This is a genomic window from Methylophaga marina, from assembly GCF_030296755.1.
Classification (GTDB): domain Bacteria; phylum Pseudomonadota; class Gammaproteobacteria; order Nitrosococcales; family Methylophagaceae; genus Methylophaga; species Methylophaga marina.
Genome location: NZ_AP027741.1, coordinates 1914547 through 2029889 on the forward strand (window position 1 = coordinate 1914547; position 115343 = coordinate 2029889).

The window sequence follows — 115343 nt, forward strand, 5'->3', positions numbered from 1 at the left end:
AAGTTATACTGGTCATACATTAGGTGCATGTGGTGCATTAGAAGCCTGGGTCGCTATTGAAATGATGAACAGTGATTGGTTTCATGCGACGGCAAATCTGGATGAAGTCGATCCCGATTGTGGCACGCTGGATTACATCATGAATGCTCCCAGGCAAATTCATACCGATTATGTGATGTCGAATAACTTTGCATTTGGCGGTATTAACACGTCACTTATTTTTCAACGATGGAACTAAAAGGATAACTTATGACTTTAGGGAAGAAGCTTATTCCATTACTACTCACCGCACTTTCAATGAATGCTGCGGCTTATCAGAGTAAAGATGAGCAGATTGATGCAGTATTAAATGTGGTGCAAACAGGTTCACAAGAACGCAAAGAGACTGTCTTGGAACGATTACAGTGGTCAGGTATCTCAGATCCTCGCTTATATGATGTATTGGAAGCCGATTTATTGGCGAATTACCAAGAAAAGCTATATGACTCAGATAAGCGAAATTTGATGGCCTATGAGGTAAGAGCGCTAGGATACAGTGGTAACCCAAAATACACATCGACGCTTGAACTGTTAGCAAAAAAAGCAGCGGAGTCAAAAGTTAAACGACATGCCAAAAAGGCCTTGAGCGACTTAAGTACTTATATTTCGGTCCAGCGTCAGTTAAGTCATGTGGTTATCGAACAACCGGAAAAACCGTTTGAAGTTCAGATGTATATGCGGATGATACAAACAGGTGATAGCTACACACAGCGACTGGCCGCGCGAGCTTCTTTTCATGAAAATATTCATGACCCTGAGCTTATGGCTTTATTTACTGAGCAGTTAGAGAGTATGTACATGAACCCTGATTTGGATGCCTTGGGGCAAGATACGGCCGCTTGGATCTGTAAAGTGCTTAAACAAAACTCTGGACATGAAGCTCTGTTGGCGGAAGTAGCTGAGAAGACGCCACATCGAAAAATTCAAAAATATGCTAAGTAACTGGTGTGAGTACTTTTTTCTACATAACTGTTTGCCCAGAGACAACTTCATTTAAAGAGTGCTGAGATGAGTGACAAAGATTCTGAAGAAATGGTTGTGGAGTTCACGCCTCTGGAAAAAATCGAAGAACTCTATAATGAGTTGCTTGGATGGTATGGTGAGGCTGATAGCAAAGAACTTAGAGTGGCAGCCAAGTTATTATTAGTTGCTTTGGAAAAGTTTGCTATTCATGGTGGTAATCAGTGGCATGACTTGGTCAGTGAATATATCGATATTCTTCGTAAAGATCCGGAGAAGTTTCAGAGAATTATTGAGTCCAATCGCGGTGAATTAAAAGAAAAAACGTCTACGACCCGTTATCACTAGCTAATTTTTCAAAAAAGATTGCCTTTTTTGCTCGTCTTTCAGCAATTTGGCAAATTTACGTGTTTGTTTTGGCAAATATACAAAATCGTCGACTAATGATTTCTTACGACGTTTTTTGGTCAGTTCAGCAGGCTCGAAAAAATGTCTGGCATTCTCGTAAGACAACACAAACGGCTGATAGCCTTCATGCATCAATAAATAACTCATGATGAGCGAACCTGTACGATGATTGCCTTCCAGAAACAGCTGAGGCTGACTCAGTATATTGGTGAATAAACCGGCCGTTCGCTTCCAAATATTGGTATGTTGATTGAGTGCCAACCAGTCCATAAGCTGACCAATACCACCATTACGTGCTGCGTAGAAGTGGGCCTTTGTTGCTTCAAATTGATGCTGCGATTCTTCTTCAGATATTGATGAAGTGTGATAAAGCACTATGTGGTTAAGTTCTAACAGTAAATGTGAATTACCCATGGCGAACAGATCAATGCCATTCGCCAGATAAAAATCTATCTTGGCATAGCCAGCAATGATGTTTTCAATCACTTCATTTGAAGGTGGTGTTCTTTGTACTGTGAGAGTTTTATTAATCTTATCAAAGTGTTTTTGCGTATCAAGCAGACGTGATCTGACAGCGCTAATATTGAGTCGAGCAATATTGGCTGTCAGATCATGTTGTGTCGCACTGTGAACAGCATTAAGTGATGATGAACCCATAATAATGGTTTAGATTAACTAAACTCACCTCGCACATACTGTTTGGTTAATAACTGTTGAGGATCTTCAAAAATCTTTTTGGTATCGTCCATTTCAACCAGATAACCAGTACGGCCACCTTGTGAAATATCCACACCCAGAAACGCTGTTGTATCAGCCACACGCATGGCTTGTTGCATATTGTGTGTGACTAAAGCCACGCTGTAGTGTTGTTTCAGTTCTACCATCAACTCTTCGATCTGACGTGTTGCAATCGGGTCTAGAGCTGAACAAGGTTCATCCATTAATAACACATCAGGTTCTGTGGCAATGGCTCTGGCAATACACAAACGTTGTTGCTGACCACCTGATAAAGATAATCCGCTGTTTTTCAATTTATCTTTGACATCATTCCAGATAGCCGCACGTTTTAGTGCTTTAACGACCATCTCTTCCTCATCGCCTTTATAGCCATTCAGTCTCAGACCAAAGGCAACATTATCGTAAATGCTCATAGAAAAAGGATTAGGTAACTGGAACACCATGCCGATATAACGTCTGACAATGACCGCATCGACCTTTTTGCTGTAGATATCATGTTTGTGATATTGAATATGACCTTCAAAGCGGAAGGAGTCGATCAGATCATTCATACGATTCATGCTACGTAGAACGGTACTTTTACCGCAACCTGATGGACCAATAAAGCCGGTGACTTTATTTTTCTCAATAGGAATGGTGGTGTCTCTGACTGCTCTGAAGTCGCCATAGTAGATATTTTTTACATGGCAATCTAAAACCACAGGGCCTTTTGGCACGTACTTTTCAGCAATAAATTCAGCGGTATCGGTTTGCATATTCATAGGTTTTCCTTACGTTATTCTTTAAATTTCGATCTGCCGACAACGCGGGCCAGAATATTGAAAAAGAGGACGAGTATTACAAGTACCAGAGAGGCTGCCCAAGCAAGCTCAATCTGATTCTCAAACGGCATGCCGGAGAAGTTGTAAATCAAAATGGATAAAGAGGCTGTTGGCTCTGCCAGTTCAGCCATGTAGTAATTACTAAACAAGGCAGTAAACAGTAACGGAGCTGACTCACCCGCGGCACCCGCTACAGCCAATATCACACCGGTCAAAATGCCGGGTAATGCCGTAGGTAAAACCACTTTTAATATGACTTGTGTACGCGTACACCCCATGCCAAACGCGGCATCTTTCATTTTTTGTGGTACTTGTTTCATGGCTTCTTCTGCTGCCAAAGTCACCGTAGGCAACATCAGAACAGCTAAGGCCACACCACCTGCCCAGGCAGAGTAAGTTCCTGTTGTGATAACGATAACGGCATAAACAAAAACACCCGCCAGGATTGAAGGAAAGCCCGTCAATACTTTGGCTAAAAAGCGTGAGATGGTTGCTATTTTGCTGGAAGGATTAAGTATCGATAAATACAGTGCTGCCATAATGCCAATTGGAATACTGATGGCCGAGGCAATACCGACCATGGTTAATGTACCGACAATGGCATTACCAAAGCCACCACCCATTTCAAAACCAGCGGGTGGCAGGGCGGTAATCGCTTCCATATCCAGTCTGGCGCCACCTTGTACGAGTAGCATATAAATCACTGAAAATAGAGGGATACTGGCTAGAACAGCTAACAACCAAACTAAGGATGTCAGAAAGTAGTTTTTTAATGCCCTGACTTCAAAAATATTTTTTTCCAGAGCCGGTAACTGAATTCTTGGTGGCAATACCTGCTCTTCTAATTGTATTTGACTCATTTTTTACCCTCAAACTTACGCATGGTGTATTGCTGTACTGCCAAACCGACAACGTTGACCATAAAGGTGATGACCAGTAGAACCAGCGCGGCATACATTAAAGCCTGTATTTCGATTTCACCTGCTTCAGGGAAAGTAGAAGCAAGAAGTGACGCTAAGGTATTGGCCGGAGCAAACAGTGAAACATCGATATTGTTGACGTTACCAATCAACATGGCGAGCGCCATGGTTTCACCAAGAGCGCGACCGAATCCAAGCACTAAACCAGCCAAAATGCCGGAAGAGGCTGTAGGGAGCATTACTTTTAAAATGACTTCCCACTTGGTAGCACCCATACCGTAAGCGGCTTCTTTCACTTTGTAGGGGATACGGCGGAAAGCATCTGCAGAAATCGCTGCTACGGTAGGTAAAATCATAATAGCGAGTACCAATGCCGCAGGAGCAAGACCTGGACCACTCAACTCTGTGCCAAATAGGGGAAACCAGCCTAAGGTGTCATGTAACCACTCAGCGCCAGGTCTTATCAATGGAATCAGTACATAAATGCCCCATAAACCATAAACAACAGAGGGAATAGCTGCTAACAATTCGATGACGGTTCTGAAAATCATTTCGAACTTAGCGTATACAAATCCTTGAGTCAGGAAGATCGCTATTGAAACACCTAATAAACCACCCAGAAGTAAAGCTAAGAGCGAACTATATAATGTGCCCCAAATTTCAGGTAACACACCAAACACCCCTTGGTTGGTATCCCATGTAGTACCAGTAATAAAGCCAAGGCCATGTGTTTTGATGGCCGGTAATGCCTGTGAACCTAATTCAAAAACGATATAGGCAACCAAAAGGACAATGGATAGGGCGCAAAAATAAGCAAAAGAGCGAAATACCGAGTCTTTTAAGTAATCCGTCGATGATGGCGGAGCAGACAGTGTTTTATCACTACTGGCTTCTTTAAATGGATCGTAAACCATGTGCGTTCCTATCAATTATTCATTCGTGTTTTTAAACATGTTTTATGGCGTGTAAAAACAGAGAAAATGCTGCAAGGACTTTCCAGCCTTGCAGCATTTTTTATCTCAGTTTTCAATTGATGTGATTACTTGATCATTTTCGCTGCGTTGCGAACTTTCTCAACCACGTTTTCAGGTAGTGGGATATAACCCATTGCTTCAGATGATTCTTGACCTGTTGTTACCATGTACTCGATTAAGTCACGTAAAGCTTTTGCTTTATCATCTTCTTGATCTTTGTAGACCAACAACCATGTGAACGAGGCGATTGGGTAAGCATCTTCACCAGCAGGGTCAGTAGACCAAGCACGTAAATCAGGTACATCACTACCTGGTAAATTACCTTCTGGGAACGTCGTAGTTGCTAATGCAGCAGCACCTGTTTCACCACCGGCTTCAACGAATTTACCTTTTTGGTTTTCAAGAATAGCGGTTGGCATTTTGGTTAATTTTGCAAAGCCATATTCAATGTAACCAATTGAACCAGGCGTTTGTTTGATAGTCGCTGTCACACCATCATTTTTTGGCGCTTTGACGATTAATGCAGAAGAAGGCCAGTTAGGTGATTTAGCTGCACCGATAGTTTCTTTAAATTCTGCATTGATGGCAGACAAGTGGTTGGTGTAAACATAACTTGTACCACTTGAGTCAGAGCGAACGACTACAGTGATTTTTTCGTCAGGTAATTTAACACCTGGGTTGGCTGCTTGGATTTTTGGGTCATTCCATTGAGTGATTTTGCCCATGAAAATGGCTGGGTAAACATCACGTGGCAGTTTTAATTCTTTAACACCTTCCAGGTTGTAAGACAGAACCACTTCACCGGCTGTCATTGGTAACAGAATCGCACCTTTTTTGACTTGCTCGATTTCGCTGTCTTTCATCGCCGCGTCACTTGCTGCAAAGTCAACTGTTTCATTGATGAAATCACGAATACCTGCGCCACTACCTTTAGATTGGTAATCTACACGCACACCATCAGTTTGCTTGCTGTAATCTTTAAACCATTTGTTATAAAGAGGGGCTGGAAAACTGGCACCAGAACCGTTCAACTTCAGTTCGGCATGTGCAGCAGTTGATGACATCGCACCAACAAGGGCAGTGATAAGAAAAACTGACTTTGCATTTTTTGCAAATAGTTTCATAGAAACTCCTGACTAGTTAATTAAGCAATAAAAATCTTTAACTCGAACAGAGTATCGGTCTTAAGTTAAAGATTTATGACAAAAGCAAATTTAGTCAGAATTTTTTATATCAGTAGAAGGTTGTATCTAATAATTTATATTAAAATCAATTATCTATAGATCTTTTTGCTTATTGATAATGTATCAATGTCAGTTTTTTTAATTCGTCTCTTTTCACAAAATGGATAAATTAAAGTGACATTATGACTAAATAGAGCGTCATTATTAGGGACTCTATAGTCTTAATAGCAGTATTGTTACTTCTACTGAATTGCAAACATAAGTAATCTGAAGGCAATCCAGACAAAGCCAATAGTTGTAATAATAAAGCTCAATGCTGAGAATATTTTCCAGATAGTTTTATTCCAGAAATCGATATCAAAAGCGGCAATCACAAAAATGGTTGGGTTAGTGAATCCGCCAATGGCGACACAAAGACAGGCGAACTTTGATAACTCAATATCGGCCCCAGTCGCAGCACCATAAAAAACCTAAGCTGAATAATGCCATGAGTGCATAATCTACGTGAGCCCTGATCATGGTTTTGTAATCGACTAAAAAGTCGCCGTCTATCCCTTTGATGGGAAACCATCTGGCAAATGTCATTAACCATGCCGATAGAATCAATGCTGCAATCATAGCAACAGCACCTATTAATAAAACATTCATTTCTCTCTCCTTTGTATTGGAGAGCATATTAAAAATGATTACATAGCTGGCAGCAGCTGATAATTACCCCAGATTTTCAGGTAAATAGCCCATTATCTCTACATAGCGGTTAGTCGCATGCGATTGGAGCTTTGTGTCGCTAGAGGAGCGGAGGGGAGTTTAGTAGAAAAAGTAGCACCATTAGCTCTCTCAATTTGAACGTCGAAAATAGTTTTGTTTCGGCTTTTATGATGGTGGGATTCAAACATTCGCTAAGAAACATGACATGACTCGAACAATGCCCATTTTTGCTACTGAGATATAAACGCTGCCATTAAACTTATTGCTCACATTGTGATTTTTTTCATGGAGTTAATATGCGTTTTTCTTATTTTTTTATTCCTTTAGCATTTGCCTTACCTAACTTAGCAAGTGCCAATACTTGTGAAGTAGAAATTACTGCGGGTGATTCATGGTCATACAACACTAAGACAATCACTGTGCCATCTGATTGTGATGAATTTACTGTCAATTTCACGCATACAGGTAAGCTATCTAAAGATGGGCTTGGTCATAACTGGGTATTAGCCAAGACTTCAGATGTGAATGCCATTGCTCAAGCCGGTGCACCAGAAGGGCTCGAAAATGATTTCCTTCCAAAGGATGATGAGCGTGTGCTCGCATTCACACCGATCATCGGTGGCGGTGAAAGTGCCTCAACAACCTTTAAAACGAGTGTGTTAAATAAAAATGAGGACTATAGCTTTTTCTGCTCATTTCCTGGTCACACATTTATGATGCGCGGCACCGTGAAACAAGCAGAATAAAAATACCTTTCAGCTTCCTCTTGTATCCCCTGTTATAAAGGTGTGGTGGTTTGCCGCCCACCTTTATCTTTTTATTTAATCGTCAGCTTTTCTATTTGCCATCCCCACTAAGTCAATTTTCATTGACAGAACTCCTTCGCTACATTCATCAAGACAAGCACCGCAACGAGTACAATCACTTGAAGTAACGGATAAGGCTTGTTTTGACACTACAGGGGCCAGTACATGTGGTTCAGGACAAACAGCAACGCAACGTGAACAGCCACGGGTATCACAGCTTTCTGTTGGTGTGGATGTCACTTTGAGTCGACCATAGCGTCCTAAAATGCCATAGAAAGCACCTACTGGGCACAGATGGCCGCACCAGGCACGACGACTGACAAATAAATCAAACAAAAATAAAGCGCCGAGCAGCATCGCTCCACTTAAAGAAAACCATATTAACTCTCGCTGGAATCGTGTAATAGGGTTCACTATTTCCCACGCCAAGGTCCCGCCTAAAAAAGAAAGCACCAGAGATAAGGCTAAGATCCAGAGTCGTAAATGACGCGATAAATTCATATTGCCTTTAATATTGAGACGTTTACGTAACCAATAGGCTAAATCAGTCAGTAAGTTGATGGGACATACCCAGCTACAGTAAAGACGACCGGCTAAGAAAGCATAAAACCCTCCGACCAGTATCGCCCCCATAAGCGCGGGCAAGGCAATAGGGGAACCTGCAAAAAAAGACTGGAGAAGAATAAAAGGATCGGTCAGTTTGAGTTGTTCAAACCAGAGACTAGACGATAAATTGCCATCAGCAATCTTGCCATAACCCGGTATTGCAACAATAAAGGCAAGTAAAATGGAGATTTGTACGATACGGCGCATTAACAACCAGCGATGCCGATAGAGGCCACGCTTCAGACGATGTAACATACTTAGCTCCTCCCAACGGCATTCCTGCCAGACAGGCCTAAGCCCAGTTCGCGTGGAAGTACGCGAATGGCCGCTTCAGACAAGACACAATGTTTTTCACAGGTGCCGCATCCAGTGCAGATGTCTGAATGCACGGTAGGAATCATCAATTTTCCTGCCTCAGTCTGGATAGGTTCAATGGTGATGGCTTCATCACGAATGGGGCAAACTCGCCAGCAAATACTACAGGTCAAACCTTTGTAATTGAGGCAGGTTTCATGGTCAACAAGTACAGCGACGCCCATATCCGCTTTTTTTATATCGGTCATATGGCGATCAAGTGCACCGGTCGGGCAGGCCTTGGCACAGGGAATATCGGTGCACATCCGGCACGGTTCTTCTCTGGCTACAAAATAGGGCGTGCCTTGTGGAGCAGGATCGGCCCAACTGGCTAACTTCAGAATATCGTAGGGGCAGTCTTCAACACATAAGCCACATCGTATACATGATGAGTCGAAGTCCAGATCCGGCAATGCGCCTGGTGGGCGAAGCGCTTCTGCAGCGCGTGCTGGACGGGATAGAATCATGGATTGTCCAATGATGGTACCCACCAGTACCACTCCAAAACGTTTGAATAGATGACGAAAGGTTTCCCGCTTTCCGGGATCGTCTAATTGATGGTTAGTGTCTCGTTGATTTTCTGCCATTAGTACCTCCAGCAGATAAACAGCAAATATCAGGGAGCTACCGTCATTTCGGCTCTGATAACCGGATGTATCCAGCATTGCAAAAGGTAATCACCGGCTGCTGGAATAGTCAAGCTGACGGTTTCTCCCGGAAGCTGTACGCCTAAGTTCACCACTTTGCCGTCGGGGTAGGTGACATAAATACTGTGTGCAACATCAGATTTGTTGGTGATCGCCAGGGTGTCATTGGCGCTCGGGGTAAACGACCAGTCTTCAAAATCGTGGTGGGTCAGAGACATATTATGAACCACCGGCCCTGAGTCGCCCGCCTGTTCGGCACTGGCAACGGGTAGAATGAGCGTACTCATAATGCAAGCTATAGTCATGAGCCAAAGTGTTACTTGCCTGTTCACGTATGCTACTCCTCGGGTAATTCGGGTGGAGAAAGTGCTAATGGACCACCATTTAAGGTTTTCAAAAAGGCAATCAGATCGGCTTTTTGTTGTTCAGTTAGTTCAAATGGCGACATTTCTTTAGACAGGCTGGGACGTTTGAGACCACCGTCTTCATAATGTTTGATCACTTGCTCCAGATTGGTCATGGAACCATCATGCATAAAAGGTCCGTTTTCTGGCAGATCACGTAAGGTCGGGGTTTTAAAAGCATGCTGCATAATCGTCACCTCGACAGGGATGGTATTGCCACGACCCAGATCCGGGCTATCCAGCCCAATGTCATGGAAACTATCATCAGTAAAACGCCATGACTTATGACAAGCGGCGCACTGGGCTTTATTGTTAAATACTTGAAAACCACGTTGAGCACTGACACTGATAGCTTCATCATCACCTTCTACCCAACGATCAAAGCTTGAAACATTGGAGACCAAGGTACGTTGAAAAGTCGCTAATGCCATCGCAATGCGCTGTGTAGTGATTTCTGCATCACCATAGGCAGACTCAAATAAGGGGCGATAACCTTTAATTTCACCTAGTCGCTGAACTAATTCATCCATGTTGTAGTTCATTTCGTGTGGCGTGGTGATGGGAAGCACTGCCTGCGCTTCCAGTGAGTTGGCTCGGCCATCCCACATTAATGCTTTAAGCCAGGCGCTGTTCATGACAGTGGGCGTTCGTCTCGGCTGCTCAAGTTCTTCCGAACCCAGCGGCACAACGCGGCCATCGCTCCAGCGATGATCCGGTGAGTGGCAGGTCGCACAGGACATACCTTTATCTCGGGACAAACGCGGGTCAAAAAACAGGGCTTTACCCAGCGTTGTTTTTTCTATAGTAAGCGGGTTGGAGTCCGGCGCCGGAATGGCCTCGGGACGTTGATAATCACTCCGCTTGATTGTGTCATCAGCCAAACTGGCATGCACGGAAAATACCGTGCATGCCAACATGACGAGGATTCTGATCTTCATGATGTAAGAATGCCTCAGGCCAACTTAGCTGGCTTTACCAACGACTGGTGAGATGGTGCAGTGATAGGTCATATCATCATTTTCTGCACCGAAGCACCATACGATGTCGTTGGAGAACTCAGGACGGTAAACCGGCAGTTCACCTTCTGTGTTCAGACACGCACATTGACCACAGGTTTGCTTACCACAGCAGTCACGGTAAGCGATCAGGTAAGTCTGACCGTCACCCGGGTTGTAACAGCTGGCCACCCATGAGCTCGGTGACAGGCTGGTGCCCGGAGGACAGGAAGTCAGCGTACCACCACAGCAGTCACAGACGTTCCCGTCGATAGAACAGTGCCGCCAGTAGTCACAGGCTTGTGGATCCTGATCCTGTGGTTGCCAACCTGCTCTGGCCGCATCCAGGTCACTGGCGTCAGCGGCGTGGGCGCTGTTCAGACGACCACGGCGATCAACTGGCAGCAAGGGAAGCAGTGTCGCACCTACCAGGAAGCCACCCAGTTTACCCACGAAGCCACGACGACCGGTTTTGTTTGCGGTACGACGGCTCAGTTTCTCAATAGCAGCGTCAAATCCTAATTTCTTTGTCATTTGCCTTCTCCGTTATGTTTTTTGGTTCTACTCTCAAATCAATGATTAGTGCAGTTGCTCGCCCACTGTCACTTCCTTGGCAGTAGAGCTGTCTTTGAGGTAGCTCTGCAGTGAAGCGTGACCCAGTCGTACGGTTTCAAACAGGCTTTCAACATGCTCACGTGTGTTGCACAGACCTTTGCCTTTTATCACGCCATCGGCATCCAGCAGTACACCGTAAGGGACTTTGGAAACCTGGTAGCGCATGCCAATTTCTGGTGAGTTCACGTAATACTCATTTTTCAGTGGGTGGTTGCTCAGGAACTCACGGTGTTCAGCAGCCGTACCGTCACTGATCAGAATGACATCTGCGCCTTCACTTGCTGCGACATCACGAATAATTGGCAGCAGCTTGGCACAAACAGGGCAGGAAGGACCGGTGAACATCAACAGGCTTGGACGTCCAGGCGTGATAGCGCGACCGACCAGCAAGTCTTTTTCATCGGTGAAGGTTTTCACGTTGAACACAGGTGATTTGTCACCAATATCGGGTCCGTGATCGACCATCATGGCACCCAGTGGTGCTGACCGTTCGTGTAGCAGACCAATTTGGCGAATAACACCTACCATAAGTGCAGCCAGAGCCAGAAAAGCTGCCCAAAGCAACACATTTGAAGCAATAAGAATATCGAAACTCATTGTAAATTTTCCTTACTAAAAAATTAAGTTCTTGATTCACGGGAATTTGGCAATCCCACCATCACATCTGCAGCTATATAAAGCATGGCCAGCAGTGCTGCTGAGGCCATACCAATCAGCCACGATGCGAGGGAGATATTGGCTATTTCCAGTGAACTAAAAGCGATGTAGATGCTGACGCCGGCAAGAAAGAGCGCACGCAGCACATGGAACATGCCGATTCGGCTCCGACTGGTCGGACGTCTTACACAACCGCAGTCAATATGGGTTCGGCCCCTGCCGACATTGATGGCCAATGCCAGCGAGAACATCACGAACAGTCCCACTGCTACCCAGGCAGCTATTTCACGTACAGGCGGCACCATCAAAGCGACGGCACATGCCAGTTCAATCCAAGGCAGAAGCTTGGCTACCGGTTTAACCAGAAAGCCCGGCAACAAACGGTAGTTGTCGACCACACCCTGGAACTCGTCAGGGCTACGCAACTTGGAAATGGCTGCTACCGCCAGTACCAGCCCCACAAAAAGTGTGGCCAGTACTGACAGGGCAGGATCGTTAGTAAGCCAGTTCATGTCTTACTCGCTATCCTGAGGCAGGGTGAGAATGTGCGGATAGCGGCCGAGTCCTGCCGTTTCGCCGATTTTCTTACCTGTCTTAGCATCAAAGGTGTACAGAGTCTGTTCGTTAGCGGATAAGGCGAACAGATACGGTTTGTCGTCCTGGCTGACAGCAATGGAATCGATTTCATGGTTCAGTTCCATCTTGCGCAGGCGTTCACCGGTATCGGCGTCGACTACAAACACGTAACGGCTTGGTGTTTTGTGGGTGAATTCACCACGCTGATCTGCCAGCAGGTACAGTTCATTACTGTCGTTATGAACAGTGACCAGCTGCCAGCCACCTGGACGCCATCTGTCTGCTTTCTCTTCTTCAGTGAAGACTTCGATAGGCTCCTTGAATTCAGCGCCATCAGCAGTCAGGGTTGCCCGATAGATACGGCCTTCGTAATCCGGCCATACCAGACGGTTAGTCACATCCGAGTAGTAAGGCTCATTGACAAGATAACTGTCTTCCGGATGGAACACTTCGCTGTGAGTCTGAGTGGAATTACCCTCATCGTCGTAATTGATTTTCAGCATTGAACCGTCACGGCAGTGCATATACACGTTCTGTTCCGGTGCCGGGAACAGGTGGTAACAGTCCGGGGTATCCATCATTTTGACGAACTTGTTTTGTTCCAGATCAACCAGACCCACTGCCGGTACCGGTGAAAACTGCTGGAACATCATGTGCTTGTCATCAGTGCTCAGCGTTGCCATGTGGGTAAAAACAGCGGTCAGGAAGCGACCTTCAGGGATATCAATGTCTGCTGTCACATCGTGAGTCTGTGTATCAAAGACTTCGATGTAATCATCACGGTTACCCCGGGCGATGCGGTCATACCAGGTGTTAGCAATCGCCATGAAGTTACCCTGGTCACCGAGCAGCACATGAGGCAGCTTACCGGCATCAGACATACCCAGGATCTTGTTGTTGTTACCGTCGATGGTGAACACCTGAGAGGTCATCTGGAAATGGCCAGGGTCAGTGACATAAACACGCTTTGAGTCACTGGCTGGGGCAACTTCAATGGTCTGTTGTTCAACAGCAATATCAGCTAGTGCTGGATAAGTGGTAGCCATCAGCGCTGCCGTAGCAATGCCCCCTGCTAGACTTTTTTGTCGCAGCTTTGATTTAAGGTTAAATAGTGTCATATCTTCTCCAAACTATTTTGGTTTATTATGAGTTAAGGATGAGGTCTCACCTGTGTTTACAGCGATAACATGGTTAATGCGGCTGCACCGATTGACAGCAGAAGAAACCCATCCAGTTCAACAGCACGTTCCTGCCATTTCGCTAGCCAAGCTTGAACGGACTGGTTGGAAATAGGCAGAAAGTTCACCGCAACAGGCAGACAGCGCCCGATGTTGAAGATGGCGATGATAGTGATTGCTGTAGTGACATCAGCACTCAGCAACGCAGCACCGGTCACGATGTAGAGGATCGGTGTCTGTACGTAAGTCAGGTAGTTCATCCCCAGCGCATAGCCATAAAGCAGGCCAATTGTTGAGGAGCGAAAACGAAAACGAGCATCATGTGGAACCTGAGCTCGACGCTGTGGGTAGGGCATTTTTAGAAAACCAAGTTGATGTGCCCCATAACCAATTGCTAGTATCGCCAGTCCCATTATCATATGACTGAAAGCTAACTGTTCGAATAAGAAAGCACCCACTAAACCTAGTGCACCACCCAACATGAGTGCACCGATGGCATAGCCAATCGCATGAGTAATGAAGGTGGGGGTCCAGCGAGCGACTGAACCAAAAGAATATTTCCCGGCTGGTCGCAGCAGGCTCAGGCTTGAGTACCCACATGGAGACCAAGTGGATAACAGGCCACCAACAAAAGTTAAAACGAAAAACATTGCCGTCAGCATCGATGACGCTTGTGTATTCAGTGCAATGCCTGTTGCAACACCTATGGTTATTGCCGATAACATAATGGCAAATCGCTGTCCTGATGATTTTGACTCAGAAAAACTAATCGCATCAGGCACACATGTTGAGCTGTTCTCAACAGTCGATGTCTGGCTATAATCACCAGCGTGTGTATCTGCTCTCACTCTCTACCTCCTCGGACCTGCCGGTCACTTGTTGTTGATGAAATAATTTCGTAACAACTATAGCCAGAGGGAAATCCCTGCCGTATCAAAAACTGGCATTGAAGTATCAGAATGGGGATAACTACTATTGATGTTGCCGATTCTTGCTAGTCAAACGCTATTTCAATTGAAACTTTGTGTTAACGGCATAACACAGTGAGGATGTTATCTAACATGTGAGTGGATGAGTGATGATTGGGCTAACTGTCTGTTTTACCTTCGATAGTCTGTCATCTGCTCAATTCTTCGCTCATGCCATGATGGTTCATCGATGGTCTGAGTGATGATACTGGTCCTCTCCCTACAGCCATGATCAAACTCAGTTCATTATTCAGACTGACATATTGCCGATTTCTACTATTAGCTATCCCAGAAAAGGCCTATTATCGTAAGTGCCAGTTATCAACCTGATAAAAATAATAAGACAGGTAAACCAATATATTCTTAATAAAAATAATAAGTTATGGTTTGTTTGATGGCTTGGTTCCGAGGGAGAGAAATATGAATCAAGAAAAGATATGGGTAGATGACGACCTAGCTAAAATTGAAATAAAAGCAGTACGCTCTAAATTAACTGATGTCTTAGAGCAAGCAGCAGCTTTGCCAATGTGGTCACAAGATTACACGCAACTAGATAAAGGGCAGTTTTCAGGTACGGTGACCAGTGTTGCTTGTCAGGGAGTACAGATCTTTCGTGAAGCGATGAATCGTTCTGTGGATGAGCTTGCCAGTCCACCACCAGGCAGTTATGTGATTGGATTACCAACTATTGTTGAGGGTGAGGCTTTATGGTGTGGCAGTAAGCTAGACAAAAATTCGCTGATTACTCTGGATAAAAATGATGAACTCTTATTCAGGACTTCACATTCGTCTGAAATCAATGTTGCCGTCATTGCTGAGCAAAGGCTAGAGGAATATGCAGAAAGAGTAGAAAAGGTGGATCTTCGCCCCATTATGGATAGGGCAAATCCAGTAGAGGCGCTTCCTCCTGCTATACAAAGCCGTTTGTTGGCAATCTTATACATCGGCACAGAGCATATGGCGAAAAATCTTGATGATGGCACCAGTCATCCAAACAGTTGGCGACACTTTGAAGATACCGTTTTCAGTGTGTGTGTGCAGGCACTGTCAGCGGTCAGCAACAACAACGGCCGACGACATGAGTACAGAGTACATCGCTATATCGTCAAAAGTGTACGTGAGCTCACGCTAGCCCAGCATTGTGATCCCATTACCATTGGTGAAATTTGTACCACTCTGAATATTAGTCGCCGGACATTGAACCATGCTTTTCAGCAAGTGCTTGGCATCACTCCTGTTGCTTATATGCGAAATATTCGTCTTCACAAGATTCGGGCTGAGCTTCAATACAAGTCGGAGCAAATCAGTAATATCGCCTGTGTGGCATCGCATTGGGGGTTTTGGCATATGAGTTTGTTCGCACGTTATTACCGTGAGCTATTCGGGGAGTGTCCGAGTGAGACACTGGAGCGATCACGGCTTTGATTACGTACGCCCAATCATAATTATAGAAACTTAGTATATCCACATCATTTAAGGAGACAGTTAAATGGGGTCTTTTAGTATTTGGCATTGGCTCGTTGTTCTGGCGGTTGTAGCGCTTGTTTTTGGCACCAAAAAATTACGGAATTTAGGTGGAGATTTGGGCGGTGCTGTCAAAGGATTTAAACAAGCGATGAGTGAAGAGCAAGACATCAGTGTTATCGATCATGCTGTCAATCAAACTGACAGTGTGAATAACAAAGCCAGGCATAAACAGTAACACCAGCGTATTTGACTATGTTTAATATCGCCTTCCCCGAGCTTATCGTCATTCTATTGGTATCGCTGGTTGTTATTGGTCCCGATAAACTTCCAAAGGTAGCGCAGACTCTAGGTGTGATGGTGGGGCGTATTCAACGGTTTATGACGGCTGTTAAAGACGATATCGATCAAGAAATGAGATCTGACGATCTTTTACGGTTGCAGGAAGAGCTAAAACAACAAAAAGAAGGCTTGAATGATGAGCTTCGTAAAGGCATGCAGCCGGTTGCCGAAGTGATTCGCCGCTCTGAAACGCCTGCTTCAGAAACAGCCAGGGAAAACCCTAGTGCTACAACAACCAAAGTCGCTGAGCATAAAAAAAGTGTGACCCAACAGAAGGAATCGCTAAGTGAGTAGTAAAGAAGAATTTTTCAGTCACTTGTTAGAACTTCGACAACGATTGCTGAAAATTGTGGCTGGGATTTTCTTCATCATGCTCGCATTATTTCCCTTTGCAAATGATATTTATCAGTTTTTGGCAACCCCTTTACTACAAGCTTTGCCAGCAGGGGGACAAATGATTGCCACTGAAGTGACTACCCCTTTCTTTGTTCCTCTCAAGGTGGTGATGTTAGCCGCCTTTATCATTTCATCTCCCTATACGCTTTACCAGATCTGGGCTTTCATCGCGCCTGGTTTGTATAGCAATGAGCGCCATCTTATTGCACCTTTAGTCATCACCAGTGTTTTTCTATTTATTTGTGGGATGGCTTTTGCTTTTTTCTTGGTCTTTCCTGTCGTGTTCGGTTTTATCACCAGTACAGCTCCCGAAGGAGTCGCGGTGATGACTGATATTGGTAAATATTTAGATTTCATCATTGTGCTTTTTATTGCTTTCAGCCTGGCATTTGAAACACCTATCGCGGTGGTACTGATGGTCGCGGCTGGGATGGTAAGTGTGACGGCATTGAAGCAAGCGCGTTCCTACGTCATTGTTGGTGCGTTTGTTATTGGCGCTATTATTACGCCGCCTGACATTATTTCTCAGTTTATGTTGGCTATTCCCATGTGGGTGTTGTACGAAATTGGCATATTAGTCGCCCATGCCTTACAGCAAAAAAAGCATCATCAGTATGAGCATACATCCTGAAAGTTAATGATTAGCCTACTCTTAAAATGTCTTTCATGTGCTCCTTGCTGAATGGGGTTTAAGAGCAACACCGTTTGATTGAAGCGTATGTGATTCCTTTGGAAAAAAGGGGGGATAATTGCGCTGTAATAGAAAATGTGACAGATTTGTCCACCGTAATCAGAGTGCTCTGAGATAGCTCTGGCATCAGCCAGTGTTCGGTATGTGACATGTCGGGAATAAACAATGCATTTTTCCATTCAACAACGTTTTAGCATCTGGGCTGGACTCGGGCTTCTTAGCGTTGTTTTGATGGCGGTCTTGGTCGGACTATGGCAGTTTGACAAGATAAAACAAACGCTTGCCGCTCAGAGTTATGAGGTGACACGTGGTCAGGTTGAAGACTATCTTCAGGTACTGGCTAGTGATACAGCCGGGGAATTATCTACACCGCTTTTATCTGCAATGCATTCAATACAGGGTGTTGCCTCTGCAATGAATGCTGTTGTGAAGTCCGAAGGCAACCATGATAGACGAGAGTTGGCCATTCGCATGCTTGAGCAAACTTTATCGGACCACCCAAACTTTCTGGCGACCTACGTGGCTTTTGAACCCAATGCACTTGATGGGGCAGATAAACTGGCAAAACAGACAAAGGGAAGTGATGCTGCAGGTCGCTTCATGCCCTATGTGACGAGAGACAATAATGATTTTATGGTGGCTTTGCTGGAAGGGTTGGAGGACAAAAACCTGGATGAGAACGGCAACAGAGTTGGGGAATATTATCTCTGTTCAAAAGAGAGTGGCAAAAGTTGTGTAATTGATCCCTATCTTTACCCTGTAGATGACAAGGAAGTCTTATTGAGTAGTCTTGTCGCTCCGATAAAAGTTCATGAGCAATTTATCGGTATTGCTGGTGTGGATATCTCTGCCAGCTTCTTGCAATCAGTGATCAGTGACGTTGAGTCACGACTATACGATGGCCGGGGAAGGACATTATTGGTCAGTCCCAGAGGTGTGATCTCAGGGCATAGTCAACATCCTTATTTAATTGGTCAGAACTTGAGAGTGTTGGAAGCATCAATACGCGACAATCTCAGAGAAGTGGCGGCCAGTGATGAAACCAGAATTCTACACTCCAAGCAACAATTCATCGTCATGAAACCTTTCCATCTGCCGGGCAATGAGCAACGTTGGATTGCATATATGGAAGTACCCGAAGAAATTGTGATGGCTGATGTAATCAAGCAAAATCAGTTCCTTGAACTCGCACAAGAACGGTTTATAACGACAACAACAATATTAGGCTTATTTCTTTCACTACTTGGGGTGTTTACGATATGGCTAGTGGCTCGCAAAAGTATCCGGCCACTGACAGAAATGACCACACTGGTGACTTCCATAGCTGAAGGAGAAGGCGATCTCACACAGCGATTAAATATTAATTATCGTGATGAAACAGGCAAACTATCTCTTCTATTAAATACCTTTATTGAAAAGCTACAAAATCTGGTTAAGCAGTTGCTTCCAGTTGCCAGTGATGTCAGTGAATTATCTTCGGAAGGCCGACAGATCAGTGTAGAAACGAGCATTCAGATGTTAGAACAAGAAAGCCTGATCGAGGATATGGTACTGACGATGAATGAGATGGCTGCATCAGCACAGCAAATCGCTGCAAGTGCTGAACGAACATCACAATTTGTGCAATATGCTAATGATGCAACAACAGTAGGGACAGAAGTTCTTCAAAAAAGAACTGTAACCATTGATCACATCAGTCAGTCGGTTCGCCAGTCGGAAGTTGCCGTGCAGAGTATGGCAAAAAATGTCGATAATATATTGAAAATTATCTCAGTTTTTGATGATATTGCACTAAAAATCAATCACCTGACGAACCAATCCACAGATAATCCTACGGTCAGCAAGAATAAAGCTGAGCCTGACCTCGTTACAGAGCAGATTAGAAACCTGGCGAGTCAGACTCACCAGGCTGTGGCTGATATGCGTAAGCAACTAACCATCATGCAGCAAAGTAATCAGCTAGCATTAAATACAATAGATCTAAGCGGTCAACACGTATCAGAAACAGTAGAGTTGGCACAACAGGCAGAATCAGCGTTAAATGATATTAATCAGGCTATCGAAGAAGTGACTGAAATGACGCTGGAAATTGCTGCAGCCACAGAACAACAGTCAGCCGCTTGTGATGAAGTTAATCATAATCTTTCCGAGGTTTCGCGACTGGTGCACCTGACCTCAAAAGGAGCGCAACAATTGCGTGGCGTGGGGAATGAACTGGATCTAGCTGCTGGCAGACTGCAAGAGAAACTGGCGTTATTCAAGGTTTAGGTTTTTTCCAGCTCTGATATGCTGGTATGGATTCATAACCAAGCCGGCTTTCTTATGATTGGGAGACGATGTTTGATAAATAAAATGGCGCGCCTGACAGGAATCGAACCTGTGACCCCCAGCTTCGGAAACTGGTACTCTATCCAACTGAGCTACAGGCGCGTGAAGTTGAGCCGAAGATTATACGGACTTTGCCCGTAATCTGCTACGGCTCACAGTGTCTTTTACCAAGAGAGTGATAACACTCTCTTGGCATCAATCAATTAATAGCGTGGGTTAATTTTTTCCAGCTTCCAGATATCGTTGTTGTACTCTTCCATGGTTCTGTCGGTAGAGAACATACCGCTGTTGGCACTGTTCATAATACTCATTGCAATCCAGCGTTCTTTGTCTTGATAAACTTCTGCGGCGCGTTGTTGGGCTTCGACATAGCTATGGAAATCGGCGACGGTCATCCACGGATCATTGGGGCTGGTAAAGGCAGCAATGATGTCATCAAAACAGCCTTCTTCACATTGGTTGAAGTGTCCAGACTCCAATAAGTCGACAACACGTTTCAGGTCAGCATCGTTATCAATAATAAACCGTGGATTATATGTTGGTTTAAGCTCAGTTACTTCATCTTCAGTCAGGCCGAACAGGAAGAAGTTTTCTGCGCCGGCTTCATCACGAATTTCAATATTGGCACCATCGAGCGTACCAATGGTCATTGCACCGTTCATCATAAATTTCATATTGCCTGTACCAGAGGCTTCTTTACCGGCAGTAGAAATTTGCTCAGATAAATCAGCTGCAGGACAAATCACTTCCATGGCTGAGACCTGGTAGTTTGGCAAAAACACGACTTTTAACAGATCACCCACATCCGGATCATTATTTACTGTACTGGCGACATTATTTATCAATTTAATGATACGTTTTGCCATGACATAACCCGGTGCGGCTTTGCCACCGAATAGGACACAACGTGGCGTCATGTTTTTCGTATCGCCACGTTTGATACGGTCATAGAGATGAATAACATGCAGGATGTTAAGTAACTGACGTTTGTATTCGTGAATACGTTTAACCTGAATATCAAACATCGCTTCAGGATTAAACTCGACGCCGCAGCTATCTTTCACTAATTTTGCCAAGCGCTGTTTATTAGCAAGTTTAGCCGCATGCCATTTCTTCTGGAACGTTTTGTCATGGGCATACTCTTCCAGTTTTTTCAGCTCGGTGAGTTGAGTAATCCATTTATCACCAATGGTGTCTGTAATCAGTTCACTTAAGTCCGGATTACACCAGGCTAGCCAGCGACGTTGGGTTACACCGTTGGTTTTATTATTGAATTTATGCGGCCAGAGTTCATAAAAATCATGGAATAAGCCTTTTTTCAGTAACTCAGAGTGCAAGGCGGCGACACCGTTTATCGAGTAACTGCCGATAATGGCAAGATGGGCCATGCGCACTTGCTTTTCATCGCCTTCCTCAATAATCGACATTCTTGCTAATCTGGTTTTATCTCCCGGCCAGCGTCTGGCGACTTCACGCAGGAAGCGGGCATTAATTTCGTAAATAATTTCCAGAATGCGTGGCAGCAGACGCCCAAACATATTGACCGGCCAGCGCTCCAAAGCTTCTGGTAACAGAGTATGGTTAGTATAGGCCATCGTGTTGGAGGTGATGTCCCAGGCTTTATCCCAGCTCAGTCCATGTTCATCCATTAATAAACGCATGAGTTCGGCAACTGCCACAGTAGGGTGAGTATCATTTAGCTGGAAACAATTTTTCTCGGCAAAATTATCGAATGACTCACCATGGGTGGTGACCCAGTAGTCGATAATGTCTTGCAAACTGGCTGAGGCTAAGAAGTACTGCTGGCGTAGACGGAGCTCTTTACCATTCTCGCTGGCATCATTCGGATAGAGCACCATGCTGATATTTTCAGCTTCATTTTTAGCCGCCACGGCTTCTGTGTAGGAGCCGGAGTTGAAGTCTTCCAGGTTGAACTCATCAGTGGCACCGGCTTTCCATAACCGCAGCACATTAACAGTGCCATTTTGATAACCGGGGATGGGCAGATCAAATGGGATAGCTAAGACATCATTGGTGTTTACCCAGTGAACACGCATATCACCACTATCACTTGGATGATACTCGGTATGACCCCCAAATTTAATGCGCTGAGTAAATTCAGGCCGCTCCAATTCCCACGGGTTACCATCTTGCAACCAGTGATCAGGTTTTTCTACCTGAAATCCATTTTCGATGCGTTGTTGGAACATGCCATATTCATAACGCAGACCATAACCTGTTACCGGTAATTGTAACGTGGCACAACTATCTATGAAGCAGGCGGCTAAGCGACCCAGGCCACCATTACCGAGACCGGCGTCATGTTCCATTTCAATCAGGTTTTCAAAATCCAAATTCAGCTCATTCAATGCTTTGGTCGTTTCTTTTTCCAGGCCTAAGTTGAGCACGGCATTACCCATGGCTCGGCCCATCAGAAATTCCATTGATAAGTAATAAGCATGTTTACAGTGCTTTTCTGCATAGGTGTGCTTGGTGTGTTTCATTCGGTTGAACAGGCGATCTCTTAATGTCAGTGCTAATGACGAATAGAGATAATGACCCGAAGCACAGCCTTTATCCTGAGCTAAGTGTGTACCGTAATAACGTTTGAAATCTTTGATGAGAGCATCGCTATTCATTCCCAGTTTTTCAGTGTCGAATAATTCCGGGGCGGGGTTAGCAGTACATGCGTAACGTGGGCTCATAGACAGATCCTTAAATTATTTCAGCGTTTGTTTGGATAGATGGGAGAAAACCCATCCCGATTAGGCATCTTTACCTGAGGTAGTGTGACTTCATTGAGTTCCACATCGTTCTCGAGTATATCATCCTGATTTAAAATATAAGCGCAAAGTGCGTAGATTTCATTACTACTCAAAGAAAAAGGTGCTGAGGGGGGCATGGCTCGCCGAATGTAGTCATAAAGTGTTGTTGCATAAGGCCAATAGCTATTTACGGTTTTCTCTGGGTAGTCATCCGTGAGCGAGCCAACGTCACCGACCAGCGGCATAGCGCTGGCGCCGATGGCACCAAATCCATGACAGCTGGCACAGTGCTGATTAAATAGTTGTTTGCCTTGCTCTGCAGTGCCATGTCCCACAGGTAAATTTTTGCCATCAGGGGTTATAGTAAGGTTCCATGCTGTTTGCTGTGATTGTTGCACAGCATCTTTACCCAATGGCTGGACTAATGGCTCGGCGACAAGTGCTGGAGAAAACAGTAAAAAGAATAGAATGTGTCTATACATAAATATGACTAATCTGACCGTCTTCATTGATTTCCCAGCTGACAATCGCGTTGTAATGAAAAAAACTATTGTCACCGCGCTCTGAAATGAGAGTATTTCGAGATGGTTGCTGATAACCCGTTTCATCGGTAGCTCGGCTTTGTAATATTGCGTATTGACCTTGCCACTGCCACGGCAGACTAAAACGAGTAAAAGCTTTATCTAAAACAGGATCGCTTAGTTCTGCTTGGACCCATGTATCACCGCCATCTGCTGATACCTCGACTTTGCGGATTTTGCCATTACCTGACCAGGCAAGCCCGGTGACCTGATAAATGCCGGGGTTATCCGGCAGTGTCATCCCAACTGAAGGACTGGTAATAAGTGACTTGGCTTGCATAGTGAAGCTGAATTGTCTTGCTTTACCTGTAGGCAGTAAGTCAGTGTACTGGGCCGTTTCATCCCGGGTCATCGCAGGTTGTTCAACTAACTTTAACTGTCTTAACCACTTCACATTGACGATGCCTTCCCAACCCGGGAGTAACAATCGAACCGGATAACCATTTTCAGGTCGCAGGCGTTCGCCGTTCTGGTATAGGGCCAAAATTGCATCATCGAGTAATTTTTCAATGGGAAGGCTCACATTTAATGCGGCACCATCCGCTGCTTCAGCAATGGCCCATTTCGCTTCAGCTTGAATGCCACATTCATTTAAGAGCAGTCTGAGTGGAACACCAGTCCACTCGGCATTAGAGACAAGGCCATGCACATAGCCTGCAGCTGATTGAATGGGAGCGCTACGCCAGCCAGCATTACTATTGCCTCCGCACTCGATAAAGCAGATTTTTCTTATTTGCGGGTAGCGTTTTAAGGCATCAATCGAAAACGTTAGTGGCTTGTCTACTAAACCATCAATCATGATTTCATGTGAGGATGGATTTATATCAGGCACACCATTATGGTGTCGTTCATAATGCAAACCATTAGGCGTAATAGTACCTTGTAACTCTTCTAATGGTGTCCATGACACACCATTACCGGGTACGTTTGGGTTGGCAGATATCCAGCGAATAATATCTTTTTCGTAAATAGAAGGTTGACCATAGTTACTGAAATTCGATCCCGCTTTCAGCATAGAGTCGGGGAGGGTTTGCTGTAATTCTTCTGAGACTGGCTGTGCTTGCACAGGTAAGCTGAAACCGAGAAAAACACTACTCAAAGCCGTACCTTGTAGAAACTGGCGTCGGCTTTTAAGTAGTGATTTATTCATTTAGATATCCTTCAGTCACCTGGGGAAAATTCTATTCCCTGATTCACTTCGAACCAGTCATCAAGCTTTTGAGTGGCTTCCTCTTTGCCCGATTTGTTCAAGGATGAAAATAGCTGTACAGAGGCGTTTAAGGAGAGCTTTTTAAGTTCATTGCGTACAGATAACAGACTTTGTTTACCCGCGCCTTTTTTGAGTTTGTCAGACTTAGTGAGCAGTATATGTACTGGCAAATCAGCTTGGTTAGCCCAGGTTAGCATCTGTATATCGAATGGTTTTAATGGGTGGCGAATATCCATCATTAACATCATTCCCCGCAAACACTGCCTGGTTTCAAGGTATTGAGCCAAAGTATGCTGCCATTTTAGCTTCATTTTCTCAGGGACTTTGGCATAGCCATAACCAGGAAGATCGACTAAGGCTCGCTCATCGTCGAAGCTAAAAAAATTAATCATTTGTGTACGGCCAGGCGTTTTACTTGTCCTGGCGAGCGCGCTGATTTCCGTTATGCAATTGATCGCACTGGATTTTCCGGCATTGGATCTACCAGCAAATGCCACCTCATAACCTTGATCTTCAGGTAACTGGGACAGCTCAGTAGCACTGCCGTTATAATAGGCTTTTCTATATAGTTGTGACATGGAACCATTTTGGGTGAAAAATTATCCTAACAAGAGTAGCATACCCAAAGTTCTCGATGATGATTTAGCTTAGTTTTCAGGTAATAAAATAATGAAAAAATTAGTGAAGATAGCCATGCTCGGTGTGGCGGTTACGATGAGCACTCAAGTGATGGCGGCCGGCGATATCAATGCTGGTAAGAAAAAAGCGGCTGTATGTGCAAGCTGTCATGGCGCAGATGGAAATAGTCCTTCTGATGCTTTTCCCAAATTAGCCGGACAAGGTGCCGGTTACCTCGAAAAACAATTAGCCAACTTCAAGAGTGGTGAGCGCCAGAATGCGTTGATGGCACCGATGGTGGCCAACTTATCAGAACAAGATATGGCTGATTTGGCGGCATATTTTGCGAGTAAAAAAATGGCACCAGGTGCTGTTTCTGAAGAACTAGTCAAACAAGGCGAGCAAATCTACCGCGCCGGCAACAAAGAAACAGGCGTGCCCGCTTGTATGGCTTGTCATGGACCAAATGGTAATGGCGTGCCTGCGGCGAAATGGCCTAAGTTATCATCACAATACAGCACGTATGTGGAAGCACAGCTTCATGCTTTTGCTAAAGGGGAAAGAGCCAATGACCCTAATAGCATGATGCGTGATATTGCCAGCAAAATGAGTGAAGCCGAAATTAAAGCGGTTTCAGCTTATGTCTTTGGTTTGAAATAATCGTCACACTTTCTCTACATAGCTAATCATTCTTAGCTATGTAGAGAGATTAAAATCGAGTAACGAAACTCGTTTTAAGGCTCACTTCATGTCACAAAATCAGGATTCATCAGTTTCTCATCGCAGTTTAGCTTGGCGAGTTTTTCATTTTTTAGGCACGATGGAATTGGCAATTACATTGCTAATTACCTTAGCTATCGCCTCTGTCATAGGTACTGTTCTTCAGCAAAATCAACCTTATCCTGATTATCTAATCAAATTCGGTCCTTATTGGTTTGAAGTATTTGAAAAACTGGGTTTGTATGATGTTTACAGTGCTTTGTGGTTTTTAGCCATATTGGCATTGCTGGTGGTTTCCACAACTGTCTGTGTCATCCGCCACGCGCCTTCCATGTTCAAAGATATGTTTAATCTGAGAACACATGTGCAGCTTAAATCTTTACGTTCCATGCATCACCGTAGTGAGTGGGAAACTCCGACGTCACCAGAGCAGACTGTCGATGCCGTAAACGCAGCGCTCGCCTCTGATGGCTTTAGGACACGAGTCACTGAGAAAAGTGAAGGAAATACCTTAGTCTCAGCAATGCGTGGTGGCATGAATCGCCTTGGCTATATCCTGACACATGTTGCGATTATTGTGATCTGTGTTGGCGGCCTGTTTGATAGTAACCTGCCACTGAAACTTGCCGAATGGCAGGGCAGAATTCAGGTTGAAACCCGAAATTTACCTCTTCCCCAGGTTCCAAAAGAAAGCCGTCTTCCTGTTGGGCCACAAGCCTTTAGAGGCAGTGTCAGTATTCCAGAAGGAAGAGCGGCGAGTGTGGCTTATCTAGCCATGCGCGATGGGTATTTAGTGCAAAATTTACCTTTCACTATTGAAGTAAAGGAATTCCGTATAGAGCACTATCCAACAGGACAGCCGAAATCATTTGAGTCAGACTTAGTGATTCATGATACTGATTTGGAGAAACCGCTTGAATCTACCATCGCGGTGAATCATCCGCTTATATATAAAGGTTATGCCATTTATCAAGCTAGTTTTGGGGATGGTGGCTCTGAACTGACTTTGAAAGCCTGGCCTTTATTTTCTGATAAAGGTGAGCCCGTTAGCTTAGAAACAAAAGTTTTTAACACACAGCAGATGCTCTGGGGTGATAAAGAAATGCAGTTAGAAATCACCGATTTCAGACCTTTCAATATTAACCCTGATCCTACGGATGATAATCCTAACAATGTTCGTAATTTTGGTCCTAGTGTGACTTTTAAGCTGCGTCAACCTACTGGAGAGGCACTTGAATATCAAAACTATATGAATCCGGTTGAGCGGGATGGCCGATATTATTTCTTGAGTGGTGTTCGTGGCTCGCCATCAGAGGAATTTGCTTATTTGTATATACCTGCTGATGAGAATGACAGCATTGAGGGCTTCTATCAGTTTTTGAAACGACTTCATAATAAAAATGTTGTGAAGGATATCGCCGAGGAAATGAAACTCGCTACATTATCTAGCTTGCAAACAACAGACGATGTTGTTTTGGCTGATAGCCTACAAAAAACCTTAGAAACACTCATCGAGATGTTTAATCGTGGCGGTTTTGGTGAGGTCAGTGAGTTCATTGAAAAAACGCTACCGGAAGCTGAACGTGATGCTTTAGCTCCGGCATATCTGGCCATGCTCAGAGAAATGCTTGGACGTATTTATTTTTCAGGTTTAGAGCTCAAGCAGGGGGAAACGGTTGATCAATCCGAGGTTCTGTTTTTACAGGATGCGATTGATGCGATTGGCACATTACCTCGATATGGCTCTCCTGTGTATTTAGAAATGAGTGATTTCACGCAAATCCAATCAACCGGCTTGCAAATAGCACATGCACCAGGCAAAAGCATTGTTTATCTTGGTTGTGCATTTTTAATTGCCGGTGTCTTCTTATTGTTCTATCTGCCTCAGCGGCGTTTCTGGGTCTGGGTAAGAGAAAAAGACGGCAAATCACAGGTTTATTTGGCGGGGATGACGAATAGAAATCCTCGAGAATTTGATAATTACTTTGAGGATATCAAAGCAAAACTACAGTCAAAGTCACGGAACTCTGACGAAGGATGATGTTCTTAGTTTCTGCTATGCGATGAGGCATTAAAATATGACGGCACACCTCTCAACAATGAAATCAACACTACAGACACCTTGGTCTGTTTGGTTCTGGCGAATCTTAATGTTGGTCACAGCTATTGGGCTTATTGGTACGTATTACGATATTCTCGATTATTATGAAATTACTATCATTGTATTAACAGCGATTGGAATGGGATTCCTGGGCCAATACTGGCCAGGTTTCCGCTGGCATAGTCTGGCTGTCGCCGTATTCAGTTTGTTTGCTGTTTCTTTGTATGGTCAAAGTTTAGACGCCGCTGAGTCGAATTTCTGGCTCAACTATATTCTGGCGAGTCAATCTGCCTTTATGTGGATGAGTGCCTTATTTGTGATGGCGACATTGACTTATTTTGCCGGCACCGTTTTCCGCTCCAGTTTCACAGAAAAAGTAGGCACCGGATTAACCTGGGCCGCTGTCACTATGGGCATGATTGGTCTGATGGTGCGCTGGCGTGAAACCTATCTACATGGTGCAGACATTGGATACATTCCTGTCAGTAACTTGTACGAAGTTTTTATATTGTTTTCTGTTGTAACAGCCTTGTTATACCTCTTTTACGAACGTCGCTATCAGACTCGTAGTCTGGGTGGCTTTGTTTTACTGGTGATTAGTGCAGCGGTAGTATTTCAGCTTTGGTACAGCTTTGAACGCAATGCTCATGAAATCCAACCTTTAGTACCTGCGTTACAGAGTTATTGGATGAAAATCCATGTGCCAGCCAACTTTATCGGTTATGGTGCTTTTGCTATGGCTGCCATGATTGGTGTGGCCTACGTGTTGGTCGTCTGGAGACAAGAGGTAAACCCTGATAGCCGTTGGGTCAAAGCCATGCCAGAGTTAAGTCTGATGGATGATTTGATGTACAAGACAATTGCTCTTGGCTTTGCCTTTTTTACCCTGGCAACCATTTTAGGAGCATTGTGGGCCGCAGAAGCTTGGGGTGGTTATTGGTCATGGGATCCTAAAGAAACCTGGGCATTAATCGTTTGGTTGAATTATGCGGCCTGGTTACACATGCGCTTAACCAAAGGCTGGAATGGTAAACCTATGGCCTGGTGGGCAATAGTCGGATTATTTGTGACGCTATTTGCGTTTCTTGGTGTCAATATGTTCCTGAGCGGCCTTCATTCCTATGGTACGTTGTAATAATTAATTGAAAGTAAAGGATACTCAACGATGATGAGATTAGTGAAAACCCTTGCAACAGGACTCTTTCTGGGTCTGATTTCAACGGCAGCATCAGCTGTTCCGATGAACTTCGTTGAAGGAACCCATTATTTTCCAACAGCTGAGAAGTTAGCAACACCTGACGATGGCAAGATCGAAGTCGTAGAAATGTTTTCTTATACCTGCCCACATTGCTTTAAGTTAGAGCCAGAAGTGGAAGCATGGAAAGAAACACTGCCAGAGAATGTGCATTTTGTGAAGGTGCCTGCTATTTTCAGAGACAGTTGGTTAGAGTTAGCAAAAGTCTATTACGCTGCTCAAGCCATGGGTAATTTTGATAAAGTTCATTCAAAATTATTTAACGCTATCCATGTCGAAAAACGTCGTCTTAGTACAGAAGATCAATTACTTGATTTTGTGGCTGAGCAAGGTATTGACCGTGATGAATTCAAAAAAACCATGAATTCTTTCAGCGTAAAAAGCAAAGTGAAAAAAGCGCTGGTTATGAGTCAGACATCAGGCATTACTGGTGTACCATCATTTATTGTGAATGGCGCTTATCGCACCGATGCCAGCACAGCAGGTGGCGTGCCTGAATTGTTTAATGTGATTAACTTTCTTATTGAAGAGTCATCAGACAACTAAATAAAAACGCCGGGTTTAACCGCAATGCTGATCAGTTAAGAAAACTTGACTGATTCAGTAAACAGATAAGACTCCAGTGATAGTCATATCACTGGAGTTTTTTATTTCCATTCATGCCTTCCTATCAGATATAGCAGAGTGATGATGATCTCTTTTCGGTCACTGCCGCTCAGTCGGCATTTTTTACAATGCAGCGGGTAACTTTTCATCAACAGCCGGAATAGATTGTTCTATTGGTGTGATGATATCTTCATGATGCAAAATAATATTTAAATAGCGTCGAGTATTTTGTACATACCTCACGGGTTCATTGCCACGTGCATAACCATGTCGAGTCTTTGAGTACCATTTTTTCTTAGAAAGTAAGGGCAGGTTTTCTCTAACATCTGTCCAGGAATCAGGATTTTTGCCACGAGTCTGGGTGATGACTCGTGCATCTTCAAGATGACCGAGCCCGGTGTTGTATGCAGCCAACGCAAACCAGGTGCGGTCAGGATCTTTAATACGTTTAGGCAGTCGACTATACAATGAGGCTAGGTAAGCCGCACCTGCAAAAATACTTTGCTCAGGATCTTCCCGGTCAGTGACGCCCATCTGCTTGGCTGTGGCGCGGGTAAGCATCATCAATCCCCTCACACCTGTGCTGGATACGGCTTCAGGGTTCCAATGGGATTCTTGATAAGCCATCGCAGCCAGTAAGTGCCAGTCGAAGCCATACTCATCCGCTGCTGCTTGGAATAGGTCTTTATAGAGTGGTAAATGCGTCTGGATACGACGATGGATGGCACGAGTGTCGACATAATCAAAGCGACGGATGTGCCCATAGTATTTCTCAATCAGTTTATCGAGCTCGCCTGATGCTTCCATATCATGAAAGAAGTCCACGACTTCGAGATAGAGTGACTCGTCATTTGTTGGCGACATGGCCCATGCAAGCGGTTGCGGTTCAGATATATCAAAGGCTACACGTAACTCAGGGAACAAAGACTGGTTGGCAGACATCTCATTTGAGTCAACAATCGTGTAATCAATCAGTTCTAGCTGAACCAGTTCAAGTAAACCTCGACTATCTAACTCTTGATTTTCACGCCAGCTGAGTTCGGGTATTTCTTGCTGTAATTCATGTAATTGTTCGACATGACTGCTATCTGCGACCACTTCAAGTGTGCCAGTGATGATGTCAGTGATGTCTTTTGGTTTTTTGCTGCCGTGTTTATAAACAAGCTGCTGTGTGACTTCATGATAAACGGGACCAAAACGTAATAACTCTTTACGCTGCTCTGTAACGGTTAAACCGGCCGCCGCGATATCTGCTCGACCTTGTTCAATCATATGCAGCATCGTGCCAAGGTTATCCGGCACGATAATCTTGAGTTTGACACCGAGGCGATCGGCAAATCGCTCAGCCAGCTCATATTCAAATCCTGCCAGAGCTTCATTGCCCTTAACATAATAGCTGGTGAGACTATAGCGACTCAGTACACGCAACTCGCCACGCTCTTTTATTTGCTCGAGTTGTGGTGGTGTTTCTCGACATGCCGTTAATAGAACGGTTGCTAGTAGAGAAATGATCAATATTCTCAAAGAGCTTCCTTAATGTATTACCTGGCGATGATTATTACCTTATATTGAATTGAATGCATCCATGGGTGAGCTGTATTTGTGATGAGACTACTGTTTTTATTGGTTTTTTGTAGATTTAGATTATAATTACCCACTTTTTTTATATGGGAAATCATGCGATGAATGCGCCGGAATTATTATTACCAGCAGGAAGCTTGCAACATATGCGTTATGCCTATGCATATGGTGCTGATGCCGTTTATGCCGGTCAACCGCGCTATAGTTTACGAGTGCGTAATAATGATTTCCATAAATTACCCGTCTTGCAGCAAGGTATTGAAGAAGCACATGCCTTGGGTAAGCAGTTTTTTGTGGCAAGCAATCTGATGCCACATAATGCAAAAATTAAGACCTATATGGCCGACATGGAACCGGTGATTGAGATGAAGCCTGATGCGCTTATCATGGCGGATCCGGGGTTAATTATGATGGTGCGTGAGCGTTGGCCGGAAATGCCGGTTCACTTATCTGTACAAGCCAATACAGTCAATTACCAGGCAGTAAAATTCTGGCAGTCTATGGGCTTGTCCAGAGTTATCTTGTCTCGTGAATTATCGTTGGATGAAATTGAGGAAATACGCCAGCTTTGTCCAGACATGGAACTGGAAGTGTTTGTCCACGGTGCATTGTGTATTGCGTATTCAGGGCGTTGTTTATTGTCTGGTTACTTCAACCATCGCGATCCGAACCAAGGTACCTGCACCAATGCTTGTCGTTGGGATTATAAAACACACGCCAGCGATAATAATGATGATTCGCCACAAAAAATCGAATTTAAAGCTTTTGATGCCATGAATCAGCATAGTTTCTCTGACTGCGGTCAGCAAGAAAGGCATCCTTTGGCGGATGATGTGTATTTAATAGAGGAAGCCAACCGCCCTGGCGAACTCATGCCGATTTTTGAAGATGAGCATGGCACTTATATCATGAACTCCAAAGATCTCCGTGCTATTCAGCATATTGAAAGACTGGTCAATATCGGTGTAGATTCATTAAAAATAGAAGGGCGAACGAAGTCAGTTTATTATGTCGCCCGCACAGCACAGATATATCGTCAGGCGATAGATGATGCTCTGGCAGGACGACGCTTTAATCCAGCACTTATCGGTCAGCTTGATAACCTGTCCAACCGTGGTTATACCGATGGTTTCTATCAGCGGCATCCCACACAAGAACAGCAAAATTATTTACACGGCTACTCCAGTAATAAACAACATCAATATGTAGGCGAAGTATTAGCTTATGATGAAGATAAGCAGTGTCTGGAGATTGATGTAAAAAACCGGTTTGCCATAGGAGATAAGTTAGAATTGGTAATGCCCGAAGGAAACAAAACCTTAGTGTTGGATAAGTTATTCGATAAGGAGCTTCATGATATTCAACTAGCGCCAGGTAGCGGCCACAAAGTCTATATTCCATATCATGGACACGCACCGGAGAAAGCACTGCTGGCTCGCTATCTTTAACGCCTGGCTTTAAAAAACTGTTTAATCAGTTGGCTGCTTTCTTCTTGTAAAATACCGGTTTTACATTCCACTCGGTGGTTGATATTAGGCAGAGAAAAGGTATCGATACAACTCCCTGCGGCCCCTGTTTTAGGCTCTGGTGTGGCATAAATACAGCGAGCGATACGGGCATGTATCAATGCGCCAGCACACATGAGGCAAGGCTCGAGTGTGATATAAATATCTGCTCCCGGTAGGCGGTAGTTTTGCATTGTTTGGCATGCCTGCCTTAATGCCATTATTTCTGCATGTGCTGTTGCATCCTGACCGGCTATAGGTTGGTTCCAACCTTCACCAATAATACGATCATCTAAAACAATGACAGCCCCAACAGGGACTTCGCCATTTGCTTCTGCATTACGGGCAAGCTCCAAGGCTCTTTGCATCCAATAATGGTCTTTATCAGACATGGATATTGTATTTGATTAAGTTAAGTAAGCGCTGGCTTGCGCCCTGGCTTTGCTTAATCAGTTGTTGTCCGGCTTCACCCATAGAGGTGCGTTTGGGTGGGTTTTTTAATAAATCAGTGACTGTTGTCGCTAGGCTTTCAGCGTTATCTACCTGAATCACTGCATAGGCATCAATAAACTGTTGTGTAATTTCAGCGAAATTAAATACATGCGGACCAACAATAACGGGACGAGCTAATGCGGCTGGTTCAAGGATATTATGTCCACCAGTAGGTACCAAACTCCCACCCACAAAAGCAACATCAGAACAGGCATAGAATATAGGTAGCTCACCCATGCTATCAATCACAAGAATTTGAATATCACTTCGGCATAAGCCATTTTCACTTCGTCTGAGAATTTTAAAGCCAGAGCGTTGGCAAAGCGCTGCCACTTTGTCAAAGCGCTCAGGGTGACGAGGGACAATAATCAGCAAGAGATCGGGTACCTGTGCACGAATCTGGCGAGAGGCATTCAGAATAATCTCATCTTCGCCTTCATGTGTACTGGCGGCAATAAAAACCGGGCGGTTTCCCCACATTGAACGAATCGCCTCAGCCTGTTCGACAATACTTGCCGATAAATTCACTTCGAATTTAAGGTTTCCGACAGCATGCACTTTTTCTCTGTTGGCACCAAGCGCTATAAAACGCTCTTTATCTTGCTGAGCTTGAGCGGCTATCAAGGTAAAGCTTTGCAGAATGTCGCGTGTTAAGTTAGGAATGCGTTGATAGCCTTTTAAAGAACGCTCTGACATTCGAGCGTTGGCCAGCACTAAGGGAATGCTTTTTTTATGACAATGATAGATAAGATTAGGCCAAAGTTCTGTTTCCATAATGACAGCAAATGCAGGCTGAATCGCATCGATAAAACGCCGCATGAGTATCGGCAGATCATACGGCAGATAGCAGTGCAGCACATCATCAGCGTAAAGATCTTTTACTCGAGCACTTCCCGTTGGTGTCATTGTGGTGATGAGTATCTGATGGCCTGGGAATGACGATTGAATAGCGGCCACTAAAGGTCGGCAAGCTTCTACCTCTCCCATGGAAACAGCATGAACCCAGATAAGCGATTTACTTTTCTCAAGCTTGGGCAGGCTGATAGCGAACCGTTCATTCCAACGTTTGAAATAGGCACTGGCTTTTGTTCCTCGCCATATCAACCGCAGCAGGATCAGAGGCACAGCCAAAGTAAAGACGATATTATAAAAAACTCTCAAATCAGACTCATAAAGCAGCGAAAAGTAAGCAGGAATGATAGCATAGGCGCTACTTTGTGAAAGCAACATAGCCTGAATGAATATTTTCCAGAAACAATTTTTACACCCTCGCTATTGGCCGAGCTGGCTTGGACTGTTACTCATGCGCTTATCAGTCTATTTGCCGGCTAAATTACAGTACCGTTTAGGCTTGTTGCTTGGGCAGATGATGCAACCCTTTATGCGTTCCAGAGCAAAAGTGGTGCGAAGAAATTTAGAACTCTGCTTTCCTGAAATGAGTCAGGAAGAAAGAGAAACCCTGGTCAAAAGCATCCTGAATAATACGGGGATGATGATGATCGAAACAGCAGTAAGCTGGTGGGCATCAGACAAACAACTCTTCCCACGCGTGACTTACGATGGGCTGGAACATTTGGAAGCGGCAAAACAAAAAGGCAAAGGTGTTATTTTACTAACCGGACACTTCACCAGTATGGAAATAGGTGGGCGATTAATTATGCTACAAACCCCTGCCTATGTAATGTTCAGACACCTAAAAAATCCACTCTTTAATGCTGTCATGATGCGTTCGCGGATTTATCATAGTGAGGGTATTGTGATGCGAGATGATGTCAGGGCGATGTTACGTGCATTACGAAAAAATAAGGTCGTGTGGTATGCACCCGATCAAGATTTTGGCCCGAGAAATAGTATTTTCGCCAAGTTCTTTGGCGTGACCGCGGCGACTGTTCCGGCGACAGCACGTATGGTCAAAATGACCAGTGCACAGGTTGTCCCTTTTGTACCTAAACGCAACGAAGATGGTAGTTACCATATTCAAATATTCCCCGCGTGGCGGGACTATCCATCAGGTGATGATGTTGCCGATGCTCAACGTATCAATGATTGGCTTGAGTCCCAGATTCGACTCATGCCAGAGCAATATTTCTGGCTTCATCGCCGCTTTAAAACACAACCTGATGGGAAAGGGCGTTTATATAAGAAAGTTCGATAATCAGAAACTGTAACTCAAAATCAATGATTCTGCACCCGGATTATTTTCACCAATATTGCCATTAGATAAATGATACAAGCCTAGACCAAGTCGGCTTTTATCATTGAATTGATACGCTAATTCGGCGCCTGTTCTAAACTCCATATCGTATCCTAAATCAACGCCGCCACCTTGCTCGTAAGCAGCAATAGCGAAGTTAGGAGTGAGTATCCAGTTGGCATTAAGATAAATGTCATATCTCACACCAGCGTAGCCCCAATAACCACCATCAGAAGTTAATGTTGCCCCAAGAGTAGGAATTAAACCAAAAATGGATGACTGCGGTGCAAAACGATACTCTACACCGACTTCAGCAGCGGTATTATCGTCGAATACCTCAAAGGCACCTAGAGATAATGCGATTTGAGATTCTTGTTCTGCAAGAGCAATGGAGGGGAAAAGAAAGGCGAGAGCAATTGAAGCATAACGAAGATTTCTACTCATTGTCAGGTTCCATGACATATAAAATAAAAACGTTTTATATCATGCTGCTTATTTCGCAGGCAATAACTTCAGACATAAAAAAAGGCCACCGAAGTGACCTTTTTTTGATCCTGCAAAGCAGCCAACAATTAACGTTTTGAGAACTGTGGACGTTTACGTGCTTTGTGAAGACCAATTTTCTTACGTTCAACGGCACGAGCATCACGAGTGATGAAGCCAGCTTTACGTAACTCTGCTTTTAATTCGTTGTCGTATTCGACCAATGCACGACTGATGCCGTGACGAATCGCGCCAGCTTGACCATTGTTACCACCGCCACGAACGGTGATTTTAAGGTCAAATTTTTCAAGCATGTCGACTAGCTCTAACGGCTGACGAACCACCATGCGAGAAGTTTCACGACCGAAATAATCTTCAAGTGTGCGAGTATTAATTGAAATGTTGCCGCTGCCTGGTTTCAGGAAAACTCGAGCTGTTGAGCTTTTGCGGCGACCTGTAGCGTAGTATGAATCTGCCATGACAATATCCGATTAGATTTCCAGCACTTTAGGCTGTTGAGCTGTGTGAGGGTGTTCTGCGCCAGCGTAAACTTTCAGTTTGCCGAACATTGCGCGACCCAGCGGGTTTTTAGGAAGCATACCTTTGACAGCCGTCTGGATAACACGCTCAGGTGCTTTATCGAGTTGTTTCTCCAGCGAGATAGACTTGATACCACCGATATGACCTGTGTGGTGATAATAAATTTTATCTTTCATTTTGTTACCAGATACACGCAGTTTTTCAGCGTTGATAACAACAATGTAATCGCCAGTGTCGACATGTGGTGTGTAGATAGCTTTATGCTTTCCACGTAAACGACGTGCGATTTCAGTAGCCATACGGCCTAATGTTTTGCCGTCAGCATCAATAACGAACCAGTCACGACGAACTTCTGCTGGTTTTGCACTTATGGTTTTCATCCGCGAGTTGCTCCTGATAATTACGCAGGCGGGCTAAATAAAGAGGGAGAATATTACGCATTAAGGAAAAAGCTGTCAACCTTATTTAAGTAAACAACCAAAACAATATTGCGCCAAGCACCAAACGATATATGACGAATGGCCACATCCCTATACGATCAAGCATTTTAAGAAATAAGAAAATACACAGATAGGCGCTAACGGCAGAAAATAATGCGCCAGCACATAAAGAAAACCAGTCTATCACAAGTTGTGACTCTATTAGTTCAATAATTTTCAATCCACCCGCTAGAACGATAACGGGGATAGACAATAAAAAGGAGAAACGTGCGGCAGCTTCACGCGTTAAACCAAGCATCAAGCCTGCTGTAATTGTAATTCCAGAGCGTGAAGTACCTGGAATAAGTGCAATCGCTTGAGCAATACCTATAAATAAAACATCAAACCAATTGAGTTTATTTTCACTTCGAATACGCTTTCCTCGCCAATCCGCCCAACCTAACAGTAAACCAAACACAACAGTCGTAGTGGCTATGACAAGAGGACTACGTAAGCTGGTTTCAACCAAATCACCTAAAAGTAAGCCTGCCAAGCCAACAGGAATGGTGCCAAACAATACTGCCCAAGCTAATTTGCTGTCCCCTACGGTTTGTTTTTGCGCAAGGGATTGAAACCAGTCAGCGATCAATGTTTTTATGGTCTGGCGAAAATAAATCATGACAGCCAACAATGTGCCGACATGAACGGCCACATCAAAAGCAAGTCCTTGATCCTGCCAGTTAGCAATAATGGGTAATAAAATAAGGTGAGCTGAGCTGGAGATGGGCAAGAACTCAGTCAGACCTTGTAATAAGGCCAAGGCAATAATATGTAGCAAATCCATAGAGAAACTGTCGTCCAAAAGCGTAATTTAGAAAAGGCTTATTTTATGTGGGTCATATTATAGTCGCGCCCGTGTTAAAATTGCCGCTCTTAAAATCACTCTTATTTAGAAAGAGGCTTATCAGTCAACATGTCTAACCGAATTCGCGAGATTCCGTACAACTATACCTCATTTTCTGATCGTGAAATCGTCATTCGTTTCCTAGGGGAACCAATGTGGGAGGTTTTGCAGCAGCTAAGTGAGCAGCGCAAAACTGGCCGCTCAGCAAAAATGCTGTTTGAAGTATTAGGTGATATGTGGGTCATTCAACGTAACCCATTTATTCAGGATGATTTAGTTGAAAACCAAAAACGCTGGGGCTCACTTCGTCATGCTTTGCATCATCGATTGGACCAAATTCGCAATCGCGCTGAAGAAAATAACAATGAATTGGCTTTACAGCTGGAGAAAAGTGCTCGACAAGCTGTAGAACGCTTCGAACGTAACTTATTAAGCACTGCTGAGCGTAGAAAAATGGTGATGCGTCGTTTATCGAAAACGACAAAAAAACACAATATCCAGTTTGACGGTCTGGCACGTGTTTCCCACGTCACTGATGCGACCGACTGGCGTGTTGAATATCCACTTGCGGTAGTCACGCCCGATTCAGAAGAAGAGATGGCAAAAATTATTGCTGCCTGTATCGACCTAGGTCTGACAGTCATTCCGCGTGGTGGCGGTACTGGTTATACCGGTGGTGCTATTCCATTAACGGCAGAGAGTGTTGTCGTCAACACCGAAAAACTGGAAGGATTAGGTGATGTTGTTTACCGCCATATTCCTGGTCGTGAAGAAAAAGTACCAACCGTCCGCGCTGAAGCGGGCGTGGTCACACGCCGCGTATCTGATTTAGCCGATCGTAATGGATTAGTGTTTGCTGTTGATCCCACCTCGCAAGATGCCTCGACTATCGGTGGTAATGTCGCGATGAATGCAGGCGGTAAAAAAGCGGTTATGTGGGGCACGGCGCTCGACAATCTGCTCTCATGGAGAATGGTGACGCCGGATGCTACCTGGATGGAAGTCGAACGGCTTAATCATAATCTGAGCAAAATTCATGATATCGAGTTCGCTGAGTTCAAAGTAACGCGTTTTCAACCGGACGGTAAAACGGTTATTGGCGAACCCGAGGTGATGAAAATTCCAGCCAAAGAGTTACGAAAAATTGGCTTAGGGAAAGATGTCACCAATAAATTCCTTGGTGGTTTGCCGGGCATACAAAAAGAAGGCTGTGATGGCTTAATCACGTCTTCGGTTTTTGTTCTGCACCGCATGCCGGATTATATCCGTACCGTTTGTCTGGAGTTTTTTGGTAACGATCTGAGTAAAGCTGTGCCAGCAATTGTGGAGACGAAAGACTATCTCGACAATAACAAAAACGTGCTGCTGGCAGGGATGGAGCATCTTGATGAGCGCTATGTCAAAGCGGTTGACTATTCAACTAAAGCCCCACGCTCTGTCGCACCGAAGATGGTCTTGCTGATTGATGTGGTTGGTGATGATGAAGATGCGGTAGCAGAAGCATGCTCTGAAGTGGTTCGACTGGCTAATGCCCGTGATGGTGAAGGTTTTGTGGCTGCCAGTCCTGAAGCTCGCAAGCGTTTTTGGGCTGACCGTTCACGGACTGCAGCGATTGCGCGTCATACTAACGCCTTCAAAATTAACGAAGATGTGGTTATTCCTCTGGACCGCTTGGCTGAATACAACGACGGTATTGAACGTATCAATATTGTTCAGTCCACACGCAATAAGCTGAAAACAGCAAAAGCCGTGAAAACGTATTTGAGTTCTAATCCAAAAGAACTGAAAGACTGTGGCAATAAAGATTTGGGTGATAGCGCTGAAAACGATGCCATCGTGAATTCCAAGAATGAAGCCGCATGTAAACATGTTGATGTGGTCATGGCTCGCTGGCAGAAAATATTAGATAGTCTGGATACACCTGCTGTTGAGCTGGCTGACTTACTATCGGATACAGCAAAAGCAAATATCGTTGATGGCGATACCTTATTTGATGTACTGCAACGTCGTGATTTACGCATTTCATATCGCGAGGAAATGGAAAAACCCTTAAAAGAGTTATTCCAGGGACAAGCGCTGAGTGTATTAAGGAATAAACTGGATAGTATTCACAAAGAAAACCGTTCAGGCCGTTTATTTGTCGCCACGCATATGCATGCTGGTGATGGTAATGTTCACACAAATATTCCGGTTAACTCCAATGACTATGAAATGATGCATGATGCTGAAGGTATTGTGGATGAAGTCATGGAGCTGGCATCACGACTGGGTGGTGTTATTTCTGGTGAGCACGGTATAGGACTGACCAAAATGCAGTATCTGGATAAAGCCACGATCGATGCATTTGCTGGTTATAAACAGAAAGTCGACCCGAACGGTCATTTCAATGCGGGTAAATTATTGGCAGGCTCTGGTCTGGATAATGCCTACACACCGTCATTGCGTTTGTTAGAACAGGAAGCTTTGATTCTTGAAGCCAGTGATCTGGGTGACATCAACAATGATATTAAAGATTGTCTGAGATGCGGTAAATGTAAACCTGAGTGTACAACACACGTGCCTCGAGCCAACTTGCTGTATTCACCACGAAATAAGATTCTTGGTACTGGTTTGATTATTGAAGCCTTCCTGTACGAAGAACAAACACGTCGTGGTATCTCTGTACGTCACTTTGAAGAAATGAATGATGTGGCGGACCACTGTACGGTGTGTCATCGTTGTCTGAACCCTTGTCCGGTCAATATCGACTTTGGTGATGTCAGTATTAAGTTACGCGAAGTGCTGAAGAAACAAGGCAAACGTCGACCCAATATTGGTACCTGGACGTCAATGGCGTATCTGAATGCGACTGATCCACTCACCGTGAAAATCATGCGTAAAACCATGATCGAATGGGGGTATCAGGCTCAGAAAATGGCACATGGTGTTGCCAAAACGCTGGGCTTATTGGGAAGTAAGAAAAAACGACCCATGCCGACGACGGGTAAAACGCCGATTCGTGAGCAAGTCGTTCATTTCATGAAAAAACCGATGCCAACTGGCTTACCAACGCAAACAACACGTGCGATGTTGGGGGTCGAAGATGAGAAGATGATCCCGATTCTCCGTGACCCGAAAAAGGTCAATGATGAATCAGATGCGGTGTTCTATTTCCCTGGTTGTGGTTCTGAGCGCTTGTTCAGTCAGGTAGGCTTGGCTACTTTAGCTATGCTCTACGAAGTGGGCACTGAAACAGTACTTCCACCAGGCTATCTATGCTGTGGTTACCCACAAGCATCAACGGGTGATCAGGAAAAAGCGACATCGATTTCGACATCAAACCAGGTATTATTCCATCGTCTGGCTAATACACTGAATTATATGGATATTAAGACGGTTATTGTGTCTTGTGGTACCTGTATGGATCAATTGCTGAAGTATCAGTTTGAAGCGATCTTCCCTGGCTGTCGTCTGTTGGATATTCACGAATACCTGATGGAAAAAGGTGTGAAACTGGAAGGTGTGGAAGGAGTACAGTATATGTACCATGATCCTTGTCATACACCAATGAAAACCTATCAGCCGACTTCGGTAGCGAGCACATTGATGGGACAAGATGTGGCATTGAATGACCGTTGCTGTGGTGAAGCCGGCTCGTTTGCTGTGGCGCGTCCAGATATTGCGACTCAGGTGCGTTTCCGTAAAGAAGAGGAAATCACTAAAGGGATTCAGGATCTGACTGGTCAGGATAAAGCGAAAAATGGCAATGTAAAAATGCTGACCTCATGTCCTGCCTGTCAACAAGGTCTGAGCCGTTATAGTGAAGATACTGGGATTGATACTGACTACATCGTCGTGGAAATTGCCAAGCACCTGAAAGGGGATAACTGGCATAAAGACTTTATCGACAGTGTGAAACAAGGTGGTATCGAACGCGTCTTACTTTAATGTGTGATGACATAACCAAAAAAAGGGAGCAATTGCTCCCTTTTTTGTTTTTGCCGGGTGAATATTAAAGAGCAGTTAATGGATCGCCTTCAAAGATGACACCATCCCAACCCGTCTTCATAAAATGACGGATATTTTGATGATCATCACCTGTTGGGTTAGCTAATACATCCTCTCGATAATACTTACCAAAGCAAGCCAAAGTGTCGTCAACGCTTAGCGAATGCTTTTTGCCAAATCCAAGAATTTTGCATGAGCCGTTATTTTGTCCGGCTTCATTCGTGGTTCCACCATTTTTAAATGCGGTAGGCGTAAAGACATAATTTGCATCGATGACCGACATTGTGTCTTCAAACTCTATACTTTCTGGTTGAGTTTTTAATTGCGTGATAAAAGACTGCAATTCCATATTATCTCCATTGTTCATTAATAAATCGGGTGAAATTTTCTCTAATTTGGTGCTCTGATCTAACTTAATTAAGGTCGGTATAGTCTCTTTCATAGCCATCTGTCATGGCTTGTATATTTGAATCCGGGCACTGTATCAGAGACGCTGTAAGAGCGTCATACCACTCATGTTTCAATTGGATTCTTTTATACGAGAAAGACAAGCTAACAGAACCAGCCCTATGACAAACAACATGAGCTGTAACCAGACATGACCCCAGACAGCACCGATTGAAATAGCAAAAGACAAAACGACAATTAGATATACTTTCTTTTTTACATCACGACGCATGCTATGCGTGTGTTGCCACTGCTTCAAAGGGGGACCAAACCACTTATGATCGAGCAGCATTTGGTGAAAACGAGGTGAGCTTTCAGCAAAACATCCCAGCGCTAAAATCAGAAAAATCGTGGTTGGCATCAAAGGTAAAATAACGCCAATGATGCCAAGACTGACAAACATCCAACCCAAGCAGATTAAAATGAGATGTTTGATGCGTGTCTTCATATTGCCCGGTTTACGCTCTCGACATAAATTTACCTGTGTCAGTATTGACCCGGATAATTTCACCATTCTCGATATACTCTGGCACTTGAACTTCCAGTCCTGTTGATAATGTGGCTGGTTTAGTTCGCGCCGCAGCAGTAGCACCTTTTATACCCGGTGAAGTTTCAACGATAGTCAATGACACCGCGGCTGGCAACTCAATAGCAACGAGTTGTTGTTCTAATAAAACCGCCACAATATTGTCCAAGCCATCATGAATAAAGCCTAGCGCATCTTCAATATCAGCAGCATTAATCGCATATTGTTCATAGCTTTCGTTATTCATGAAAATATAACTGTCACCATCCTGATAAGAGAACTGCACTAGCAGACGCTCACAGTCGACTTCTTTAAGGAAGTCCTCCCCTTTGAAAGATTCATCACGTTTTTGTTTGGTTTTAAGATGGTTAAAACGAACTTTATAAAGTGTGGATGCGCCGCGTGAAGATGGGTTACGAATATCAATATCCTTAACAACATAAGGCTCATCATGCACTTCGACTACCATTCCACGTTTAAGATCACTGGCCTTGGGCATATTTTTGTTCCGGTTATCATAGAAAAATCCGCATTATACGTTACCCAAGTCACAGCGGAATGCGTCTTCATCTAGAAGTCATTAAAGCAAATCGGCGTTATTGCGGCTTTACGTTAGAATGTTACCTATTGTTTATCGATAATTAAAAAGGAACATGAATGGCAATTCAGTGGTATCCCGGCCATATGCACAAAGCCAGTAAAGAAATAAAAGAGATTCTGCCTCAGGTGGATCTGATTATTGAAGTGCTGGATGCCCGAATTCCTTTCAGTAGCCAGAATCCTATGCTGGCAGAGATTCGCAAGGATAAACCTTGCATCAAATTATTAAATAAATTTGATCTCGCGGATGTTTCTCTCACTGAGCGCTGGCAGCAGTATTTTGAACAACAGAGTCATACCAAGACATTAACCATGGTGGCTCAGCAATATGACGGTATCGCTGATTTGCTTACACTATGTAGAAATATGGTGCCAGCAAAAGCAGAAGCGGGTAGACCAATCAATACGATGATTATGGGGATTCCCAATGTGGGAAAATCAACATTGATTAATAGCCTGGCCGGTAGGCAAATTGCTAAGACAGGAAATGAACCTGCTATCACCAAAATGCAGCAGCGGATTCGCCTGGAGCAAGGTGTCGTTTTGCATGATACCCCTGGCGTGTTATGGCCAAACCTAGAAAATCCTCATGGCGGCTATCGTTTGGCAGTCACAGGTGCAATCAAAGAAACAGCAATTGATAATGATGATATTGCTTTATATGCCGTTGAATATCTAATGAAAGCCTATCCGGCTCAACTCAAAGAACGATTTGGCTTGTCTGAACTTTCAGAGCATGCACTTGAAAACATGGAAACTATCGGCACAAAACGCGGGTGTTTACGATCTGGTGGCCGAGTGGACTTAGATCGCGCAGCGAAAATTATTCTGACAGAGTTAAGAGCCGGTATGTTGGGTAGGATAACGATGGAAACACCTGAGATGATTGAAGCTGAATGGCAACAGGTTTTAGTGGCTCGGGAAGAAAAAGCAGCAAAAAAAGCAGCCAGAAAAAATAATAGAAAGAAGAGATAAGCGACGTCTGTTGAATCACATAGGCATCGCTTACAAATAATAGGAGAACGACCTATGATGCGTTTATTAACAAGCATACTGTCTTTATCTTTATTGGTGGCCTGTAGTTATATGTCACCCTCGATAAAACCACCGGCAGAGGGGGATCTATCACTTCAACAAGTCGCTATGGATATTCAGGCTAATAGCGGTAAACGTGTACGTTGGGGAGGCAAAATTATTGCCGTCGAGAACACCGACCAACAATCAGAAATACTGGTTGTCCAGTTTCCTCTTAATCGTGCTGGACGACCTGATGATAGCCTTAACAGCGATGGTCGGTTTTATGTGCGGAGTGCCAACTTTCTTGATCCGGAAGTTTACAAACCAGATAGTTTTATTACCGTTTTAGGGCAGGTCGTTGACGAGAAAAAAATGACCGTTGATCAAAAGCAACTCACTTTACCTGTGATTCAATTACTCAAAGATCAGCGTTGGCCTGCCAATAATTCCGTTTCAGGTCTGCCATATAACCCTAAACATGACTGGCCATTTGTCGGTTATGGCTACTATGGAACGGGATCCTACTCCCCATAAAAAAACCAAGTGAAATCTATTTAATTAAATAAGAATGATTTGCATTTAGATTTAAATGTATCTATACTCATCTCCACATTGTCAGGACGAGGTGAGTTATGAAAACGGCACAATTTAATACACATGGAAGACACAGCATTCATCTGGCATTTGATGAGACGACACTTGAAACCCTAATCCGCGAAGGTAAGCTCCACGCAGCAGACTTTAATTGCCTGGATAGAAGCTCAAAGAAAACAGTTTGGAATATGTTGCTATCTGCAGCAGCAAGGAAATTACAATCATGAATATGCCACTTAGTCGACTCGAGTGGCAGCGTGATTGTCTGTTAGTCGCCATCAAGGAACTGGTGGCTTACTATCAACTTAGCCCATCAGCATGCTTGGCATTACAAATAAGCCGTAACTACCGTTTGTTGATCACACAAGACGATCGTCTTTCTATCAAAACACTTTGGCAATCTTATGCGAAGAGTTGGTGGGATGTTTACTGTCGTCACCGGAACCTCAAGCAGCGCACAGCATTTTCCTTTTCTTAACATTTTAACGGAGTCATCATGGCCAGTAGAGCGTGTAAACCAGCGACCATCTTCGAATCAAAAACAGTCGATATTCAACATTGTCCTGATTGCAAAATGATTCATCTCACAATGGGGTCGATTACAGTCAGAATGAGTGAACATCATTTTTCTGAGTTTGCTAAAGACCTTAGCCGCGGCTTATTTGAATTCAACACAACGATCAATGAGCAACCAAGTTTGCGCGTGATGATGTAGCAATTTTGCAACAATAAGCAGAAATTTATTAAAAAAACAAGAAGAAATAATGATAATCATTATTAACTAGTGTATGTTTCCCCTCTGTAAAGTTTTGTAAAGATTTAACATTAGGGGAATATAAGTGAAATCAAGACTGACTGTGTTGGCAAGTGGTGTAGCGCTTGCGACTTCTATCGGCCTTTATTCATCATCGTCAATTGCTGAGGGTAAGGCTGCCGAGTTAGATACTGTAACGGTTATTGGTGACGATGAAGCTGCACGTAAATTACCAGGTTCAGCAGCTGTCGTTAGTCATGAGCAATTAAGGACCGAAGCAACAACAGATATTCATCAGGTGTTGAAAACTGTACCAGGCGTTTATATTCAAGAAGAAGATGGGTTTGGGCTTCGTCCTAATATTGGTATCCGTGCAGCCTCGCCAGAACGCAGTCAGAATATTACTTTGATGGAAGATGGTGTGCTGATTGCGCCGGCTCCATACTCAAATCCCGCAGCATATTATTTTCCTACCACATCAAGATTGCACTCTATTGAAGTGCTTAAAGGGGCGCCATTACTGCGTTACGGTCCTCAAACCGTGGGCGGTGTTGTCAATTTAGTATCCACTCCGATTCCTGAAACTAATCAAGGCAGTGCGATGTTTATGATGAACGATCGGGGCTCTGCTGATTTGCATCTCAATTATGGCGGTAAAACTGGTCCATGGGGCTACTCTATTGAAACAGCTCAGCGCCATTATCAAGGGTTTAAAGATATTGACCGTAATGATGATAACAGTGGCTTTCAACTTGAAGATTACGTCGCTAAACTCTCATGGGAAGGTGAACGTAATAAGTTCTTATTTAAAATTCAACGTTCGATGGAAAACTCTGATGAAACTTATGCCGGGTTGACTGATGTAGATTTCCATCGTGATGAAAACCGTCGCTATGGACTGACTCATATCGATGAGATGGATAACCAACACACTGGTATTAACCTGACTCATGTGTTTGACTGGAGCGATAACCTTACCTCTACCGTCACAGCCTATCGTAATGAGTTCAAGCGTAACTGGTTTAAATTCGATGGTGATTACGATAGAGCAAGCCCAACTAGTGATGGTAGCGATATCATCGCTGATGCGAATGCTGGTAATGCGAATGCTATTGGTATACTCCGAGGCACTATCGACGAAGAGAATCTCCTATATAAAAACAATAACCGTACATACGATTCATACGGTGTGCAGGCTAACTTCAACTGGCTGGTAGGTGAGCATGATGTCAACTTTGGTGCCCGCCAGCATTATGATGAGACGGATCGTTTCCAACCAGTAGAAGTGTATGACCAGGTTAATGGTCAGCTTGTCTATCAGGGCACAAATGCAGTTGGCTCCAGTGACAACCGTCTTGAAGAAGCTCAAGCACTCAGTCTCTGGATTACAGATGATTATCAAGTCACTGAGCGTTTGTTATTGAACTTGTCATTGCGAATGGAAGATGTTGAGACTAAAGCGCGCCGGTATGCTGGTGGTGCAGCTCGATCATCAGTGACCGATAGAGTGGATAATGATTACCGTGAATATCTTGCTGGTATCTCCGGGACGTTTGATCTGACCGACAACTGGCAGGTTCTCGCAGGTTTTCACGAAGGGATGATTCCACTTAGTGCTGGTGCAGAAGATGGTACTGAGCCGGGTAAGAGTGACAATTATGAACTTGGTCTGCGCTTCAACCATGGCGTATTCTATGGTGAAGCCATTGCTTTCTATTCAGATTTCAGCAACCTGGTGGAGCAATGTTCAGTCGCCGCACCATGTAGTAATGATGCTGAATCAGGTTCTTTCAGTGTCGGTGGTGCCAAAGTTAAAGGTCTTGAATTTCAAGCCGGGACTTTATTCACTGCGGGCGACTTCTTGATTCCTGTTGATCTGGCTTATACCTATACCGACGCCGAAACGACCTCCGGTGATGAATTTGCCAGTGGTCAGCAATTACAAAATATTCCTGAGAATATTTTCAGTATTCGGGTCGGTTTAGAGCACAATAATGGCTGGAATAACTATGCCGTCCTGAAGTATATCGATGAGACCTGTGTATCGATTGGTTGTAATAAATCTGACAGCCGACTAGATAAAAATGATGCATTGACTACAGTGGATCTGATTAGCCGTTATCAGTTTTCCAGGGGACCTGAAGTGTTTGTAAAAGTGGAAAACTTGTTTGATAGACAGGAAATCATTTCACGTAGCCCGTTTGGTGCTCGTCCGAATATCGAAAGAACGGTTTGGGCAGGATTAATAGTAGACTTCTAGTCTTTCACTTAAACAAAATAAAAAGGCAGTTTCGACTGCCTTTTTCATATCTGCTATCAGCGAAACTACAAATTTAAGTTCAATGCTGGCAAACTAAAAAATATTCTCAATTAAAGACTTCTCTCATGCACGGTAAAAGAAATATTGTCAGTGTCATCGTAATGACTATTTTGGCTATCATCATTTTGCTGAAAGTAATGAGTGGCTCACTTATCAATCATGCTGCACAACTCAAGCTCGACGAAATATACATTAATGAAGACTGGCTAATGTCTCGTTACGGTATGGGGAAAATACAACCTGATGTCTCATTTCTCATTGATAACAAGATGTTTTCTCAGTTTGGTCATCAACTTTTTATTGATGCCAAACCACTAACGCATTTACAACGTCCTCTATTAGGTGGCATCAGCCTGGAAGATATCATTGTTTTGACCACTGATGACGCATTGATTCTTCTGACTCGTGAAGGGGAGTTCATCGAAAAAATGGGCGCTGAAGCAGGCATTCCTGCCCCCATTCAAAATATCGGTCTTTATCATGGTGAGCCTGTTTTACAAACACGCCAAGCAATGTGGCGTAGTAACTTTATGCTGGATAAGTGGGAACCGATTTCATTACAAGGCGTCTCATGGAGTATGCCGCATCCTTTACCACAATCCGTGCATGATGCACTCAAACAATTTTTCTATGGTAAAGGCATCAGTGTTCAGCAACTTCTAATTGATATACATAACGGTCGTATCCTTGGCGATCTGGGTATTTGGTTAATAGATTTACTGGGACTCATGATTGTTTTCTTATCTCTGTCAGGTTTATGGATGTGGGGTAGAAGGGGTAGTTTCTTGTCATGATGCCTTTAACAAAGGAGCTCAACATACGATGAGACAGGCTGATTTTCCCTATTTGCCAAAAGACTTTATTGAGACCGTTGAAGGTCTTATTTTTGCTGTGGTCAGCTATCACCCTCATCAACAAAAGATTGGTTGCTTTCTGCGGTATGTTCAGAATGGAGGTCAATGGCAAAAGATTGATACTGAACAAGCTAACCGTCTTTTGGGTCGTCATTACCCACAGTACTTATTCAAATCCAAGCAGTTTGATGCAGAGTTTCATGCCGTCAAACCCGCTGATGTCACGGTTCATCATCAACCAGAACGCTGTTTAAAAACGCTTCTTGAACGTCCAGCTCACGATAAAATAGAAGAAAAATGTCACCGCCTGATCGAGATATTGACGGGGTATGGAGTTGATACTAGCGCCTTAGGACTGACTGGATCAATGTTGATTGGCCAGCAAAAGAAAGGATCAGATATTGATTTGGTCGTTTATGGGCGTGACGCTTTTTATAAAACTCGTCTCGCAGTAAAGCAAGCCATTGCAGAGCAGCAATTGTCCTCACTAGATATTTCATTGATGAAAGATAATTTTCAGCGCCGGGGGGATCGCTTAATTTCGATGAGTTTGCTTGGCATGAGGCACGTAAATATAACAAGGCAGCCATTGATGGAACCAAGTTTGATATTGGTATGGTCAGTTTGCCTGAAGAAGTAGTGGTCGATCACCATCACTATATGAAACAGGGTATTTCTACCCTCAAAGCGGTGGTGATTGATGATAAGCAAGCATTTGATTTTCCAGCCCGTTACCTTATAGATAATGAAATGACACCAGAGGTTATTTCGTTTACTCACACGTATGTTGGTCAAGCACAAAAAGGTGAAACGATTGAGGTTGCAGGAGCTGTAGAGTGTGATTCGGCATCAGGACAACGACGTTTAGTTGTCGGTTCAACCCGTGAAGCAGTTGGTGAATATATAAAGGTGTGCAAAGAATTATGAGTGAAGTAGATAATCCCGCAATAGCAGATATCGGTGTCGTTGGACTGGCCGTAATGGGTCAGAACCTTGTCCTGAACATGAATGATAAAGGATTCAAAGTCGCCGTATTCAATCGTACCACCAGTAAAGTGGACGAGTTTCTCAATGGGCCAGCCAAAGGTACAAATGTTCTTGGCTGTCATGATTTGAAAAGCTTTGTCAGTAGCTTGAAGCCACCGCGTCGGGTGATGCTTATGGTGAAAGCTGGCCCCGTTATTGATGCTTTTATTGAGCAATTGGTGCCTTACCTTGAAAAGGGAGACATCATCATTGATGGTGGTAACTCGCTCTTTAATGACAGTGATAGAAGAACGCAGGAGCTACGTCAGAAAGGGATTCTATTTATAGGCAGTGGTGTATCAGGAGGAGAGGAAGGAGCAAGGCATGGACCTTCTTTGATGCCGGGAGGAAATAATGCGGCATGGCCCGCCGTTAAGCCTATTTTCCAGAAAATATCAGCACAGGTGGATGGTGAACCCTGCTGTGATTGGGTAGGAAATGATGGGGCTGGTCACTATGTGAAAATGGTACATAACGGAATTGAGTACGGCGATATGCAACTCATCTGTGAAGCTTACCAGATGATGCGTGAAGGTCTCGGTATGAGTGGAGAGGAAATTCATCGCGTCTTTGCCGAATGGAATGAGGGCGTTCTGGACTCTTATTTGATCGAGATTACACGTGATATTTTGGCTAAGCGTGATGAGAATGGTGAGTTACTTCTCGATCATATTCTCGACACGGCCGGACAAAAAGGCACGGGAAAATGGACAGGGATGAATGCACTGGATCTGGGGATTCCTCTGACATTAATCGGTGAAGCTGTGTTTGCGCGTTGTTTGTCCTCTCTAAAAGACGAGCGTGTGACGGCGTCAAAAGTTTTACCTGCCATCACAGCACGTTTCGACGGTGACAAGGCGGAGATGGTTAACGCTATCCGTGATGCTTTATATGCATCAAAAATAATCTCTTATGCTCAAGGGTATATGCTGATGCGTGAAGCGGCTAAAACGTATGGTTGGCAGCTCAATTATGGTGGCATAGCGCTAATGTGGCGAGGTGGTTGTATTATTCGTAGCCAGTTTCTTGGCAAAATTCGTGATGCGTTTGATATTAACCCTGATCTACAGAATTTATTACTGGATGATTTCTTTATTGACGCTATCACCCATGCCCTGCCTGGATGGCGTAAAGCTGTGGCTACAGCGGTCAGCATAGGTGTTCCTGTCCCTACATTTAGCAGCGCCCTGTCATTTTATGATGGGTATCGTAGTGAACGCTTACCTGCCAATTTACTACAGGCACAGCGAGATTATTTCGGTGCTCATACATATGAACGAGTGGATAAGCCGCGTGGCGAATTTTTCCATACTAACTGGACAGGACATGGCGGCGATGTTTCAGCATCTAACTATGATGTATAAACAACGACAGCCATAAATAAAAAAAGCGGTCAAATGACCGCTTTTTTTTATAGGCCCTGATTGAGTTTGCGATGTCTTGTTAAGGTCAATAATTGATTAGGCTCACCCACAATAAATATATTGCCATCATTATCAACGGTGACACCTTCAGGCTGTTTCATAATGGGCCATAGATTAAAGATCCCTTTTTTTAGACTCTGCTTTGAGAGTGTATTGCCATTTAAATTAATTAGATTCAACTCATGCGAAGCTTCACTGAGTACTAACAGGTATGGTGATTGTTCGATATAAAATAAACTGATACCGGCGAAGTCCTTTACCAGCTCAGGTAAAGTTTGATTTAACTTCTCTACATCCACTTGGGTAATATCTCTGTCTGTTTCATCAGTCATATGATTCAGAATCATAGGGGGCTCTTCCTGTAAGATAAAAAATCCATAATGGGGAGACCAGGCTAATCCCTCCATAGCATTGTTATCTAATCTTGCCCAATTCATATGTAAGTGTTTACTGTCTGAATATTTCACTCTTTCTGTTTTCTCATCAATAGTGAAGAAAACCAGTTTTTGTCTTCTCTCCTCGGTGACTACAAACTGGTTCTGACCAAGGTAGGCGACACTCTCTGTATCGATAAACCCATCCAGATCAATTCGACGGACAATATCGCCTTGTTTTGTGAGTTCGATGAGTTGTTCAGGGTTATTGAGAACAGCAAATAAATGATCTGTTTCTGGTTGGTAGCTTAAACCAGACAGATTATCTTTAATGCCATCAATAGTGATCGGTTTACCAACTGAATAATGGGCGTTGAGATCCCATGGATTAGTCTCTTTGATTTGGGCTTCGGTGTTTGTGTAACTCAGCAATAATATGAGACTGAAACAGGCTAATGTTAACGTTAACCAGTGACCGGAAATGCGTTTCAGCTGTTGCATGATTACCTCATTTATTGATGACATTAAGTTGAGCTTAGTCATGCAATCTTAATCAAAGCTGAAAATAGGTCGGCTTATATGTAAAACATGAATGGGTAGAGCAGGGTAGTCAAAAAAAGCGGAACTGTTGCCAGTTCCGCCAAACAAGCTGTTCATCGCGTTATTTATGATCAGCTTTCAACTTTATCCTGTATTAATTGTTTACAGTAATGAATGATGATGATCGATGCTCCTATTAATAGAATAGAAGAAGCGATTCCCAGAATCCGCCATGTATCAATATTTTTCATATCAAGAATCAGATAACGGGCTAAAGCAACAATCGCTATATACAACGGTATCTTGATAGGAAGTTCACCCGACTCGTAATAAACCGCTACCATCGTCAGAACCTCTAGGTATATGAACATAAGTAGCAGATCAGTGAGTGATACATAGCTGTTGGTAATCATTATGTTGACTTCGATACCAATGGCTACCATGGTGGCAATCGCAACAAGAATCAAACCAACATCTTGTGCAAACAGCAGTGATCGACTTACAGAATTCTTTATTCGGTGTTGCATCGTTTTTTCTCCATTAAAAAAACACACCACACAAGAATGACTGTTTTTTAAACATGCTTTTGTAAGTTGTTTAAGAAGCAGAGATCCAAATTTGTGTGGATGGTCATACTAACAGCCATGAAAAAAAATGTTTTGTTTTTGTGTCCAAAAAATGGCAATAAGCAGGACTACGAGACAAGTTCTCAAGACATTTTGAGATAGAAAGAAGGTAAGATTCACGCATCATAAAGTCGTTATGATGCGTGATGATAGTGGTTTAACGGCGACGACGGCCAGTTGGAACTAAGAGTAGCAGTGTGCCCAAACCAATACTGATGGCACCGAGCCATTCAGGTACATGGTAAATTTCTTTTTCATCAACTTGCAGCTCAATGATACCGAGATCCGCTTCATGGGTTTTCTTGGTAAATTGAATGTCATCGATCACTAAGCCCGCTGTACCTGCAGCAATAAATAAAATACCGAGTAATTTAAGCAGCATTATTTATTCCTGTTTATTTGTTATGGCCTGGCGCATTTTCACTATTGCCCGGCCCATTGGGATCATGGCCTGGTGGCATTGTTTTATGTGGGTGGTAGTGATGGCAGGCACTCAGTAATAGGAATGCGCACAAGCTTAGCAACTTTAATACATGAATAAACATAGGTTTCTCCATAGTAAACATATGCGCATACTATCATTACTGCTCATCAAAGGCTTGTGAAAAGGGACTTGATGGCGGATCAATGGCTCACGGCATCGATATATTGATGTGAAGCTGTCTCAGGTGACTGATGATATCGATCGGATTCTATTAAGTATCGGGTTGCGCAGCCAGTCAGGGAAAAAAATACACCAGTAAAAATGATGCAGTTGAGTGTTTTTGAAAAACGAACAAACATATCAGTCAATCCAATCAATCATTGATGATTAGATGCTATATCAATTTAATTGAATTGACTGATTATTTTTAATAATCAAAGCATAAAGTTGAGAAAAAGGCGTTCTAACTCAACTAATCTTTTTGTTTTAGTTCTGTTGATACTTGAATATATTGGTCAAAATTCTGAATATAATCATCCATATTCATTTCTAACATTTGTCGATATTCTTTTACAAAAAATTCGATGGTTTCATCTCTTGAATCAGCCATATGCTGACTTTTAGTCCAGCCTGATGCGCTGAACCAGGCGGTGTATCGGGCCAGAGAATACATAAATGAAGTACTAACTTCGCCGGCTGCTACTCCTTTTTCCATCTGTTCATTAGCCAGTGCGATAAATGCATCCGCACGGTTAAAAAAGGCATTATCTCTCTCACTCATAAGGTTTCGCTTTTATTTTTTATGGTTTGGCGGTATCACCAAGACTAGAAAACTAAGCATAAGCAATGAGTGAAAACTTGGCTAAGGAATCATCCCTGTATATTGATATGAAAGAAGCTTTTTATTGTGCTTCTTTCAACAGATAGGCCGGTAACATGGCTAGAAAACTCATCAAAGCAAAAATCAATAGAACGGTTTGTTCACCATACCAATGCGAAATTAAGCTAAATAATCCCCCTAGCAATAAAAACAGTCCAATGATGGTATTTGAGAGAGCCGTGTATATAGCCCGTTTATCCTGATCCGCGATATCGACTAAGTGAATTGAGCGTCCCATTCGAACACCTTCATAAGCGATCATCAGCGCGAATAATAAAAAGGGCAATATCCAGTTTGTCTCTAGTAGATGATAGTTGGCCGCAATCACCGTGAAAACAAGAGCAGTACCCGCACTAAAGCCTGAAAAGAACAAGACTTTCCGGCTCGAAATATCGGCGAGACGACCCCAGACATAACCGCTGATCAAACTGGCTAATGATGAGGCAAACAATAAGCTGCCTAAACCACCGATAGAGTTATCCATTTGCTCTGCATTCAATGCCAGCATGAACGGTGGTGCAAGTGCCGTGGCTATCAGTAATGCACGAGTCAGGATAAATAGTCCCAACTCATGATCAGTGTATAAATATGAAAGGTTCTTTCTGGCAACGATAAAAAGATTCTTACCCCCTTCTGTCGCACCTTTTCGTTCTTCTAATGTTGAAAATAATGCACAGGCGAGAATCCAGAAGCCTGCAGCAAAGAACAGCCCTATGGTTACCAGCGTTAATTTATCAACGACTTCAAGAGAAATAAGCAGCGCATAGGCAATCACTAATCCGGCTGATAAAGAGGATGCTGCGCCAGTCGCTGTGCCTCGCTTGGCCTTACTGACTGTTTTGCCCAGAACATCTTTATAAGATACAGAACACATGCTTCTTGAAAGTGCCAGCACGCCTAATAGTGAAACTATAACAATACCGAGCAGCGTACTGTCTAGCGTCATCACTGCTATGCCCATGCCTGCCGCGCTCAGACCTTGAATCAAACTCCCCAATACCCAAACATATTTACGTAGAGCCAGAGAACGTACGGTATCAGCAATAAATAATTGTGGTAGAAGCGATCCGGCTTCTCGAATGGGCACGAGTAAACCGATGAAATAAGCCGGTGTCCCTAGTGTAGTAAGAATCCAGCTTAAGATGAGTTTAGGATTTACAAAGGCATCAGCCGACTTTGTTAGTGATAAAGAGAGAACATGCGTTGAAAAGTTTCGTGGTTGTTCGTCACAGGCTTCTTCCGGTATGTCTTTACACGCTCTGCCATCATCTTCTGCAGTTAGGGTATTCCACGCTAGTTCAGCCGCGCTTTCAGTGAAATCATTTTCTTGCTTTGGCACAATGCAAAATACCCTTAATGTTCAGCTATATCCTAATCTTCATCCACATCGTCTGTATCAATTTGCCCAGAGATACGGCGACGGATGTGCGACCATGACATACCGACGGCTAACACCGCTGAGATAAGGAATAGGGCGATGTAGCTGAGAATAGAGAAATCATCAATGCCCAGTAAGCCAAGATCAACCAGCCACCAGATAATAATTGCAAAGAACGCCAGTGCGAGTAATAAGCCAAATCCACCTAGCGAACGAAACGTCGCTCTCAGATAAATCGTCCAGCCGATCATTAATAACACCGTTGTCATCGCAAATGGTGGTGTTTTAAACGTTCCCTGGCCAAAAAACGCATCCTGAGCCCAGTGATAGTAGCTATAACCACTCGGGTTGTAACTGACAAAGACCAGAAGTAAAGCAAACAAAAAACGTACAAAAAAACTCTGGGAGTTGAAGCGTTGGGCCATGTGGTGTCCTTCTTATTTATCGTATGCAGACTGGGAATACATCATAGCGTTTGTTTTATGTTTAGCAATGCTCTCCACTAGATAGTAGACAAGTGAAACATTAATTAGCGAATCTCAAAATCAGTGAATGTTTGGTCTGGTGATTGCTCACTGATGTCAAGTGAAGTGACTTCAGCAAATCGTGGGCCTTGATTAGCCCACTTGAGCATGCATTCCAGTTGCTCGGTTTCACCTTGAATGAGTAGTTCAACTCGACCATCAGTCAGGTTTCTGACCCAGCCTGCTACGCCGAGTTGATGAGCTTGTTGCTGGGCCGAGTAGCGGTAACTGACGCCTTGAACCCGACCACTGATGAAACAATGTTTTTGTTTTATTCCCATTCAATCGTGGCGGGTGGTTTGCCTGAGATATCATAAACAACCCGAGAAATACCGGCTGTTTCATTAATGATACGACGTGAAACCAGATCCAGAAAATCATAAGGCAGATTGGCCCAGCGGGCTGTCATGAAATCAATCGTTTCTACAGCGCGTAGTGATACGACATAGTCGTAACGGCGACCATCACCCATCACACCGACTGATTTCACAGGAAGGAATACAGCAAATGCCTGACTGGTCTTATCGTACAGGTCGTGTTTACGCAACTCTTCGATAAAGATGTTATCGGCTTTACGTAGTAAGTCAGCAAATTCTTTTTTCACTTCGCCAAGAATGCGCACACCTAAGCCAGGGCCTGGGAACGGATGACGATAAACCATATCAGATGGCAGACCGAGTTCTACACCTAACTTGCGCACTTCATCCTTGAATAATTCACGTAGAGGCTCAACCAGTTGCAGTTTCATATGCTCTGGCAAGCCACCGACATTATGGTGAGTCTTAATAACGTGAGCTTTACCGGTTTTGGCTGCTGCAGACTCAATGACATCTGGATAGATAGTGCCTTGAGCCAGCCATTTCACATTTTTTAATTTGGCGGATTCTTCATCAAAGACTTCAACAAAGACACGGCCGATGATTTTACGTTTTTTCTCAGGATCGGCTTCACCCGCTAACTCATTCAGGAAACGATCTTCGGCATCGACACGAATCACTCGAATACCCATGTGTTTAGCAAACATCGCCATAACCTGATCACCTTCGTTTTCACGAAGCAGACCATTATCAACGAAGACACAGGTTAACTGGTCACCAATGGCTTTATGCAGAAGAGCAGCCACAACGGATGAGTCGACGCCACCTGATAATCCAAGCAATACTTCGTCATCACCGACCTGTTCACGGATAGCTTTGATGCTGTCTTCGATGATATTGGCTGAAGTCCACAAACACTCGCAGCCACAGATATCTACAAGAAAACGCTCAATCATGCGCTGGCCTTGTGTGGTATGCGTGACTTCGGGATGGAATTGAACACCATAAAAGTGGCGCTCTTCATCGGCCATGCCAGCAATAGGGGCGCTGTCGGTGCTGGCGATAATTTTAAAACCTTCAGGCAATTCAGCGACGCGATCACCATGGCTCATCCATACATCGAGCATGCCCCAGCCTTCAGCGGTAGTGTGATCTTCAATATCGCGAAGTAATTCAGAATGACCTCGAGCACGAATCTGAGCATAACCGAATTCACGATGATTGGATGATTCTACCGCCCCACCAAGTTGGGCAGCCATGGTTTGCATGCCATAACAAATGCCTAAGACGGGTAAACCCATCTCAAATACCGCTTGTGGTGCGCTAGGTGCCGCTTCTCCAATCGTTGAGTCTGGTCCACCCGATAAAATAATACCTTTGGGATTAAACTCACGGATTTCGGCTTCAGTTATTTCCGGATTGCGCAGTTCGCAATACACGCCGGCTTCACGAATACGTCGTGCGATAAGCTGTGTGTACTGAGAGCCAAAATCAAGAATAAGGATGCGGTGGTCGTGGATGTTGCTGCTCATTGAGGTATCTTCAACTCTGTTAAATAACAACTGCCCCAGAGAGGGGCAGTTGTGAAAGGGTTAATTAACGCGGTAGTTCGGCGCTTCTTTGATGATGGTGACATCATGTACATGACTCTCACTCATCCCGGCAGAAGTGACTTTTACGAATTGCGGTTTGGTGCGCATATCTTCAATAGTCGCTGAGCCGGTGTAACCCATGCTGGCACGGATACCACCAATAAGCTGATGAATCACGGCGCTCAAGCTGCCTTTGAACGGTACACGGCCTTCAATACCTTCTGGAACAAGTTTGTCAGCTTCGCTGGACTCTTGGAAGTAACGGTCACTTGAACCTTGTTTTTGCTGCATGGCACCCATTGAACCCATACCACGGTATGATTTGTACGAACGGCCTTGATAAAGCTCGACTTCACCCGGTGCTTCTTCCGTACCGGCAAACATTCCACCAATCATGATGGTGTGTGCACCAGCAACTAAGGCTTTAGCAATATCACCAGAGAAGCGAATACCTCCGTCAGCAATAACGGGAATACCCGTACCTTCTAAGGCTTTTGCGACGTTACTGATGGCGCTGATTTGAGGAACACCGACACCGGCAACAATACGTGTAGTACAAATTGAGCCAGGACCAATACCTACTTTAACCGCGTCTGCTCCCGCTTCAACTAAGGCTAGTGCGGCTTCAGCTGTGGCGATGTTTCCGCCGATGACTTGTACTTGTGGGAAATTTTGTTTGACCCACTTAACTTGATCTAAAACACCCTGAGAATGGCCATGTGCTGTATCCACAACAATGACATCCACACCTGCAGCAGCTAAGGCTTCAATACGGGCATTACTTTCAGCACCGATACCCACTGCAGCACCCACACGTAAGCGTTCTTGATCGTCTTTAGAAGCCAGTGGGTTATCTGTTTGTTTTTGAATATCCTTTACGGTAATCATGCCCGTAAGATGAAAGTTGTCGTCGATGACGAGCACTTTTTCAATGCGGTTACTGTGTAAAAGTGCCAGGACTTCGTCACGTGATGCGTCTTCTTTGACGGTAACCAGTTTGTCTTTTTTCGTCATAATTTCTGAAACAGGATTGCTGTAATGTGTTTCAAAACGCAGATCACGACTTGTGACGATACCGACCAGATCGTCCCCATCTACCACAGGTACACCAGAGATGTTGTGTGAACGGGTCAGCTCGACCACTTCACCAATGGTGGTATTCGGTGAAACAGTGATGGGGTCACGTACAACACCGCTTTCAAATTTCTTGACCTTACGAACTTCATTGGCTTGTTGTTCGATAGTCATGTTTTTATGCAGAATACCTAAGCCACCTTCCTGAGCCATCGCAATGGCGAGGCGACTTTCGGTGACGGTATCCATCGCTGACGAAAGCAGTGGGATATTGATGGTGATGTCACGTGTTAACTTGGTGGTTAAATCGACATCACGAGGGAGAACGTTTGAGTACGCAGGTAGGAGTAATACGTCATCAAACGTCAGGGCTTCTTGAGCAATTCTCATCGGGCACGTTCCTGAAATTACCTGTAATATGATCCTGCAATTATATCAGGAATATCTAGCGTTATGGCAGTACAATCTACATCTAATCAGAGAAGCGCAGTAGCAAATCGCGCGGTGAAAGATGTGTATCCAGTTTCTCGTTTAGTCAGAGAAGCCCGTGTGTTGCTGGAAGGCTCATTTCCATTACTCTGGGTGGAAGGCGAGATTTCTAACTTGGCCATGCCTGCCTCAGGGCATATTTATTTCACGTTAAAAGACGAAGCCGCGCAAGTTCGCTGTGCGATGTTTCGTAATCGCAATAATCAATTACGTTTCACGCCTGAAAATGGCATGCAGGTTTTATTGCGTGTTCGTGTCAGTTTGTATGAGGGGCGTGGTGAGTTTCAGCTTATTGTTGAGCATATGGAAGAGGCGGGAAGTGGTGCATTACAGCGAGCATACGAAGCCTTAAAACACCGGCTTGGTCAAGAAGGTTTATTTGACCAGGCGCACAAAAAAACACTACCGATATTACCTAAAGCTGTAGGCATTATCTCATCGCCAGATGGCGCAGCTGTGCATGATATTGTGAGTGTGTTGAAACGTCGTTTTCCTGCAGTGGATGTGATTTTATATCCCGTAGCCGTGCAAGGTGAAAGTTCAGCAGGGCAATTAATTGCTGCAGTGAAACTGGCTGATCAAAGACGCGACTGCGATGTCATCATCATTGGTCGTGGTGGAGGCTCTTTGGAGGATTTGTGGAGCTTCAATGATGAGCAATTAGCACGCACTCTGTTTGCCTGCGAACTTCCCATTATCTCAGCCGTCGGGCATGAGATTGATTTCACGATTTGTGATTTTGTCGCTGATGTCAGAGCTCCGACACCATCTGCCGCTGCTGAGTTAGCAGTGCCGGATGCCCAGCAGTATTTGCTCAATTTTCAACGCTATCAGCAGCAAATGACACACATTATTCGTCAGCGTCTGACTTCTGAACAGCGACATTTGCAACATTTACATCGCGCCCTTCCTCGGCCTGAATTGGTTTTACGACAACAAACACAATGGCTTACTCAACAAAAAAGACTATTGGATTCAGCCTGGCATCGACAAATACTGAATTGCCAGCAAAAACTTGATTATTTATCGGTCAGGTTAAAACATCCGAAAGCACAGATCGAAAAGCAACGCGCGATGTTAGAGGGCTTGTCTCATCGTTTGCAAACTGCGTTCAGAACTCAGCAAAAAAGCATGCATCAGCAATTTTTGTCATTACAGTTCAGGTTACAGAGACAGGTGCCACTGTCTCGATTACATGAACAACAAAACCTGGTACATACATTGAATAAACAGCACCACCGTTTAATGCGTCAGCATCTCGATAAAGCAAGACAATTTCTGGCACAACAGGTGCGGACGCTTGCAGCGGTAAGTCCCTTGAATACCCTGGATAGGGGCTACAGCATTACCAGTAGGGCGGATTCAGGTGAAGTAATCACCTCGGCATCAGCCGTTGCTCCAGGTGATAAGGTCTTAGTACGGTTGCATCAAGGGCAGCTAAGTTGTGAGGTGAAAAACGTTGATGAAATTTAATGGCTGGATATTGTCTTTTCTCTTGTTAATTTGTTCAGATGTCTTGGCAAAGCTTCCAGAGCAATCAGCTGTTCCCGGTGGGGTCGTCATTTTGCCTGTTGGTAGTATCGAAGAAACGAAACCTGATGTACGTTTTGAAGACAAACCTGTCATGGTGGTGAAAGCGGATGGTCTTTGGCAGGCAGTTGTTGGGGTTCCATTATCAGCAAAAGCGGGAACGTTGCGTGTCGTTGTTAAACGTGGTGAAGAAAAAAGTACGCAGTTATTTTCGATTAAAGATAAACAGTACCCGACACAGTACATTACGGTAAAAGATAAGCGGAAAGTGAATCCCAACTCGTTGGATATGAAACGAATTAATCAGGAATCAAGCCGTATTCAACAAGCATTAACCGCATGGACTGACACTGATAGTGAAACAGTGAATTTTATCTGGCCTGTGAAAGGACGTGTAAGTGGTTTATTTGGTCGCCGCCGTGTTTTTAATGGTGAGCCAAGAAAGCCGCATAGCGGCATGGATATCGCTGCTAAAACTGGCACGCCTATTCAGGCACCAGCGTCAGGTATTGTCAGAGGGACAGGCAATTACTTTTTTAATGGCAATACGGTCTTTATTGATCATGGTCAAGGTCTGATCACTATGTTTTGTCATTTAAACCGTATAGACGTAAAGGATGGTCAGACAGTCAATCAGGGGGATATTATTGGTACTGTGGGGGCCACAGGCCGGGTGACTGGGCCACACTTACATTTGGGTGTGAGTCTTAATGACGAACGAGTAGAGCCACGCTTATTTTTCCCACCTGAGTCAGAGTTAAAATAACTCAGAGGTAAGGTTTCAGTAATTGTGTTAACTGGCCGAAATCAATCGGTTTAGTTACATAAGCAGTAAATATGCCTGCCGCGGCGTCCTTATTTTCCTGCATTGCCGCTGCGGTTAAAGCTATCACCGGTATGGTCTTCATCTCATCTGAGGCTTTGATCGTTTTGGTCGCTTCTATTCCTGACATGCCGGGAAGGTTGATATCCATAAGTATTAAATCTGGACGTCGTTCCTCAATAAATGCCAGCCCCTCTTCTGCGGTGGCGCAACTATGAAAGCTAACATTCGAGTAGCGTGAAAAGAACACTTCAATTAAACGAATATTTGCCGGATTATCTTCAATATAAAGTACATGGCGTGATGAGGTTTCAATCTGCATGTCTGTTCGACGGGTTGGAGTTGGCTTCTCATTCATTTCTGAAGACGGACGCTGAGCTGAATGCCATGCCGTTTGTTGTGTAGATAGTGGCAGCTCAATCCAGAAGCTGCTGCCTTGACCCTCAGTGCTGGCGAAATCGATTTTACCGCCCATTGCTTCAATCAGGCGTTTACTAATACTCAGCCCTACGCCACTGCCTTCGATATTGGCATACTCTTGTCCCAGTCGCTCAAAAGCAGTAAATACATGGGCTTGTTTATCAGCTGAAATACCATGTCCTGTATCGGTTATGGTCATTTTTAGACAACCGCTTTGCGGCAGCAGGCGTGTTGTAACGATAACTTGACCACCGGCTTTGTTGTATTTGATGGCATTACTGACCAGATTAATAAATACCTGTTTTAGTTTGGTCAGATCAGCAATCACGACCGTATCATTTTGTTCAGGGACAGTAATCTTCACATCATATTTTTTTGCCATGGTTTCCAGCATTGGCAGGCACGCATCAAATATACTTTTGATGGAAATATGTTCAGTTGATAACTGGATATTACCCGATTCAATTTTAGATAATTCCAGCACATCATTTATTAAGTTAAGTAAGTGCTCCCCACTCTCAATGATTTGTTTGATTTGATGTCGTTGTTGCTCTGAAGGACTGGGATCATTATCTGATAGCAAGAGTTGAGAAAAGCCAAGGATGCCGTTTAAAGGTGTGCGAAGTTCGTGGCTCATGGCAGATAGAAACTCAGACTTCGCTTTATTGGCTCGTTCCGCTTCGAGCTTGGCTTGAATCAAGGCCTTTTGTTCTGCCTTTTGTTTAGAAATATCGCGTGCAATACCAGTAAAAAAGTGTTTTTCATCCCATTTAAAATGACTGATGGTCAGCTCGATTGGAAACAGATTCCCACTTTTATGTAAAGCTTCTAGTTGAACAGGTTTGCCGATAATGTGACTATCTTCTGTTGATAGAAAACGAGCCATGCCCAGTTTATGCATATCACGATAACTGGCTGGCATTAATTCAGTGATATTTTTGCCAATTATTTCTTCCGGGGTATAACCATAGAGTTGTGCTGAAGCTTTATTAAAGCTGACTATAACGCCATAGGCATCAATCGTGATGACGCTATCGATCGTGGTGTCTAGTAATGTCTTTAGTCTGAGGCTTTCTTGTTTGGCCTGGGCTTCCAGCGCTGAGCGATTGGCCAACTCTTTTTTTATCGACTCTGTTTTTTCCTGGATTTCCTTGGTCAATATTCGGTTATGGTGACGTTTTACCAGGTAAAAAAAGATAATAGTCAGACTCAATCCGCTTAATATAAGTACTAACCACTTGAACAGGACGATCTCACTATCAGGTGCTGTATAAATGAACTCATCCAGATCTCGGGACTGATCATTGATACCTAACTTATTATAAGTCTCAGCAATTTGTTTCCAACGACTGAGGGTGACATGACCAAATTCTACGGTAGGGTAGAGACTGAGTTTTAATAATTGTTCCGCTTCATAATTGACGTGTGCAGGTGTTTTGCGTTGCGTATTATATTTTTCTAATACGAGATCAATAATTTCGTCGGTATGTTCTGCCGTGTATGTCCATCCTTGATAGGTTGCTTTTCGAAAAGCATCCACCAACTCTGGATTATTTTGAATATAGCTTTGCGTTGTAAAGAGAATGTCACTATAAAAATTGATGCCGTAGTCCCTGGGGGAAATTACTCTGTAAGGCTCATTTTGCTCTTGCATGTAGAAGGGTTCATTCGAAATATAGGCTGTGACGCCATCAATGCGACCACTGATCAAATCATTGAGATAGTTTTTGCTGGGGGAACAAAATTAATCTTTGACGTATCAACATGCTGTTGTAGAAAAATGGCCGTTAAATCATCAGCCTCAGATTGCCGGTTGATTGTCCTACCTACAAAATCTGCTGCAGAATAAATGCCGGAGTCAGCTTTGACCAACCACACATATGGACTGCTTTGAAAGGTAGCGCCTAATGCTACAAAGGGACGACCTTTCATATATTCCATGACTATCCCGGTGCCGGATATGCCAAAATCTACATTTCCATTCTCAACTTCATCATAGGGATGGTTGAAACCGGTCAGAATCTCAACATCTAATCCTGCCTGGCGATAAAACCCTTTTTCTTTGGCGGCATAGATGCCCGCAAACTGAAACTGATGTTGCCAGTGTAGTTTTATGGTTACATGCTTAAGATCGGTATTTTTTGAATTTTCTTCGGCATGCGCTGTGCTGCTGAAAAAAATACAAAAAATATGAAAAACCATTTTACATTCATAGATATAGCCAAATCAGAACAGTGTCTATGTTAACTGAACAGATGACTCTGCCGCCAGTAATGTCACATCCTGAAGTCACGGCCCAGATAGACGCTTAATACATTTTTATCTTTCAGAATATCTTCAGGGGTTCCACGCGCAATCACTTCGCCTTCGTTAAAGATATAAGCACGTTGGCATACCTTCAGGGTTTCTCTGACATTATGATCCGTGATCAATACACCAATACCACGTTGGGCCAGCTCTTGAATAATGCCCTGAATGTCGAGAACAGAGATGGGATCAACACCTGCAAAAGGTTCATCTAACAGAATAAATTGAGGATCCATTGCCAGAGCACGTGCAATCTCCACACGCCTTCTTTCTCCACCTGATAATGCCATGCCTTTCGAATGACGGATGTGTTCAATGTGGAAATCTTTTAGCAGTTGTTCCAGTAATTGTTGTTTGGAAAGATCGTTCAGTTCTGTCCGTGTTTCGATGATGCCGTAAAGGTTATCTTCTACACTGAGTTTGCGAAATACCGAGGCTTCTTGCGGCAAATATCCAATCCCCAGTTTGGCACGATCATGGATTGGGTAATGAGTCAGTTCCTGCTGGTCAAGATAAATATAACCATGATCAACCGGTACCAAACCCACAATCATGTAAAAACTGGTGGTTTTGCCTGCACCATTTGGCCCTAATAGACCAACGATTTCTCCACTGTTTACGTCCAGTGAAATATCTTTAACGACTTGCCTATCACCATATTGCTTAGCAAGCTGATGCGCTGAAAGAATACTCATTACTCGTCGATCGCTTGTAAATAATAGTCGTTAACCCAGCCAATAACTGTCTCGCCGTTAAGCATTCCTCGGATTTGTGCCCAGCCTTGTTGGCGAGTAAGCACAAGCACACGAAGATTTTGATCAAGCGTGCCTAGACGCTGATAACCGGTTCCTGGTCCAGTTCGTACATTTAAACGACTTGTGGTGATGACTTCTGGATACTCTTTTGCAGGTAATGGTGCTTCTGCAGCAGGTTTTGGTGTGGTTGGTGTCGCTGTTTCAGTTTGAGCGGCGGGTTTGGGCTCATTAACTGCCGCTTTTGGCGCGTCAGCTTTCTTAGGTTTGGCTTGACTTGGTTTGTCTTTTTTCTGCTGCGTCATGGGCTGAATAATCATATGAATACGGCCCGAGTCATGCGTTTCACCGCCCACATTGACTGGTGCAGAATTGGCACTGACTACATTTCTGGCTATGTCATATTCAATACGATTACCAATAAACTCATCGCCATTTTGCCAGACATGGCCTTCACCTATCAGATAGATCTTTTGCTTGTCGGCATAATATTCCATGCGAATAGCTTTCGCTTTAACGGGTGGCTCACCGGGTTTGTGCACTTGTTCGTATGTAGCTAATTTACCGACAGAAACAGCTTTGGTGAGCTGTTTATTTTCATCGTAGTGGAAAGTGATGATATCACCTGTGATTTTTAACGTGCCCTGCGTGAGAATCGCATCCCCCTTGTATTGGGTGACGCCTTCCTGATCGTCCATCTGTGCATGGTCAGCTTCAATATTAATCGGTTTTTCACGGTCACTCGGCAAGGCCCAACTAATTGCTGGCAACATCAAACATACCGTTAATAATTTAGTTAGCAGGTGCATCGTATTGTCCTTTCACCCTGGAATGTAGGTTAATGGTTTCATCATTCATATCTGCATGAAGGCCAACTGAGTCAGTATCTCCGTTCGGAGTTTTAATCGTGACAGCATGGTCGGTATATGCAGTGTTATATTGTGTATCAAGCGTGAGCTCATCAGTCAGCATTTTAAATGCCGGGTTATTTTCATTAGTGATAATAACATTTCCTGTCAGCAGGATAGTTGTGTTATCGCCTTGAGTGTGACCGTGATCTGAAGTGATGACCCAGGAATCTCTACCTGGCTTGAGGAATTCTGCAATAGGATCAATGATTTCTGTACTGTCATCAGCTGGGTAGTGGGCCATTTCTTTACCTTTGATGACCCTTGCTGGTGTGCCATTGATATCCATGATTGTCATTGTGAAGTCTGTCATTGCGTAATCACTGCTACGATGAATCTGATTATTTTCAGGTTCAACTGGTTTGCTATCATCAGACAAGAGCAGCCAGATGCTTAAGATAGCTATCAGAGGCAGTAATATACGTAGATATCGAGGGAGATTAAAAATGGCGTTCAATTTGGTCTTGCAGGTTTCCCTGTCCTTCCATAATTAGCTCACAAACTTCACGTGCAGCGCCATGACCGCCATTTGATGTCGTGATGAAGTGAGCATGCTTTTTGACAATAGGATCCGCGTCTTGCACGGCTATGGCTAATCCAACACGGCTCATGATGGATAAGTCTACCCAGTCATCACCGACATAGGCGCATTCTTCTGGTGATAATTTGAGTTCTTTTATTAATTGTTGAAAGACGGGTAGCTTGACTCGCTGACCCTGATAGACATATTTGATACCTAAACTCTGCATGCGATGTTCGACCGTGCGCGAGGTCCGGCCAGTGATAATGGCAATTTCAACTCCGGTAAATTGCAATAACTTCATACCGTGACCATCGCGTGAGTGAAAAGCCTTGTACTCTTCACCATCATCACCAATGATAATTTGACCATTAGTTAAAACGCCGTCAACATCAAATACGACAAGTTTAATTTTCTTTGCTTTTTCTAAAATATCCTGCATGACTCTCTCTTAGACCACTCCGGCACGAAGCAGATCGTGCATGTTGATGGCACCACATAGCTGTTGATGTTCATTTTCTATCAGTAAGGCATTTATTTTGTAGCGTTGCATTAATTCTAATGCTTCAGCCGCCAGCATGTCAGCACGCCCCGTTTTACATTCACGTGTCATAAAGGCTGACAGTTTTTCAGTATGAATGTTAATTTCTTGTGATAACACTCTGCGTAAGTCACCATCAGTAAATACGCCTAAAATGTGATACTGATCATCGACCACCGCAGTCATGCCCAAGCCTTTGTTAGACATTTCTATCAATGCCTGGCTAATCAGGGCCTCTTCATCAATGGTCGGAATGGCATCGCCGGTATGCATAATGTCAGAGACTCGAAGTAAGAGACGGCGACCTAACAGCCCCCTGGATGTGAGCGAGCAAAGTCTTCTACAGTAAAACCGCGTGTTTCGAGTAAGGCGACGGCCAGCGCGTCACCCATGACTAATGCTGCTGTAGTACTTGAAGTGGGGGCGAGACCAAGTGGACAGGCTTCATTAGCGACACTGACATCGATATGTGCAGTTGCACACGTCGCTAATGTCGATTCCGGTCGGCCCGTCATGGCAATAAATGGAATGCCGAGGCGTTTTATCAAAGGTAAGATAGTCAGTATCTCACTGGTCTCGCCTGAGTTGGATAAGGCGAGCACTACATCTTTATCAGTGATCATGCCCAGGTCACCATGGCTGGCTTCTCCGGGATGAACAAAAAAGCCGGTGTTCCTGTACTTGCTAATGTGGCAGCGAGTTTACTGCCAATATGACCTGATTTTCCCATACCAATGACGACAACGCGTCCCTGACAATGCAGCATAAACTCACAGGCCTGCATAAAGTCATCATTAATACGCTCGTGAAGCGCTTTAACGGCTTCGATTTCTGTGTCAATGACAGCGTGGGCGAGCGCGCTGAGTTTGGCTTTATCAATCACAATTAACTGAGTCCAGGCGTATTTTGATAAACAAGTAATCCGTTGTAGGAAACGTAGACAAATAGCATCAATAAACCAGCAACGCGGCCTATGCGTCCATTCGCACTGTAGCGAGCAAATAAGTATAAGCCTACAGACAAACCAATCATGAATGGAAGATCCCTGTACAGTAACATCGGATCAATGTGCGAAGGTGCAATCAGTCCAGGCATGGCTAACACGGCAAGAATATTAAAAATATTCGATCCAAGAATATTACCAACCGCAATATCGTGTTCATTTTTTAATGCAGACATCACAGAAGCAGCAAGTTCAGGGAGGCTGGTACCTATAGCTACAATCGTCAGTCCAATAATCAAGTCACTCACACCAAGCAGATGAGCAATGCCTGTTGCACCCCAAACGAGTGATTTCGATCCAATCAGTAAAGAGACAAGGCCAATGACAAAATAGAACGTTGCCTGTTTGGCGGTCATTTTAGCGCTGCCGTATTCTGCTTCAAATTCCGCTTCCATGGGGTCTTGCTTATTGCTACCTTTGATTGCTAACCAAGCCATCCCAGCTAAGGTCAGCATAAAGCCACTAAACAGAATAATGCCATCGCCCCGGCTGAGATCATTGTCTAGTAATAACAATAGCGACAACACCATGACAAACAGTAATACCGGAAATTCACGTTTTAACGTATCTGAGTGGACGGTGAGTGGGGCAATGAGCAGGGTAATAGCCAGCACCAGACCGATATTAGTGATGTTTGACCCAATAGCATTACCAATCCCCAGTGCTGGCGCACCATCGATTGCTGCTAATGCTGACACCAGCATTTCAGGAGCCGAGGTGCCAAAACCCACAATCGTTAAACCAACGATAAGGGGGATACACCAAAATTGGTGGCAATATTCGCTGCGCCATCAACAAATCGATCTGCTCCCCAGATTAAAATTCCGAAACCCGCGATAATGGCTGATATAAACAGAATAGTTGTCATTAGCTTCCACGTTGATTAAATGTGAGATATGAAAAAGCCGGGATATACCCGGCTCTTCATTATAAGGATTCGTTTGTGAGTTGTCGTTAGATCATTCTTCAAACAAATCGAATTCATCATCGTTACTTGGCGGATTGCCGTCATGAACGAGATATTCACGATGCTGAAGGTAAGCATCACGTACATAACTGTATTCGTCTGTAGCAGCCTCGTTTAACACTTTTTCAGCACGTAATAAGTTAGCACGAGTATCCACTAATCTGACTCCACGGAAAGCATTACGAGCACCGGGTCCCTCAACATAAGTAACGGGGTCGGTGTAATAGTCACCCACTAAACCAAATGAGTCACGCACTGTTCTGGGACCAAAGAAAGGTAGAACAATATAGGCACCAGGCTCTACGCCCCAGGCTCCAAGTGTCTGACCAAAGTCTTCGTTATTTTTGTGGTTCCCACTCAGACTGGCAACATCAAAAATACCGGCAACACCCACGGTGGTATTGAGAACAAACCGACCTGTATCGTTGGCTGCTTGTTTAAATTTGAACTGAAGAAGATCATTGATGATGACAGTGATGTCGTTCAAGTTGCTGAAGAAATTACTGACACCTTGACTGAGGGGGCTGGCATCACTGTGTCATAGCCCTTTGCAACGGGTTTGAGGATAGCTTTATCGACCGTGTCGTTAAATTTGTACATTGCACGGTTGTATCCTTCAAGCGGATCCTTAGGATTATTGCTGGTAGCACAGCCAGTTAACAGCAATACTGCCGCCAAAAAACCGAGTTTGAAAACTGAGCGCAGGGTAGACATCGAATTATGATCCTTTTAATTTTATTCTTATCGACCCGAGAAATAATCGCACGCCGAGTTATGGCAATGCAAGTCATCTGTTGCGTTTATGACATGGTAATGTGAACTAAGTGGCAAAAAAACAACATGGTGATTATTTACAGACACCAAAAAGATTGATTGGTAATGTCTGTGTCTTTTAACTTTTTATTATGTCGGTTGTTAAACATAAAGTCCGAGAAGACTTTGGTGCAGGCTAACCAACTATGATTTTTTGCGTATTCAATACACTTGTCTCCAGACAAGTTAAGCGCTTTTTCTGCTGCTAACGTAAGGTCTTCATCAAGATAGCCTGTAATGCCTTCTTGAACGATATCAGCAGGGCCGGTAACAGGATAGGCAGCAATAGGAACGCCGCAGGCCATCGCTTCTAATAAAACTAGACCAAAGGTATCTGTTTTACTTGGAAACACAAACACATCCGCTGCGGCGAGATAAGAGGCAAGCTCCTTGCCGAATTTGGCTCCGGTAAAAATGACATCAGGATACTTTTGGCGAAGATGTTCAAGATCGGGCCCATCACCGACAACGACTTTATTGCCCTTGATATCTAATTGAAGGAAAGCTTCAATATTTTTCTCAACGGCGACCCGGCCCATATTCATAAATACGGGGCCGGTTAATCCCAGTTGTTGAGGATTTTCAGGAGTGAAAATTTCTGTCTCTACACCACGCCCCCAAACCTCAATGTTCTGGAAACCATGTGAAAGCAAGCGCTGTTTTTGTGAGGCTGTAGGGACCAAAGTGTGTACGGCTTTACCATGGAAGCGTTTAAGCCAGGCATAACTCCAGCTCAAAGGAATAGGCAGCCTGAGTCTGATATATTCAGGGAACTGGGTATGGTAAGACGTCGTGAACTGAATACCATTTCTAAGACACCATCGTCTTGCTGCCATACCCAGAGGTCCCTCAGTGGCGATATGGATGGCGTTGGTTTGATAGCTATCGAGTAACTTTTTGACTTTCCTGCCTGGTAATAAAGAGAGAGGAATACTCGGATAGGTGGGACAAGGGATAGTCTTAAATTGTTGTGGCGTAATCAGATGGACATCATGCCCCAACTCGATTAAATATTGACGAGTCTGTTTCAGGGTACGTACAACCCCGTTGACCTGAGGCTCCCAGGCATCGGTGATGATGACAATCTTCATTAGGCTGCCTGAGCAATAGCGTGAGGCTGCTCGATAATATCGGCCCAGTATAAAATTTCCATTTTACCGTTAGGATGTTCAACAAGTGCGGTGCAGCTTTCTACCCAGTCACCGCAGTTGAAGTAATCGACATTGTTGATGCGGGTAATTTCAGCGCGGTGAATATGACCACAGACGACACCATCGACCCCTTGTTTCGCCGCTTCATGTGCTACGGCCTCTTCAAAATTACTGATGTATTGCACCGCATTTTTCACTTTGTGTTTTAAGAATGCCGCCAGAGACCAGTATGAAAAACCCATCTTACGACGAACATAATTAACAAGTCGGTTTGCTCTGAGTAAGTAGTCATAGAGCCGCCCACCAATTTTGGCAAGTAGTGGGGAAATTTTGACGACACTATCAAATTGATCGCCATGTAAGATTAATAATTTTTTACCTTCAGCGGTGGTATGGACTATCTCGTTCTGAATTTCGATATTACCAAAAACGGCCCCATCGAAGTCACGGAGTAACTCATCATGATTGCCTGGTACATAAATAACCTTGGTGTCGTGTTTAGCTTTACCAAGTAGGGTTCGGATTACATTATTATGTGCCTGAGGCCAAAACATGCGTTTTTTCATTTCCCACACGTCAACAATGTCACCGACAAGATATAAATAATCGCATTCAACCTTATGCAAAAAATCGAGTAAAAAGTCAGCACTGCAGCCTCGAAACCCCAGGTGGATATCAGAAATCCAGACGCTGCGAACTTTTAACTTCTCTTTGTGACTCACTTGTGTTTGCATAATGTGTCGTTTCCTTAGTATTTTGAGGGCACACTAACGAACTTATATTGCAGCATCATGAATATTTTGTTGCAGAATGATGACGATAACTTATTGAATTAATTGTCGTATCATTAAACAATAGCCAAAATGAGACGCCCAATGAGCAATCCATTATTAGAAAATTACCCATTACCGCCTTTCTCTGAAATCAAACCTGAGCATGTAGAGCCTGCTGTAACACAAGCGATAAGTCAGGCTAGACAAGCAGTAGATAAATTACTGACACAGGTGAGCCATCCCACATGGGAAACCTTGGTTGAGCCAATGGAAGACATTGATGTGTCAATCGATCGTGTTTGGTCTCCAGTCAGTCATATGAACTCTGTAGTGAATTCGGATGAATTAAGAAAAGCTTATAACGCTTGTCTGCCGATGTTGAGTGAGTTCGGTACAGAGCTGGGACAAAATGAAGACTTGTACCGTGCTTATAAACAGCTGGCTGAGAGTGCGGTGTACCCGTCGCTGGATACTGCCCAGAAAAAGTCATTGATAATGCCGTCAGAGACTTCCGTTTATCCGGGGTAGAACTTAATCAGGCTGACCGTGATGAGTATAAAAACATCACGCAAAAACTGACCGAACTGAGTGCTAAGTTCGAAGAAAACCTGATGGATGCGACACACGGCTGGAAAAAGCATATTACGGATAAAGACATGTTATCTGGATTACCTGAGTCGACCATTGCCATGGCAGAGCAATTTGCCAAACGTGACAATGTTGAGGGCTGGGTATTTACGCTGGATTTCCCCTCATATATGCCGGTCATGTCTTATGCAGATAATCGTGAATTTCGCGAAGAAATGTACACCGCCTTTGCGACTAAAGCTTCTGATCAGGGACCGAATGCCGGCCAGTGGGACAATACTCAGGTCATGGCCGATATTCTCAAGCTTCGTCATCGTTTAGCTAACTTACTTGGCTTTGCTAACCACGCTGAACGCTCTTTAGCGACAAAAATGGCACAAAGCCCAGAACAGGTGATGGATTTCCTCAATGATCTGGCTGAGCGTAGTAAACCGATAGCCATTAAAGAATTTGAAGAATTAAAAGCCTTCGCAAAAGAAACAGCAGGCATGGATGAATTACAAGCATGGGATGTCACTTATTTTGCCGAGAAACTACGCCAGCAACGCTATAGTATCTCTCAGGAAGAGCTCAAACCATATTTCCCAGAAGATAAAGTCGTTAATGGTTTGTTTGCTGTGGTAAACCGCTTATACGGATTGGTTATCAGTGAACGGACGGATATCGATACCTGGCATAAAGACGTACGTTTTTTGAAATCCGCGAATCAAACGGTAACTTACGTGGCCAGTTTTATCTGGACTTATATGCTCGCCAACACAAACGTGGCGGCGCATGGATGGATGAATGTCTGGTGCGCCGAAAAACAGCCAAAGGTCTGCAAACACCGGTGGCTTTCCTGACTTGTAATTTCTCTGAGCCTGTCGGTGATAAGCCGGCCTTATTCACTCATGATGAAGTCACGACCTTGTTCCATGAGTTTGGTCATGGTCTGCATCATATGCTGACAAAAATTGATTATGCCGGTGTGTCAGGAATTAACGGTGTTGCTTGGGATGCGGTCGAGTTACCCAGTCAGTTTATGGAAAACTGGTGCTGGGAAAGGGAAGCACTAGATCTGATTTCAGGTCATTATGAAACCGGTGAAAAACTACCTGATGACCTTTATGAAAAAATGATCGCGGCGCGTAACTTCCAGTCAGCGATGATGATGGTGCGTCAGTTGGAGTTTTCTATTTTCGATTTCCGTTTGCATTTGGAGTTTGATCCAGAAGGCGGCAATCAAGTGGATAAAATTCTGGCCGAAGTGCGTGATCAGGTAGCTGTCGTTAAACCGCCAAAATTTAATCGTTTCGCTCATAGCTTTGGTCACATCTTCGCTGGCGGTTATGCGGCTGGTTACTATAGTTATAAGTGGGCAGAAGTGTTATCAGCCGATGCGTTTTCTAAATTTGAAGAAAAAGGTATCTTTGATCGTGAAACCGGGCTGGCGTTTTTGAATAATATTCTGGAGCAGGGTGGTTCAAAAGAACCGATGGAATTATTCATAGCCTTCCGTGGACGAGAGCCTGAAATTGATGCTCTGTTAAGACATTCAGGAATAGCCGCATAACAAAAAAGGGCCGAAAGGCCCTTTTTTATTTGTGTGGTGTAGGTGAATCAAGAATTCGCACAGATTTGCACAGCTTGCTGTGCTGATTGAATAATGGTCATGACTTCATCTTTTGAAATTTTGCCGCCATCAATATCTTTTTTGAGTTCTTCATTCAAAGCTTGCGTCGCTTGAGCAACATCACCGCCTTGTGCGACAGGTAAAATGGCTTTTTCACGATACTGTTCTGGAAAAATCGCTAAGCCTTCGAGTTGGCAGCCCGCCATTTTTGCAACATAAGCATCCGCTTCTCTTTTAATGGCACCGGCAGTCAGATCGGGTCTATCCATGCCCAGTTTTTTCATCACCATTGGACGAAGCTGTTCACTGTAATTTTTTTTGTAAGCCTCTACGTCATTAGCGTCGATAGCAAAAGCGAGTTGTGCAAAGAGCGCTAAAGGTAGTAATAAAAACGTTTTTCTCATTATATGTCTCTCTTAGATAACTTAATTTTTTGTTAATAGCTCTATCAGGCTGAACAATAGATGACTATCAGTCAACTTTATCTGTGTAAAGATAAGTAATCCAGAGTTAATAATGAAATTTGTCGCTGTCAGTCTTAGTACATAAAAGCCGCTGTGATTTACATCCTTTAGCTTTACATTCTTATGTTTTGGGGTAATCGAAAAACCTTATTTCTTTGTTTTCTTTTTGTTTTTAGCTTTCTTTTTGTCTTTTTTAGCGGACTTTTCTTCCTTGGACTTTTTGTCTTTCTTGTTGCCCTTGTCAGCTTTGGTTTTTTTACGGTCTTTCTTTTTGACTTCTTTGGGCGTGTCTTCCACAACCGCTTTTTCTAGTGTTGATTTTTGTGAGGTGACTTCACTTGCTGTTTGAGGAAAAGCCTTCATGCCCAATTGACGAAAACGTGCCGCCCAGTATCGTACTTGTCCGATACTTAATCCAGTTTGTGTCGCTGTTTCTTTTTGAGTCACACCATCATGAAGAGCAAGCAAAGCACTGGCGCGGGTACTAAACTCATTGTCAGAAGCGGCGATGGCTTTGCAGAGTTTAACTTGAGCTGGAGTGAGTAATTTCTTGCGAGGGCTGTTTACCTGTTCTTTGCTTGTCATTGTCAACTCCATCAACGGGTATAGAAAGAATGTAATAATAATTACATTAAACCTTTTGATTGTGTATGAGGAGTATGACGGTTTTGTGACACTGGCGTCAGAATAAAAACGGAATTGTACACACACATAAAAAAAGGGCGGTTCGCCCTTTTTTGTTTAATAGTTTAAGCGTGGATTTAGCGAAGCTGACTATCTTTGCTGCCCCGTCGATTAAACATACCAGCTGCTTTGTTTTCATTATCTATCTCTTCCTGACATTTCACACACAGGTAAACACCAGGAATGGCTTTACGTCGGCCTTCGGGAATTTCAGCATCACACTCTTCACAATGCGTCAGGCTTTCACCTTGAGGTAAACGTGAGCGTGCTTGCTGTATCGCGTCATCCACACTGGCGTCTATTTGATCTTGTACCGCCCCGTCACGGGACCATCCTCCAGCCATAACAACCTCCAACTGACTGTTTTAATACTATTTCATTATAGGCTTAAAGTCAGCTTGGACCCAATAGTCATGATTTAAGGTAGCTTTTTACCTAACCGTTGTTTCCAGCGAACAATGGGGTACCAGGTCTGTCCCCAAATCTGTCGTGGTAGACGAACGGTTGTGTCATATTCGGCAGGCCAGTAATTTCCGGGCAGATGATAAGTACCGAAGAGTCGATCAAACAAAACGGTGTGCGCCGAGTAGTTAGTATCAATGGCCGGCTTTTCTGAACTGTGATGCCAGTGATGAAACTGTGGCGTGACAAAAATAGTTTTGAGCGGGCCAAAGGGGATATCGACATTACAGTGAATCAGAATAGCCTGAAGCGCGGCAAAGGTGACATATATATTCAATGCAGACTCATCCGCACCTAATAAATAAAGTGGGATCATCACCATAGCGCGTTCAGAAAATACCTGTACAAAATGGCCACGGGAGCCAGCTAACCAGTCCAAATGTTCAACAGAATGATGAACGGCATGAATAGGCCATAGTGTTTTTACTTCATGATAGGCACGATGCTCCCAATACAACACAAAATCTGCTGCCAGAATAATCAGTATGACTTGTAACCAAACTGGCATGGCTTGAACGGTGGATTGCACAGAGGGACTAACAGCCCAATCAAAATGGCTGGCATGATAATTTGCAAAAATAAGAATGGCGGATATCGCGAGGTGGTTAAAACAAAAGTAGAACATATCCACCGCCCACTCTGGACGAGTGATGACTTGGTCCCGATATTTGGGAAATAGCTTTTCCAGTGTCATGAAGATGACGACTGATCCTAGAAAGGCAAGAATTAACCAATCGACCCCCAACGATAATTCTCTGGGCTCTACCTGACCTATCGGAATGTTGTAACCACCCAGAGCAAACCCAATCAAGGTCAATGAAATAGCGACAAGGCCATAAAGTTTGTACTTGCCTTTATTCAAACCAAACGTCAATGCAGCGAAGAATAATGAAAAATACATGGCATATTTCAATAGCAATTGTAATTGCTCAGCATCATAAACTTGGCGCAGCTCAGCCGTCGTTAAATAGGCTGGGTAAAGGTAAGCTAGCACCGCTAGCAGGCTCAATATGCTGAGTGTAAGAGACAAATAACAACTTATTCTGCCCTCGCCAATACGAAATTCTTTTGCTGGATTCTTTTCAACATGTCGAGGCTGATATTGATAAGGTTCGGTCATGATTGGTATCGATATAGTGAAACTTGGTCGACATAATGTCTGTGTTAAAGGGTTTCTTCAATAATAATATCGACTCGATAAGACGGATGAGCTCAATATTCTTACCATCAGCCTTATGGATTATGGCTTTAGCCTGCCTTGCTTATCCAGTAATATTCAAACCTAAGTGATGACATAACTGAGTGGTTGAATGAAATATACCGATTTACGTGACTTTATCGAAGGTTTGGAAAAGCAGGGTGAATTAAAACGGATTAAAACTGAGGTCGATCCAGCTCTGGAAATGACAGAAATTGCTGATCGCGTGTTACGTGCTGGTGGTCCGGCATTATTGTTTGAAAATCCTAAAGGGTCTGAAGTACCCGCTTTATTGAATTTATTTGGAACGCCAAAACGTGTAGCAATGGGGATGGGCGAAGACTCTGTCGAAGCCTTGCGTGAAGTCGGTAAATTACTGGCTTTTTTGAAAGAGCCTGAGCCACCTAAGGGCATGAAGGATGCGTGGGAGAAGCTTCCCGTGTTTAAAAAAGTCCTGACGATGTCACCCAAGTTAGTTAAAAAAGCAGCCTGCCAAGAAGTGGTGCTGGAAGGCGATGACATTGATTTGAGCAATTATCCAATCCAGCTATGTTGGCCTGAAGATGCTGCCCCTTTAATCACTTGGGGACTGGTCGTCACAAAAGGTCCTCATAAAGAGCGACAAAACTTGGGCATTTATCGTCAGCAAGTCATCGGTAAGAATCGCGTCATCATGCGATGGTTATCGCATCGAGGTGGCGCACTTGATTTTAAGGAATGGCAACAGACTAATCCGGGAACTCCCTTTCCAATCAGTGTTGTACTAGGCTGTGATCCTGCCACGATACTGGGTGCCGTCACACCTGTACCGGATACGCTGTCAGAATATGCGTTTGCAGGCTTGTTGCGCGGTAGTAAAACAGAGCTGGTGAAATGTATAGGCAATGAGCTACAGGTGCCCGCTAACGCAGAAATTGTACTCGAAGGTTTCATCTATCCTGATGATATGGCGTCGGAAGGACCATATGGCGATCATACCGGTTACTATAATGAAGTCGATAGCTTTCCTGTCTTTACTATCGAACGAATTACACAGCGACAGAATCCGATCTACCACAGCACCTATACCGGACGGCCGCCAGATGAACCTGCCATACTCGGTGTTGCCTTGAATGAAGTATTTGTACCGATATTACAAAAGCAATTTCCAGAAATTATCGATTTCTATTTGCCCCCTGAAGGGTGTTCGTATCGGATGGCTGTGGTCAGTATGAAAAAACAGTACCCAGGTCATGCCAAGCGGGTGATGATGGGTGTCTGGTCATTCTTGCGTCAGTTTATGTACACCAAGTTTGTGATTGTGGTGGATGATGATGTCAATGTCAGGGACTGGAAAGATGTGATTTGGGCTATTACCACTCGAATGGATCCCGCACGGGATACCACGCTGGTGGAAAATACGCCGATTGATTATTTAGATTTTGCCTCACCTGTGTCTGGACTCGGTTCCAAGATGGGATTGGATGCAACCAATAAACTCCCAGGTGAAACTGACAGAGAGTGGGGAAGACCCATCGTCCGAGATGCGGATGTAGTTAAGCGTATTGATGCTATTTGGGATGAGCTGGGATTGGAGAGCAGGGAACCTAACTGACAGGCATTAAATATGCTAACGCAAAATAAACGATATTTAATATCGACAAAGCTATAATCAGATAAAGCGTGATTTTCATGCCGAGAACACGCTTTTTCAGATCATGGTTTTTGATACCTATGGCATGGATGAGCCTACCCGTGAGCAGGGTGATACCAGCGAGATGAATCATCCAGTTGTATACAATGATGTTTTCAAGAAGAAACATCAGAATCAAGGTGATAGGAATGTATTCAGTGGCATTACCTTGTGCTCGGATGGCTAACTGTAATTCTTCATTGCCACCATCACCCAATCCGATTTTATGTTGTCGGCGCACAGCAATAACACCCAGTGATAACTTGACGATAAATAAGGCGCAGAGGCTGGCATACAGAGCTGTAATCATAATGACTATCCTCGTTTAATGTCCGTCGGTATTACCGCTTACCCAGTGTTGACCTTGTTCGGTGAATTCTTTTTTCCAAAATGGTGCTTTGTATTTTAATTCTTCAATTAAGCAGTCACAGGCATCGAGTGCGGCACGGCGATGGGCTGACCAGCAGGCGATAACGACTATGGCATCGCCGGGAAGCACTTCCCCCACACGATGAACGATAAGGCAATCTAGTAATCGCCATTGAGCTTTTGCTTTGTCTTCCAGTTTTTGCAGGTAACGTGCAGTCATCGCCGGATAGTGTTCGAGCAGCATCTTGGTAATATCCGGACGATCACTAAAGTCACGCATCGTACCGACAAAACTGGCCGTGGCGCCAAATTGACCTGCTATGTCCTGAGCACGTTGTTGCTTGGCTATGATTTCCCAAGGCTCAATACGCTGTTCACTCACCCAGCTCGACATATTAACCTCCGGTCACCGGTGGGAAAAAGGCCACTTCATCACCATCTTGGACGGGAGTGTCCAGCTTGGCATAGTCCAAGTTGATGGCGACAAGCAGATTATCTGGTACGGGTTTATTTTGAGTCGCTTGATTCCAGGCATCCAGAGCTGTGCTGGCGGCAGCAAGTTCTATATCAGATTGACCTAGCTTTTCACGAAGGCTGGCAAAAAATTTGACTTGAATACTCATCTGGTTGATCGTTTCAGCTAAATTTAAAGCTAGAGGATAACATTTGCGATGTCAGATTTGACCCATTTTAATCAAGCTGGTGAAGCTCATATGGTTGATGTTGGTGGAAAAGCAACCACAGAGCGGCTTGCCATCGCAGAGGGGAAGATTTTGATGCTGCCTGACACATTTAAATTAGTGGAGCAAGGCGGACATAAAAAAGGCGATGTTTTGGGGATTGCTCGCATTGCCGGGATTATGGCGGCGAAAAAAACAGCTGATCTCGTACCGTTGTGTCATCCTCTGGCTTTAACAAAGGTTTCAGTAGAATTTGAACTAGATAATAAAAATGCATCCATTCACTGCCGGGCAACGGTCGGGACCAGTGGTCAGACTGGCGTCGAAATGGAAGCTCTTACTGCAGTTCAGATCGCCTTGTTGACGATTTATGATATGTGTAAAGCAGTGGATAAAGGCATGATCATGACCGACATTGGTTTGCTGGAAAAATCAGGTGGTAAAAGCGGTCATTGGCAACGTCTTTAGGTAAATATTTCGTCAAAACTAACAAGCTCACCTGAGCGTGCGGTATCGTAGCCTTTGAAGTCTCTGACTTTTCGATGGAAAGCATCACTTTTTAATAAGCTGATAATGGCTTGAACCCGAGGGTCATCCACTAATAACTGCGGTACGACCAAGCAGTAGTGTTCCCATACCAAAGGAATGAATTCCAGCTTAAACTTGTCGGCAATGGGAGCGATACCGAAACCGATATCTGCAGCACCACTGGCAACCATGGCTGCAACGGCCATGTGCGTAAACTCTTCATGCGAGTAACCTTTAATCTCGTCACTGGAGATATGATGAGCGGCAAGCAGTTGATCAAACAAGGTTCGAGTAGCAGACCCCATTTGACGGTTGATAAAAGTGACACCATCCATTGTTAGAGAGCGGATATCATTTATCTGTTTTGGGTTATCACGAGACACCATCAAGCCTTGGTTTCGTCTGACAACATAGATTAACTGATGCTGTTTTTCATCCAAAAGTTTGAGGTAGTCGATCATCAAATGACGTTTCAATTCACCGATAGGGAGGTGAAAGCCGGCAATGTGACAATCACCGGCTTTGAGTGCTTTCAGACTTTCCTGACTGCCATGAAAATGTAAATCCAATAAAAAATCAGATTGCTGATCAATTAATTCTTTAAGAGCCCCTACAGCTAAGCCATGACTGGTAAAAATCTTAAACGTATCACGTGGACTATGATCGAGGATGGCTTCAAATTCTCGTTTTAGTTCTGTAGAGAAGTTATCCAGTTCAGGAGAAAAAGAGGCACTGAGGTGTCGGTTCGCATGCATCAGTTTCTCCCCGACAACCGCTAACCGAGCCCCCGGCCTCGCTCAAGAATAACTAATGGCTGGCCCAGTAGTGCTTCCCATTTATTTAATAAACCCCAGGCAAAACGATATGAGACACCAAGTTTTTCGGTCGCTTGTTTTAAAGAACCTTCTTGCTGAATGGCTTCAAGCATCTGAAACAGAATGTCATCAATATGATGCGGTTTTCCATTCTGGGTCAGTTGCCAGTGAAAGTCTATTTTAATTTCCATGATTCACATCGGGTAAGTGTTGTAATAAAACTGTCATGATAAGCGCCTTTTAACCGCTAACTAAGATTACAAGCTGTTTTGCAGCTACGTAGTGTTAAAAATTCAGACAAGGAGAACAACATGACGATAAAGAAAAGCTTGCTGGCTGCCGGTATTCTGACTGCATTATCGGGCCCTGCCTATGCGGGATCTGAAATTGAAACTCTGATTAATATGCTGCATGAAAACGGTATGGTCAATGATGATCAGTATGGCAGTTTGATGGCAGAGTTAAAACAAAATCAGGCTCAAGCACAACAAGAAAAACAACAAGTTGATGCTAAGCTTGCTGAAGCGACAAAACCCTCCGATGTTGAAGTCACTGTCAAAGGTGGGATTGGGGTGAAAACTCGTGATGGCAAGTTTGAGAGTAAGTTAGGTGGTCGTTTACAAGCAGATGCGGCAACATACAGCGGTCAGCCAGAAATGGGTGACGGTTCTGAGTTCAGACGTGCACGGGTTTCTTATGCAGGCACAATGTATAACGTTTGGGACTTTAAGCTCGAATATGACTTTGCCAGTACAGGAGCGAACGGCAAAGGTATCACCGATGCCTATCTGGCCTACACCGGATTTGAGCCATTAGATATCACAGTGGGTAATTTTAAAACACCATTCAGCTTAGATTATCTGACCAGTGCTAATAACACATTGTTTATGGAACGAGCCCTGCCTAATGCTTTTTCATCAGGAAGAAAGATGGGGATCATGGCCAGTAACGCAACCACCCATTGGTCATGGGCGACAGGTATCTTTGGTGATTCCATCAATAATAAAGGTGGTCAGAATGATGAAGGCTGGGGGGCAACGGCTCGTGGTACCTGGGCACCGATTAATGATGGTGTGCATTTTGTTCATTTAGGACTGGGTCTTGACTACCGTGATACCGGTGATAGTGGCGATGTGGGTTTTGATAGTGAAGCCGAGTCACATGTGTCCGGTGTGAGTATTATTGATACAGGCGACATCAGTTCCGTAGCAGACTATTACAATATCGGCGCTGAACTGGCTGCTGGTCACGGGCCATATTCTGTCCAAGGTGAATATATCACCACCCAGGTGAATCGTAATAACGGTAAAGATGCAGATTTTGATGGCTGGTATTTGCAGGCCGGTTATATTTTGACGGGTGAAACTCGCCAGTACAAAAATGGTGTTATGGGTGGTGTGAAACCCAGTTCCATTGTTGGTGACGGTGGTGTTGGCGCATGGGAGCTGGCATTGCGCTATAGCTCACTCGACTTGAGTGATGCCGGAATCGATGGTGGCGAGGCAGATGCCATGACCTACGGAGTAAACTGGTATCCCACACCCACATTACGCTTTTCTGCAAACTATGTGGATGTACTGGACGTTGATGGTGGACCGAATGACAATGATGAGCTATCCGTATTTCAAGTGCGAAGCCAATGGGCTTTTTAAGCTAAGTTAACAATGAGGGCTGCTTGGCAGCCCTCTACTTTTTTATTGAGTATAAAGCTTATTTTTCTGGTTTATTTAGCTTTTTTGGGTTTTTCTTCACCAATTGCGCCATCAGCTCTGGCTTTGAGGTAGTTGTAAATATTTTCCCGACCTTTCATGACTTTCGGGTTCGATGCCCAAGCTGGCATACTACCAATCGTTCCAGTTTTTCCATGTTCAACGGTGTTAAAAAACTCTTCTTTAGAGATCACATTGAGACTTTCAGCTAAGTTAGGTCCGACCATACCTTGCCCGTATGTACCATGGCAGCGAGCACAGAAATTTCTATAAAGTTTGAAACCCGCGTAACTAGCGGAATCAAGCTCATTACCATTGGTTACGGTATAAGGTTTATCATCAGCAAAAGCGGATGTGGCAGACATAAGTAGTAGCGCCGCAGAAAGTGCAACTGGTTTAATTGATTTAAGTTGAAACAACATTGATATCTCCATCAAATCTGAACAGCCAGCCCCAATTAGCGGGGCCGGATAGTTCGATCATAGGATGTTATTTTGCTGTCAGGTTGGGTGATTTGCCTTATTGTGCAGGTTAAATGCCCTGCTTTGAGAGGAGTTTATCCTCGATTCAATAAATCTCTCAAATCAATTAATGCGGCATTGGCCCGTGACACATAAGAAGCCATCACCAATGAGTGATTAGCAAATAGGCCAAAACCACTTCCATTCAGAATGACCGGACTCAATACCGGTTCCTGTGTGGCTTCCAGCTCTCGAATGATCTGGCGTAGACTCACCAGCGCATTTTTCTTTCTTAATACGTCTGAAAAGTCATATTCCACTGCTTTCAGCAGATGGATTAGGGCATAGGTTGTGCCTCGTGCTTCGTAAAACACATCATCAATTTTATTCCAAGGTGTTTTTGTCACCACTTCATCCGCCAGTGGGGTTGACTGTAAGGCTTCTGCATCGCCTGCTAGATCGGTATTGATACGCACCTGTCCTACACTGGCCGTGAGACGCTGTGACAAACTGCCCAAGCGTTTTTCAGCAACAGATAACCAAGAAACCAGGTTGTCTGCTCTGGCATAAAACTGAGCATCATCCTCATTACTACTCAATCTAGACAGATAGGACTTGAGAGATTTGATGCCGGCACGATATTCACGTTCTGTCGGTGGGAAAAGCCATGAGTTGGAATTAAAGTTGAACTGAGGTTCGGCAAGTGCCAGGTCCTCATCTTCTCTGGACTGAGATTGGGAACGGCTGATGTCGTTGCGCAATACGCGAGAAAAATCACGAATCTGTACCAGCACTCCGAACTCCCAACGAGGCATATTGTCCATCCAAACGGAGGGTGGCATGACATCATTTGTGAGGTAGCCGCCGGGTTTATCCAGAAGGTTTTCAGCGAGGGTGATTAGTGTAGCTGTTGATGTATAACCGGTGACGAGATGTTGTTGCTGTTGCGATGCCATGATTCTGGCATTTTCAGTGGGTTCAAACTCACTTGGGGCGAAGTTCCACCATATCATTAAGGTCATCATAAAAATAGCAACAATACTAAGAATGATGCCGGCTGTCTTAATGATACGTTGACGGGTCGTGGTATCAGCGAAACTGTCGCTGACTGACCAACCTAAATCACGGATTTTATCTGTTAAGCGTTTCATTGACATCTCATATCTGATTAAGTGGGAATGTTCTGTGACAGCTTATGCGCTATGAATCTTTAAGACAATGGGGTTAATGAAAGACAATTCAAGCTTGACTTAAATTGCTTCACCTCAGAATAATGACGGGTTTGCAAAAATGATTAGGAAGCGGGGGACGCTTTTGTTATGACATTGAGAATTGAGATCGATGATCTGGCCAAATACTTTGGTGCGATCAAAGCCGTTGATGGTGTGTCTTTTTCTGTCAGTAAAGGCGAAGTGCTCGGGTTTTTAGGCCCAAACGGCGCGGGTAAATCAACGACGATGAAAATGATTACCGGCTTTTTAACACCGACTAAAGGCACGGTAAGAGTTTGTGGTTATGATGTACTTAATGACCCTATTTCGGTAAAAGCGCACTTGGGATATCTTCCTGAGGGTGCACCAGCGTATGCTGATATGACGCCGGATAGTTTCCTGAAGTTCATTGCAGAAATTCGTGGAATCAAAGGGGCAGACAGACGGCGAGCTGTCGATAGTGCAGCAGAACGGGCACGTATCACCAATGTCATGTATCAACCCATCGAAACGCTCTCGAAAGGCTATAAACGTCGTGTAGGACTAGCGCAGTCTATTTTGCATAACCCGCCTGTGTTAATACTCGATGAACCTACCGATGGTTTGGACCCTAACCAGAAACACGAAGTCAGAACATTAATTAATGAAATGGCTGAAGAAAAAGCCATCATTATCTCTACCCACATCCTCGAAGAAGTACATGCGCTGTGTACCCGCAATGTGGTGATTGCCAACGGTAAAGTGAAGTTTGATGGCACACCACAGGAACTCGAGTCGAGATCACGTTATTACAATGCGGTGGTCGTCAATGTAGCGGATGTCGAGCAGAAAGCATTCGAAAGCTTCCTGAATTCATTAGCCTTTGTTGCTCGTGTTGAACCTTTGGAAAGCGCTGGATTTAGAGTGTATCCGAAACAAGGTCAACAAATTACTGCAGAATTATCAGAAAAGATTCGTGAGAATGGGTGGAGTATTGATGCCCTTCATGCGGAATCAGGGCGTTTGGACGAAGTCTTCCGCAGTATCACCATGCCAAATACGGGAGCCAAAAACTGATGAATATTCGTAATATCTGGTTCATTATGAAACGTGAATTCAATGGCTACTTTGCTACACCAGTGGCTTACGTTTTCATCATCATATTCTTGCTGCTTACCGGTTTTTCAACGTTTTATGTCGGTAATTTTTTCCAACGCGGTGAAGCGGATCTTTACCCATTCTTTTCCATGCATCCGTGGCTGTATATTTTACTTATTCCTGCTATTTCCATGCGTTTATGGGCTGAAGAACGTAAGAGCGGGTCAATTGAACTATTAATGACCTTACCTGTTTCTGTGTTTGAAGCTGTTATCGGTAAGTTCCTCGCCGCATGGGCATTTACGGGCTTAGCCTTATTCTTGAATTTCCCTTTATGGATTACGGTGAATTATCTCGGTAACCCGGATAACGGCGTCATTGTGGCAAGCTTCCTGGGAAGTTTGCTCATGGCTGGTGGTTTTTTGGCGATTGGTTCATGCATATCCGCGATTACCAAAAACCAAGTGATTGCCTTTGTCATCAGCTTGATTATCAGCTTGGTATTTGTACTAAGCGGCTATGGCATCGTCATTGACTTTTTCAGCGGCTGGGCACCAAAAACACTGGTAGAAACAGTGAGCTCGTTTAGTTTCTTGACCCATTTTGACGCTATCAGCAAAGGGGTCATCGATATGCGAGACATGATGTATTTCATTTCACTAATCGTTATCTGGCTATTTGCGAATGCCCTTATCGTCAATGCTCGTAAGGCAGACTAGGAGAGAATTGCGACGATGAATAAACAACTTTTATCTGCAACCGGCCTGATTTTGGCCATTATTTTGTTTGTATCTTTCAATGTTGTCGTTAATGGCAATTTCAAATCTGCTCGTGTGGATTTGACAGAAGATAATCTTTATACCTTGTCCGATGGCACCATCAATATCCTGCAGTCAATGGATGAGCCGATCAGTCTGCGTTTCTACTACACTGAAAAAGCAGCTCAGGCATTGCCCAGCTTAAAATCGTATGCCCAGCGTGTACAAGAGTTATTGCTTGAGTATCAGCGTGCCTCAAACGGCAAGATTCGCCTGTTTATTATGAATCCTGAACCTTTTTCATCAGATGAACAGCGTGCCGATCAATATGGCTTACAGTCTGTGCCTATTGATGGTGAGTCTGATCCTTTGTACTTCGGTCTGGCTGGTACCAATGAAATTGATGGTGTTGAAACCATACCTTTCTTTCAACCAGAGAAAGAAGACATACTTGAATACGACCTGACAAAACTGATCTACAAACTTTCAAACAACAACAGAAAAGCCGTAGGTGTTATCAGTTCGCTTGAGGTGGATGGTGAGCAGTATGACCCACTTAAAGGCGAAGTCGCTTCTCCTGATGGAGTCAAACCCTGGGCAGTGATGGCAGAATTGCGTCAGATGTTTAATGTATCAATGTTGCCAACTGATATCCGACGTATTCCATCCAGCATGGATGCGTTAGTGGTGATTCACCCGAAAGAATTATCTGAAAGCACGTTGTATGCGATTGATCAGTATGTTTTAGCTGGAGGTAAATTAATTACCTATGTTGATCCTTATGCAGAAGTGGATAAACCGAAAAAAGATCCGGACAATCCGATGAGCGCCATGCTGGCACCACGTAGCTCAAATATGGAAGAACTGTTTACAGCATGGGGATTCAAACGTTCAAATACGGATGTCGTGGCTGATAGAAAAACAGCAACCAAGGTAGATTTTGGTGCTAAGACAGACTATCAGCCTATTGATTATGTTCTATGGCAAAAGTTAGTAAAAGATAACTTCAACAAAGATGAACGTATCACCTCAGCATTGCGTCAACTCAATGTCGCCACGCCAGGACGTTTTGAAATTCTGGATGAGCATACCACTAATATCACACCGCTTTTCTCTTCAAGCAATGAAGCCATGCTGGTTGATAAAAGGGTTGTTCAGTTTCGTAATGACCCTGTTGCATTATTGACCAAATATCAGGCGGGAACCATTAGTTACCCTATGGCAATACGTGCGCAGGGCGAAGTGAAAACAGCTTTCCCGGATGGAGCAAAAACTGTATCAGGAGACATCAAAAAAATGCCTGGGCATTTAGATAATGCAAAACAAGCTATTGATGTCATTGCGATCGCAGATGTGGACATGCTTGATGACCGTTTCTGGGTGGAAACGCAGGATTTTTACGGTAAACAGTTGGCATTTAATACCTCTAACAATATCGATTTCTTGATTAATGCGATCGAGGATATGACTGGCAGTGAGGGTTTAATCAGCATTCGTTCTCGTGCTGGCTTCTCCAGACCGTTCCATAAAGTCATTGCACTCCAACGTGATGCAGAGAAGCGTTTCCGCACCAAAGAACGGGAATTGCAAAACAAATTAAAAGAAACGCAACAACGCATAGCTCGTATGCAGGTTCAGCGAAGTGGTTCAGGGGAACAGATTTTGTCTCCTGAACAACAAAAAGAAATTGCTGAGTTCCGCCTGACAGCCAATAAAACTCAACAACAATTACGAGATGTGCAAGCTAATTTACGTAAAGATATCGATAAACTGGATGCACAGTTGAAGTTTTTCAATATTGGATTAGTACCGATATTAGTCGGGTTATTAGCGGTTTTCACTGGCTGGATGCGTATCCGTAAACGTAATAAAGCCCGTAGCCAACAATAACGATACTGTTTTAGTCGACTAGAAAATAGGTTTATAAAATGACAAAAAAATTCAACAGTTTGACTATTCTTTTCATCGTCACAGTGTTGATGGTACTGCTGATGCTGGTAACCATTTATCGCACTGATGATAATGATGATGACTATGGTTTATTGTTTCCAGACTTGTTCAGTGAATTAAGTCAGGTTGATACGATTGAGTTTAGTAGTGGTGAAGATCAGTTTGCTTTACAGCGACAAGGCGAAGATTGGTTTATTCCTCAGCACTATAACTATCCTGCTAACTTTGATGAAGTGAAGCGGATGTTAATCGATATGTCAGAAGCGAAACTGATGGAGAAGAAAACCAATAACCCCGAACAGTACCCGATTTTAGGTGTGGATGGCGCTAAACCTGAAACGCCAGATGGTGACTCGATCAAAGTCATATTAAAAGAGGGCGATGAAGCCATTGCCGGTTTACTGCTGGGTAAACAACGAGATGTGACCGTGGCCAGTGCCGGGCCCAAACAGTTTTACGTGAGACGGGTTGGTGATGAGCAGAGCTGGTTAGCAGAAGGTTATTTATTAATCAGTCCGGTCATGCTTAACTGGATCGATAGTCAGGTGATTAATCTTGCACGTGAACGAATTGCTCGTGTGGAAATTATCCAACCTAATGGTGATATGGCCACTTTGGTCAATTTAGGCAAAAAAGATAGATTTGGCACACCCGAATCAGGTGAGAAAACGGTCTTCAAATATCCTCAGCTAGGTTATGACATTGCTGGCTCTTTACATCAATTGCGCATGGAAGATGTTTTGCCTAAGAAAGAGTTTAATCGTGGTGATGCCGATGTGGTTATTGCCCGCTTTATCACTTTTGACGGTTTAGTTGTCACATCAAGAACGTCATTTATTGATGGTTTCTATTACACCACCTTATCAGCAGATTATCAGTCAGACCTTATTTCTGAGGCGCCAGCTGATATTAAAGCGTTAGAGGTGTTGAAGTCTGATGAACAAGTGAAGGCTGAAGTTGAACAGCTAAATGAGAAGCTATCTGATTGGGTCTACCGTGTCAGTGGCTTTACTGGCACCAATCTGATGAGAGCTAAGGCTGATATCGTTACGGAAAAAAATAATGTGATTCCGATGCCCTCTGATTTAAATGGTTTTGGACCTTTAAACTAAATTAAAAAAGGCTCCCTGAGGAGCCTTTTTTATTTCAGCATAGATTGAACCGCTGCTGCCAACTCATCTGCTGAGAACTTAGGTATAAATTTATCTGCACCGACTTTAGATACCAATGCCTGATTAAATGTGCCACTCATTGAGGTGTGCAATAAAATAGGCAAACTTTTCATTGCTGGATCCAGCCGAACTTCTGATGTCAGTGTGTAGCCATCCATTTCAGGCATTTCAATATCCGAGATCATTAATGCAATTTTCTCGTAGATATCTTCGCCCGCCGCTTCCCACGCCTTAAGCATGTCTAGCGCTTCTTTACCATTTTTAGCCAAAGTAATTTCTAGACCGATTTGTTCTAGTGTACGTTTTATCTGGTTTCTAGCCACACTGGAGTCATCTACAACCAATATGTGTTGGCGTATTTCTTGGTTATGCTCAGAGTAGTTATTCACTAACTCTGACGAGACATCTGCCTCAATACCCATGACTTCTGCTAATACTTGTTCGACATCAATAATCTGAACTAGCTTATCCTCGAATTTAGTAATGGCTGTCAGATAGTTACTTGCCCCTGACGCTGCCGGTGGTGGTAATACGTCTGACCAGCTGATATTGATGATGCGTTCTACAGAAGTGACTAAAAAGCCCTGAACAGAGCGATTGTATTCGGTCAGAATAACAAAATTGTCAGCCAGATCCTCGAGAGAGCGTCGCCCTATACTCTGTGATAAATCGACGATGCTAACCGTCTGACCACGAATGGATGCCATACCTTTTATATTAGGATGAGACTGTGGCAATTTCGTTAGATTAGGACAGGCTATCGCTTCACGTACTTTAAAGACATTAATCCCGTAAAGTTGAGCTGTGCCCAAACGAAACAACAATAATTCCAGCCGATTGGTCCCAGCAAGGTTCGTGCGTTGGTCTACACCATCAATAATACTGCTCATATTGACTCCTGTTTACTTAATGAGGCTATCGGCAAGGCTTGTTAAGTCTTGAGTTTTTAAAATCATGTCTAGGCATATAACTTGCAACAAACTATTCAGAAAGTTTTTTGATCTTACTGTTCAGGTGAACTCTCATGATTCGTAGATTACTTTTATCATGTTTAAGTGCCGTTTTATTGACACATTCTGTCTATGCAGATTCTTTACAGTCTTTAGCGGGTATTGAACAAACGGCTTATGTTTTTGCAATGAATGATGCACAAGCTTATTATGACAATCCTCAAATTACTGTTGATGCTATGGATAAACGTTTGCGACTGCAAGCGTGTGATGGCAAGCTGAGTGCATTTTCATCATCCAGTGCTGATACCACTGGAAATAGAACAATTGGAATACGTTGCAGCACACCAACAGAATGGACTGTTTACGTCTCTGTCAAAGTGAAAGTTTTGCGTCCTGTTGTCGTGGCAGCAAGAGCGCTCAGCGCCAACCAAGTTCTGAAAGCATCTGATGTCAAAACAGTGATGCAGGATATCAGCGATTTGCGACAAGGCTTTATCCTTTCGCCGGATAATGTTGTAGGGCAGCAGTTGAGATATTCACTCGCGATGGGAACAGCATTAACTCCACGTAGTCTCAAACAGCAGAAAATTGTACAGCGAGGCGAGCAAGTTATTCTTGTTGCACAAGCTGGCTCAATGGAGGTCAGGATGAATGGTATGGCAATGGAAGATGCAATCTTGGGTGACAAAATTAAAGTGAAAAATAGTTCTTCGAACAGAGTGGTTGAGGGTGTCGTGCAAGCACCAGGGGTTGTTCAAGTAACAATGTAAAAAATTCTCAACTTTCATTATTTGCTGCCGATACAACCAATATAAAGTAAATGGAGACACGTTATATGTCTGAAATTAATAACATTAAGCCACCATCGCAGGCTGAATACAGCTCGTTGCGAAACATTGGTGAGCGTAAAGAGACTGCAGAAACATCGCCGTCAACCACAACATCGAGCCCAAACACGGAAAGCGATAAAGTGAGTTTAAGTGATACGCTGTCGCAAGTGGAAAAAAGCTTAGCTGATGTTCCCACTGTGAATCAGGCAAAAGTTGATTCTATTAAAGCGGCAATTGAGGATGGTAGTTATCAGGTAGACAGCCAGCAGTTGGCACGAAAAATGATTGATTTTGAGGGTAACTTTTAAGAAAGGATAACCCCATGTCTATGAATGCCATGCAACAGCTGAGTACTATTCTCCAATCTGAGATTAGCAGCAGTACAGCAATCGCAACGCTGCTAAAGCAAGAGCGTGAGGCATTGAAGGCTTCAGACGTGGATAAAGTGTCTGAAATAACTAAACAAAAACAGCCTTTTCTGTTAAAACTTGAGCAATTAGCAAGACAGCGTGAACAGTTGCTGACCGCTGTTGGCTTTCCATCAGGCAAGTCAGGTTTAGAAGCATTTATTGCGAATCAGGAAGAAACTGATGCCAGCCGCATGACTGCTCAAGTAGTGCGGCTTCGTGAGGTGGCAAAAACTTGCCGCGAATTTAACCAGATTAATGGCGGCATCATTAATGTAAACCGGCAATATTTGACCAGAGCATTATCTATACTGCGTGGACGCGATCCCGAAACAGGTGCTTATGGTCCTGGTGGCGAATATACAAGCCAAATTGTCAGACAACCTTTAATTGGCCGAGTTTAGTGCTCGCACCAACCAGCTAAAACATTCACCCATGCTGGATGGTCATTCATGCATGGTATCAACGTCAATTTTTCGCCACCCGCTTCTTTAAAGACTTCTTCACCACGAATAGCGATTTCTTCCAGTGTTTCCAAGCAGTCAGTCACAAAAGCTGGACACAAAACCATGACATGTTTTGCGCCTTGTTCAGCTAACTCACGTAACGTGTCTTCTGTGTTAGGCCCAAGCCATTTTGCACGACCCAACCTTGACTGGAAGGCAACAGAATAGCGATCCGTAGCCAAGCCTGCTTGCAGTGCAAAGCATTGTGTTGTTCTCATTACCTGATGGCGATAGCAAGTTTGGTGAGCGGGATGACTGCCCTGACAGCAATTGTCTTGTTTCAGACAATGAGTACCTGATGGATCCAGTTTCGTAATGTGGGACTCAGGTAAACCATGATAGCTGAATATGATGTGGTCATACTCTTGCTCTAAATAAGGTTGTGCGCTGGTCACCAATGCTTTTATATACTCGGGCTGATCATAAAAAGGTGGAATAATCCTGAGCTTGATATCCAATTGATGCTTGCTAATCACGCGTCTGGCTTCTTCGATAGATGTAGTGACTGTGCTGTCAGCATAGTGGGGATATAGAGGTATGTAGAGAACTTCTTCAATCGATTTATCAGCCGTGATTTTTAATAGTTGTTGTTCTATGCTCGGATTGCCATACCGCATGGCCATTTCAACAGGATGCGTTACTTGTGTCTTAAGCGCATCTTTTAATTTTTCAGATAAAGCGATAAGTGGTGAGCCTTCTGCTGTCCACACGCTTTGATATGCCTCGGCAGAAGCTTTCGGCCTTGATGGCAACACAAACAGACTGACAATCATGCGTCGAAGTAACCACGGTAGTTGAATCACATAGGGATCCATTAAAAACTGGTTAAGGTATCGACGTACAGCGGGTGTGGTTGGGGCATCGGGAGAGCCCAGGTTGGCTAATAAAATGGCACGTTTTGTCATAAAAGTTACGATTTATTCAGAAGATTGTTAAAAGCATCATCGAGGTCAGTATATTGGAATTGATATCCAATTGCTGTGGCTTTTTCAGGGTATGCACGCTGTCCACCCAATAAAAGCTGAGACATTTCACCTAACACGCATTTTAATAACCATTCGGGTGCTTTGAAAATGGCTGGGCGATGCAGATGTTTTGCCAGTGTTGTTGTAAATGTGGCATTGGTCACAGGGTGAGGAGCTGTGCCATTAAAGACGCCTTTTGCTGAAGGTGTCTGACTGAGGTAAATAATGAGATTGACGATATCCGATATATGAATCCAAGGCATGTACTGATCCCCTTTTCCAAGTGTGCACCCACCACCAAGTTTGAAAGGTAGAAGCATACGTTGTAAAACGCCACCCTCGGTGCTTAGAACAAGGCCGGTGCGGATAATACACACTCTTACTTCATCGGCTGCTTCAAGAGCCGCTTTTTCCCATTTTTCACACAGTTCGTGGGCGTAATCATGCTGATAATCACTTAATTCCGTCAGCGGCTGCTGTTTTTGGTCGCCATACCATCCGACGGCAGAGCCACTGATGAGTGCATGAGGTTTGGCTTGCCGCATTTTTATCCAGTTGACTAGTGCTGCAGTTAGACCAATTCGACTTTGTTCCAATATGTTTTTTTGTTGCTTGCTCCATTTCTTATCAGCGATAGGTTCTCCGGCAAGATTGATAACAATATCGATTTTTTGATCGTCACTGATCTCATCCAATGATTGTATGGCTTTAACATTTCGGCCGCATTGCTTGTAGACCTTTGTCTTATCTCGACTGAGTACGGTAATGTCGTGTCCTGCTGTCAGCAGCGTTTGACACAAGGAGCGGCCAATAAGCCCAGTACCACCAGTAATTAAGTAATGCATATTGATATCCTCAATAAACTTCACCGACCTTCACATTTTTTAGTCAGTCAATTGTTAAGATAATAATTACAGCATGAGGCGGATGTGAAGATATGAAAATAAAAGTGGGTATAAGTAGTTGTTTATTAGGGCACGAAGTACGTTACGATGGCACGCATAAACATTTACGACTGGCAACGGAGAGCTTATCTCGCTATTTTGACTTTGTAGCTGAGTGTCCTGAAGTGGGCATCGGAATGAGTATTCCAAGAAAACCTATCCGCTTAATCGGTAATCCTGAAAAACCCGAGGCCGTTGCTGTGCACGATGAAAGTATCAACTACAGCAAAGCACTAACAGAGTATGGTGAAAACAAGGCAAAACAGTTTCACGACTTATCTGGTTATATTTTTATGAAAAATTCGCCAAGTTGTGGATTATTTCGGGTAAAGGTTTATCAGGAAAATGGTTATCCATCCCATACCCCGGGGCGAGGCTTGTACGCCAAAGCATTAACAGATGCACATCCTTTGCTACCTGTTGAAGAATCAGGACGCTTGTGTGAACCTCTTTTGAGGGAAAATTTTGTTACTCGAGTTTTTGCCTATGCCAATTGGCAAGATATGCTGAAACAAGGGCTGAATACGAAAGCTATTTTAGACTTTCATGTCCGCTATAAATATACCTTGATGGCACATTCTCCATCAAAATATGCTGAACTTGGGCGAATGCTAGCCGATGCGGGTAATCATGATGTTGATGCGCTGGCTGAGCGTTATTTCACGGAGTTAATGACTACACTGAAATCATTAGCATCCAGAAAAACGCACACGAATGTATTAATGCATCTACAGGGATATCTGAAGAAAAAAATTTCCAGCCAAGAGAAACAAGAGTTAGCCGGCATTATTGATCAATACAGAACAGCACAAATCCCACTTATTGTGCCTATCACTTTGCTGCGACACCATTTTAATAACCATCCAGACCCCTATATCCATAAGCAGGCTTATTTGCAGCCTTACCCCGATGACTTGAGTCTTAGAAATGCCATTTGAATGACATACCTTCCATGCTGGGGATTAACAGACAGCTCTTCTGATTGAGTGTGTAGGTTGTTGCTTATTATTGGAAAACTGACATACATAGGTGATATTCTCATCCAATTGTGAACTTATAGACAGATTAAGATGAACATGGATGATCAAGAGATATTAAGAAAACAAGCGGATCGCTTATTTGAGGAGGCCTTGTTTTCAAACCTGACGGTCATCGGTGTTGCGATATTAATCGTGACGGTTCTATTTGATTATCTGCAATCACAATCGCTTCTGTTGGTCGGATGGAGTTCAGCCATCTGTTTATTATCAATCTGTCGTTTAGCCGTTTTATTCCTGTATAAAAAACACAATGCTCTTTTTGGTCTGAGCGCTAAGGGCTGGATGATGCTTTATACCTTTTTGACGGGTTGTGTAGGCACTGTTTGGGGGCTTGCGAGCATTTTCTACATCGTGATTGATGATATTCAAATCAACACGCTTTTCTATATATTGATCAGTACCGTTGTTGCTGCGGCGGTACCTGTATTGAGTGCATGGTTTCCGACGTTTCTGGCTTATACCATTCCACAGTTAGTGTTATTAACAAGTATGTCTTTGTATCAAATTCAGACGGTAAATGTGGATAAATTAGCTTACATACTCACCGTGGGCTTTATTGCTTATTATTTATTAATGTTCTCTATGGCCAGACGAGCAAATCAGAATCTGATCAAGAGCTTGAAGTTGCAAGAGAGTAATCAATACCTGCTAACAAAGCTAAATGATGAAATGTTGCAACGTGAAGAGATGATTAAAGAACGAACAAAAGAGCTAAGCTTGAGTAATGACAAGCTAAAAGCCAGTCAGGAACACATGCTCAAATTATCACGTGCAGTGGAGTCCAGTCCTAATCCTATTCTGATAACGGATGCAAATGGAACAATTGAGTACGTCAATAAACGTTGTGAAAAACTCTCTGGCTACACCGCTGTGGAAATGCACGGCCAAAGGCTGGAAACCTACAAATCTAATAAGATGCCATCGGCATTTTTTGATGAAATATGGCATCAGACGGCTTCTGAAGGACAGTGGTCCGGGGAAATTGAGAATTGTCGTAAGGATGGTAGTCACTATTGGGTCAAGCTCTATCTTGCTGCAGTATATGATGATCAAAAAAATATTAATCACTATGTGGCTATCTATGAAGATATTACCGAGTCGAGAAAACTCGCTAAGAAACTCTCATTTCAGGCAACGCATGATAATTTGACGGGATTGATTAATCGTACTGAGTTCGAGCGACGCTTATCAATGTTGGTGAATGATGCACAGCGAATAGGGACTGAGCATGCCTTATGCTTCCTCGATTTAGATCAGTTTAAGGTAATCAACGATACCTGCGGCCATATTGCTGGTGATGAGTTGCTTAGACAGTTAGGTAGTTTGCTTGGAGGTTCGACACGCAAGAGCGACACACTGGCCCGACTAGGAGGAGATGAGTTTGCCATATTAGTCGAAGACTGTGAGCTGGAAAAAGCGGAGTTTATTGCTAATGAGATAAAAGAGTTAGTTTCCCAGTTCCAATTTATCTGGGAGACGCAGGTCTTTACAGTGGGTGTCAGTATTGGGGTGACAACCATTACTTCTGCTACCAGAAATCGAACTGAGGCACTTAAACAAGCCGATAGCGCTTGTTATGCCGCCAAAAATTCTGGTCGAAATCGAGTTTATGTCTACCAGGAACAAGATCAGCAATTGACAGCTCAGAAAGGTGAATTTAAATGGGTCAACGAAATTAAAGAGGCCTTGATTGAAGACCGCTTTGAGCTATACGCACAGCCTATTGTCAGTACAGAGACTGAACATCTGGCAATGTATGAAGTTTTAGTCAGGCTTAGAAGCAAAGCAGGGCAATTATTTCCACCAGGCGTATTTTTATCCTCTGCAGAGCGCTACAATTTATCAGACAGGATTGATAAATGGGTTGTCAGCCATGTCTTTGAATGGCTGGAGCAGCACTATCATTCTTTACCTCATTTAAACTATTTAGCTATCAACCTCTCTGGAGCAAGTATAGGGGATGAAAGCATGCTGGCTTATATCAGAACAAAGTTATCTGCAGCTTCCTTTAATCAGGAAATGATCAAGTTTGAAGTCACCGAAACAGCAGCGATTGCTAATCTGAAGCAAGCACATCATTTCATCAATAGTGTGTTAGCTCTGGGTTGTCAGTTTTCTCTGGATGATTTTGGTAGTGGTTTGTCTTCATTTGCCTATCTCAAAAACTTGCCTGTTCAAAGTATCAAAATTGATGGCATGTTCGTGAAAGATATGCACGTCGACCCACTCGATTATGAAATGGTTAAATCGATTAACGATATTGGGCATGTCATGGGGTTGGAGACCATCGCTGAGTTTGTCGAGAATGAAGAGATATGGCAAAAACTCAAAGCGATAGGTGTGAACTATGGACAGGGATATCATCTGGGTAAACCGGCGCCTATAGATCAAATCCTGCAGTATTCAGAGAATAGAGCGGCCAACGCAGAGTAAAAGGTGATTTTCAGTGGTTTACTCGAGTCAACAGAGTCAGATAATTGACATCCTATTTTGATTGCTGATAGAGACTGAATTCATTCATCTTGTTGATTTAAAACAAATAAAAGTTTTTCTTGTTTTTCCGTATTTGGGCATATTTCCTGCAAAGACTTAGATATCAAGGTTAGTTTACTTTTTTGATGATTAAGTCTGTATAGGAGATGATTTATGAATGCCCTGGCAAAAATGGATGATGCCGCTCGTTTACAACACGAGCAAAAGCAATTTTCACAACTATCAACCCACTACGACAGAAAATACCGTACAGGCTGGTTTCGTATGCATGGTGAACCGAGACCCTGTTTCACGCCAACATTGTTAAGTGAGATTGCGAGTTATTTTTCAAGTGTGAAACAAGACATGCGTCTGACTCAAGGACAGAAATATGACTACCTTGTATTAGCATCTGATGTTGAGGGTATCTTCAATTTAGGTGGAGACCTAGGTCTATTTTCTCAGCTTATAGAGCAACAAGATGCTGATGGTTTATTGGAATATGCTGTCAGTTGCATCAATGTTCTGCATGCCAATATGTCGCATCTTGATAGTGATTTGACGACTATTGCTTTAGTAAAAGGTGATGCGTTAGGAGGCGGGTTTGAATCTGCTTTATCAAGCAACGTGTTAATTGCTGAAAAGGGCGCGAAACTTGGTCTTCCAGAAGTGTTGTTTAATTTGTTTCCAGGTATGGGCGCTTTTTCATTGTTATCCAGAAAAATTGGCGCATCAAAAGCAGAAAAGATGATTCTGGAAGGAAAACTCTATTCTGCTGAAGAGCTTTATGAGATAGGCGTTGTCGATATTCTTGCTGAAAAAGGTCAAGGTGAGTTGGAGGTCTATCGCTATATTGATAAAGCCAACAAAAATGCCAATAGTCGCCGAGCCATGAGACAAGTTAAGGATGCCTGTAATGCGGTGAGCTATGACGAATTATTGACGATCACTAAAATCTGGGTAGACGCCGCATTGAAATTAGAGCCTCGCGATTTACGAATGATGCAGCGTCTGGTGCAGCGTCAAACAAGTAAAGTGGATCTTGGCGCTTCAGTTAATGCTTAGTCTCATAGTGATGATCTGATAGGGTTTGTTTGAGTGCCGTTAATGCCTCATCAAATGCCTGTTTGATATCGCGCGCGACTTGCTTGATTTCAGGACTGTTGACGTGTTCTGGTTTGAGTTGTTCTGCCTGACGAGCTAATTCAGCTAGTTTGATAGCACCGATTTCTGTTGAAGAACCTTTTAATGCGTGGAGGCTTTCACGAAATTGATAATAGTCATCAAAAACGGCATTGTTGATGATGTCAACATGTTTACGACCATCATATTCAAAGCCACTGACCAGACTTTTGATGAAGTCTTCTCCGCCCCCTAACTGTTCTAATTCATGAATGAGTTGGCGATCAAGTACTGGGTCCTCGTTAGTCTCGGCCTGAGAAACTGATTGTTGTAAATTGGTTGATGCACTATCTGAAGAGTATTTCTCAATTTTAGCTACCTCGGACAGCAGCATTTTTGAATCGATGGGTTTAGTCAGAAAAACATCGGCCCCAGCATCAATACAGTTTTGTCGAGTTTCTGGAGTGGCATCTGCAGTGAGAATCATTGACGGTATTTTTCTTGATGTATCGATAAATTGCGCTGCTTTAATGATTTCAATGCCTGAGTAGCCAGGCATGTTCATATCCAACACCATTAAGTCTATGTCATCAAAGCGAGTACTAATCATATTCATCGCCTCTTCGCCTGTGTTGGCAATAATGAGTTTATGTCCTAACTGCCCAAGCAGACCGGCTAATACACGCTGATTAACATTATTATCTTCCGCTATCAAAATGGTCAGTTTTGTCTCGCCACTGGCTTCAGCCTGATAAAAATCATTAAGCTTGACGACTTTATCAGCGTTATAAACGACTGACTCAGCAGAGTGGATAGCGTTAAATAAGGTGCGTTTATCATTGATATCACTGACCGCAGAGCGATAAAACTGATTCAAGTCATCATCTTGTAATACATTGGCTTGATGATTGATGAGCACAAGAGACAGGTGTTGAAGGCGTTCCTCCTGGCCTAACAATTTTGCATATTGGACAGGACTGATTCCGGCCAGGCATTCATTATCAATGATTAATGTTGAATAAGGGGTTTCTTGCTCGGCTGCGTTCATCAAGACCGACATTGCTTGTGCAGATGATTGGACGAAGTGATAATCAAGTTTCCATGTGTCAAGGCTTTGACGTAACGATGATGTCGTGGCCTCCGTGGCCAGAATGAGTACTTTATGTTGGTTTAATTCCAAGTCATATTCAGAGTGGGTGTCAAAAGGCAATTCAAACCAGAATGTTGTTCCTCTGCCTAATTCACTTCTTACACCTATCTCTCCTCCCATGAGTTCTACTAGTTGTTTTGAAATGGTTGTTCCAAGCCCTGTGCCCTGATACTTCGAGGTGTTCGACATATTGGCCTGAGTGAAGTTTTCAAAGATCTTATCGAGATATTCTTCTGCGATGCCAATGCCTGTGTCACGAACTTCAAAACGAATTCTTGTTTTTTTGCTTATTGTATCAGTGGTTTTTTGTTCTAACAGTAATTTTACAGAACCGGAATCAGTAAATTTAATGGCATTACCCAACAGATTAATCAGGACTTGTTGCAAATGCTGAGGATCGCCAATTAGGTGATAGTCGATACGTGAATCTATGTGATAACTCACTCGAAGCGCTTTTGACTCCCCCATAATAGCCTGCAGTTCAATGACATTGTTTATCAGCGAATGTAAATCAAAGCTCTCTCTGGCGATATGAATCTTACCCGCTTCAATTTTTGAAATATCCAGCACATTTTCAATCAGACCAGACAAAGTTTGTGCTGAGTTTCTCATGATGTTGACGAACTCATATTGCTGTGGACTGAGTTTGGTTTCTCCAAGTAGATCAGCAATGCCGATAACACCATTTAGTGGTGTACGGAGTTCATGAGACATATTTGCCAAAAAGCGGCTTTTTGCCTCATTCGCCAACTTTGCTGTTTTGATAGCAACGTGCAGTTTGTTGATTAAAAATGCAGAGTATAAGGGGATAACGATCAGTAAGAGTAATAAGCTGTAACCGATAAGTTGATGTTGAGGTAGTTGCCAATAAGGGCCATAAACAACGGCAACGCTAAAACCAATCAGACCGACGGATAACGAGAGATAAAGATATTGTGTGCCGTAGCGAAACCCATTTCCGAGAATCACCCACAAATAGAGAATAAAAAGAAATACACTCTCATCCCCTGAATAGAACATGAGTATCGACAATGAGCCTAAATCCAACAAGATGCCGGCAAACCGTCTGATAGGAGAGGGGCGTGGGTTACGTATGAGTGCTATGGCAATGGCCATGGCACCAGCATAATAGGCAAGCGTTACCAGTGTTGGATGAGACAGTAAGGTGTCTTGAAGGCGCTCACCATCACTCCATGGCAAGGCAAAATAAAAAAGGATACCCAAGCCGATTGTTAAGCGAACTTTAATAGCTTGTTCAGGCTCACTATCACCTGTTTTGCTCAATAGTATGCGCAAGCGTTCTAGGGTGGCTGAAAAGAACGTTTTATTTTGCAGTGTTGCCTTAGGTGATTCGTTCATAGGGGTCATCTGCATATTCAGCCTGAATCGTTTTTATCTTATCAAGGCTTTTGATAAATGCATCAACGCAGTCGGGGTCAAAATGACTGCCAGCTTGGTTTTGTATGTAATCAATAGCCTCTTCAGTACTCCATGGAGCCTTATACGGCCGGGCAGAAACTAATGCATCGAATACATCAGCTACGGCTACCACGCGTGCAATGAGGGGGATATCCTGTCCTTTCAGACCATTTGGGTAGCCTTTTCCATCAAAACGTTCATGGTGATTCAAGGCGATAACGGCACCTGTTTGCATATACCGGGATTGACTGTCAGAAAGGATGGCATGACCAATAGTTGTGTGAGTTTGCATGATCTCCCATTCAAACTCATTCAGTGGCCCTGCTTTGAGTAAGATACCGTCTGGAATCCCAATTTTGCCAATATCATGCATCGGAGCCGTGTATTCTAATTCCTCACACTCTTGTTGTGTAAACACATTCAATGCTGCGGCAATTTCACGTGCGTACTTTGCCATACGAATGACATGGTTGCCTGTTCCTTCATCGCGGTATTCACCGGCACGGGCTAATCTTAATAATGTTTCTTTTTCACGGTCGACGACTTTCTTCGTAGCGATTTCTACCTGTCTGGCCAACCAATCAGCACGATCCTGAATGATCAGATGCTGTTCTTGCATTTGTAACAGGTTACGGCAGGTTGTTCGACACTCGATTTGGTCAATGGGTCTGGTGAGAAATGCGGTTGTACCGGCTTCAAGCGCCTCATAACGCACCGACTTCTCACTCACGACTGTAATCATGACAATGGGAACGGTCTGGCAGTGAGCTAAAGCACGAACCTTTTTGATAAACTCCACACCATTCATGTTTGGCATGCGGTAATCAGTAATAATCAGATCTGGTTCATGCTCGTTAAGCCAGCGCAGCCCCTCTTCTGGGCTACTCAATGACGTGATATCGATATTTTCTGCCACCTGCTGAATAACGCGCTCTAGAATGGTACGACCGGTTGATTGATCATCAATGATCAATATCTGCTTTGATTTTTTCAGAATGCTTTGCCTCCTTGCGTTTGCATATGAACTTTGAATGATGGATTTATCTTGCTGAATCAAGGTAACGGACCTGATTGTCTTTGCTTTTTTATAGTGCATCCTGCAGTAAAGCCACTAAAAAAATAGCTCACGGAACCTGTAAGCTGACAGTTGGATAGCTATGGCTCATTGAAAACGTCAGTTTGATACATAGCCTAGCCCATTATGCGTATAAGCCTATTGTTAGTCTAGTCGATAATGTTACCTGTATCACGAAACGTCAGGTTATATCGCGTTTGTCCAGTTTGTGGATGATGACCAAGTTTCAGTGGTTGTATACCATGAAATCGTAAGCGGTCAATTCCACCCCAGATAACCACATCGCCATGTTCGAGTAGATGATAGTTCACTTGGTCACTGCGTTTAAAACCACCAAACTGGAAAATTGCAGGCACGCCCAGTGATAATGAGACGATAGGTTGTGACAAGTCATGCTCATCCTTGTCCTGATGTAAGCCCATTCCGACTTTGGGTATGTATTGGTTAATCAGACACACATCTGGTTGAAAATGATCAAACCCAACGGATGAAGCCAGCTCCATTGCCAGAGCTTTAAACATCGTCGGCATTGCTGGCCAAGCTTGATTGGTTAATGGATCAAGACGGCTGTATCGATAACCTTTCTTATCACTTACCCAGCCCCATTCACCACAGTTGGTCATTTTAGCGCCGACATAGTGACCTCGTTTTGTCTGCATTTGTCTTAACGGAGATGAGCTGATGATGCGGTCGATTTCTGTTAATAGCTCGTCGGCTTGTGTTTTGATTGCTCCTTTCACAAGGTAGCTTTGATCAGAAATTTTAATCATAGAGAGATAATGGATTGTGTCGAGCTGTCAGCCTCGGGCATTTCACACCAATAATCAAACGGATGCGTTTATTTTACTTAATGAATCGGTAAGAAACCTAGTTAAATCATTCTATAAAAGATAGAATATGACAATCGTCTTGGGGGAGTAGTCTACTCACCTACCGGTGTTTGAAGCTGTCAACATAATTGAACCCTCAAGGTTCATGGCAGTTTCGTACCAGCTTGCTGGTATTGACAAGACCTAAGACAAATAATGATCGCTCAGGCGGGAGGTCGTTGTTTGTCTTGGTATTGTTATCCCGCCGGAGTTATATCATGGATGCTTTTCTTACCTCTACTTTGACTGTTTCACTTGCTGAAATAGGCGATAAAACCCAGCTTTTATCCTTAATGTTAGCTGCACGGTTTAGTCATAAATCAGCGATCGTTGCTGGTATTCTAGTAGCTACATTATTGAACCATGCTGCATCAGCCTGGCTTGGCACGTGGCTGGGACAGTATATTCTTGGCCCTACAGGGCAGTGGATACTAGGCTTAAGTTTTATTGTGATGGCTGGTTGGTTACTGATTCCAGACAAAGAAGATGATGATGCCATCAAATATCAGAAATATGGCGCTTTTCTTGTTACGACTGGTTTATTTTTTATTGCTGAGATTGGTGACAAAACACAGGTGGCAACCATTGCTTTAGCGGCAAATTATCAAGATATTGTCATGGTAACGCTGGGAACCACCATCGGGATGCTACTGGCAAATATACCCGTCGTTTATGCTGGCGAAGCGATGTTGAAGATTATCCCTCTCAAAGTGGGAAGGTGGGTAGCCAGTTTGGTGTTTATGATTATCGGCTTAAGTATCATGCCGTGGTAAAAGCCTGAGATCGTATCAGCGAAATAAAGAGCCACATTAATGAATGTGGCTCTGATCATTGAGCTGTAATTAGCGAAGATTTGAGAAGTTTTCTACCATTTCAACCACTCTCTGAGCACCACTTCTAATCTGACTTATCGTATTCCCAGCATTGTTAGCTAGCTCTACACCAGACTCTACGCCGGACATACTACCTGACATGCTTTTAATCACTGAATCACTCTTGGATTGAATTTTATTAATCATTGTTGCGATTTCAGCTGTCGACTGAGATGTTCTTGTAGCCAGTGAACGAACTTCATCTGCAACAACAGCAAATCCACGTCCACTGTCACCAGCTCTGGCTGCTTCAATGGCGGCATTCAGAGCAAGTAAATTTGTTTGTTCAGTGATATCACTGATCGTTTTGACGATAAATGATATTTGAGCTGTTTCAACACCTAATTGCTCCAATTCTGTTGAGGAGTGACTGAACTGTTGTTTCAGTTGCTCAAGCTTATCTATGGTTTTGAAAATAATTTCTTCACCTGTGGATGACAGTTTCTCTGTTTCCTGCGAAACCGTATAAGCCGTGTTAGCTGCAGCTTTTTCTTGCTCAGAACGCCGAACTTTTTCCGTAATGTCAGTTGCAAACTTTATGACACGGTACGGCTTGCCATTACTGTCAAAGATGGAGTTGTAGGTCGCTTCAAGCCACACCTCTGATTGGTATTTGGTTATCCGTTTAAAGTTATCAGCAACAAAACGACCCTCATTTAAGCTTTCCCAGAATTTCGTGTATTCGGCGCTTTTGACATAGTCTGATTCGCAAAAAATCTTATGGTGTTGTCCTTTCACTTCATCAAGTGTATATCCCATAAGATTAAGAAAATTCTGATTCGCATGGGTGATGCGGCCTTTCATGTCAAACTCAATGATAGCCATTGACCGATCGATTGCGGACAGCAAACTATCATTACTACGAGCATGCTCTACACGCGCGGTGACATCATTCGCTATCTTAAAAATTTTAACGACGCGATCCTCACTGTCTTTTATTGGGAAATAATTCGCTTCCAGCCAAATATCATGACCATTTTTATGCTTGCGTAATACTTCTCCAGAAAAAGATTCACCATTGTTGAGATGTTTCCAAAAGTCTCTATATCTGGAAGATTCAACTTCGGATTTATCACATAGAAGTTGATGGTGCTGTCCTATCAACTCTGCTGAGGAATAACCTGTCACGCGTGAGAAATTATCGTTCACTTTGGTTATTACTCCCTCAGGAGTAAATTCAATGAATGCCAATGAAGATTGCATAGCTGTGAACATTTCTAGCAATGGCTGTAACTGTTTTTCCAATGCTGCGTTTTGATCTGCTAATTGTTTTGACTTACCAAACATGATGATATCTCTTGTGTGTTGTTCGCAATGTTGTTGCAAACATCATATGTCGGCGGTGATGAAGAAAAGATGAATTCGTTACTCGATAAATATGAGCTGCATCACCTTTCTAAGGAATCAAATAAGTAAAAAGGGAAAATTTGCGAATGAGTCAAAATAATGGGGTGACATTGAAAAAATGCTAGATGCTTCATGGTAGAAAAAGATACAGATAGAGGTGAAGCAAATTCGGCGCGCTTGAGCAGGTTATTTCAGCAGCTATTGATACCGTATGAGTAGCGCTGCTGAAGCTATTGATACCGTATGAGTAGCGCTGCTGAGATAGTTCTGTGTTATGTGCAAAGTCTCAAATATTGATATGCCGAGCCAATGAGCCCATTGCTTAATAAACTTGTATCTTCATCTACTTTTTGGATGAGTCTGAGGACGCTATCTGCGATGCTTTGATGGATTCGATTTTAATAGCGTTTCTGTTTATCTAATTCACTCCTAGAGCACGCCTAACAGTGCCCACATAGTAGCAACAGTCAAGATAGCACTAACTTTGACTGGCTTACTACGCTCAGTAATCCCTTTGAACAAAATCATACTTTTGGACGATATCTTTATTAATTCCAGTCCAGTAATCTGTAAATAACAGCTTTTTATGAATATACATCTGTTTTGAGTGACCAGAAGCTAACTTCATTTATCGAATTTTTATTCAATACATTAACGCCAAACCTGATGTGAGTCAGGGACGGAAAACCGACAGCTGTACATTATTGGTATCAGGGCTGGGCTGCATAACATGGACATTTCTTATGAAAAAAATAGTGTGGATACTATTCAGTCTGCTTTTATTGACGCTATCACATAGCACATGGGCTGCGACTGTCGTTAAAGCTGAGTTTGTTGCTGGATGGCCAGAGTATGATGGTGGAGAGTTTCAGTTTTCTGGAAATTTTGTAGGTGAAGATCTGAATAATGACGGTCTCTTGTCTTTCGGAGAGTTTTCCGTATTTAATTGGCGCTCAACATACGAGTCTTTCACCATAGCAGACTTGTTTGATACAGGTGATATCATGATTAGTACGCAAGAATGGTTGAATAATGGCATAAGTTGGATTGGGGCCTCCGACTTGGCTTACATCACATGGGATGACAGAGGGCAATCAATAAATACTATTCTTAAGGGTGAATATCGCTTTACCTCTTTTGAGGTGTCGGCGGTGCCATTGCCACCAGCAGCCTTGCTATTTGCTCCTGCGCTACTTGGTTTCATGGGCTTACGTCGCAAAGTAAAGCTCGCTGTTTAACGAGGTAATATTATTTGGAATAATAAAGCCACCATCGCATGGTGGCTTTATTGTTTATTTAGTGTTTGATAGTGGTTTTGGTGGCTATTGCTCAACAAAAAAACAGTTTAGTCTACGAGCTTCAGGCTTAGCTGTTGTGCTAATGTTTAACTATTGTCGTAATGGCTTGTCTGAATAGAGCGCCCCTCTCTTATAAGTCTCTTTCATAGCACCGCCTATCATGATACTTAGCTTATACAGAGTGATTTTATCAATCATTTCCACCTATTCGAAGCCGATGCTCAGTGTCAATGCTGTTACAAATATAAAGATGACAACAGCTTTGACAGGGTTATTAATCTCATTAATCTTTTTGAATAGGCGTTTAATCGCTTTTCGCCCGAACTTACGTTTCATACTCACTTTGAAGTCATATAGATAAAACGGAACTTTATAGGTGAAAGTGAAGTTTTTACTTTTTCGCATACCGCTCAGATAAATCTCCACAAATCTGTCCCTGCCTTCCGGATGCAGCTTGTATGTAATTCGCGTTAAGTCTGATAGACGTTTAGGCATGCTAACTGGGTGGTTGTAGAAGCGTGCTCTATTGATATCAATTAATGTGAACGTCAAGTCAGGCTCTCTTTTCTTAACGAGTATATTGCCGCCAGCTAAATCTCGGAAAAATACGCCTCGAGCATGCATTTGTTGAAGAAATTCTGACAATGCACGATAGATTGTGTCCTCCGCTACCCCCTGATAACTGTTTGCTCCTTCACGAAGCGCATTGAACATGTCCCGAATATTGAAATCATGATCAACTTTTTCACAAATAAACACATTTTCCAACATGCTTTTGTCACCACTTTTTTCAAAGTAAGCAATAGCTCGTGCCGTTGATATATTTCTTCGCGATAATTCAGCTGCTGCATTCCAACTTCTACGGGCTTTACTTGGTTTGAAACGATCAACGATAAGCTTTTGAATTGCTACCTTAAGTGGTTTCTTTGCTACAACTTCTTCGTCATTAACGCCGGGAACTCTCCAAATGATATTTCGGGCTTTTCTGAAGGTATTTTCTTTTGTATAAGTGGGAAGTCGATCGGGGTGAAGTTCTTTGATTATGGCCTCTGCATGTGTTTCATCATGGGCTGCTAGCATGCCAACCCAGCCATTTTCATTGATGGGGAAGTATTGCCCATAACCAGTGTGAGCGAACAGAGAAGTTGTCGTTAAATTGTGGTCTACAGAAAGTGTCACTTCATCTACGCCTTCCCAGAGGAGGAACATCGGTGACTCGTTAACGAAATGTGCTGAGGTTCCTAAATCATGACCATCACGATTTTTAAACTCAGCTTTTTGCAAGTCTGACTCATCATAAAGGTTAGCCAGATCACAAGCTTTACCGTTAATGGTCCATGCGATGTGCACCACGGAGTCGTCTTTTTTAAAGGCATGTATTTCAATATTTTTTGTCGTTGCCAGTGCGCCTTTGTATTCAGCACTGGAAATAGCGGTAATGACTTGTTTTAATGCATAGAAAGATGGACGAGCACGGAAGCTTTCTAATGGACCAATCACGCTGGCGTAATGGGTGATACGTTCAAGCTTAGGATATTGTTCGCTACCATCATCAATTAGTCCCTCTCTTGCGCAGAGTAAAGGTCCCCAAAATGCTTTCTCTAGCGAACCTGATGCAGCCAGTAAAACAAAATATCGACTCAGATAATCAGCTTGTTTTTGTTCTTTCTCAACTAAAACTCGCTCGATTCTGGGTAGTGTCCAGAAGGCGGCGGGTGACACAAATCTTGACACGCCATTTTCATCTCCCGCCTTTCTCATTAAACGAGCTTTTTTAACTAAATTATATTTAAGTAATTTTGCCCACTTGAAGCCCAATACACGATGATCATAGCGCTCCGGCTCACTAACACGTTCTGTAAATAGGTTATTAGTATGAATGTCAGGCAACATTGACATGCTACCTAATTCATCGAGGAGTCCAAATGAATAAAAGGGCTCAAAATCAGAAATATTAGGTCCGGCTATTGTGATACCTCTTGCTTTGAGTTCAGTGTAAGCGATTTTCCAGGCGGCAAAAAAGCCTGGCTTACTGTAGCCAGCCCATCTTCTACGGTTGATCGTCGTACCGATCTCTATTGCTGATACATCTGAACCAAAATGCTCACAGACTTCAATAAGAAATTGATGCCATGTGTCCTGTGCGTCCTTGGTCTCCATCTGATGCGCTTGATCAAATGGTTGAACGAGATGAAGAAGCACATCAAAATCTTCAGTGATGAGTTTTCTGAGTAATCTACCTGCATTACCAGTCACATCGCCGTAACTGAGATCAATACGTACTGACTTGATATTAAGTTCGTGTAGATGATTGATGATGTAATCATCGACGCGAGCATCATCAGATGCAGCGACACCAACGCCAAGAAAGTTTTCAGGCACGACATGACCCGCTTGAGGGATGTGACCTTTGCGAAGCAAAAGACCGCCTTTTAAAGTGTGCTTAATTGTTTTTAATAAGAACCTTCCATCCACCATAGAAGGTATGTTTGCCGCTTCGCTTTTTCTCGGTAAGCCAGTCATTTTCGCTCAATCTTGTTATAAATGTGACAGGAATGTTACACCAGATGGATGAGTGATAACTATGATGAATGAGGATGACGTTAAGCTATGCTAAATGGTCAACTACACTAACTGATTGAATTCATAAGAACTTAGACGAGGAGGTTGATTTCGTTATGCAGGGTTAAGGTTGACTAAATAGTTGTGACAGATTGGCGAATTTTTTAGATTTTATTGTCAACAGCTTTAATTTTGGGTTGACTAAAAACACATATTACAGACTCACGCTACCAGTTGTGGAACGCATACTACCAACTGTTGCTTTGCTATCTTCTGCTGCATGACGTGGCTTCATGGGCTTAGCTAGCTGAACTAACAAGAAGCTAATTGACAAACAAGGTTTAAATATTAAAGCCGAGATAATACGGCAGCTTTTTATTTGTATTGCAGATACTTCGTTACAGATTAGCAACCAAACAACATACAGTGTTCGAGCTTCAAACTTATCACTGTTATAATGCCCGACCATTGTCCTCCATAGCTCAGCTGGATAGAGCATTGAATATTTATCTGTCCACAATGAGAAAGATAGGACGGGGAATCCATTATTGGCTCTGATAATCAATATCAAAATTTATTATTAGTACCAAAGTACAATAGTTCTTAATAGAAATTTAGTGTGAAAATAAGTAGGTGATTAAATCACTCTCTTTTATTATGCCAAACTTGGCGTGAGCCTTGGACGGAAAACCACAGCTGTGCTTATAAGGACAGGTATCAGGGCTGGGTTGCATACCTTTAAGGAGTTCACCGATGAATAAGATGATCGCTACAATAATATTCTCATTTTTTTCTTTACCTATCTTTGCCGCTCCCGTCGACATTGATTTGAGTGGGACTACCTCTGCAAGCCTAATTGATGCTGATGGGGCAAGTTTTTCACAAACTTTTACAGGTCAGACTGCATCTGGGTCAGGCATTTCAGGTTCCCCTACAGGTTCATTGTCACTAGCACCAAGTGGAACAATAAGTGTAGCCTCTTATAATTCTGCCAATTCACTTCTTTCACCCTCTAACAACCAAGGCCCATTGTCGATTTTGTTTGACTTTAATGCCGATAGTTTTTCTTGGGTGATGGGAAGCTCTAATGCAGGATACAACGTTACTGTAGATTTGTTTTCAAATAATGGCAGTTTAATCAACACAGTATTAATCAGCATGCTGGAAGGGTATAACAAATACTCTATTTCCGGCTTGGGTGCTTTTGCCGGACTTACTTTTAGAGACAATAATGACCCATATGGTGTTCGTTACATGGACATGTCTTATAATAGCGTGTCTGAAGTTCCAATCCCTGCCGCCGCTTTTATGTTTGCACCTGCACTACTAGGGTTTATGGGCTTGCGTCGAAGAGCCAAGCCAGTTGTTTAGCTCATTCCACAGCATTTAAAAATTAAAGCCGTCACTCTTTGTCTTTGGCGGCTTTTTTTATTTGTATTGCTCACACTTCGTTGCAGATTCGGTGGGAATTAAAAGCAAACAATATTCAGTTTTCGTGCTTAAGGCTAATCGCCGTTATAATACCAGCCCGATGTCTTCGTAGCTCAGCTAGCTAGCGCGTTGATATAAAAAAGCCCCAACATTTTGGGGCTTTTTTATTGAAAATATATGGTTAAGTTAAAACACATATTCCAGACTAAAACTGCCGGCGGCATAATTCTCATCACGGTCACCGCCAAACTCAATATCGGCCACCAGGCTAAGGTTGTTGTTATCCGCTACGCGTAATGTGGCACCGGCAAACCCGCCTGTGACACTTTCATCACCGGCAGTCGTAAACTTGAACTGACTACCGGCGATGCTGACTTTGGTATCGTCATCATCGGTATGACGTGAGTTCAGGCCTACTCGGAATTCAAATTCACTAGCCTCATCAAACTGATAAGCAGCCGCTAATTGTGCTCTTGCAGTTAATGCCTTGGCTTTGCGGTCATCTACACTCAGATTAGAATTGGTGGTGCCCGATTCACGGTAACCATCCAGCCAGGCCATGCTGTAATTCACACTGACAGAAGGGCGCAGCTCAAGACGGTCATTAACGCTAAAGGCTGAACCAAGAGTGATGCCGGGGCTGATAAACCAGCTATCAAAATCAGACTTGGCTGTTTCAAAACCATTCAGGTTATCGACAACAAGCCTGTCATTTTCATGGTCGCCGTAACCGGCAATCAGTGAGCCTGTGATATTAAGACCATGGGTTTTACGGTTGGCATAAACGCCGATGTAATAATTATCTGCTTCTGTTTCAAACGACGCGGTCTGGGTATCTGTCTTACTTCGCACAACACCACCCATCAAGCCTGAACGGTGACCACTTATATCCCACTCATAACCGAAGTTCACGCCGACATGGTTATGGTCATAGCCAAGGGCGCTGCCTTCGGCATCACGATCAAAGCGACCGCCAAAGACTTGCGCCCAAGCCACCGGTTTATGCTCTTCAAAGTACATACCGGGAGATAACTCAAGGGACGCCAGCTGTACCGGTTTCAGTAGTGTGGTCTGCGCCATACGCTGCCCAATCACATAGTGGATGGATGAGGTCATGCCGGCTAACTCCACCCCGCGGGTGGATTCAACTGTCGGGTCAACGGTGATAACGGTATTGCCTGATACCACACCGGTGCCAAACAGGTTAATATTCTCGGTGTTTTCAAATGTCAGGTTGGTCGAGCCAATATCATAGACATTGACGGTATCATTATCACCACCAGCATCACCCAAATCAATCTCGCCAATAATTTGCGAGCCGGACAACAGGTTGAGGGTAATGTCATTGGAGTCACCCAAAATGGCATGTGAATTGGTTCCAGTTGCCGAAATCAGACCGCTATTATTGATGATGGCATCACTACCGCTAGACCAAATACCGTGTGCATAATCATCAGTAGTGATGATACTGCCGCTATTATTGATGGTGGTGTCACTGTCTCGAGACCAAATGCCGCGTGAAGCAAAGCCGCTGGTCGTAATAACCCCAGTATTCTCGATAGTGCTGCCTGCGGCATATGAATAAATGCCGTGAGAATATTCATTGTTGGTGCTGATATTGCCGCCATTGGTAACCTGAGCGTTGTCCCCCACTGATGCAATACCGTGGCTATTGCCACCATAAGTCTCAATATTGCCGGTATTGTTGATGACCGCATTGGCACCAGTTGATTGGATACCCACTCCAGAAGTGCCACTGGTGGTTATCATGCCACTGTTGTTGATGATGGCGTTGCTGGCTATTGAGTAAATGCCATTTGCATTATTACCGCTGGTGATTAGACCGTCGATGTTGTTGATATTAGCATTACTGCCAACTGAATAAATGCCATGTGCATTATAGCCGCTGGTGGTTATCATGCCGCTGTTGCTGATGGAGGCATTACTGCCTTGTGAGTTAATGCCACGCGCATAATTACCACTGGTTGTTATGCTGCCGCTATTATGGATAGTGGTATTTTCACTTGATGAATATGAATAAATGGCCTCTTCATAATCACCACTAGTTGTGATGCTGCCATTGTTCTCGATAATAACATTGTTGCCGGGGACCAGAATAGGGATGATGCCCGATGTGTTGAGCTCACCACCAGTTTCAATAGTACCGGTTTCATTGTCGCTGAGGGTTTGCTGGGTTGTGACCTTCTCACCATCCTGAATCGTAAAACTGGCTCCAAAACTTGTGGATGACAAGGCCAATAAGATAACAGCAGATAACGGGCGTAAAGCCATTGATGAGCAGGCCGACATGTTCAAAGTCCTTATAAAAAGCGCAGTATTGGGATATATACAAGGATGTTACAAAGTTAGGCTGCAAGCCGATATACACTAATTAGAGACTAGACATTTCTGAAAAAAAGAAAGCCCCATGGTATGGGGCTTTAGGTGTGCTTTATAGGTGCGATGTTTTTTTGAAATTAAAACGCATACTGCAAGGTGAGACTCCTTGCTGCATAATCCTCATCACTATATACCGTCGAACTCGACATCGGCAATCAATGCGAAATTGTTGTCATTCATCACCCGTAAGGCTGAGATAAATACCAAAAAAGCTATCTTTAACGAATCAAAATGATGTGCTGATGGTATTTGTCTGTTTTGAGTTATTGAAATGAGCGTTTTAGCGTCAGAGCATTGATAACTTGGTAAAGGTGTTTGTGTAGTGGTTTACTGATCCCGGACACCATTTTAGGAGGTACTATGACCTCCACAGAGGTGTTCAATGACAAAACAAAGAAGAAGTTTTACTCCTGAGTTCAAGCTGGAGGCAGCGAGTTTGGTGGTGGACCAGAACTACAGTGTTCCAGAAGCCTGCCAAGCCCTCGGTGTGGGTGAGTCAGCCTTACGTCGCTGGGTTAAACAGTTACAAGCTGAACGAGGTGGGCATACACCTGCTTCCAAGGCGCTGACGCAGGAACAGCAGCGTATTCAGGAACTAGAAGCGCGGGTGAAGCGCCTGGAGCAGGAAAAAACCATATTAAAAAAGGCTACCGCTCTCTTGATGTCGGACGAGCTCGGCTCTACACGCTGATAGAGCAATTGAGAGAGCACGGTAAGCTGAGCCTGCTTTGCCCACTGTTTGGTGTTGGCCTGAGTAGCTTTTATGACAGGCAGAAATGCCGGACACAGCCTGATGTGAAGCGCCTGCAACTACGTTCCAAGGTGAATGAATTATTTACAAAAAGCCGGGGCAGCGCCGGTAGTCGCACCATTGTCGGCATGCTACGGGACGAAGCGATAGAGATTGGCCGCTTCAAGGTCAGACGACTGATGTCTGAGCTGGGACTGATTTGCAAACAGCCCGGCCCCCATGCCTATAAGCAGGCGACCGTTGAGCGGCCTGATATACCCAATGTGCTTAATCGGGAATTTGAGCCTGACCGAGCGAATCAAGTCTGGTGTGGAGACATTACCTATATATGGACAGGTAATCGTTGGCATTACCTGGCTGCGGTACTGGATTTATATACCCGCCGTGTGGTTGGATGGGCTATGTCGGCCAGGCCGGATGCTGACTTGGCCGTAAAAGCACTGGATATGGCTTATGAGTCGCGGGGTAAACCACAGAATGTGTTATTCCACAGTGATCAGGGTAGCCAATACAGCTCTCGAAAATACCGACAACGGTTATGGCGCTACCGCATAACTCAAAGCATGAGCCGCCGTGGTAACTGTTGGGATAATGCGCCAATGGAGCGGTTGTTTCGGAGCTTTAAGGCTGAATGGTTGCCAAGACTGGGCTACAGCAACTTAAGTGAAGCAATGCGTGATGTGAGCTATTACCTGATGGATTATTACAACTGGCAACGGCCACATCAATTTAACGATGGATGTCCTCCTGCAAAGGCGGAAGATCTGTCTAAATCCGTGTCCGGAATTAGTTGACCACTACATTTGTGGACAAAGATTGAGCAGTTTTTTTCCACTTAACTTTGATTTTAAGGTTGAGTTGATGCCGTTCAGTTGCCGGTCGCTCCGCTGGCTAGCTATAAGAGCATCCTGTTATAATGCCAGCCCGATGTCCCCGTAGCTCAGCTGGATAGAGCGTCCCCCTCCTAAATACTCCGGCACGAAATCGAAGGATGTCTGCACCGCAAGGCAATCCCTTGAATCTACTGGTTTTTTGGTTAAGTTTCCGGCTATCTTCCGGTTAATATTAAGCTACAAATTAACCTCGGATAAGATGAAGTGCGGTTACCATCAAAAAATAAGCAACAACGGTGAGCGCTATCGAAATACCCAGACTGAGGTAAAAGCCAAACTCGTGCTTGAGTAATATCGGTAAGGCGATAAACAGCACGAGTGAGGGTAAAACCAACCAGACAATATCTGATGCCAGTGAGATGACTTTGGCTGTATCACCACTTTCTTGATACAGCCAAATCATAGCGATAACAGAGACCAGTGGGACTGAAGCCAAAACCGCGCCCATTAAGGAGCTTCGCTTTGCTATTTCTGAAATAGCGACGATGAGCAAAGCGTTAACAGTGATTTTAGTGATGAAGTACCACATTGTTGTCTCCTTAGCTCTTGCGTTTTTCGCTTCGGCGATGAAGCAGCAGATACAGGGCTGGCAATACAAC

At 43.7% G+C, this 115343-nt stretch carries 116 protein-coding genes, 1 tRNA gene, 3 pseudogenes and 2 riboswitches (2 of these 122 only partly in view); of the genes and pseudogenes, 46 read left to right on the forward strand and 74 right to left on the reverse strand.

The window, feature by feature from the left end; genetic code table 11:
* From QUE24_RS09855 to QUE24_RS09865, 3 genes are all read left to right on the forward strand, one after another.
* Positions 1 to 238, forward strand: the end of a protein-coding gene (locus tag QUE24_RS09855) for a beta-ketoacyl-ACP synthase (protein ID WP_343749520.1). It extends 989 nt beyond the left edge of the window; the window shows 238 of its 1227 coding nt (coding positions 990–1227); its start codon lies off the left edge, out of view; its stop codon occupies positions 236 to 238.
* Between the two features lie 11 nt (positions 239 to 249).
* Positions 250 to 981, forward strand: a complete 732-nt coding sequence (locus QUE24_RS09860) for a hypothetical protein (protein WP_286303664.1) — start codon at positions 250 to 252, stop codon at positions 979 to 981.
* Positions 982 to 1047: 66 nt separating this feature from the next.
* Positions 1048 to 1347 carry a hypothetical protein gene (locus QUE24_RS09865; protein WP_286303665.1) on the forward strand — a complete coding sequence of 100 codons (300 nt, stop codon included), beginning with the start codon at positions 1048 to 1050 and terminating at the stop codon, positions 1345 to 1347.
* On the opposite strand, the gene QUE24_RS09870 is transcribed toward QUE24_RS09865, so the two are convergent.
* From QUE24_RS09870 to QUE24_RS09895, 6 genes are all read right to left on the reverse strand, one after another.
* A complete protein-coding gene (locus tag QUE24_RS09870; protein ID WP_286303666.1) occupies positions 1348 to 2064 on the reverse strand; it encodes a hypothetical protein in 717 nt (238 codons plus the stop codon). It abuts the gene before it with no gap.
* A 14-nt stretch (positions 2065 to 2078) separates the two neighbouring features.
* Positions 2079 to 2906, reverse strand: a complete 828-nt coding sequence (gene pstB / locus QUE24_RS09875; protein WP_286303667.1) for a phosphate ABC transporter ATP-binding protein PstB — start codon at positions 2904 to 2906, stop codon at positions 2079 to 2081.
* Between the two features lie 14 nt (positions 2907 to 2920).
* Positions 2921 to 3826: a phosphate ABC transporter permease PstA gene (pstA, locus tag QUE24_RS09880; protein ID WP_286303668.1), complete on the reverse strand. Its 906-nt coding sequence runs from the start codon at positions 3824 to 3826 to the stop codon at positions 2921 to 2923.
* On the reverse strand, positions 3823 to 4800 hold the full coding sequence (gene pstC / locus QUE24_RS09885) for a phosphate ABC transporter permease subunit PstC (protein WP_286303669.1): 978 nt from the start codon (positions 4798 to 4800) through the stop codon (positions 3823 to 3825). The genes pstA and pstC overlap by 4 nt, the downstream gene beginning before the upstream one ends.
* Before the next feature lie 125 nt (positions 4801 to 4925).
* Entirely contained in the window at positions 4926 to 5984 is a 1059-nt protein-coding gene (gene pstS / locus QUE24_RS09890) for a phosphate ABC transporter substrate-binding protein PstS (RefSeq protein WP_286303670.1), read from the reverse strand.
* Between the two features lie 495 nt (positions 5985 to 6479).
* A complete protein-coding gene (locus QUE24_RS09895; RefSeq protein ID WP_286303671.1) occupies positions 6480 to 6692 on the reverse strand; it encodes a hypothetical protein in 213 nt (70 codons plus the stop codon).
* A gap of 356 nt (positions 6693 to 7048) precedes the next feature.
* On the opposite strand from QUE24_RS09895, the gene azu reads away from it, so the two are divergent.
* Positions 7049 to 7498, forward strand: coding sequence for an azurin (azu, locus tag QUE24_RS09900; RefSeq protein WP_286303672.1), 450 nt, complete (start codon positions 7049 to 7051; stop codon positions 7496 to 7498).
* 75 nt (positions 7499 to 7573) lie between these two features.
* On the opposite strand, the gene napH is transcribed toward azu, so the two are convergent.
* The 9 genes from napH to QUE24_RS09945 are packed head-to-tail and all read right to left on the reverse strand — an operon-like array spanning position 7574 to position 14438.
* A complete protein-coding gene (gene napH / locus QUE24_RS09905) occupies positions 7574 to 8419 on the reverse strand; it encodes a quinol dehydrogenase ferredoxin subunit NapH (protein WP_286303673.1) in 846 nt (281 codons plus the stop codon).
* A gap of 2 nt (positions 8420 to 8421) precedes the next feature.
* The gene (napG, locus tag QUE24_RS09910; protein ID WP_286303674.1) at positions 8422 to 9105 is read right to left on the reverse strand and encodes a ferredoxin-type protein NapG; all 684 of its coding nucleotides are present in this window, start codon (positions 9103 to 9105) and stop codon (positions 8422 to 8424) included.
* A 29-nt stretch (positions 9106 to 9134) separates the two neighbouring features.
* Entirely contained in the window at positions 9135 to 9452 is a 318-nt protein-coding gene (locus QUE24_RS09915) for a cupredoxin domain-containing protein (RefSeq protein WP_286303675.1), read from the reverse strand.
* Between the two features lie 50 nt (positions 9453 to 9502).
* A complete protein-coding gene (gene mauG / locus QUE24_RS09920; RefSeq protein WP_286303676.1) occupies positions 9503 to 10507 on the reverse strand; it encodes a tryptophan tryptophylquinone biosynthesis enzyme MauG in 1005 nt (334 codons plus the stop codon).
* 24 nt (positions 10508 to 10531) lie between these two features.
* A complete protein-coding gene (mauA, locus tag QUE24_RS09925; protein ID WP_286303677.1) occupies positions 10532 to 11098 on the reverse strand; it encodes a methylamine dehydrogenase (amicyanin) small subunit in 567 nt (188 codons plus the stop codon).
* Between the two features lie 45 nt (positions 11099 to 11143).
* Complete coding sequence (gene mauD, locus QUE24_RS09930) at positions 11144 to 11776, reverse strand: methylamine dehydrogenase accessory protein MauD (protein WP_286303678.1); 633 nt, start codon at positions 11774 to 11776, stop codon at positions 11144 to 11146.
* A gap of 23 nt (positions 11777 to 11799) precedes the next feature.
* On the reverse strand, positions 11800 to 12348 hold the full coding sequence (locus tag QUE24_RS09935; protein ID WP_286303679.1) for a MauE/DoxX family redox-associated membrane protein: 549 nt from the start codon (positions 12346 to 12348) through the stop codon (positions 11800 to 11802).
* A 3-nt stretch (positions 12349 to 12351) separates the two neighbouring features.
* On the reverse strand, positions 12352 to 13530 hold the full coding sequence (gene mauB, locus QUE24_RS09940; RefSeq protein ID WP_286303680.1) for a methylamine dehydrogenase (amicyanin) large subunit: 1179 nt from the start codon (positions 13528 to 13530) through the stop codon (positions 12352 to 12354).
* A 56-nt stretch (positions 13531 to 13586) separates the two neighbouring features.
* Entirely contained in the window at positions 13587 to 14438 is an 852-nt protein-coding gene (locus QUE24_RS09945; RefSeq protein ID WP_286303681.1) for a methylamine utilization protein MauF, read from the reverse strand.
* A gap of 540 nt (positions 14439 to 14978) precedes the next feature.
* On the opposite strand from QUE24_RS09945, the gene QUE24_RS09950 reads away from it, so the two are divergent.
* The 5 genes from QUE24_RS09950 (at position 14979) to QUE24_RS09970 (ending at position 19719) form a co-directional block, all read left to right on the forward strand.
* Positions 14979 to 15983, forward strand: a complete 1005-nt coding sequence (locus QUE24_RS09950) for a helix-turn-helix domain-containing protein (protein WP_286303682.1) — start codon at positions 14979 to 14981, stop codon at positions 15981 to 15983.
* A gap of 64 nt (positions 15984 to 16047) precedes the next feature.
* Positions 16048 to 16260 (forward strand): Sec-independent protein translocase subunit TatA, encoded by a 213-nt coding sequence (tatA, locus tag QUE24_RS09955; RefSeq protein ID WP_286303683.1) that lies wholly within the window; start codon positions 16048 to 16050, stop codon positions 16258 to 16260.
* Between the two features lie 17 nt (positions 16261 to 16277).
* Positions 16278 to 16658: a Sec-independent protein translocase protein TatB gene (gene tatB / locus QUE24_RS09960; protein WP_286303684.1), complete on the forward strand. Its 381-nt coding sequence runs from the start codon at positions 16278 to 16280 to the stop codon at positions 16656 to 16658.
* Positions 16651 to 17391, forward strand: coding sequence for a twin-arginine translocase subunit TatC (tatC, locus tag QUE24_RS09965; protein WP_286303685.1), 741 nt, complete (start codon positions 16651 to 16653; stop codon positions 17389 to 17391). The genes tatB and tatC overlap by 8 nt, the downstream gene beginning before the upstream one ends.
* Before the next feature lie 225 nt (positions 17392 to 17616).
* Positions 17617 to 19719, forward strand: a complete 2103-nt coding sequence (locus tag QUE24_RS09970) for a methyl-accepting chemotaxis protein (protein WP_286303686.1) — start codon at positions 17617 to 17619, stop codon at positions 19717 to 19719.
* Between the two features lie 85 nt (positions 19720 to 19804).
* On the opposite strand, the gene QUE24_RS09975 is transcribed toward QUE24_RS09970, so the two are convergent.
* From QUE24_RS09975 to yihA, 5 genes are all read right to left on the reverse strand, one after another.
* Positions 19805 to 19881: transfer RNA gene (locus tag QUE24_RS09975), tRNA-Arg, on the reverse strand.
* A gap of 101 nt (positions 19882 to 19982) precedes the next feature.
* The gene (locus tag QUE24_RS09980) at positions 19983 to 22484 is read right to left on the reverse strand and encodes a glycogen/starch/alpha-glucan phosphorylase (protein ID WP_286303687.1); all 2502 of its coding nucleotides are present in this window, start codon (positions 22482 to 22484) and stop codon (positions 19983 to 19985) included.
* A 20-nt stretch (positions 22485 to 22504) separates the two neighbouring features.
* Positions 22505 to 23053 carry a c-type cytochrome gene (locus QUE24_RS09985; RefSeq protein WP_286303688.1) on the reverse strand — a complete coding sequence of 183 codons (549 nt, stop codon included), beginning with the start codon at positions 23051 to 23053 and terminating at the stop codon, positions 22505 to 22507.
* Entirely contained in the window at positions 23019 to 24275 is a 1257-nt protein-coding gene (soxC, locus tag QUE24_RS09990) for a sulfite dehydrogenase (protein ID WP_286303689.1), read from the reverse strand. The genes QUE24_RS09985 and soxC overlap by 35 nt, the downstream gene beginning before the upstream one ends.
* An 11-nt stretch (positions 24276 to 24286) precedes the next feature.
* Positions 24287 to 24913 carry a ribosome biogenesis GTP-binding protein YihA/YsxC gene (gene yihA, locus QUE24_RS09995; protein WP_286303690.1) on the reverse strand — a complete coding sequence of 209 codons (627 nt, stop codon included), beginning with the start codon at positions 24911 to 24913 and terminating at the stop codon, positions 24287 to 24289.
* A 91-nt stretch (positions 24914 to 25004) separates the two neighbouring features.
* Between yihA and QUE24_RS10000 the strand changes: the two genes are divergently transcribed.
* The 4 genes from QUE24_RS10000 to QUE24_RS10015 all read left to right on the forward strand — a co-directional run bounded on the left by QUE24_RS10000 (position 25005) and on the right by QUE24_RS10015 (position 29575).
* Entirely contained in the window at positions 25005 to 25613 is a 609-nt protein-coding gene (locus tag QUE24_RS10000; protein ID WP_286303691.1) for a c-type cytochrome, read from the forward strand.
* 88 nt (positions 25614 to 25701) lie between these two features.
* Entirely contained in the window at positions 25702 to 27714 is a 2013-nt protein-coding gene (locus QUE24_RS10005) for a cytochrome c biogenesis protein ResB (protein ID WP_286303692.1), read from the forward strand.
* A gap of 37 nt (positions 27715 to 27751) precedes the next feature.
* Entirely contained in the window at positions 27752 to 28909 is a 1158-nt protein-coding gene (gene ccsB / locus QUE24_RS10010; RefSeq protein ID WP_286303693.1) for a c-type cytochrome biogenesis protein CcsB, read from the forward strand.
* A gap of 30 nt (positions 28910 to 28939) precedes the next feature.
* Positions 28940 to 29575 (forward strand): thiol:disulfide interchange protein DsbA/DsbL, encoded by a 636-nt coding sequence (locus QUE24_RS10015; protein ID WP_286303694.1) that lies wholly within the window; start codon positions 28940 to 28942, stop codon positions 29573 to 29575.
* 183 nt (positions 29576 to 29758) lie between these two features.
* Here the strand turns inward: QUE24_RS10015 and mltF are convergent, their stop codons facing one another.
* Positions 29759 to 31159 (reverse strand): membrane-bound lytic murein transglycosylase MltF, encoded by a 1401-nt coding sequence (gene mltF, locus QUE24_RS10020; protein ID WP_286303695.1) that lies wholly within the window; start codon positions 31157 to 31159, stop codon positions 29759 to 29761.
* 158 nt (positions 31160 to 31317) lie between these two features.
* Between mltF and trhP the strand changes: the two genes are divergently transcribed.
* Positions 31318 to 32664, forward strand: a complete 1347-nt coding sequence (gene trhP / locus QUE24_RS10025) for a prephenate-dependent tRNA uridine(34) hydroxylase TrhP (protein ID WP_286303696.1) — start codon at positions 31318 to 31320, stop codon at positions 32662 to 32664.
* Here the strand turns inward: trhP and tadA are convergent.
* Positions 32661 to 33113, reverse strand: a complete 453-nt coding sequence (tadA, locus tag QUE24_RS10030) for a tRNA adenosine(34) deaminase TadA (RefSeq protein ID WP_286303697.1) — start codon at positions 33111 to 33113, stop codon at positions 32661 to 32663. The two genes, trhP and tadA, sit on opposite strands and share 4 nt — an antisense overlap.
* Positions 33106 to 34374 (reverse strand): lipid IV(A) 3-deoxy-D-manno-octulosonic acid transferase, encoded by a 1269-nt coding sequence (waaA, locus tag QUE24_RS10035; protein ID WP_286303698.1) that lies wholly within the window; start codon positions 34372 to 34374, stop codon positions 33106 to 33108. Before waaA ends, tadA begins: the two co-directional genes overlap by 8 nt.
* A gap of 76 nt (positions 34375 to 34450) precedes the next feature.
* Between waaA and lpxL the strand changes: the two genes are divergently transcribed.
* Positions 34451 to 35368: an LpxL/LpxP family Kdo(2)-lipid IV(A) lauroyl/palmitoleoyl acyltransferase gene (gene lpxL / locus QUE24_RS10040; RefSeq protein ID WP_286303699.1), complete on the forward strand. Its 918-nt coding sequence runs from the start codon at positions 34451 to 34453 to the stop codon at positions 35366 to 35368.
* Here lpxL and QUE24_RS10045 read toward each other — a convergent pair whose 3' ends face one another.
* The 4 genes from QUE24_RS10045 to QUE24_RS10060 form a co-directional block, all read right to left on the reverse strand.
* Complete coding sequence (locus QUE24_RS10045) at positions 35369 to 35851, reverse strand: acyloxyacyl hydrolase (RefSeq protein ID WP_286303700.1); 483 nt, start codon at positions 35849 to 35851, stop codon at positions 35369 to 35371.
* A gap of 128 nt (positions 35852 to 35979) precedes the next feature.
* Positions 35980 to 36369: a 30S ribosomal protein S9 gene (rpsI, locus tag QUE24_RS10050; RefSeq protein ID WP_007146943.1), complete on the reverse strand. Its 390-nt coding sequence runs from the start codon at positions 36367 to 36369 to the stop codon at positions 35980 to 35982.
* Between the two features lie 12 nt (positions 36370 to 36381).
* The gene (rplM, locus tag QUE24_RS10055; RefSeq protein WP_286303701.1) at positions 36382 to 36810 is read right to left on the reverse strand and encodes a 50S ribosomal protein L13; all 429 of its coding nucleotides are present in this window, start codon (positions 36808 to 36810) and stop codon (positions 36382 to 36384) included.
* Positions 36811 to 36895: 85 nt separating this feature from the next.
* Entirely contained in the window at positions 36896 to 37693 is a 798-nt protein-coding gene (locus QUE24_RS10060; protein WP_286303702.1) for an undecaprenyl-diphosphate phosphatase, read from the reverse strand.
* Between the two features lie 129 nt (positions 37694 to 37822).
* Here QUE24_RS10060 and QUE24_RS10065 point away from each other — a divergent pair, with 129 nt between their 5' ends.
* Positions 37823 to 41680 (forward strand): DUF3683 domain-containing protein, encoded by a 3858-nt coding sequence (locus QUE24_RS10065; RefSeq protein WP_286303703.1) that lies wholly within the window; start codon positions 37823 to 37825, stop codon positions 41678 to 41680.
* Between the two features lie 64 nt (positions 41681 to 41744).
* Here QUE24_RS10065 and QUE24_RS10070 read toward each other — a convergent pair whose 3' ends face one another.
* From QUE24_RS10070 to efpL, 3 genes are all read right to left on the reverse strand, one after another.
* Entirely contained in the window at positions 41745 to 42188 is a 444-nt protein-coding gene (locus QUE24_RS10070) for a HopJ type III effector protein (RefSeq protein WP_339608403.1), read from the reverse strand.
* A gap of 72 nt (positions 42189 to 42260) precedes the next feature.
* A complete protein-coding gene (locus tag QUE24_RS10075; RefSeq protein ID WP_286303704.1) occupies positions 42261 to 42635 on the reverse strand; it encodes a YbaN family protein in 375 nt (124 codons plus the stop codon).
* A 10-nt stretch (positions 42636 to 42645) separates the two neighbouring features.
* Positions 42646 to 43212 (reverse strand): elongation factor P-like protein EfpL, encoded by a 567-nt coding sequence (efpL, locus tag QUE24_RS10080; protein ID WP_286303705.1) that lies wholly within the window; start codon positions 43210 to 43212, stop codon positions 42646 to 42648.
* 158 nt (positions 43213 to 43370) lie between these two features.
* Here efpL and ylqF point away from each other — a divergent pair, with 158 nt between their 5' ends.
* The 10 genes from ylqF (at position 43371) to gnd (ending at position 51242) form a co-directional block, all read left to right on the forward strand.
* Positions 43371 to 44288, forward strand: a complete 918-nt coding sequence (ylqF, locus tag QUE24_RS10085) for a ribosome biogenesis GTPase YlqF (protein WP_286303706.1) — start codon at positions 43371 to 43373, stop codon at positions 44286 to 44288.
* Between the two features lie 54 nt (positions 44289 to 44342).
* Positions 44343 to 44864, forward strand: coding sequence for a Slp family lipoprotein (locus QUE24_RS10090; protein ID WP_286303707.1), 522 nt, complete (start codon positions 44343 to 44345; stop codon positions 44862 to 44864).
* Between the two features lie 98 nt (positions 44865 to 44962).
* Positions 44963 to 45151, forward strand: coding sequence for a hypothetical protein (locus QUE24_RS10095; protein ID WP_286303708.1), 189 nt, complete (start codon positions 44963 to 44965; stop codon positions 45149 to 45151).
* The gene (locus QUE24_RS10100) at positions 45148 to 45402 is read left to right on the forward strand and encodes a hypothetical protein (protein WP_286303709.1); all 255 of its coding nucleotides are present in this window, start codon (positions 45148 to 45150) and stop codon (positions 45400 to 45402) included. Before QUE24_RS10095 ends, QUE24_RS10100 begins: the two co-directional genes overlap by 4 nt.
* An 18-nt stretch (positions 45403 to 45420) precedes the next feature.
* On the forward strand, positions 45421 to 45639 hold the full coding sequence (locus QUE24_RS10105) for a hypothetical protein (protein WP_286303710.1): 219 nt from the start codon (positions 45421 to 45423) through the stop codon (positions 45637 to 45639).
* A gap of 124 nt (positions 45640 to 45763) precedes the next feature.
* Positions 45764 to 47938, forward strand: coding sequence for a TonB-dependent receptor family protein (locus tag QUE24_RS10110; RefSeq protein ID WP_286303711.1), 2175 nt, complete (start codon positions 45764 to 45766; stop codon positions 47936 to 47938).
* 125 nt (positions 47939 to 48063) lie between these two features.
* A complete protein-coding gene (locus QUE24_RS10115; RefSeq protein WP_286303712.1) occupies positions 48064 to 48792 on the forward strand; it encodes a PepSY domain-containing protein in 729 nt (242 codons plus the stop codon).
* A 28-nt stretch (positions 48793 to 48820) separates the two neighbouring features.
* Positions 48821 to 49492, forward strand: a complete 672-nt coding sequence (locus tag QUE24_RS10120) for a nucleotidyltransferase domain-containing protein (RefSeq protein WP_286303713.1) — start codon at positions 48821 to 48823, stop codon at positions 49490 to 49492.
* Positions 49477 to 49779, forward strand: a complete 303-nt coding sequence (locus QUE24_RS10125; RefSeq protein ID WP_286303714.1) for a hypothetical protein — start codon at positions 49477 to 49479, stop codon at positions 49777 to 49779. The genes QUE24_RS10120 and QUE24_RS10125 overlap by 16 nt, the downstream gene beginning before the upstream one ends.
* Positions 49776 to 51242, forward strand: coding sequence for a decarboxylating NADP(+)-dependent phosphogluconate dehydrogenase (gnd, locus tag QUE24_RS10130; RefSeq protein WP_286303715.1), 1467 nt, complete (start codon positions 49776 to 49778; stop codon positions 51240 to 51242). The genes QUE24_RS10125 and gnd overlap by 4 nt, the downstream gene beginning before the upstream one ends.
* 47 nt (positions 51243 to 51289) lie before the next feature.
* Here the strand turns inward: gnd and QUE24_RS10135 are convergent, their stop codons facing one another.
* The 9 genes from QUE24_RS10135 to guaB form a co-directional block, all read right to left on the reverse strand.
* Entirely contained in the window at positions 51290 to 52177 is an 888-nt protein-coding gene (locus QUE24_RS10135; protein WP_286303716.1) for an SdiA-regulated domain-containing protein, read from the reverse strand.
* Between the two features lie 170 nt (positions 52178 to 52347).
* Positions 52348 to 52743 carry a phosphate-starvation-inducible protein PsiE gene (locus tag QUE24_RS10140; RefSeq protein ID WP_286303717.1) on the reverse strand — a complete coding sequence of 132 codons (396 nt, stop codon included), beginning with the start codon at positions 52741 to 52743 and terminating at the stop codon, positions 52348 to 52350.
* 256 nt (positions 52744 to 52999) lie between these two features.
* On the reverse strand, positions 53000 to 53224 hold the full coding sequence (locus QUE24_RS10145; protein WP_286303718.1) for a hypothetical protein: 225 nt from the start codon (positions 53222 to 53224) through the stop codon (positions 53000 to 53002).
* 514 nt (positions 53225 to 53738) lie between these two features.
* Positions 53739 to 54047: a DUF3144 domain-containing protein gene (locus tag QUE24_RS10150; protein ID WP_286303719.1), complete on the reverse strand. Its 309-nt coding sequence runs from the start codon at positions 54045 to 54047 to the stop codon at positions 53739 to 53741.
* 121 nt (positions 54048 to 54168) lie between these two features.
* Positions 54169 to 55485: an MFS transporter gene (locus QUE24_RS10155; protein ID WP_286303720.1), complete on the reverse strand. Its 1317-nt coding sequence runs from the start codon at positions 55483 to 55485 to the stop codon at positions 54169 to 54171.
* Between the two features lie 32 nt (positions 55486 to 55517).
* On the reverse strand, positions 55518 to 55949 hold the full coding sequence (locus QUE24_RS10160) for a DUF6524 family protein (RefSeq protein ID WP_286303721.1): 432 nt from the start codon (positions 55947 to 55949) through the stop codon (positions 55518 to 55520).
* A gap of 104 nt (positions 55950 to 56053) precedes the next feature.
* Positions 56054 to 56329 (reverse strand): acylphosphatase, encoded by a 276-nt coding sequence (locus QUE24_RS10165; RefSeq protein WP_286303722.1) that lies wholly within the window; start codon positions 56327 to 56329, stop codon positions 56054 to 56056.
* Complete coding sequence (gene guaA, locus QUE24_RS10170; protein WP_286303723.1) at positions 56320 to 57897, reverse strand: glutamine-hydrolyzing GMP synthase; 1578 nt, start codon at positions 57895 to 57897, stop codon at positions 56320 to 56322. The genes QUE24_RS10165 and guaA overlap by 10 nt, the downstream gene beginning before the upstream one ends.
* 60 nt (positions 57898 to 57957) lie before the next feature.
* Positions 57958 to 59421: an IMP dehydrogenase gene (gene guaB / locus QUE24_RS10175; protein WP_286303724.1), complete on the reverse strand. Its 1464-nt coding sequence runs from the start codon at positions 59419 to 59421 to the stop codon at positions 57958 to 57960.
* A 63-nt stretch (positions 59422 to 59484) separates the two neighbouring features.
* On the opposite strand from guaB, the gene xseA reads away from it, so the two are divergent.
* Together xseA and QUE24_RS10185 are read left to right on the forward strand one after the other, a co-directional pair.
* Positions 59485 to 60993: an exodeoxyribonuclease VII large subunit gene (gene xseA, locus QUE24_RS10180; RefSeq protein ID WP_286303725.1), complete on the forward strand. Its 1509-nt coding sequence runs from the start codon at positions 59485 to 59487 to the stop codon at positions 60991 to 60993.
* Positions 60983 to 61816, forward strand: coding sequence for a peptidoglycan DD-metalloendopeptidase family protein (locus tag QUE24_RS10185; RefSeq protein ID WP_286306108.1), 834 nt, complete (start codon positions 60983 to 60985; stop codon positions 61814 to 61816). The genes xseA and QUE24_RS10185 overlap by 11 nt, the downstream gene beginning before the upstream one ends.
* 1 nt (position 61817) lies before the next feature.
* Here QUE24_RS10185 and QUE24_RS10190 read toward each other — a convergent pair whose 3' ends face one another.
* From QUE24_RS10190 to QUE24_RS10245, 13 genes and pseudogenes are all read right to left on the reverse strand, one after another.
* Entirely contained in the window at positions 61818 to 64004 is a 2187-nt protein-coding gene (locus tag QUE24_RS10190; protein ID WP_286303727.1) for an ATP-binding protein, read from the reverse strand.
* Complete coding sequence (locus QUE24_RS10195) at positions 64001 to 64495, reverse strand: ABC transporter substrate-binding protein (RefSeq protein ID WP_286303728.1); 495 nt, start codon at positions 64493 to 64495, stop codon at positions 64001 to 64003. Before QUE24_RS10195 ends, QUE24_RS10190 begins: the two co-directional genes overlap by 4 nt.
* 74 nt (positions 64496 to 64569) lie before the next feature.
* Positions 64570 to 65295 carry an LPS export ABC transporter ATP-binding protein gene (gene lptB, locus QUE24_RS10200; protein ID WP_286303729.1) on the reverse strand — a complete coding sequence of 242 codons (726 nt, stop codon included), beginning with the start codon at positions 65293 to 65295 and terminating at the stop codon, positions 64570 to 64572.
* Positions 65295 to 66161: a lipopolysaccharide transport periplasmic protein LptA gene (gene lptA / locus QUE24_RS10205; RefSeq protein WP_286303730.1), complete on the reverse strand. Its 867-nt coding sequence runs from the start codon at positions 66159 to 66161 to the stop codon at positions 65295 to 65297. Before lptA ends, lptB begins: the two co-directional genes overlap by 1 nt.
* Positions 66145 to 66639 carry an LPS export ABC transporter periplasmic protein LptC gene (gene lptC / locus QUE24_RS10210; protein WP_320165600.1) on the reverse strand — a complete coding sequence of 165 codons (495 nt, stop codon included), beginning with the start codon at positions 66637 to 66639 and terminating at the stop codon, positions 66145 to 66147. The genes lptA and lptC overlap by 17 nt, the downstream gene beginning before the upstream one ends.
* Positions 66640 to 66700: 61 nt before the next feature.
* Positions 66701 to 67222, reverse strand: a complete 522-nt coding sequence (gene kdsC, locus QUE24_RS10215) for a 3-deoxy-manno-octulosonate-8-phosphatase KdsC (RefSeq protein ID WP_286303732.1) — start codon at positions 67220 to 67222, stop codon at positions 66701 to 66703.
* A 9-nt stretch (positions 67223 to 67231) separates the two neighbouring features.
* Complete coding sequence (locus QUE24_RS15810; protein ID WP_350226579.1) at positions 67232 to 67594, reverse strand: CBS domain-containing protein; 363 nt, start codon at positions 67592 to 67594, stop codon at positions 67232 to 67234.
* A gap of 32 nt (positions 67595 to 67626) precedes the next feature.
* Positions 67627 to 68105: pseudogene (locus QUE24_RS15815) on the reverse strand (KpsF/GutQ family sugar-phosphate isomerase).
* A 101-nt stretch (positions 68106 to 68206) separates the two neighbouring features.
* Positions 68207 to 69055, reverse strand: coding sequence for a calcium/sodium antiporter (locus tag QUE24_RS10225; protein ID WP_350226580.1), 849 nt, complete (start codon positions 69053 to 69055; stop codon positions 68207 to 68209).
* Positions 69056 to 69060: 5 nt separating this feature from the next.
* Positions 69061 to 69192, reverse strand: a complete 132-nt coding sequence (locus QUE24_RS15820) for a hypothetical protein (protein ID WP_350226581.1) — start codon at positions 69190 to 69192, stop codon at positions 69061 to 69063.
* A gap of 91 nt (positions 69193 to 69283) precedes the next feature.
* Positions 69284 to 70005: pseudogene (locus tag QUE24_RS10230) on the reverse strand (MlaA family lipoprotein).
* 137 nt (positions 70006 to 70142) lie between these two features.
* A complete protein-coding gene (locus QUE24_RS10240; RefSeq protein ID WP_286303735.1) occupies positions 70143 to 71195 on the reverse strand; it encodes a glycosyltransferase family 4 protein in 1053 nt (350 codons plus the stop codon).
* Positions 71195 to 71989 carry a UDP-2,3-diacylglucosamine diphosphatase gene (locus QUE24_RS10245; RefSeq protein WP_286303736.1) on the reverse strand — a complete coding sequence of 265 codons (795 nt, stop codon included), beginning with the start codon at positions 71987 to 71989 and terminating at the stop codon, positions 71195 to 71197. The genes QUE24_RS10240 and QUE24_RS10245 overlap by 1 nt, the downstream gene beginning before the upstream one ends.
* A 141-nt stretch (positions 71990 to 72130) precedes the next feature.
* Here QUE24_RS10245 and prlC point away from each other — a divergent pair.
* A pseudogene (gene prlC / locus QUE24_RS10250) lies at positions 72131 to 74168 on the forward strand (oligopeptidase A).
* 47 nt (positions 74169 to 74215) lie between these two features.
* Here prlC and QUE24_RS10255 read toward each other — a convergent pair.
* The 4 genes from QUE24_RS10255 to QUE24_RS10270 form a co-directional block, all read right to left on the reverse strand.
* Positions 74216 to 74632: a hypothetical protein gene (locus tag QUE24_RS10255; RefSeq protein ID WP_286303737.1), complete on the reverse strand. Its 417-nt coding sequence runs from the start codon at positions 74630 to 74632 to the stop codon at positions 74216 to 74218.
* 207 nt (positions 74633 to 74839) lie between these two features.
* Complete coding sequence (locus QUE24_RS10260) at positions 74840 to 75277, reverse strand: helix-turn-helix domain-containing protein (protein ID WP_286303738.1); 438 nt, start codon at positions 75275 to 75277, stop codon at positions 74840 to 74842.
* A gap of 176 nt (positions 75278 to 75453) precedes the next feature.
* A complete protein-coding gene (locus tag QUE24_RS10265; RefSeq protein ID WP_286303739.1) occupies positions 75454 to 75720 on the reverse strand; it encodes a DksA/TraR family C4-type zinc finger protein in 267 nt (88 codons plus the stop codon).
* Between the two features lie 74 nt (positions 75721 to 75794).
* A complete protein-coding gene (locus QUE24_RS10270; RefSeq protein ID WP_286303740.1) occupies positions 75795 to 76958 on the reverse strand; it encodes a sterol desaturase family protein in 1164 nt (387 codons plus the stop codon).
* A gap of 190 nt (positions 76959 to 77148) precedes the next feature.
* Here QUE24_RS10270 and ubiD point away from each other — a divergent pair, with 190 nt between their 5' ends.
* Positions 77149 to 78630: a 4-hydroxy-3-polyprenylbenzoate decarboxylase gene (ubiD, locus tag QUE24_RS10275; RefSeq protein WP_286303741.1), complete on the forward strand. Its 1482-nt coding sequence runs from the start codon at positions 77149 to 77151 to the stop codon at positions 78628 to 78630.
* On the opposite strand, the gene QUE24_RS10280 is transcribed toward ubiD, so the two are convergent.
* Genes QUE24_RS10280 through moaD form a run of 3 tightly spaced genes read right to left on the reverse strand, consistent with a single transcriptional unit; the run spans position 78623 to position 79700 of the window.
* Positions 78623 to 79018, reverse strand: coding sequence for an MAPEG family protein (locus tag QUE24_RS10280; RefSeq protein WP_286303742.1), 396 nt, complete (start codon positions 79016 to 79018; stop codon positions 78623 to 78625). The genes ubiD and QUE24_RS10280 overlap by 8 nt on opposite strands.
* Positions 79019 to 79033: 15 nt before the next feature.
* Complete coding sequence (locus tag QUE24_RS10285; RefSeq protein WP_286303743.1) at positions 79034 to 79471, reverse strand: molybdenum cofactor biosynthesis protein MoaE; 438 nt, start codon at positions 79469 to 79471, stop codon at positions 79034 to 79036.
* A gap of 1 nt (position 79472) precedes the next feature.
* Positions 79473 to 79700 (reverse strand): molybdopterin converting factor subunit 1, encoded by a 228-nt coding sequence (gene moaD / locus QUE24_RS10290; protein ID WP_286303744.1) that lies wholly within the window; start codon positions 79698 to 79700, stop codon positions 79473 to 79475.
* 48 nt (positions 79701 to 79748) lie between these two features.
* Here moaD and moaC point away from each other — a divergent pair, with 48 nt between their 5' ends.
* Positions 79749 to 80225 (forward strand): cyclic pyranopterin monophosphate synthase MoaC, encoded by a 477-nt coding sequence (moaC, locus tag QUE24_RS10295; protein ID WP_286303745.1) that lies wholly within the window; start codon positions 79749 to 79751, stop codon positions 80223 to 80225.
* Here the strand turns inward: moaC and QUE24_RS10300 are convergent.
* Together QUE24_RS10300 and QUE24_RS10305 are read right to left on the reverse strand one after the other, a co-directional pair.
* On the reverse strand, positions 80222 to 81040 hold the full coding sequence (locus QUE24_RS10300; protein ID WP_286303746.1) for a substrate-binding domain-containing protein: 819 nt from the start codon (positions 81038 to 81040) through the stop codon (positions 80222 to 80224). The two genes, moaC and QUE24_RS10300, sit on opposite strands and share 4 nt — an antisense overlap.
* A gap of 20 nt (positions 81041 to 81060) precedes the next feature.
* The gene (locus QUE24_RS10305) at positions 81061 to 81291 is read right to left on the reverse strand and encodes a winged helix-turn-helix domain-containing protein (RefSeq protein ID WP_286303747.1); all 231 of its coding nucleotides are present in this window, start codon (positions 81289 to 81291) and stop codon (positions 81061 to 81063) included.
* Positions 81292 to 81411: 120 nt separating this feature from the next.
* Between QUE24_RS10305 and QUE24_RS10310 the strand changes: the two genes are divergently transcribed.
* The gene (locus QUE24_RS10310) at positions 81412 to 82752 is read left to right on the forward strand and encodes an OprO/OprP family phosphate-selective porin (RefSeq protein ID WP_286303748.1); all 1341 of its coding nucleotides are present in this window, start codon (positions 81412 to 81414) and stop codon (positions 82750 to 82752) included.
* A gap of 71 nt (positions 82753 to 82823) precedes the next feature.
* On the opposite strand, the gene QUE24_RS10315 is transcribed toward QUE24_RS10310, so the two are convergent.
* Both QUE24_RS10315 and QUE24_RS10320 read right to left on the reverse strand, forming a co-directional pair.
* On the reverse strand, positions 82824 to 83231 hold the full coding sequence (locus QUE24_RS10315) for a c-type cytochrome (RefSeq protein ID WP_286303749.1): 408 nt from the start codon (positions 83229 to 83231) through the stop codon (positions 82824 to 82826).
* 134 nt (positions 83232 to 83365) lie between these two features.
* A complete protein-coding gene (locus QUE24_RS10320) occupies positions 83366 to 84421 on the reverse strand; it encodes a DUF2333 family protein (RefSeq protein WP_286303750.1) in 1056 nt (351 codons plus the stop codon).
* 168 nt (positions 84422 to 84589) lie between these two features.
* On the opposite strand from QUE24_RS10320, the gene QUE24_RS10325 reads away from it, so the two are divergent.
* The 4 genes from QUE24_RS10325 to QUE24_RS10340 are packed head-to-tail and all read left to right on the forward strand — an operon-like array spanning position 84590 to position 89378.
* Positions 84590 to 85537, forward strand: coding sequence for an ABC transporter ATP-binding protein (locus QUE24_RS10325; protein WP_286303751.1), 948 nt, complete (start codon positions 84590 to 84592; stop codon positions 85535 to 85537).
* Positions 85537 to 86277 carry an ABC transporter permease subunit gene (locus QUE24_RS10330; RefSeq protein WP_286303752.1) on the forward strand — a complete coding sequence of 247 codons (741 nt, stop codon included), beginning with the start codon at positions 85537 to 85539 and terminating at the stop codon, positions 86275 to 86277. Before QUE24_RS10325 ends, QUE24_RS10330 begins: the two co-directional genes overlap by 1 nt.
* 15 nt (positions 86278 to 86292) lie before the next feature.
* Positions 86293 to 88206: a Gldg family protein gene (locus QUE24_RS10335; RefSeq protein ID WP_286303753.1), complete on the forward strand. Its 1914-nt coding sequence runs from the start codon at positions 86293 to 86295 to the stop codon at positions 88204 to 88206.
* Between the two features lie 38 nt (positions 88207 to 88244).
* Entirely contained in the window at positions 88245 to 89378 is a 1134-nt protein-coding gene (locus tag QUE24_RS10340; protein ID WP_286303754.1) for a DUF4340 domain-containing protein, read from the forward strand.
* Positions 89379 to 89407: 29 nt separating this feature from the next.
* On the opposite strand, the gene QUE24_RS10345 is transcribed toward QUE24_RS10340, so the two are convergent.
* Complete coding sequence (locus tag QUE24_RS10345; protein ID WP_286303755.1) at positions 89408 to 90328, reverse strand: chemotaxis protein CheV; 921 nt, start codon at positions 90326 to 90328, stop codon at positions 89408 to 89410.
* A 134-nt stretch (positions 90329 to 90462) separates the two neighbouring features.
* On the opposite strand from QUE24_RS10345, the gene flgA reads away from it, so the two are divergent.
* The 3 genes from flgA (at position 90463) to QUE24_RS10360 (ending at position 92032) form a co-directional block, all read left to right on the forward strand.
* Positions 90463 to 91161 (forward strand): flagellar basal body P-ring formation chaperone FlgA, encoded by a 699-nt coding sequence (gene flgA / locus QUE24_RS10350; RefSeq protein ID WP_286303756.1) that lies wholly within the window; start codon positions 90463 to 90465, stop codon positions 91159 to 91161.
* 65 nt (positions 91162 to 91226) lie between these two features.
* Entirely contained in the window at positions 91227 to 91529 is a 303-nt protein-coding gene (gene flgM, locus QUE24_RS10355) for a flagellar biosynthesis anti-sigma factor FlgM (RefSeq protein ID WP_286303757.1), read from the forward strand.
* A 14-nt stretch (positions 91530 to 91543) separates the two neighbouring features.
* Complete coding sequence (locus QUE24_RS10360) at positions 91544 to 92032, forward strand: flagella synthesis protein FlgN (protein WP_286303758.1); 489 nt, start codon at positions 91544 to 91546, stop codon at positions 92030 to 92032.
* Here the strand turns inward: QUE24_RS10360 and hemH are convergent.
* Positions 92029 to 93039, reverse strand: a complete 1011-nt coding sequence (gene hemH, locus QUE24_RS10365) for a ferrochelatase (RefSeq protein ID WP_286303759.1) — start codon at positions 93037 to 93039, stop codon at positions 92029 to 92031. The genes QUE24_RS10360 and hemH overlap by 4 nt on opposite strands.
* Before the next feature lie 5 nt (positions 93040 to 93044).
* Positions 93045 to 93968: a TIGR01777 family oxidoreductase gene (locus QUE24_RS10370; protein ID WP_286303760.1), complete on the reverse strand. Its 924-nt coding sequence runs from the start codon at positions 93966 to 93968 to the stop codon at positions 93045 to 93047.
* A 68-nt stretch (positions 93969 to 94036) separates the two neighbouring features.
* On the opposite strand from QUE24_RS10370, the gene QUE24_RS10375 reads away from it, so the two are divergent.
* From QUE24_RS10375 to QUE24_RS10385, 3 genes are all read left to right on the forward strand, one after another.
* Positions 94037 to 94981, forward strand: a complete 945-nt coding sequence (locus QUE24_RS10375) for a YbgA family protein (RefSeq protein WP_286303761.1) — start codon at positions 94037 to 94039, stop codon at positions 94979 to 94981.
* A gap of 138 nt (positions 94982 to 95119) precedes the next feature.
* Complete coding sequence (locus QUE24_RS10380; protein ID WP_286303762.1) at positions 95120 to 97516, forward strand: EAL domain-containing protein; 2397 nt, start codon at positions 95120 to 95122, stop codon at positions 97514 to 97516.
* Positions 97517 to 97729: 213 nt separating this feature from the next.
* Positions 97730 to 98620 (forward strand): crotonase/enoyl-CoA hydratase family protein, encoded by an 891-nt coding sequence (locus QUE24_RS10385; RefSeq protein ID WP_286303763.1) that lies wholly within the window; start codon positions 97730 to 97732, stop codon positions 98618 to 98620.
* Here the strand turns inward: QUE24_RS10385 and QUE24_RS10390 are convergent.
* The 3 genes from QUE24_RS10390 to alkB form a co-directional block, all read right to left on the reverse strand.
* Positions 98610 to 101186, reverse strand: a complete 2577-nt coding sequence (locus QUE24_RS10390; protein WP_286303764.1) for an ATP-binding protein — start codon at positions 101184 to 101186, stop codon at positions 98610 to 98612. The two genes, QUE24_RS10385 and QUE24_RS10390, sit on opposite strands and share 11 nt — an antisense overlap.
* Positions 101170 to 102219: an HD domain-containing phosphohydrolase gene (locus QUE24_RS10395; protein WP_286303765.1), complete on the reverse strand. Its 1050-nt coding sequence runs from the start codon at positions 102217 to 102219 to the stop codon at positions 101170 to 101172. The genes QUE24_RS10390 and QUE24_RS10395 overlap by 17 nt, the downstream gene beginning before the upstream one ends.
* Before the next feature lie 251 nt (positions 102220 to 102470).
* Positions 102471 to 103091 carry a DNA oxidative demethylase AlkB gene (gene alkB, locus QUE24_RS10400; RefSeq protein WP_286303766.1) on the reverse strand — a complete coding sequence of 207 codons (621 nt, stop codon included), beginning with the start codon at positions 103089 to 103091 and terminating at the stop codon, positions 102471 to 102473.
* 317 nt (positions 103092 to 103408) lie between these two features.
* On the opposite strand from alkB, the gene QUE24_RS10405 reads away from it, so the two are divergent.
* A complete protein-coding gene (locus QUE24_RS10405) occupies positions 103409 to 103963 on the forward strand; it encodes a TMEM165/GDT1 family protein (RefSeq protein WP_286303767.1) in 555 nt (184 codons plus the stop codon).
* Positions 103964 to 104032: 69 nt separating this feature from the next.
* Here the strand turns inward: QUE24_RS10405 and QUE24_RS10410 are convergent, their stop codons facing one another.
* Positions 104033 to 105349, reverse strand: coding sequence for a methyl-accepting chemotaxis protein (locus tag QUE24_RS10410; protein WP_286303768.1), 1317 nt, complete (start codon positions 105347 to 105349; stop codon positions 104033 to 104035).
* Positions 105350 to 106055: 706 nt separating this feature from the next.
* Positions 106056 to 106138, forward strand: a riboswitch (cyclic di-GMP riboswitch).
* 14 nt (positions 106139 to 106152) lie between these two features.
* Between QUE24_RS10410 and QUE24_RS10415 the strand changes: the two genes are divergently transcribed.
* Complete coding sequence (locus QUE24_RS10415) at positions 106153 to 106647, forward strand: hypothetical protein (protein ID WP_286303769.1); 495 nt, start codon at positions 106153 to 106155, stop codon at positions 106645 to 106647.
* 264 nt (positions 106648 to 106911) lie between these two features.
* Here the strand turns inward: QUE24_RS10415 and QUE24_RS10420 are convergent, their stop codons facing one another.
* Complete coding sequence (locus QUE24_RS10420) at positions 106912 to 109230, reverse strand: lipopolysaccharide kinase InaA family protein (protein ID WP_286303770.1); 2319 nt, start codon at positions 109228 to 109230, stop codon at positions 106912 to 106914.
* 688 nt (positions 109231 to 109918) lie between these two features.
* Positions 109919 to 110005, forward strand: a riboswitch (cyclic di-GMP riboswitch).
* Positions 110006 to 110022: 17 nt separating this feature from the next.
* On the opposite strand from QUE24_RS10420, the gene QUE24_RS10425 reads away from it, so the two are divergent.
* Entirely contained in the window at positions 110023 to 110640 is a 618-nt protein-coding gene (locus QUE24_RS10425; protein WP_286303771.1) for a hypothetical protein, read from the forward strand.
* A gap of 246 nt (positions 110641 to 110886) precedes the next feature.
* Here the strand turns inward: QUE24_RS10425 and QUE24_RS10430 are convergent, their stop codons facing one another.
* Positions 110887 to 113010 (reverse strand): autotransporter family protein, encoded by a 2124-nt coding sequence (locus QUE24_RS10430; protein WP_286303772.1) that lies wholly within the window; start codon positions 113008 to 113010, stop codon positions 110887 to 110889.
* Positions 113011 to 113482: 472 nt separating this feature from the next.
* Between QUE24_RS10430 and QUE24_RS10435 the strand changes: the two genes are divergently transcribed.
* Positions 113483 to 114645 (forward strand): IS3 family transposase gene (locus tag QUE24_RS10435; protein WP_286303773.1). Its coding sequence is split into 2 segments (ribosomal slippage): positions 113483 to 113738 and positions 113738 to 114645, totalling 1164 coding nucleotides; the frame shifts between segments, so codons are not numbered across the junction.
* 283 nt (positions 114646 to 114928) lie between these two features.
* Here QUE24_RS10435 and QUE24_RS10440 read toward each other — a convergent pair.
* Positions 114929 to 115273 carry a DUF3147 family protein gene (locus QUE24_RS10440; protein WP_286303774.1) on the reverse strand — a complete coding sequence of 115 codons (345 nt, stop codon included), beginning with the start codon at positions 115271 to 115273 and terminating at the stop codon, positions 114929 to 114931.
* Between the two features lie 10 nt (positions 115274 to 115283).
* Positions 115284 to 115343 carry the final stretch of an efflux RND transporter permease subunit gene (locus tag QUE24_RS10445; RefSeq protein ID WP_286303775.1) on the reverse strand. The gene runs 3075 nt beyond the window's last position, so only the last 60 of its 3135 coding nucleotides appear in the window; the start codon falls outside the window, past its right edge; the stop codon is at positions 115284 to 115286.

Excerpts from the sequence above, each read along its gene's own strand:
- QUE24_RS10385 (WP_286303763.1), top strand. The coding sequence starts at position 97,730 with ATGAATGCCCTGGCAAAAATGGATGATGCCGCTCGTTTACAACACGAG.
- mauD (WP_286303678.1), bottom strand. The coding sequence starts at position 11,776 with ATGAGTTTCGATATTCTTATTGCTTCAAATGTGTTGCTTTGGGCAGCT.
- ylqF (WP_286303706.1), top strand. The coding sequence starts at position 43,371 with ATGGCAATTCAGTGGTATCCCGGCCATATGCACAAAGCCAGTAAAGAA.
- mauB (WP_286303680.1), bottom strand. The coding sequence starts at position 13,530 with ATGACACTATTTAACCTTAAATCAAAGCTGCGACAAAAAAGTCTAGCA.
- QUE24_RS10415 (WP_286303769.1), top strand. The coding sequence starts at position 106,153 with ATGAAAAAAATAGTGTGGATACTATTCAGTCTGCTTTTATTGACGCTA.
- QUE24_RS10345 (WP_286303755.1), bottom strand. The coding sequence starts at position 90,328 with ATGAGCAGTATTATTGATGGTGTAGACCAACGCACGAACCTTGCTGGG.
- QUE24_RS10165 (WP_286303722.1), bottom strand. The coding sequence starts at position 56,329 with ATGGGAATAAAACAAAAACATTGTTTCATCAGTGGTCGGGTTCAAGGC.
- QUE24_RS10420 (WP_286303770.1), bottom strand. The coding sequence starts at position 109,230 with ATGACTGGCTTACCGAGAAAAAGCGAAGCGGCAAACATACCTTCTATG.
- QUE24_RS10015 (WP_286303694.1), top strand. The coding sequence starts at position 28,940 with ATGATGAGATTAGTGAAAACCCTTGCAACAGGACTCTTTCTGGGTCTG.
- mauA (WP_286303677.1), bottom strand. The coding sequence starts at position 11,098 with ATGACAAAGAAATTAGGATTTGACGCTGCTATTGAGAAACTGAGCCGT.
- napH (WP_286303673.1), bottom strand. The coding sequence starts at position 8,419 with ATGTTACATCGTCTGAAGCGTGGCCTCTATCGGCATCGCTGGTTGTTA.
- rpsI (WP_007146943.1), bottom strand. The coding sequence starts at position 36,369 with ATGGCAGATTCATACTACGCTACAGGTCGCCGCAAAAGCTCAACAGCT.
- QUE24_RS10115 (WP_286303712.1), top strand. The coding sequence starts at position 48,064 with ATGCACGGTAAAAGAAATATTGTCAGTGTCATCGTAATGACTATTTTG.
- QUE24_RS10335 (WP_286303753.1), top strand. The coding sequence starts at position 86,293 with ATGAATAAACAACTTTTATCTGCAACCGGCCTGATTTTGGCCATTATT.
- QUE24_RS10375 (WP_286303761.1), top strand. The coding sequence starts at position 94,037 with ATGAAAATAAAAGTGGGTATAAGTAGTTGTTTATTAGGGCACGAAGTA.
- QUE24_RS10430 (WP_286303772.1), bottom strand. The coding sequence starts at position 113,010 with ATGTCGGCCTGCTCATCAATGGCTTTACGCCCGTTATCTGCTGTTATC.
- alkB (WP_286303766.1), bottom strand. The coding sequence starts at position 103,091 with ATGATTAAAATTTCTGATCAAAGCTACCTTGTGAAAGGAGCAATCAAA.
- QUE24_RS10135 (WP_286303716.1), bottom strand. The coding sequence starts at position 52,177 with ATGCAACAGCTGAAACGCATTTCCGGTCACTGGTTAACGTTAACATTA.
- QUE24_RS10140 (WP_286303717.1), bottom strand. The coding sequence starts at position 52,743 with ATGCAACACCGAATAAAGAATTCTGTAAGTCGATCACTGCTGTTTGCA.
- QUE24_RS15820 (WP_350226581.1), bottom strand. The coding sequence starts at position 69,192 with ATGACAACTATTCTGTTTATATCAGCCATTATCGCGGGTTTCGGAATT.
- QUE24_RS09970 (WP_286303686.1), top strand. The coding sequence starts at position 17,617 with ATGCATTTTTCCATTCAACAACGTTTTAGCATCTGGGCTGGACTCGGG.
- QUE24_RS10440 (WP_286303774.1), bottom strand. The coding sequence starts at position 115,273 with ATGTGGTACTTCATCACTAAAATCACTGTTAACGCTTTGCTCATCGTC.
- pstC (WP_286303669.1), bottom strand. The coding sequence starts at position 4,800 with ATGGTTTACGATCCATTTAAAGAAGCCAGTAGTGATAAAACACTGTCT.
- QUE24_RS10090 (WP_286303707.1), top strand. The coding sequence starts at position 44,343 with ATGATGCGTTTATTAACAAGCATACTGTCTTTATCTTTATTGGTGGCC.
- QUE24_RS10280 (WP_286303742.1), bottom strand. The coding sequence starts at position 79,018 with ATGATTACAGCTCTGTATGCCAGCCTCTGCGCCTTATTTATCGTCAAG.
- moaC (WP_286303745.1), top strand. The coding sequence starts at position 79,749 with ATGTCAGATTTGACCCATTTTAATCAAGCTGGTGAAGCTCATATGGTT.
- QUE24_RS10285 (WP_286303743.1), bottom strand. The coding sequence starts at position 79,471 with ATGTCGAGCTGGGTGAGTGAACAGCGTATTGAGCCTTGGGAAATCATA.
- flgM (WP_286303757.1), top strand. The coding sequence starts at position 91,227 with ATGTCTGAAATTAATAACATTAAGCCACCATCGCAGGCTGAATACAGC.
- QUE24_RS10060 (WP_286303702.1), bottom strand. The coding sequence starts at position 37,693 with ATGGATTTGCTACATATTATTGCCTTGGCCTTATTACAAGGTCTGACT.
- napG (WP_286303674.1), bottom strand. The coding sequence starts at position 9,105 with ATGGCAGAAAATCAACGAGACACTAACCATCAATTAGACGATCCCGGA.
- QUE24_RS09980 (WP_286303687.1), bottom strand. The coding sequence starts at position 22,484 with ATGAGCCCACGTTACGCATGTACTGCTAACCCCGCCCCGGAATTATTC.
- QUE24_RS10070 (WP_339608403.1), bottom strand. The coding sequence starts at position 42,188 with ATGGCTATGAAAGAGACTATACCGACCTTAATTAAGTTAGATCAGAGC.
- QUE24_RS09935 (WP_286303679.1), bottom strand. The coding sequence starts at position 12,348 with ATGAACTGGCTTACTAACGATCCTGCCCTGTCAGTACTGGCCACACTT.
- QUE24_RS10410 (WP_286303768.1), bottom strand. The coding sequence starts at position 105,349 with ATGTTTGGTAAGTCAAAACAATTAGCAGATCAAAACGCAGCATTGGAA.
- QUE24_RS09860 (WP_286303664.1), top strand. The coding sequence starts at position 250 with ATGACTTTAGGGAAGAAGCTTATTCCATTACTACTCACCGCACTTTCA.
- ubiD (WP_286303741.1), top strand. The coding sequence starts at position 77,149 with ATGAAATATACCGATTTACGTGACTTTATCGAAGGTTTGGAAAAGCAG.
- pstB (WP_286303667.1), bottom strand. The coding sequence starts at position 2,906 with ATGAATATGCAAACCGATACCGCTGAATTTATTGCTGAAAAGTACGTG.
- QUE24_RS10145 (WP_286303718.1), bottom strand. The coding sequence starts at position 53,224 with ATGCTGCTTAAATTACTCGGTATTTTATTTATTGCTGCAGGTACAGCG.
- lptB (WP_286303729.1), bottom strand. The coding sequence starts at position 65,295 with ATGAGTATTCTTTCAGCGCATCAGCTTGCTAAGCAATATGGTGATAGG.
- gnd (WP_286303715.1), top strand. The coding sequence starts at position 49,776 with ATGAGTGAAGTAGATAATCCCGCAATAGCAGATATCGGTGTCGTTGGA.
- kdsC (WP_286303732.1), bottom strand. The coding sequence starts at position 67,222 with ATGCAGGATATTTTAGAAAAAGCAAAGAAAATTAAACTTGTCGTATTT.
- rplM (WP_286303701.1), bottom strand. The coding sequence starts at position 36,810 with ATGAAAACCATAAGTGCAAAACCAGCAGAAGTTCGTCGTGACTGGTTC.
- QUE24_RS10005 (WP_286303692.1), top strand. The coding sequence starts at position 25,702 with ATGTCACAAAATCAGGATTCATCAGTTTCTCATCGCAGTTTAGCTTGG.
- QUE24_RS10330 (WP_286303752.1), top strand. The coding sequence starts at position 85,537 with ATGAATATTCGTAATATCTGGTTCATTATGAAACGTGAATTCAATGGC.
- QUE24_RS09950 (WP_286303682.1), top strand. The coding sequence starts at position 14,979 with ATGAATCAAGAAAAGATATGGGTAGATGACGACCTAGCTAAAATTGAA.
- efpL (WP_286303705.1), bottom strand. The coding sequence starts at position 43,212 with ATGCCCAAGGCCAGTGATCTTAAACGTGGAATGGTAGTCGAAGTGCAT.
- lpxL (WP_286303699.1), top strand. The coding sequence starts at position 34,451 with ATGAATATTTTCCAGAAACAATTTTTACACCCTCGCTATTGGCCGAGC.
- QUE24_RS10045 (WP_286303700.1), bottom strand. The coding sequence starts at position 35,851 with ATGAGTAGAAATCTTCGTTATGCTTCAATTGCTCTCGCCTTTCTTTTC.
- guaB (WP_286303724.1), bottom strand. The coding sequence starts at position 59,421 with ATGAGAATTGCTCAAGAAGCCCTGACGTTTGATGACGTATTACTCCTA.
- flgA (WP_286303756.1), top strand. The coding sequence starts at position 90,463 with ATGATTCGTAGATTACTTTTATCATGTTTAAGTGCCGTTTTATTGACA.
- QUE24_RS10315 (WP_286303749.1), bottom strand. The coding sequence starts at position 83,231 with ATGTTGTTTCAACTTAAATCAATTAAACCAGTTGCACTTTCTGCGGCG.
- ccsB (WP_286303693.1), top strand. The coding sequence starts at position 27,752 with ATGACGGCACACCTCTCAACAATGAAATCAACACTACAGACACCTTGG.
- QUE24_RS10150 (WP_286303719.1), bottom strand. The coding sequence starts at position 54,047 with ATGAGTGAGAGAGATAATGCCTTTTTTAACCGTGCGGATGCATTTATC.
- QUE24_RS10160 (WP_286303721.1), bottom strand. The coding sequence starts at position 55,949 with ATGGCCCAACGCTTCAACTCCCAGAGTTTTTTTGTACGTTTTTTGTTT.
- QUE24_RS10325 (WP_286303751.1), top strand. The coding sequence starts at position 84,590 with ATGACATTGAGAATTGAGATCGATGATCTGGCCAAATACTTTGGTGCG.
- QUE24_RS10320 (WP_286303750.1), bottom strand. The coding sequence starts at position 84,421 with ATGAAACGCTTAACAGATAAAATCCGTGATTTAGGTTGGTCAGTCAGC.
- QUE24_RS10390 (WP_286303764.1), bottom strand. The coding sequence starts at position 101,186 with ATGAACGAATCACCTAAGGCAACACTGCAAAATAAAACGTTCTTTTCA.
- tadA (WP_286303697.1), bottom strand. The coding sequence starts at position 33,113 with ATGTCTGATAAAGACCATTATTGGATGCAAAGAGCCTTGGAGCTTGCC.
- tatB (WP_286303684.1), top strand. The coding sequence starts at position 16,278 with ATGTTTAATATCGCCTTCCCCGAGCTTATCGTCATTCTATTGGTATCG.
- QUE24_RS10245 (WP_286303736.1), bottom strand. The coding sequence starts at position 71,989 with ATGCAAACACAAGTGAGTCACAAAGAGAAGTTAAAAGTTCGCAGCGTC.
- QUE24_RS10340 (WP_286303754.1), top strand. The coding sequence starts at position 88,245 with ATGACAAAAAAATTCAACAGTTTGACTATTCTTTTCATCGTCACAGTG.
- QUE24_RS10310 (WP_286303748.1), top strand. The coding sequence starts at position 81,412 with ATGACGATAAAGAAAAGCTTGCTGGCTGCCGGTATTCTGACTGCATTA.
- hemH (WP_286303759.1), bottom strand. The coding sequence starts at position 93,039 with ATGACAAAACGTGCCATTTTATTAGCCAACCTGGGCTCTCCCGATGCC.
- QUE24_RS10255 (WP_286303737.1), bottom strand. The coding sequence starts at position 74,632 with ATGAGAAAAACGTTTTTATTACTACCTTTAGCGCTCTTTGCACAACTC.
- azu (WP_286303672.1), top strand. The coding sequence starts at position 7,049 with ATGCGTTTTTCTTATTTTTTTATTCCTTTAGCATTTGCCTTACCTAAC.
- QUE24_RS10095 (WP_286303708.1), top strand. The coding sequence starts at position 44,963 with ATGAAAACGGCACAATTTAATACACATGGAAGACACAGCATTCATCTG.
- QUE24_RS10000 (WP_286303691.1), top strand. The coding sequence starts at position 25,005 with ATGAAAAAATTAGTGAAGATAGCCATGCTCGGTGTGGCGGTTACGATG.
- QUE24_RS10240 (WP_286303735.1), bottom strand. The coding sequence starts at position 71,195 with ATGAAGATTGTCATCATCACCGATGCCTGGGAGCCTCAGGTCAACGGG.
- QUE24_RS10380 (WP_286303762.1), top strand. The coding sequence starts at position 95,120 with ATGGATGATCAAGAGATATTAAGAAAACAAGCGGATCGCTTATTTGAG.
- moaD (WP_286303744.1), bottom strand. The coding sequence starts at position 79,700 with ATGAGTATTCAAGTCAAATTTTTTGCCAGCCTTCGTGAAAAGCTAGGT.
- QUE24_RS10120 (WP_286303713.1), top strand. The coding sequence starts at position 48,821 with ATGAGACAGGCTGATTTTCCCTATTTGCCAAAAGACTTTATTGAGACC.
- guaA (WP_286303723.1), bottom strand. The coding sequence starts at position 57,897 with ATGAGCAGCAACATCCACGACCACCGCATCCTTATTCTTGATTTTGGC.
- xseA (WP_286303725.1), top strand. The coding sequence starts at position 59,485 with ATGGCAGTACAATCTACATCTAATCAGAGAAGCGCAGTAGCAAATCGC.
- pstA (WP_286303668.1), bottom strand. The coding sequence starts at position 3,826 with ATGAGTCAAATACAATTAGAAGAGCAGGTATTGCCACCAAGAATTCAG.
- QUE24_RS09985 (WP_286303688.1), bottom strand. The coding sequence starts at position 23,053 with ATGAAGACGGTCAGATTAGTCATATTTATGTATAGACACATTCTATTC.
- QUE24_RS10270 (WP_286303740.1), bottom strand. The coding sequence starts at position 76,958 with ATGACCGAACCTTATCAATATCAGCCTCGACATGTTGAAAAGAATCCA.
- QUE24_RS10100 (WP_286303709.1), top strand. The coding sequence starts at position 45,148 with ATGAATATGCCACTTAGTCGACTCGAGTGGCAGCGTGATTGTCTGTTA.
- QUE24_RS10185 (WP_286306108.1), top strand. The coding sequence starts at position 60,983 with ATGAAATTTAATGGCTGGATATTGTCTTTTCTCTTGTTAATTTGTTCA.
- lptA (WP_286303730.1), bottom strand. The coding sequence starts at position 66,161 with ATGCACCTGCTAACTAAATTATTAACGGTATGTTTGATGTTGCCAGCA.
- QUE24_RS10425 (WP_286303771.1), top strand. The coding sequence starts at position 110,023 with ATGAATAAGATGATCGCTACAATAATATTCTCATTTTTTTCTTTACCT.
- QUE24_RS15810 (WP_350226579.1), bottom strand. The coding sequence starts at position 67,594 with ATGCATACCGGCGATGCCATTCCGACCATTGATGAAGAGGCCCTGATT.
- QUE24_RS10305 (WP_286303747.1), bottom strand. The coding sequence starts at position 81,291 with ATGGAAATTAAAATAGACTTTCACTGGCAACTGACCCAGAATGGAAAA.
- tatA (WP_286303683.1), top strand. The coding sequence starts at position 16,048 with ATGGGGTCTTTTAGTATTTGGCATTGGCTCGTTGTTCTGGCGGTTGTA.
- QUE24_RS10405 (WP_286303767.1), top strand. The coding sequence starts at position 103,409 with ATGGATGCTTTTCTTACCTCTACTTTGACTGTTTCACTTGCTGAAATA.
- QUE24_RS09915 (WP_286303675.1), bottom strand. The coding sequence starts at position 9,452 with ATGAGTACGCTCATTCTACCCGTTGCCAGTGCCGAACAGGCGGGCGAC.
- pstS (WP_286303670.1), bottom strand. The coding sequence starts at position 5,984 with ATGAAACTATTTGCAAAAAATGCAAAGTCAGTTTTTCTTATCACTGCC.
- soxC (WP_286303689.1), bottom strand. The coding sequence starts at position 24,275 with ATGAATAAATCACTACTTAAAAGCCGACGCCAGTTTCTACAAGGTACG.
- QUE24_RS10105 (WP_286303710.1), top strand. The coding sequence starts at position 45,421 with ATGGCCAGTAGAGCGTGTAAACCAGCGACCATCTTCGAATCAAAAACA.
- QUE24_RS10265 (WP_286303739.1), bottom strand. The coding sequence starts at position 75,720 with ATGGCTGGAGGATGGTCCCGTGACGGGGCGGTACAAGATCAAATAGAC.
- QUE24_RS10360 (WP_286303758.1), top strand. The coding sequence starts at position 91,544 with ATGTCTATGAATGCCATGCAACAGCTGAGTACTATTCTCCAATCTGAG.
- yihA (WP_286303690.1), bottom strand. The coding sequence starts at position 24,913 with ATGTCACAACTATATAGAAAAGCCTATTATAACGGCAGTGCTACTGAG.
- QUE24_RS10300 (WP_286303746.1), bottom strand. The coding sequence starts at position 81,040 with ATGCATGCGAACCGACACCTCAGTGCCTCTTTTTCTCCTGAACTGGAT.
- QUE24_RS09865 (WP_286303665.1), top strand. The coding sequence starts at position 1,048 with ATGAGTGACAAAGATTCTGAAGAAATGGTTGTGGAGTTCACGCCTCTG.
- QUE24_RS10065 (WP_286303703.1), top strand. The coding sequence starts at position 37,823 with ATGTCTAACCGAATTCGCGAGATTCCGTACAACTATACCTCATTTTCT.
- QUE24_RS09870 (WP_286303666.1), bottom strand. The coding sequence starts at position 2,064 with ATGGGTTCATCATCACTTAATGCTGTTCACAGTGCGACACAACATGAT.
- mauG (WP_286303676.1), bottom strand. The coding sequence starts at position 10,507 with ATGAAGATCAGAATCCTCGTCATGTTGGCATGCACGGTATTTTCCGTG.
- QUE24_RS10075 (WP_286303704.1), bottom strand. The coding sequence starts at position 42,635 with ATGAAGACACGCATCAAACATCTCATTTTAATCTGCTTGGGTTGGATG.
- QUE24_RS10195 (WP_286303728.1), bottom strand. The coding sequence starts at position 64,495 with ATGGTTTTTCATATTTTTTGTATTTTTTTCAGCAGCACAGCGCATGCC.
- QUE24_RS09895 (WP_286303671.1), bottom strand. The coding sequence starts at position 6,692 with ATGAATGTTTTATTAATAGGTGCTGTTGCTATGATTGCAGCATTGATT.
- QUE24_RS10260 (WP_286303738.1), bottom strand. The coding sequence starts at position 75,277 with ATGACAAGCAAAGAACAGGTAAACAGCCCTCGCAAGAAATTACTCACT.
- trhP (WP_286303696.1), top strand. The coding sequence starts at position 31,318 with ATGAATGCGCCGGAATTATTATTACCAGCAGGAAGCTTGCAACATATG.